The sequence below is a fragment of the Thiovibrio sp. JS02 genome (assembly GCF_053485635.1).
Map to the genome: position 1 here is coordinate 1,134,314 of NZ_CM130715.1, position 115,343 is coordinate 1,249,656.

Consider the following 115,343-nt stretch of genomic DNA (forward strand, 5'->3'; position numbering starts at 1 on the left):
TTCATCACCACCCGCTTCGGCAATGTCCTCGGCTCCGCCGGTTCGGTGGTGCCTCTTTTTGAAAGGCAGATCAGGGAAGGGGGGCCGGTGACCGTAACGCACCGGGAGATCACCCGGTATTTCATGACCATCCCCGAGGCGGCAAGCCTGATCCTGCAGGCCGGCTCCATGGGCAAGGGCGGCGAGATCTATGTGCTCGACATGGGTGAGCCCATGCTGATCCGTGATCTGGCCGAGCAGATGATCCGTCTCTCCGGTCTGGAACCGGGTGAGGACATCGAAATCGTCTATACCGGCTTACGACCCGGCGAGAAGCTTTTTGAAGAGGTTTTTCACGAACAGGAGAACCTGCAGGGCACCACGCATCCCAAGCTGCAGCTGGCCGAGAGCCGCCGCATCGACTGGGACTGGCTGCTCGCCGAACTGGACAGGCTGGAGGCCGCCGCCGCCAGCCGGGACCTCGATATCCTCATCGCCCATCTGCAGATCATTGTCCCTGAGTATGATGGGGCACATGCCAGGGATGAGCTTGCCGCCAGGAAGAAGCAATCCCCCCAGCTTCGGGTAGTAGGAGACTGAGGGGTGAGATTCACGGTCGATCGGATTTTTTGTTTCCTTTGCCTGCCCCCCTCCCCAAGGATCGCGCATCCCTGGTGCGGAACTCCCTCGAAGCCACTCGAAAAAGCTCCTCAGCTGTAACTACGGAGAACCTTATGCGTTGAGCCTGTAGAAAAACTCAACTCATTGTAATTTCGACTTTATTTGTGTGCGTGATCACTGTACAATGACTGCGATATCCCGGAACACAACCGCTTAACTTTAGCACAAGGGTATTGCATCATGGCCCGCTACAAACCTTACTCCTACGCCCAAGGAAAGTTCATCCCCGTCCACTTTGCCAAGCAGATTTTACCCGGCACCTTCGAGTACTCCCTGAACCACCTCATCGACCACGAACTTGACCTGTCCCTGTTCGACGCCCGCTTCGGCAACGACCAGACCGGCGCCACCGCCTACGATCCCCGGATTCTTTTGAAAATCGTGCTCTACGCCTACTCGCGGGGCATTGTCTCCAGCCGGAAGATCGAGCAGGCCTGCCGGGAAAACGTGGTCTTCATGGCGCTCTCCGCCGACACCCGGCCCCATTTCACCACCATTGCCGATTTCATCTCCTCCATGGACAAGGAGATCATCCACCTGTTCCGGGATGTGCTGCTGGTCTGCGACGACCTTGGCCTGATCGGCAAGGAGATGTTCGCCATCGACGGCTGCAAGATACCTTCGAATGCCAGTAAGGAATGGAGCGGCACCAGGGCGGATTTCGAGAAAAAGGCGGCCAAGCTTGAAAAGGCCATAGCCCACATCATCACCACCCACCGGGAGCAGGACCACAGGCAGACGGACAAGGATATCGTTGCCAGGGAAGAACAGTATGTGGAAACCCTGCGGAAACGGGCCAGCAAAATCAGGGAATGGCTGAAAGATCACGATGATAAGCCCGGGAAAACCGGCAAGCCGAAGAAGAGCAACATCACGGACAACGAGTCGGCCAAGATGAAGACCTCCCATGGGGTGATCCAGGGCTATGACGGGGTGACCACCGTGGACGGCAAGCACCAGATCATCGTACATGCCGAGGCGTTCGGCGAGGCCCAGGAGCATGATCTGCTCATGCCCATGGTGGAGGCAACCAGGGAGAACTTCCAGGCCATCGGCAAGAATGAGGATGTTTTCACGGAAACCAAGCTCTCGGCGGACAGCGGTTTTCACACGGAAGAGAACATGAAGATGCTGTTTACCGGCGAGGTGGACGCCTATGTGGCGGACAACCTTTTCCGGAAGCGTGACCCGCGTTTTGCGGGTGCGGACCGCTACCGGGAGCGGCATCGGAAGGAACGGGCCAAATTGACTGGCCGGAAAGAGCTATTCTCCACCGCCGACTTCGTGTTTCCGGAGGACTTGAGCCACTGCGTATGCCCGGCAGGAAAACGGCTGTACAGGAGCGGCAACAATGTCGCGGTGAGAAATTTTTTGGCCACCAAATTCAAGGGGCCGGAATCGGCTTGTGTCCCCTGCAAGCTCCGCACTCAATGCCTTCGGCATCCCGAGCGGACGAAAATCAGACAGGTTGCCTACTTCCATGGCCGGTCCGCCAAGGGAAAGGAAACATTCACCGAAAAGATGAAGCGAAAGATCGACTCCACCGCAGGTCGTGCCCTGTACAGCATGCGTGTAGCCATCGCGGAGCCGCCCTTTGCCAACATCTGCCACATCATGGGCCTGGACCGTTTTACCTTGCGGGGCAAGAGAAAGGTGAACATCCAGTGGAACCTGTTCTGCATTGTCCACAACCTGAAAAAAGTGGCGAGATACGGACCACTTTTTACGTGATCAGCAGGGAAAAGCTGAAACTGTTTGACAACAAAGCGGATTCTGGCAAAGTAATGGAGCCGGAGGGCAGGAGCAGGCAAGAAAGAAGCTGGAAACAGAACAGATAAACCGGGAAGCCAAATCGGAAGCGGTAAAAAAATCAATCCGCCCTCATTCGGCGAACCATTTGAAGTCGGGTTTTTCTACAGACTCGTTGGGGAAACCTTACAAATTGAAATCTTTGGTTTCACTTTGTAAGGTTTCCCGCATGAATCCACGTCAAGCACATTCTGTAGCACTCAAACTTGCCGCCGGGTTCCCGATGGTGGCGATTTCGCCAACCATCGGAAGGTGACGGTTTACGGCCATCGGTTGTCAGTATCAATCGGCAATCTCCGTGATTCGTTCTTTCTTGGGAAACATCTTGAAGTAGAGAAAGCCGGAAAGGCCGATCATACTCCCGAGCAGGGCCGCTTCCCGCGGAAAGTGGTTTTCCGGATGCAGCACCGAGAGAATCGAGAGCACGAAGAGGAACTGGTAGCCGATCTTGCGGAAGCGCAGGATCTCGCGCAGCAGGTAGATGTTGATCACCGGCACCACCAGCGAGATGAGCAGGAAAAGATCAAGGGCGCCAAAGGAGAAGGCGGTAATGAGTTTTTTGGTGGTGACAAAGGTAAGAACCAGCACCAGGGCGAGATTGTGCACCTGGTATTTTTTCCGGTCCGCCGGGCGGGATACATTATTTATGTAGAACAGGAGTTTTTGCGGATCTTCCTTTCCCTTAAGTTCCGAGAGAATCGCAAGGCGACTTTTCCCTTCCTGCAGCAGCCGTTCTATTTTTTCCTCGATCTTTTCAGCCATTCTCATTCCTTTGCGGTAAATTCATCCCATCTTTACCGCATACGGCATAAAGCGGCATCCATTTTTTATTGATCCGGCAGAAACCGGAATAGCGGCAAGGCAACCGCGCGCCCAAGGCGTTCCGCCTTGAAAACGAATTAAAAACAGTGGCTTGACATACGTTTTGAAAAAAGCGATTGTTAAGAACCTTGGGTAATATTCCTCGGGTCGGGCTTCGGGGTCAGTTGGCGCTGTTGCTTTGCAGGGGCTCTTTGTCGGCATCGATCACATGACCCGTTCAACTGTTTTCAGCGAAAGGTGAGAAGGGATGCGGCGCGTCGTTGTTGTTGGCGGAACCGGTTTTGTCGGCAGGGCTGTGGTGCGCCTTCTTGTTGCCCAGGGAATCGAGACCTCGGTCCTGGCGCGTAATTTTTCCCCGGAGCTTGAAGCACTGGGTGTGCGGCAGCTCAACGGGGATATTCTTGACGCGGATTTCCTCAACTCCGCTTTCGCGGGTCATGACACGGTGATCCATCTGGCGGCCAAGACCGGGATCTGGGGGAACAAAAAAGAATTTCAGGCGGTGAACATCGACGGCTCCCGCAATTGCATTGCCGCCTGCCGGGAGAATAAAATCCCTGTCCTTGTCTTTGCCAGTACGCCCGGGGTGGTCTACCAGAAAGGAGATCTCTGCGGGGTGAACGAGCGGACCCCCTATGCCCGCAACCATCTTTCCCACTATGTCCGCAGCAAGGCCCTGGCCGAACAGGCGATTCTCGCCGCGAATTCCGAAACTCTGCGCACCGTCGTCCTCCGCTTGCATCCGGTCTGGGGGCCAGGCGACACCGATCTGATTCCCCGGCTCTTGGGCCAGGCCCGCTGTCGCCAGCTTACGCGGGTCGGCAATGGCCATAATCTGGTGGATGTCACCTATATCGACAACGCGGCGGACGCCCTTGTTCTGGCCGCCAGAAATCTGCACGGTCCCGCGACGGCTGCCGGCAAGCCCTATTTCATTTCCCAGGGCGAACCGGTCAACCTCTGGAACTGGCTCAATAAATTTTTCCGCAGGCTTGATATCCCGGTGGTGGAAAGCAGTATTTCCTTTGCCAGGGCCTACCTGTTGGGGATGCTCAGCGAGGCCTTCCATTCCTGCTTCCGTCTGAAAAGAGAGCCCTGCATGACCCGTTTTCTCGCCGTGCAGCTGGCAAAGTCCCATTGGTTCTCCATCGAAAACGCCAGTCGTGACCTCGGCTACGCCCCCAGGGTGACCACTGCCGAAGGGATCAATAATGTGCTGCATTGGATAAAGAACAGCGATTTTTGAGCCGGTTGCCCCGCCATTCCCCTCTGTTTTCCACGTATTTTTGTTTTTAAAAATATCTTGCTTTGGATTCTTATTTTTTTTAATGTGACCACCTGGTCATTTTATGGAAAAGTGCTTTTCCCTCCCCAAGCCGACATTTCGCAACCTGCCGCCTGAAAAGCAGGAAAATATCCTGCGTGCGGCTGTGGCGGAATTCGCCGAGCTGGGGTACCAGCGCGCCAGTGTCAACAGCATTGTCAAGCGGTTGGGGATAGCCAAGGGCTCCTTGTATCAGTATTTTGACAACAAAGAGGCGTTGTTTCTCCATGTGTTCGACCAGTTCACCCGGCAGGTGAAGCTGCATGTGAAAAATTCGGTCGCCCTTGAGAGAGGAAGCGATTTTTTTGCGCTTACCAAAGAGGTCCTGCTCGCCGGCATAGGCTTTATCGGTCAATATCCGGAGTTTTTTCAGGTCTATCTCAAGGTGCTCTTTGAGCAGGATGTGCCAAAACGGGAAAAACTTGTGGCCCAGGTCCGTCTTTTTTCCCTGGAATACTTTGGCCCCCTGTGCGAACTCGGCAAGGAGGAAGGGGTTTTGCGCAGGGATCTCTCATGCCGCATGGTGGTATTTATCCTTGACGCCACCATGGATCGATTTCTTCAGGCCTATGCCCAGCCATACCTTGATGGGGGGCTCAGTCTGGCGGACATGGCGCCGGAGAGACTGCATGCCGAGATCGATACTATTATCACGGTGTTACGAAACGGCCTGCAGCCGTAAGCAGAAGGAGATCCGTACATGGAAAGCATGGTTGTGGCGGCGGGATTCGGCGATATTCTGGAAAAGGTCAGGGCCGGGGAAAGGCTCGGTTTCGCCGATGGAGTCAGACTGTACAAAAGTAACGATATCCTGAGCCTGGGCTATCTCGCCAATCTGGTCCGCGAACGGCTCAACGGGGATCGCGCCTATTTTATCTATAATCAGCACGTCAACTATTCCAACATCTGCACCAATCTCTGCAAGTTCTGCGCATTCGGCAAGGACAAGGAATCCCCCCAGGCCTACGAGATGAGTATCGAGCAGGTCAGGGCCAAGATCCGCGACCGTCTGGCCGAGCCCATCGCCGAGGTCCATGTGGTGGGGGGCATCCATCCCGATTTGCCCTACGGCTATTATCTTGACATGCTGCGCGCCATTAAGGAGGAGCGGCCCGAGATCCATATCCAGGCCTTCACCTGCGTGGAGATCGCCCACCTGGCAGAGCGTGCCGGAAAATCCGTGGCCGAGACCTTGAAAGAGCTAGTGGATGCGGGCCTGGGCTCCATTCCCGGCGGCGGCGCCGAGGTGTTCAGCCCGCGAATCAGAAAGCTCACCTGTGAAAAAAAGCTCTCCGGCGAGGGCTGGCTTGCGGTGGCGAAAACAGCGCACCGTCTCGGGCTGAAAAGCAACGCCACCATGCTTTATGGGCACATCGAAACCATTGAGGAGCGGGTGGAGCATCTTGAGATGCTGCGCAACGCCCAGGATGAGACAAAAGGCTTCCTCACCTTCATCCCCCTGGCCTTTCATCCCAAGAACACCGAGCTTGCCGACCTTTCCAGGACCACCGGTCTTGATGATCTCAAGAATATCGCGGTTTCTCGACTCTATCTGGACAACTTTCCCCATATCAAGGGCTACTGGGTGATGATCGGCCCCAAGCTGGCCCAGGTGGCCCTTTCCTTTGGCGCCGACGATATGGACGGCACGGTGAAGGAAGAGCTGATCACCCATATGGCCGGCGGCGAGACCAGCGGCGTCATGGCGGATACCGAACTGGTACGCCTCATCAGGGAGGCCGGCCGCAAACCGGTGCAGCGTGATACCCTCTATAACGTGATCAAAGAGTATTAAACGGCGTCTGCAAGCGTGAAAGTGAGTGCAATGAACATAGAACAGATCAGTGGCAAGGTTCTCGCAGGAGAGCGGATTGACGGCCCGGAGTTTCTGGCCCTGGCCTCCGCTGCCGACTTTTATCAGCTCGGCTTTCTGGCGAATGCCATACGGCGGCGTAAGCATCCCGAGCCCATGGTCACCTACGTGATCGACCGCAATATCAACTACACCGATGTCTGTATCTCGGCCTGCAAGTTCTGCGCGTTTTTCAAGGCGCCTGAGGACAAGGCCGGCTCGGTGCTTTCCTTTGCGGAACTCGGCGCCAAGATCGAGGAGACCAAGGCCCTGGGCGGCACCCAGATCCTTTTGCAGGGCGGCCTCCATCCGGACAAGCCACTTGCGTTCTACGAGGAGATGCTCCGCTTCATCAAGGGATACGGTATCCATATTCATGGCTTTTCCCCGCCCGAGGTCTGCCACTTTGCGAAACTTTCCGGCCTTCCGGTCAGGGAAGTGCTCATCCGCCTGCAGCAGGCCGGGCTCGATTCCATTCCCGGCGGCGGGGCGGAGATCCTCTCCGACCGGGTGCGGCAGGAGACGGCGCCGCGCAAGTGTTCCGCCGACGAGTGGATCGGGGTGATGGAAGAGGCGCACAACCTCGGGATGCGCACCACCGCCACCATGATGTTCGGCCATATCGAGTCCATGGAGGAGCGCTTGGAGCACCTTGCGCGGGTCCGCGCTCTCCAGGACCGCACCGGCGGTTTCACCGCCTTTATCCCCTGGCCTTTCCAGCCGGACAATACGGTGCTTGCCCACCTGCCCAAGACCACGGCCGTGAATTATCTGAGGATGCTGGCCCTTTCCAGGATCTATCTGGACAATATCGACAATATCCAGGCCTCCTGGGTGACCCAGGGCCCGAAGGTCGCCCAGCTTTCCCTCTTTTTCGGAGCCAATGATTTCGGCAGCACCATGATCGAAGAGAACGTGGTCGCCGCCGCCGGGGTGGGTTTTCGGCTTTCCGAGCAGGAGATACGAACGCTTGTTGAAAACGCCGGTTTCAGCCCCCGGCAGCGGACAATGGATTATACACTGGTGGCTGCCGGCCGTTAGCTGGCGCTGGCAGCCACCGATTCGAGGCTTTTCGTAATGCAGGAATATCCACGCTATCTCTATCGCGCCCCCTTTGTCGTGACCGGTACCGGCCCGGTCATCGCGGATGGCGCTGTTCTCACCGAGGAGGGCGTGGTGGCGGCGGTGGGGCCGTTTGCTGCGCTCAAGGGGCATGACGCCAGGCTGGAGGAGTACGACGGCCATGTCATCGTGCCGGCCCTGGTCAACTGCCACGCCCATCTCGAGCTTTCCCATCTTGGCGTTCTTGCCGCGGGCGGCGATGACGACAGGCCGGCGGACATCACGGTCTGGATCAGGGAGCTTCTCGCCGCCCGCGCTTCTGCCCAGGATACAGAGGAGAATAATTTCGCCGCGCTCATGGCCCTGGCCAGGCTCCATGCCGGCGGCTGCCGGGCCGTGCTCGACATCGGCAACCTCCCGGAAAGCCGCTTCATCGGCAAGGACTTTAAGGCCGAGGTGCATTTTTTCCTCGAACTGTTCGGCCTGAGCGGGGACTCGGAACAGGCTGCCCTTGCCGCATTGGCAGCCCAACCCGGGGAGATACACTGCACCGCCCATGCTCCTTATTCCTCTGGGCCTGCCCTGATTCGCGCGGCAAAAAAGAGGGCGACAGGGCGGCGGAGCCTTTTCCCGATCCATGTGGCGGAATCTCATGCTGAGATAGAATTTTTAAGATCCGGTTCCGGTCCTTTTTACGACTTCCTTCTAGAAAAGGGAGTCCTGGGCGATGCCTTCGCCATCCCCGGCTGCGGGTCGGTGCGCTACCTTGATTCCCTCGGGGTGCTCGATGCAAAGACCCTTTGCGTCCATGGCGTGCATGTCAGCGGGGAAGAGATAGAAATTCTTGCCGGGCGTGGGGCTTGGCTTTGCTTATGTCCCGGCAGCAATCGCTTTCTCGGGGTGGGAACCGCCCCCTTGACCAAATATCTTGCAGCCGGGGTTCCGGTTGTCCTTGGCACGGACAGCTTGGCCAGCAACCCGGTGTTGAGCCTTTGGCAGGAGATGCGGCTGATCAGGGAGGATCATCCCGGCGTTGATCCGGCTATGGTTTTTGCCATGGCATCGTCAAACGGCGCAAGGCTTCTCGGGGTGAGCGACAGGCTGGGCAGGATTGCCACTGGTGTCGCAGCTTCCTCGATGCTGGCCGTGCAGTGCTCGGCGTTAAATGAGGCTGCGATGTGGGATGAGCTCACCGCCTTCGGCACCGATGTCAAACTGGAGTGGCTCGAATAAAAGAATATGGGAACCGCTGAACCCGGAATCACCGCCCGCATCGGCATGGTGAACTATATCAACACCGCCCCTCTCTATGAGGTGTGGCGCCGGAGCGTGCAGCGGCAGCGGCCCCAATGGCAGGTGACCGAGGCGCCGCCCTCCGTGCTCAACCGCCTGCTCTTTGAAAATGCCCTGGATCTCGGTTTCATCTCCTCCCATGAATATGCCCTGCACCCGGAACAGTATAAGATCCTGGCCAACCTCTCCATCTCCGCCACCGGTCCGGTGGGAAGCGTCTTTCTTTTTTCCGAGGTTCCGGTGGCGCGACTTGACGAGCGGCTGGTTCTCCTCAGCTCCCAGTCCCAGACCTCGGTGAGCCTGGTGCGGATCATCCTTGAGGAGTTTTACGCGGTCCGGCCCCGCTATGTTTCGGGTCTTGCCGGCGAAACAGGCGACGATCTGGTCCGCCCCGCCGCGGTGCTGGCCATCGGCGATGAGGCCTTGCGCCTGGCCGGGGGGGGAGAGTATCCTCACCGGCTCGATCTCAGCGCGGCCTGGCAGGCGCGGACCGGGCTGCCTTTTGTTTTCGCCGTCTGGGCGGTGCGGGAGGATTTCTGCCGCAAGGATCCGGACACGGTTTTTGCCATCCACCAGGAACTGTTGCGCTGCATCGAGGAGGGCAGGGCCAGCCTCACCGAGATCAGCCGCGCGGTTGCGCCCAGGATTCCCATGGCCGCGGATGATTGCTACCATTACCTGAAAAGGATGGAATATGATCTGAGCCCGGAAAAGCAGGAGGCGCTGCGGCGATTTTTCGAGTATCTTATCAAACGCGGCGAAGTTCCGGCCACGGCCCTGCCCCTCAAGGTGTGCGGATAAGGGCGGGCTGCGGAATGACGGGGAACGAAACAAAAACCATCCTCGCCCCGGGGGCGAGGGTGTTCCGGTCTTCGGGCCGCCTGTAAACCTGAAAATGGGAACCATGCAGAATCCAGACGAGAAGAAAAAGTTTGTCCAATCCAAGTTTTCCGCCATCAGCGGAAAATACGATTTCCTCAACTCGGTTTTGAGCTTTCAGATCGACCGCTACTGGCGCTGGGTCACCACCCGGGAACTGAAAGAGTTTCCCCGGGGCATAGTCCTCGACCTTTGCGCCGGAACCCTGCCCCTTTCCCTGGAACTCACCAGACAGGCAAAGGAGCGTCAGGTGCTGGCCGTTGATTTTTGCGAGGACATGCTGCGGGCCGGCATGAATAATCTTCCCGCGGACAACCGGAAGGGTCGGATCGGTCCGGTCTGCGGCGACGGCGAGCAGATTCCGGTAAAAGACGACAGCGTCTGGGGGATCACGGTGGCCTTCGGGGTGCGCAACCTTGCCCGCACCCAGCAGGGACTCAACGAGATGCATCGGGTCTTGAAACCAGGGGGCAAGCTGCTGATCCTCGAATTTTCCCGGCCGCAAAACCCGGTGATCAAGCCCATCTACAGCTTTTATCTCAACCGGGTGCTTCCCAGGATCGCCGGTTTCGTCTCCGGCGACAAGGAGGCCTATGAGTACCTTGCCAGCTCCATCGCCGCCTTTTACGCCCCGGCCGAACTCCTGGGCATGCTCGACAAGGCGGGTTTCGCCAGGACCTACCACCGGCCCCTGACCTTCGGAGTGGTGACGGTGTATGTTGGAATCAAGGGCGAGGGGCAAAAAAAATAGCGGCAACGCAAGGGAGCAACCGAACAAATTAATCTTTCGTGGAGTTGTCGGCATGTCGACCGACGGTCGACACCTGGCGAAAACCGGGAATCTCTGGGCTATGCAGAAAAAAATCATTTTGGCCGTCACCGGCGCCACCGGCTCCCTCTATGCCGTTGAGCTGCTCAAACTCCTGCAGGGGCTTGACGTCGAGGTGCATGGCCTGCTCTCCGAAGCCGGCGAGCAGGTCATGCAGCTGGAACTGGGCTTGCGCCGCGAGGATCTTGACCGCTATGTCAGCCGCTGGCACGACATCCACGATTTTGCCGCGCCCATGTCCAGCGGATCCGGCGGCTTTGCCGCCATGGTGGTTCTGCCCTGCACCATGGGCAGTCTTGCCTCCATTGCCAACGGCATCTGCGGCAATCTGATCCACCGGGCCGCCGATGTCATGCTCAAGGAGCGGCGGCCGGTTGTTCTGGCCGTACGGGAAACGCCCCTGAACAGAACCCATCTCGGCAATATGCTCAAGGCCCACGAGGCAGGCGCCATCATCTGCCCGCCCATGCCGGCCTTTTACCATAAACCGAAGAATTTTGAAGAGATGGCCAGGTTCTATGCGGGCCGGGTCGCGGAACTGCTCGGTTTTGAGATCGCGAACCTGCCGCGCTGGACCGGAATCGAGTAACAAGAAGCCACGGACCCCGGAAGGGAACAGGCACCCATAGGGCGCCAGTGGCGAAAACAAGGTCGTAACAAGGTGTTCGATAAAATCAAGATCCTGCTCGAGATGATCAAGTTCGAGCACACCGTCTTTGCTCTGCCCTTTGCCCTGATGGGCGCCTTTCTCGCCAAGCGTGGGGTGCCGGACGCCATCACCTTTTTCTGGGTGGTGCTGGCCATGGTCGGCGCCCGCACCGCCGCCATGGGCTTCAACCGCATCGCCGACCGGCGTTTTGACGCCGCCAACCCGCGCACGGCCGACAGGGCCCTGCCGGCGGGCAAGGTCGGCCTGCCGGAGGCCTGGGCCATGGTTGTTGTTTTCAGCCTGCTCTTCTTTGTCGCCTGCTACAACCTCAACCCCCTCACCCTGATCCTCTCGCCCTTCGCCCTCGGCCTTACCTTTCTCTATTCCCTGACCAAGCGCTTCACCTGGCTCTGCCATGTGGTGCTCGGCATTGCCCTGGCCTTTTCTCCCCTGGGTGGCTGGGTGGCGGTGCGGGGAACCCTGTTTGACTTTCCCTTCGTGCTTTCCTGCGGAGTGCTTTTCTGGGTTGCCGGCTTCGACATGGTCTACGCCTGTCTGGATGCGGATTTCGACCGGCAGGCCGGCCTCTATTCGCTGCCGTCCCGCTTCGGCAGGGAAAGGGCGTTCAAACTGGCCATTTTTTTTCATGTGCTGGCCTTTCTTTTGTTCGTGCTCACTGGTATAGTAGCGCAACTGAATTATTTCTATTTCATCGGCATTGCCTTGACGGCCGGTGCCCTTTTTTATCAGCATCTTGCCGTCAATCCAAAGGATCTGTCCCGCATTCAGCTTTCATTTTTCACCATGAACGGGCTTATCAGTCTCACCCTGTTTGTCGCCACCTGGCTTTCCCTCGTGGTTTGATGGAATACTCTTTTTGAAAGGAACTCCTATGCTCTCCAAGAAAATTCGTCCTGCTCTCTTTTCGTTGTGCGCCATTCTGGCTTTCGGGTTTACGGCGAGCTTCGCCCTTGCCGCTCCTGAGAAGAAACCGGCGGAAGTCGCGGCCTTTGTCAATGGCGAGCCCATCCTCGCCGTTGCCGTTGATGGGGAAATGAACGGGATTCTCCGGCGGTTTTATGCCCAGGGCCAAAAGCCAACCGAGGCCGAGATGGGCTCCATCCGTGAATCCGCCCTGGAAAAAATGATCAAGCTCGAACTGTTGAGCCAGGCGAGCAAGAAAGCCGGCATTGCCGTCAACGCCGCCGATGTGGACAACGAGCTCAACGGCTACAAAAAAGGATTTCCCGACGAAAAGGAATTCGCCAAGGCCCTGGAGGCCACCGGCATGAGCGAGGCTGACCTGAAGAAACAGATCGGCAAGAATTTCGCGATCCAGAAATTCATCGACAGCCAGTTTAAGGGCAAGGTGCAGGTGAACGAAAAGGATGCCAAGGATTTTTACAGCAGCAATAAGGAAAAATTCGAACAGCCCGAGATGGTGCATGCCCGCCATATCCTCATCCAGGCAAAAGAGGGGGATTCCAAGGCAGATAAGGAACGTAAGCGCGAGAAGCTTGCCCAGATCAAAAAAGAGCTGAAGGGTGGGGCCGACTTTGCCGACCTTGCCAAGCGCTTCTCCGAGGGACCGAGCAAGGAGCAGGGCGGCGATCTTGGCTTTTTCGCCCGCGGCCAGATGGTGAAACCCTTTGAAAAGGCCGCATTTTCCATGATGCCCGGTGATGTCAGCGATATCGTTGAAACCGAATTCGGCTATCATCTCATCAAGCTGGAAGAAAAGCGCCAGGCGAAAACAGTCAGCTTTGACGAGGCAAAAGCCAAGATCACCAGCTACCTCGCCCAGGAAAAACTCAATGAGAATATCGAGGCCTATCTTGCGGAGGCCAAAGGCAAGGCCGAGATCAAGGTTGTGGGTCAGCAGCAGGTGAAGAAGCAGTAAGTTCTCAAGGCAGCTGCCGGCTGAGTGCCGTCTGTTGACGGTTAACGAGTGGTTGTACGCCTGGGCCATGCTGCATTCGCAGTGTGGCCCTTTTCTTTCCCGGGAGTCGCAGCCGGATTTCGCGAAAGCGACCAGGCAAGAAGGCAGAGCGGGTCAAGGAAATCCACCCCTCTCCCGCTTGCCAGCACGGCCCAGTCGAGCTTTGGCAGGGGAAAGTCCGGAGCAAGCCAGGCAAGGCTCAGGTGCAGGTGGGGCGGAGGGCCGGCCGGGGAGGGAGTCCCGAGGGCGGCGATCCTGGCGAGGACATCTCCCATTTGCAGGATGGCACCTGTCTGAACCAGGGGGGAAACGTGGCTGTAAAGCGAATGAAGCCGCCAGCCTTCCCTGTTGGTGGCTTCGTGCCCCACCACCACGGTGTTCGCCAAAAAATCCGGAATGATCGTAACCACCGTGCCTGCGTACACCGCCGGAATGAGGCAGCCGGGGGACAGAGGTCGCCTTTGTCCGTCCCTGGTTTCAAAGCCTGCGATATCAAGCCCCTCATGCGGGACCGCGCGACGGCCGGGGCGCCACCATTTTTCCGGAGAAAGAAAGAGCATGCCAGGCAGGAAGATCCAGCGGGAAAATTCCTCCTTTGCAAGGGCGTTGGCGATTTCCAGGCTGGGGAAAAACGAGGAAAAGGGAAGTGTTGACATGGCTGGGCGTAAGCAGCGCGGGCGCGCATTTTGAAAAAATGATTTCGGAGGCTGTTGTTCCCGGCGGTCAGCCGCAGCTTTTCTGCCAGAAGGAGGCGATCAGCCCGTAGATACAGTTGAGGCCAACCACCAGGACAGGGGTCAGGATGCCGGCCTTCAGCCCCAACAGGCCGTTGCCCATTTCCGGAAAAACGAAAAAAAGCATCATGGTCGAGGGGAAAAGGCTCATGACAACACCGCGCAGGGCTGTTTTCGCTTTCAGGACGGGCAGGAGGAGGAGAAAGGCCCATATTCCGCCCCAGACCAGGCGCGGATAAAGCCAGGAGGCGGTGAAGTGCGGTTTCAGGCTGATTCCGAGCATGGCCGTGACCCCGGCCTTGCCCAGGAGCCAGATGTTGACACTGTCCACAAGGGCACCGAAGGCGCCCCCGCTGAAAGCCCCGCTGATTCTGCGTATCATGTCTCTCCTTTGGCAATGGTAAATTTCACGGCTCATTGAGTAGAGCCGGCGGAATTCGGCGACCCGTCCCTGTGCCGCCAACAGCCCGTTTCCCCGCGGGCTGTTAAGGAAAATGAGATTTTTATGGGGAAAGAGGAGGCATCATCGCCTCTTGTGGCCGGGTCGGGTTATTTTTTTTGGCACCAGGTGAAGAGCACCGGATAACAGCGCTCTTTTTTCTGCACCAGATGCGCCTGCCTGCTGGCCGGGCGGATGCCGCCATATTGTTCGTAGAGGTTCATGAGCGTTTCCGGGGCGATCCCGTAATGGGCGACTCCGGTGTTGTCGTCATGGAAGCCGCCGTCCTCCGGGGCCAGGTCCGCCACCGCGAGATAGCCGCCCGGCCGCAGGCAGGCAAGGAAGCGTTTTATCACGGTTTCAATGTCGACTATGTGATGCAGGGTCATGCTGCTGATGATCAGGTCGAAAGATTCGCCCGGGCCTGGCTGTTTACTCAGGTCAAGGTGTGTGGCGGTGATGTTGGCACACTTTTCTTCCCTGGCTTTTTCCTCGAATACGGCCAGCATTCGCGAGGAGGTGTCCACGCCGGTGACCGAGCGCACCAGGGGGCTTATGGCCCTGGAAATCATGCCGGTGCCGCAACCGTACTCCAGAACCTGCATGGTGGCCGTGAGGGGAATGTTCTCCCGCAGGGTTTCCGTGATGCCAGCGGCCAGCGCCACCCGCATGGGATTCTCCTCCCAGGAGGCTGCGGCCTTGTCGAACCGGGCTACGGTTTCCAGGGGCGGAGGCGAAGCATTGTTCATAGGGGGTTCCGTATCTGCAAGGTGTTTTTCCGGCCGTTGCGGGCGGGATGCCGACCGCCTCATGATATGCGGTTTTTATTACAATAACGGTTCGTTGGTCTCTTGGCTGTAAAAAATTGCCGGGCGGCTGGAAAAGCCCTGCGGGGGGATCCCCGGCCGGGCCAAACGCGCGGGTTGTGCACCTGAAATCCGCCGGTATGTCCAGGGGCCATTTTTTAACAGACCGCCAAAGTTGATATAATGCAGCGATCATCATCATGGTTGCTTGATTTTAGCATGGGGGGAAGCGGCGTTGAGCAGGGGAGGGGGGGTGCACGGCGGAAACGGTGATTTTTCGCGGGGTTCTGGAGCCTCTGCCGCCCCGGGCAATGTTTTCCGTAAGCTCCTGGCCCGGTTGCGCGCCTTCTTCCTGGAGATTCCCCCTCAATTCAGGACCCCTCTTGGGGAAATGCTTCTCGTGCGGAAGCTGCTCACCCAGGAGCAGTTGCAGCGGGCACTGGCGCTGCAGATGGAAAACAATCGCAAGTTCGGGCAAAATCGCTGCCTGGGGAGGATACTCGTTGACCAGGGCGTGGTTTCCGAAGCTGAGATCGTGGCCGCCATCAATGCATTCTATGGTTTGCGGATCCATTCCCTTGCCGACAATCTGGAAACGCTCATCCACGGGAAAAGAAAGTCTCTGCTCGAGCATCTCCTCTCGCCGCGGATCACCATCGGGGCTCAGCTTTTCATAACCTTCACCCTCATCATTCTGCTGGTGACATTCCTGTTCGGTTCCGTGATGATCGAGCGGCAACGCAAGCAGCTCTATGCGCAAAGCGTCCTCCTGGGCACGGTGAGTCTGAACTATTTCAATAACAACGCCAGAATTCCCCTCCTCGAAAACAATATCCTCGCCTTAAACACCCTCATCCGCGGGGCGACAGCGGTGGATGGCCATCTTTATGCGATGATCCTGGACAATGCCGGTCGGATCATGGCCCATACCGACCATCGCCTGATCGGCACCAGATTTTCAGGCCACCCCGGGCGTGAGGAGAAGATGGCGGCAGGCGAGATAACCTATTTCAACTACCGGGACCCTGAGGGCGGCTATGTGCTCAACCTCCTCGCCCCGGTGATTTTTCAGGACAAGGTGCTGGGGCAGGTCCATGTCGGTCTTTCCATTGATTTTATCGAACAGCTTGTTAAAAAGGGGAGAAAGGTTATCCTGCTGCTCTCCCTGGCGATCATCCTCGTGGCCGGGCTCATGGCCACGCTGCTCGGCATCCGCCTTACCCGGCCGGTCAAGGGGCTGCTGCGGGCCACCAGGGAAATTGCCGCCGGCAATTACAAGCATACCGTCGATCTGGGCCGTAACGACGAATTTCAGGATCTGGCCGTGGCCTTCAACCAGATGAGCGGTCAGCTCTGGCTCAAGGCGATGATTCAGGAGTCGTTCGGCAAGTATGTGGGGGTTCAGGTTTTGGACCTGATCATAGCCCAGCCGGAGCGGCATTGGGTGAAAGGATGCCGCGAGGAGGCCACCATCCTCTTTGCCGATATCCGTGGTTTCACCGCCTATGCGGAAGCCACCGCCCCGGAGGAGGTGGTGGAGGGGCTCAATGAGTTTTTCGAAATCGCCACCCAAACCGTGCATGCCCATGGCGGCTATGTTGACAAGTTCATCGGCGACGCGGTTCTTGCCGTCTTCGGGGTACCTGCCTCACGGGAGGACCATGTCGGGCGGGCGACCCGGGCGGCCTTGGCCATGCAGCGGCGCTACCGGGAGCTTGCCGGCTCAGGGCATCCGCTGCTGGGCGCGGTCGGCATCGGTTTAAATTCCGGGCCGGTGGTGGCAGGCAACATCGGTTCCCAGGCTAAAATGGAGTATACGGTCATCGGTGATACCGTCAATGTCGCGGCGCGTCTCAACGGTCAGGCCGCATCCGGTGAGGTCCTCATCAGCGATTATATGTATGAGCGGCTCGCCGGTCATATCGAATCGGAGGCGCTTCCGCCCCGGCAGATCAAGGGCAAGGCAAAACCGATGGTGATCCATAGGGTGTTTTCCTGGCATGATGACGACACTGTTTCCTGAAATCATGATCATTTCCTTTTCCCGCATAAAGCCGCTGCTTCTGCTTGCCCTGGTTTTTCTTTCCGGCTGCGCCGCCGTGAAAAACGAGGATTTTGTCGTGGTCCGCGCAGGCTTCGCCGATACTCCGGCCTCCCTGGCCAGGCAGTATCTGGGGGATGCCGCCCTGGCAGGCATCGTCACCGAATTCAACGGAACGGCCGCCGTCTCCCCGGGGCAACAGCTCGTGATCCCCTTGCGCTCCGATCTTGGCGGTCTGCGCAAGGACGGCTATCAGACCGTGCCCGTTCTGGTCTATCATGGTTTCAGCAGAAAAAAGAGCGGCAAGCGGATGATCGTCGCTGAAAAGGATTTTGCCGAGCAGATGCAATATCTGCACGATGAAGGATTTGCCGTGGTCAGCCTTGCCGCTCTTTTTGATTTTATGGAGTTTAAAAAGCCGCTGCCGGCCAAGGCGGTCGTTCTTACCGTGGATGACGGCTGGTGTTCCCTTTACGAGATCGCCTACCCCATCCTCAAGCGGTACGGCTATCCCATGACCGCTTTTCTCTATACGGACCTGATCGGTCACGAAAAATGCCTCAACTGGCAACATCTGCGGGAAATGGCGGAAAACGGCCTCGATATCCAGTCTCACACCATGTCGCATCGGGATCTGAGCCGGATGCGCAAGGGCGAGTCCTTCCGCCGGTATTTTCAGGACATCCAGAATGAGATCGCGGGCGCGGAACGATTGATAGAGGAAAACCTCGGCCGGCGCTGCGAGATTCTTGCCTACCCTTACGGAGCATACAACGAAATCCTGGTCGCCTATCTCAGGAAGAGGGGATATCGTGGCGCAGTTACGGTGAACAGGGGGAGTGTGCCCTTTTTCGCCGACCGTTACAGGGTAAACCGTTCCGCTGTCTATGGTGGGTACAGCATCGAGCAGTTTGCCAAAAATCTTTCCACCTTTACCCGACAGGCCCTGAACTGATGCGCCGGATTTTAAAGCCCGCATTTCTTGTCCTGGCCCTTTCCCTTGCCGGCTGCGGGGGCGGGGCAGGGCTGCCCGCGCGGTCCCCTTTTGCGGCTGACCTTGTTGCGGAACATCGGACAAGGGCGCTTGCCTACGAACAGGACGATGAATTGCAGCGTGCCCTGTTGAGCTGGCGGGTGGTGCTTTTCCTGGAGCCGAAAAATTCCGAGGCGGCTGGGCGGATCGCGCAGCTTTCCTCCCGGGCGCGGCAGGGCGGCATGGAGCATTATCAGCAGGCCATGCGCTGGCGCGGGAAGGGGGAGGAGCAAAAGGCCCGGATAGAGCTTTTGAAGGCGCTCCGACTCGCTCCGGACAACAGGGAAGCCTACGCGGCGCTTTTTTACGAGGAGAACATGAACGAACACCGGGTGGCGAAGGGGGAAACCCTGGAGGGTATTGCCAGAAAGTATTACCAGAACCCGGAATATGCTCAGCTCATCGCCTTGGTAAACGGCCTGTCCTCGGCGGATGGCGTCCTGAAACCGGGGGCTCTTCTGCGGTTCCCCAAGTTCGCGCCACGACCGGAAAAGGAGGAGCCTTCCCGTGATGCCGATACCGAGAAACTCATTGCCTTGGCCCGGAAAAGCTTTCAGAATAAGGAATATGAGGCGGCGATATCCTCAGCGAAAATGGTGGTGAATCTTGATTACACCAATCGGGAGGCGGTGGATCTGCTCAACCACGCCTCCCTGTTTTTCGCCAGGGAGCTTCTTGAGAAGGAGGACTTTGTCGGCGCCGAAGCGGCCCTGGCCAATGTTGATGATGATTATCCGGCCTTAAGGCCGGCGCAGGCGGAACTTGCCGCCCGACGCCTGGGCGCGGCTGAACGCCATTATCGCAACGGGGTGCAGTTTTTTGTGAACGAACAGTTGCAGCTCGCCATCGGAGAGTGGCGGGAAACATTGCGGATTTATCCGGGGCACGAACGGGCAAGGGATGATATCGGCAAGGCCCGTGGTATTCTCGAAAAGCTGAAGAAGGTGCAATAGTATTTCTCTATGAAGGATGTCAAAATCTCATCGCTGCTGGCCGTTCACCCCATGCACCATCTCGGGGAAAAGCTCCTGCGGAAACAGTGGCCGGAATTTTTCCAGACCCTCCGGAATCTTCTCATGCAGGTGGGCATGGAGGCCGCTGACAGCAGCGACCAGCTCCTGCTGCTCGATTACGATGAACCCTATGCCGCGCTCACTTCGTTTTTTGAAAGCCTGACGGCCCTTAAAAAACAACGATGGAAGGCGGAATGGGGACCGGTACCTCTGCAGATCATCTTTCATCTCCAGCGCAGGAAGGATCCGCCGGCTGAATTTCGCGACGCGACCTCTTCCCTCTGGAACGCCTTGCCGCCGGAGATTCCCCACGTGACCCGGCCGCTTAAGCTGCAATGGGAGCAGCTCGTTGCCGGTAAAAAGCTGCCCGCCCACCAGTTCAGGGACATGGATGCGGGCCTGTTCCAGCTCAATTTTTCCGGAGATGTCAGTCAGATCCGGCGGGAAAAGCTTTTCGCCGGCAGATATCTCGCCGCCAGGGGCAAGTTCAAGGAATGCTTTTACTGCGGGATGACGAACCATGTGCCTGCCAACTGCCCCAGCAAGCTTCTCACCATGGAAACGCGGGGGATCCATCTGGTCGGGTATCTGCCCCTGCCGCAGATCGACGCCCTGTTCCAGAAGATCATGGCGGAGTTCAAAAAGATGCAGGAAGCGCTGGCCGCCGGCCTTGACCCCGGGATGATCCGCAAGGATCCGGCACTGCAGGTCTTTCTCGCCTACTTTGACATCTACCTCATCTACCAGCCGCGCTTTCTCGCCTATACGGCATTTTCCATCCACCCTGGCTGGGATGGCAGCGGCAAACTCGACCGGGTCAAGGTGGACAGCCGCACCCTCCATAGCGGCCTCGATTGCCTGCGGGTGGGCAAACACAAGGAAGCCTTTGATCTGCTGACGGCGGAGAGTCAGGCCATGGGCGGCAAACAGTTCTATGCCACCATCGGTCAGGCCTTTGTTTCCATGGAGCGTGGCCGGTTGAGCGACATGGCCCAGTTTCTGCAAATGGCCGGCAGCATGGCCGGCACCGAAAAGGAAAAGATCTATGTCAGTCTGCTGCTTGCCAGGTTCCACAGCCTTTCCGGCCACGCCTGGAAAGCCGAGCAGCTGGTGCAGTCCGTTGCCAGTCTCTATGCCGATTGCCAGGAAGTGCTCTATCGCATCATTCAGAATCAGGCCGGGGAAGGGGCCGGGCAGAACGCCGTTCAATTGATCCGCAAGCTCGCCGGCAGCGACCGCCGGTATTTCATGGCCACTCTCATGGACCCGGCCCTGCTGCCCATGAGCAGCCTCGTGGAAAACGTTCTTTCTTCCGTGCTGGAAACAAAGAACAAGGAGGCCAGGGAGAATTTTTCCCTGGCCCAGACCGAGTACGCCGACCTGGCTGTCTGGTTCGGCGAGGAGGATGACGACCTGGCCGCCAATCTGAAGGCGCTTGCCCACCTGGAAGAACAGGTCGCCCGCAAAAGTTTTTATGATCTGCTCGATGTCGCGGAAAAAGCAAAGGCGTTGACCATGGCCAGCCCCCGTCTGCGGGAGGCAAAACTGGATCTTTTGAACGAACAGGTTGACGAGGCGGCCATCAGGTGGGCGGATTTCAGCCGTTACTGGCAGGAGTATTCCTATCAGCCGTTTTTCCGTGATTTCCTCACCACCCTGACGGCGGCAAAGCGAAAGTTCGTGGAGGCGCGGAGCATTGCCGGCGAAAATCTGGCCACCGCAAAGGCGCGTCTTGATCAGGGCCTCTCGCTGCTCGATACCTTAAAGAAGATGAGCGAGGGAATGCAGCGCCTCAAACTCGCCTTGGATACCCTGAAAACCTTCCTCAAAAAGCTCCTGGTCGCGGAGCTGGTTTTCAGCGTCATCGCCTTTGTCTCCCTGCCGGTCATCACCCTGCTGCTCGCGGATTCTCTGGATCCGGAGCTTGTCCGGCTGGTGAAGGACCCCCGCATCCAGAAAAACTGCATGTTTGTCATCAACATGCTGCTGGCGCCTTTATTTGCCCTGGCCCTGACGATCCGCTCCATGACCGAGGGCTGACCGAAGGCGGGGGCCCTCACCCGGTCTTGGCAAGGAGCTTTTTTACGGCGGCGAAATCCTCTTCCCCCAAACCCTTGCCGAGCCCGAGATTGTAAAGCGCTGCCACCGCCTCGCCGACCGGGATTTGCGCCTTGCGGTCCCTGGCCGTCTCCACGACAAAGTTGATATCCTTGGCCATGTGCTTGAGGGGAAACTGGGGAGGGAAGGTGTTTGTTTTGAGCATCTCCGTTTTCAGGCCGTAGAGGCCGCAGCCCAGGGGGCCGGCGAGGATGGTGTCCAGCAGCAGCTCGGGAGCAAGGCCGCACCTCTCGCCAAAGGCCACGGCCTCACAGAGCCCTTCCATCATGATGCCCAACAGCAGGTTGATGGCCATCTTCATGGCGGAACCCATGCCGGCCTCCCCGCAGTAGACCACCTTCTTGCCCATGGCCAGAAAGAGCGCTTCCTGCGTCCGCACAATCTCTTGGGGGCCGCTGGCCAGGATGACCAGGGTGCCTTCCTCGGCGGGCTTCTTCGAACCGGAAACCGGCGCGTCGAGCAGGGTGAGGTCTTTTTCCCGCAGACGGTCGGCCAGAGCGCGGCTGTAGTCCGGGGAGACAGTGCTCATATTGATGAGAGTGCGCCCCGGCGGACAGGTTGCGAGAAAGCCGTCCGGCCCCTCTAAAACCGCCGTGATCGCCTCCGGACCGGTGAGCATCAGAATGGTGCTCTCCGCCCAGCTCCCGATTTCCGCGGGATTCTTCGCCACCTCTGCCCCCAGGGCGGCCAATGTTTCGCTTTTTCCCGCGGTTCGGTTGTAGACCATCACCGCATGTCCCTTCCGGAGCAGGTTGGCGGCCATGAGCCGCCCCATGATTCCCAAGCCTATAAAGCCGATTTTTTCGCCCATCGTCCAACCCCTGTCTGCTTGTTTTTATAGTGTTTTCCCGCCATCGGCGGGTCGGTGTGTCCAATGCAATAAGCCATTATAACCCAACCTCTGCCAAGTTACCATTTGACAGGAGCGAATTCCCTCCTACAATTGGAAGAAGAGCGCCTGAATTTACGGTGCCGCCCAGATTGTTTTCGTGATCCCCCAGGGCATGGAAAGAGGATTTTCCGGAGCGGGAAAGCGTTTTTTTCTCCGTCGGTCCACTGGTCGCCGTTTGACCACGCTCTCCGTTTCCCCCTTTGCCGGGCAAAAGGTGCTGGCCATGACAAACCTCACTACCATTGAAACCTTTCTGGCCGAGCAACGGGCGCTGGGGAAAACCGCCAACCAGCTCATCGCCGAGAAAAGCCCCTACCTCCTCCAGCACGCCTTTAACCCGGTGCAGTGGCTGCCCTGGGGAGAAGAGGCCTTTGCCAGGGCGCGGAGCGAGGACAAGCCAATCTTCCTTTCCATCGGCTATTCCACCTGCCACTGGTGCCATGTCATGGCCCGGGAATCCTTTGAAAACCCGAATATTGCCGAGTCGTTGAACCGGCACTTCGTCTGCGTCAAGCTCGACCGCGAGGAGCGGCCGGATCTCGATCACATCTACATGGCCGCCATACAGGCTCTGACCGGGCACGGCGGCTGGCCCATGTCGGTTTTTCTGACCCCGGACCTGCGGCCTTTTTACGGCGGCACCTACTTTCCGCCGGAGCCGCGGCAGGGCCTGCCCGGGTTCGGCGAAGTCCTTCGTGCCGTGGACGACGCCTGGCGGAACCGGCGCGGCAAAATCCTGGAGTCCGCGGCGACCATTACCAGCCATCTTCGCGACAGCCCGGCCGGAGAAGAGCATATCGACGCCGGGATCCTTGCCAAGGCGTTTGCGGGGATCGTCGGGGAGTACGACGGCGAGTACGGCGGTTTCGGCGGGGCGCCCAAATTTCCGCGCCCGGTGCTGTTCAATTTTCTGCTTCGCCATGCCGCCGACAAACCCGGGTCGCAGGCCCTGACCATGACCCTTTTTACCTTGCGGAAGATGGCGGCCGGTGGCATCTATGATCACCTCGGCGGTGGCTTCCACCGGTATTCCGTGGACAGATACTGGCGGGTTCCCCATTTTGAAAAGATGCTCTACGACCAGGCCCAGCTCGCCGTCACCTACCTTGAGGCCTTTCAGGTCGGGCAGGATCCCTTCTACGCCAGCGTGGCCCAGGATATTATCGATTATGTCCTCCGGGAGATGACCAGCCCGGCAGGAGGGTTCTACTCGGCAGAGGATGCGGACAGTGCCGAGGCCGGCAATCCCGCCCGCCATGGAGAGGGGCTTTTTTATCTCTGGCGGCGGGAGGAAATCCTCTCCCTGCTTGGCCGGGAAAGCGGGGAGATATTTTCTTTCCACTATGGGGTTGAGGAGAGAGGCAATGTTCCGGAAGACCCCCAGGCCGAGTTCGGCGGCATGAATATTCTCCATGTCGCCCACCCCCTTGAGGAAACGGCGAGGAAGTTCCATAAAAGCGAGGAGGAACTTGCCAGGTTGCTGGAACGGGCCAGGGAAAAGCTCCTTACCGCCAGGGCGAAACGGCCCGGGCCGCATCGGGACGACAAGATCATTACCTCCTGGAACGGGCACATGATCAGCGCCCTGGCCCGGGCCGCCCAGGTGCTGGGGGAGAAACGCTACCTCGACGCGGCAACGAAAAACGCCGCCTTTATCAAGGCACAGCTCTATGACGCCAGGAACGGCTTGCTGTTCCGCCGCTTTCGCGCCGGCGAGGCTGGGCTTGCCGGCCAACTGGACGATTATGCCTTTCTGGTCAACGGACTCATCGATCTCTACGAGGCGTCCTTTGCGGTGGAGTGGCTCGCCTGGGCCATTGCCCTGACGGAAAAGCAGATTGCCATTTTTGCCGACGAGGCGGGTGGCGGCTTTTTCGATACGGCGGGGAACGATACCTCGGTTCTGGTCCGGATGAAATCGGATTATGACGGCGCCGAGCCGACCGGCAATTCCATCAGCGCCCTGAATCTGGTCCGGTTGGCCTGGATCACCGGCAACGATGCCTGGCGGCGGCGCGCGGGGGCGACGATTTCAGCCTTTGCCGCCCGGCTCGGGGAATATCCTTCCATTCTGCCGCAGATGCTGGTTGCCTACGGTCTGTACCGGGAGAAGCCCCGGCAGATCGTGCTGGCCGGCAAGCTCGGGCGCCCGGATGCCGAATTGATGCTTTCCGTGATCCGGAAGCGGTTTTTGCCCAACAAAGTCGTGCTCCTGGCCGATGGCGCCGCCGGGCAGATTTTTCTTCAAAAGATGCAACCGTCTCTTGCAGGGGTTGCCATGCAGGACAACAAGGCCACCGCCTATTTCTGCGAAAATTTCACCTGCCAGCTGCCCACCGCCGATCTGGCGGAGCTGGTCAGACGTCTCGACGGGTTGACGGTCAGGGTCGAGTAATTGCAAAAAGTTTTCCAAACCGGCCGGGCGGAGTCCGGCCGGTTTGTTTCGGCGCCGACGGCGTCGGGGGAGAGTGGGTATGGACAAGGAAGAGACAGGGGGCGGCGTGGATCTGGAAAGTTTCGCCTCGGCTGCCGGCATTGACGCCATCTTCGCCCCTGCCTCGGTGGCGGTCGTCGGCGCCTCGGGCAGAAAGGGGAGCGTCGGCCGGGCTGTTTTCAAAAACATGCTGGACAGCGACTACAACGGCATCATCTACCCGGTAAACCTTAAGGCCAAGTCCGTCTGCGGGGTGCGGGCGTATCCGAGCCTTGCCGCCATCCCCGATCCCGTGGATCTGGCTGTGGTCATCGTCCCGGCGGCCATGACGCCGGCGGTGGCCCGGGAGGCCGCGGCCAAGGGCGTCAAGGGGCTGATCGTCATCTCGGCAGGCTTCCGGGAAACCGGCAAGGCCGGGGCGGCAATCGAGCAGGAACTGCTTGAGGTCTGCCGGGAGCACGGAATCCGCCTGGTCGGCCCCAACTGCCTGGGGCTCATCAACACGGATCCGGAAAAGGGCATCAACGCGAGTTTTGCCCGCCGGAAGGCCAACCCCGGCAACATCGCCTTTATCAGCCAGTCCGGCGCGCTCTGTACCGCGGTGCTTGATTTTGCCGCCAAGAAGAATATCGGTTTTTCCAAATTCATCTCGGTGGGCAACAAGGCGGACATCGGCGAACTCGCCCTGATCCGCTATCTCCACAATGACCAGCAGACCAGGGTGATCATGCTCTATGTCGAAGAGCTGCGACATGGCGCCGAGTTCATTGAAACGGTGCGGGAAATCACCGGCGGCGACCGGCCGACCCCCATTCTTGCCATCAAGTCCGGCCGCACCGCGGAGGGGGCTCTCGCGGTCAGTTCCCACACCGGTTCGCTGGCAGGCACCGAAGCGGTCTACAATGCCCTTTTTGAGCAATCCGGGGTCTTTCGCGCCCAGTCCATCGAAGAACTTTTCGATTTCGCCATAGCCCTGGCCAGCCAGCCCCTGCCCGCCTCCAACCGCATCGCCATCATCACCAACGCCGGCGGCCCCGGGATCATCGCCACGGATGTCACGATCCATTCCGGTCTGCAACTGGCCAAGCTGAAAGAGGAAACCATGGAGGTGCTGCGCAGTCATCTGCCCGCAGCCGCCAACATCAAGAATCCCGTCGACGTGATCGGCGATGCCAGGTCCGACCGTTACCAGGCCGCGCTCAAAGCGGTGTTGAACGATGAGAACGTTGACGGCGTCATCTTCATCCTCACTCCACAATCCATGACGGAAATAGAGGAAACCGCGGCCATTATTCCTACCCTGGCCCGACGGAGCGGCAAGCCGGTGGTTGCCTCCTTCATGGGCCTGCTCGATGTCTCCAAGGGCATCGAAATCCTCGAACAGAACGGCATTCCCCATTACCATTTCCCGGAAGGCGCGGCCAGGGCCATGGGCGCCCTGTACCAGTATGCCAGCTGGCTGCACCGTCAGCATCTCAAGGAGTTTGACCTTACGGTGGACAGGGAGAGGGCCGGCGCGGTCATTGCCGAGGTTCTGGCCAGCGGCCAGCAGTACCTTGGCGAGGTGGAGGGGAACGAGATCCTCAAGGCATACGGATTCCCGGTAATGCCGGCGCAGCTGGCCACCAGTGCCGAGGAGGCTGCCCTGGCCGTGGAGCGCTTCGGCGCCTGCGCCATGAAGATCGTCTCTCCGCAGATCGTCCATAAATCCGATGTGGGCGGGGTCCGGGTCGGGATCGCCACCGCCGATGCCGCCCGGGAAGCGTACAACGCCATCGTTGAGTCGGCGCGGCGCCATGTGCCCGAGGCGGAAATCCGCGGGGTATACATGCAGCAGATGGCGGCAAGCGGTGTTGAGGTGATTCTGGGGATCAAGCGCTATAAGAGTTTCGGGCCGCTCATCATGTTCGGCCTGGGCGGGATCTTCGTGGAAATCTTCAAGGATGTCAGCTTTCGCCTTGCCCCGATCCGGCATAATGGCGCCAGGCATATGGTGCGCTCCATCAAGGCCTTTCCCATGCTCAACGGCGCCCGCGGGGCAGCGGTGGCCGATCAGGATGCCCTTGAGCAGTGCCTGATCCGTCTTTCCATGCTGGCCACGGATCACCCCGCCATCGCCGAGCTCGACATCAACCCCCTTATCGTGCATGCCCAGGGTAAGGGCTGTTCAGTGGCGGACTGTCGTATTCTGCTGCGCCAGGAATAGGATGCGCCAGGCGGCCTGTTTTCCCCGGGCGCGGATAACCATTCTGTTTTGCTTGACTTTTTCTCGAAGATCAACGCTAATATGGAAATCGGGAAATAATCTTATTACGTCACGGCGGCTGTCTGCTTTCTTTCCGTTTACAGGGCAAGTTGCGGCACCTTCATCGATAATGTGATCGTTACGGCATAGAGGAAATATGAAGGCTGAATATCTGAATCCCTTTTTGCATGCCACCAGGAATGTGCTGGAAACCATGGCGCAGACCAAAATCGCGAATCAGAAACCCTATTTGAAGGAAGGGGTCGCCACCTTTGGCGATGTGACCGGGATTATCGGCATGGCGTCCGAGAAGCTGGAAGGCAACATGATGATCAGCTTCCCCCAGGCCTGCATCCTGCAGATTGTCGCCAGGATGCTCATGGAGGAGCCCAAGGCCAGGATTGACGATGACATCGTCGATGCGGTGGGCGAGCTGACCAACATGATCTGTGGCGGCGCCAAGGCGGAATTCGGCAAGCTCGGGCTCAGCTTCAATCTGGCCACCCCCACCATGGTCACCGGCAAGGGCGTTGAGATCCATCAGCGTACCGATACCCCGGTGATCGTCATCCCCTTCAAGACCGACTTCGGCACCTTCGTGCTGGAGGCAAACCTCATGGACAGGCATTAAGGAAAGGGGAGACGCCGCGGCCGGAAGCAAGGGCCACGGCTCATGCCCCTGGTTCCCGCAGGATATTTTCCAAGGCGCTTTTCAACTCGCCGAAGCGGAAGGAAAACCCCCTGCCAACCAACACCCCCGGCATCATCCTGCAACCCTCCAGCACCACGGAACCCAACTCGCCCAGAGCCAGACGGACCAGGAAGGCGGGCACCGCCATGAAGGTCGGCCTGTGCAGCACCGTGCCCATGGCCTTGGTGAATTCAAGGTTGCGGACCGGGTTCGGGGCGCTCATGTTCACCGGCCCTTGGATCGCTTTGTTTTCCATGCAGAAAAGGATGGCGTCGGTGAGATCCTCCAGGTGAATCCATGGAAACCATTGCCGGCCGTGGCCCAGTTTGCCGGCCACGCCCAGGCGAAAGCCCGGCAGCATCCTGGCAAGCGCCCCGCCGTTTTTTCCCAGAACAATGCCGATGCGCATGGTGATGACCCTGGCTTTCCCCTGGGCGCGGGTTGCCTCCTTTTCCCAGGCCCGGCAGACCGTGGCGAGAAAATCTTCGCCCGCCGGGGCGTCCTCGTATTTCTCTTCGTCGCCGCAAAAGCCGTAGAAACCGGAAGCGCTGGTATTGATGAGGGTGACGGGCCGCGGAGGATTTTCGGGAATGGCGGCGACCAGATTGCGCGTGGAGTCGAGCCGGCTGGCCAGGATCAGCTCCTTGTTCTTTTTTGTCCAGCGCCTGAAGATGTTTGCGCCGGTGAGGTTGATGAGCACCTCATGGCGGGCAACCTCCTGTTGCCAGCCATGAGGCTCCAGCGGAGAACCTTTGAGCACCCGGATCTCGGAGAGAAAGGGCCTGAGCTTGTGCGGGCTTCGGGCCAGGGCGGTGACCCGGTGTCCCGAGGCCAGCAGCTTCCTGATAAGGGCATTGCCGAGAAACCCGGTGCCACCGACGATGAAGACGTTCATGGATCTCCCCCTGATTATGACGGAATAAATGGAGCGTTCCCATGCACGGAGCACGGGAACTGATTTCTATTTTGCGCGAATTGATCGGGCTCAGTCAATGTCTTTGGGCTAGGCAAGGCAAAGAAATATACCTATAGTATGACCAGAAGCGATTCCGGACCGACGGTAACCGGGAAACCATCGTGCTTGAGGGGGCGCGACTGTTGTCGGCGGTCATTTTGCTAAAAAACCATGAACAGCACACAAGCGATACGTGACAATGAAGGCAGCCAAAACGAAAAGCCAACTGAGCGAGGAACTGGCCGAGGCCCGGCGGCGCATAGACGAGTTGACCGCTTCCCCGGCCGGGTATGCCGGGGCGCTCTCCTCGTCGCAATGCGAAGAGAGATACCGTTTTCTTTTCAACAACATGCGCAGCGGCGCCGTCATCTACAAGGCCGTGGACAGAGGCAGGGATTTCGTGATAGTTGACTTCAACGTGGCGGCGGCAAGGATAGAAAAGGTCGGCCGGAGCGAGGTTCTGGGCAGGATGGTCAGCGAAGTCTTTCCCGGCGTCGGGGAGATCGGTCTTCTTGAGGTGCTCCGGCGCGTCTGGGCCACGGGCAAGGCCGAGCATCTTCCCATCTCGCAATACCGGGACAACCGCATCCACGGCTGGAGGGAGAACTATGTCTTCAGACTCACCAGCGGAGAACTGGGCGTCATCTACGATGATGTCACCGATCAGAAGGCGGCGGAAGAGGAACTGAGCAGGAAACAGGCGCTGCTTGAAACGATAGTCAACAACATCCCCGACATAATCTGCCTCAAGGACGGGCAGGGACGCTGGTTGCTCGCCAACGACTTCGATCTCAATCTCTTTCAGCTTGAGGGCGTGGCCTACAAGGGAAAGACGGATGCGGAACTCGCCCCCCACAGCGAGTTTTATCAGGAGGCGTTTTTGGCCTGCATGGATACGGACAATGCGGCCTGGGCGCAGGCGGAGCCCTCCCGGGGCGAAGAAATCATCCCAAGGCCAGATGGAAGCGCAAAGGTGTTTGATATTGTCAAAATTCCGCTTTTTAATCCCGACGGGAGTCGCCATGCCCTGGTGGTGGCCGGACGGGACATTACGGAATTGCGGAGGGCCAGGGAAAAAAACAGGGAAAACGAGAGGCGTTTTCGCCTGTTGTTCCAGAACGCGCCCATGCCGTACCAATCATTGGACGGGAATGGGAAAATCGTTGATGTCAACCGGAAATGGCTTCACACCCTGGGGTATTCCAGGGCCGAGGTGATCGGCAGACCCTTCGCCGATTTCATGGTTCCTTTGGCAAAAAAGCTTTTCAAGAGCTATTTCAACAGATTGAGAAGGCAGAGCGTGATAAATAATGTTGAGCTGGAGATGCTCAAAAAGGACGGCTCAGGGTTGTGGGTTTCCTTTGACGGCGAGGTGTTGACCGACGCCAACGGGGAGCTTGTCCAGACCTTATGCGTTTTCCGGGATATAACCGAGCAGAAGGAGCTTGATGAAATGCTGCGGCATTCCCGGGCAATCCTTGAGGAGCAGGTTCAGAAAAGGACCAGGGATCTGGTAAGGAAAAGTGAGGAGCAGCAGGCGACCTTGCTGGAGTTGCAGAAAAAATCCCAGGATCTGCACGACGCCAATATCGCCCTCAAGGTTCTCCTGGAGCAGGGCAGCAAGGCAAGACAGGAATTGGAGGGGCAGGTCGTCTCCAACCTCAAGGAATTGGTTTTCCCCTATCTGGACGAGCTGGACCTGGAACTTGTGGACCGTGGCGCCCATGTCTATGTCAATATCATTCGAAGGAAAATCGAGGAAGCGACCTCTTCCTTCGCCCGGCAGCTCACCTCCAAGCTGGTCGGGCTGACCCCCAGGGAGCTGCAGGTGGCGGAACTGGTCAAGCAGGGGCGCAGCAACAAGGAGATCGCCAGTCTGCTGCATATTTCCCTCGGCACCGCGGACGTGTATCGCAATAATATCCGCAAGAAACTCGGCCTGAAAAATAAAAAAGTCAATCTCAGGGTGTATCTCCTGACAAACTATTGAAAGAAAACTACCATCGTCTTGCCCATCTGATACGCGCTTTTCCGCCTGCTGCATCCCTGGTCGGCATATATTTCCGCTATATGTTTTTACTGCCTTTTTTTAAATTGTAGCAAGTGCTTAACCTCCTGTAGAATCGCCGAAAAAATAGCCAAGTCGCGCCCTGGTCGGACCCTGCGGCCAGGGCGCGACTTCGTCTCGCCTCGGAACAGGCCGGGACCGGGAAACCGTTCCCATGGTGTTCGCCGCTCCCGGCGCCTCTGGTTTGGCAGGGCCGTAACCCCTTTTGAATTTGTACATGGAGAAAAGCAGGGCATGACTTTTTCCCGTATCAACATGGACGGCTCATCACCTCCTTCTCTCTGGCGGCGGCGTCTGGCGGTCGCTCTTATTCTGTTCGCCATCGTTTTCTTCAATATTCTCAATATCCTGCTCACGGTCAGGTTGACCTTCTGCCACAACAAACAGTTGCAGGCCATCAACACCATCAGCATCAATGTCAGCGCCGCCCATTTCAGTTTCGACAAGATCCTGAACGGCGATGACGCCATCGCCCCCCGGGAGGTCGATGCGCTTCTGCGGCAGGCGCGAACCGAAGCGGATCTGATGCTTGAGATCGCGAGGGAGAGCGCTCTGCACGGTCTTTTTCATCCGCGGGACTTTGAAGGCTCGCTGGAAAATCTCAGCAAACAGCTTGACGCCGTGACCGGTTCCAGCCGCGACAGCCTGCGGGGCGTCGCGACCGGGGAGGCCGCGGTCCTGGCCGGCGAGGCCAACCGGAATTTCCGGGAGGCGAACCAGGCGATAGATGCCACCAACACCCTTCTCTGGCAGGCCATTGCCAATGAACAGGGATTTTTTTTCAAGGTGCAGATCTTTCTCACCATCCTTTCCGTCATCCTGGCCTTGCTCACCATCTATTTTCTTTACCGCTACGATCTGGTGCGCAAGCGCAGCCTCGAGATAAGCGCCGACCAGCGGAATCAGGAGCAGTTCATTGCCCAGTTCTCCCGATTTTGCCGCGATACCGCCGCCATCGAACCGGTGTACGAACTGGTCACCTCCTGGATTGCCGGGCAACTCGGCATCGACCGGGTGTCGGTCTGGCGATTCGATGAGAGCGGGGCCGCCCTTGTCTGCCGCTGCCTCTATGATTCTGAAAGCAAACGATTCGTCCCCGGCGGCGCTGAAATCCGCTGCAACGAGATTCCCCGTTACAGCGCGGCGCTCAAACGGGACGAGCCGATAGTCGCCGAGGATGCCCGGAGCCATCCCGCCACCGGAGAGCTCGGCGAAGACTACCTTCTGCCCCTTGATATCCGTTCCATGCTCGACCTGCCCCTCAAGCTGAACGGCGAGATCGCCGGGGTTCTCTGTCTTGAGGTCCGGCACAACAGGCGGGGCTGGGAGGCGCAGGAAATAGCCCTCTGCCGGGCGGTGGCTGATCAGGTCTCCCTGGCCATGGGTCGGACCTGGGAGCGGGAGCTTCGGGAAAAAGAACAGGCTGCCTACGCGGCCAGGCTCGAACACGAGGTGAGGGAGCGCACCACGGAGCTGGCGGCGGCCAACGAATCCCTGCAGGAAAATGAGACCCGGCTGCAGCTCATCTTCAACAAGGCGCCGTTCGGGGCGGCCCTGGTCGATCTGTACGGCCATTTTCTTCAGGTCAACGAGGAATTCCACCGCTTCACCGGCTATGACGAGGCGGAGCTTGGCGCCGTCAACTTTCTCCGGCTCGTCCAGGCTGAGAGCAGGGCGCACTACGAAGAGAGCTTCAGCCGCCTTCTGGCCGGAGAAATTTCGAAATTCAGGGCCGACAGCCTTTACCGGCAGAAGGAGGGGGAATCCCTCTGGGGAAGGACAACCATCCGGATGCTCAGGGACGATGCCGGCAACCCCCTCTACTTTCTGCTCATGGTGGAGAATATCTCCGAACGGAAGAGCTACGAGGACCAGCTCGGCAAGCTCCACAAGGCCATTGAGCAGAGCCCCCTCTCCATCCTGATCACCGACGCCTCCGGCCGGATCGAGTACGCCAATCCCTTCTTCTCCTCCGTCACCGGCTATGCCCTTGCCGAGGTGGTGGGGCAGAACCCCAGGGTGTTGAAATCCGAAGCCCATGAGCCCGAATTCTATCGGAATCTCTGGCACACCATCAAGGCCGGAAAGACCTGGCAGGGCGAGATCTGCAACCGGAAAAAGGACGGCTCCCTGTTCTGGGAACATGCCTTCATCGCCCCGGTCAACGACAAGGACGGCAAAATCGTCAGTTTCATCGCGGTCAAGGAGGATATCAGCGAAAGGAAGCTGCTTGCCGACGAATTGCAGGAGCGCTCCGAGATGATCGCGAGCATCGCCGCCGCCGCCTTGAGCGCCATCATCATGATCGACGACCAGGGGCTCATCTCCTTCTGGAACAAGGCGGCTGAAAATATTTTCGGCTGGAACCGGGGCGAGGTTCTTGGCGAGGATCTGCACCGGCTTGTGGCCGGGAACGAAAACCGTCGGCAGTTTCTCGCCAATTTCGACCAATTCCGGCAGACCGGCACCGGCCCGGCAATGGGCCGACAGGTGGAACTGACCGCGGTCCGCAAAAACGGCGAAAAGTTCCCGGTCGAGGTATCCCTTTCCGCCATCCGGATCAAGGGCAAATGGCATGCGGTGGGGATCGTCAACGACATCTCGGAAAGAAAGGAGGCGCAAAAATCCATTCTCATCGCCCGGGATGATGCCGAAGCGGCAAACCGGGCCAAGAGTGATTTCCTGGCCCGCATGAGCCACGAGATCAGAACCCCGATGAACGCCATCATCGGCCTCAGCGAACTCGCTCTGGAAATGGATCTCTCTCCCAAACTGCGTGATTATCTCGGCAAGATATCCTCCTCCGGGAAAAACCTTCTCTGCATCATCAACGACATTCTGGATTTTTCCAAAATCGAGGCGAAAAAACTGGAAATCGCGCCCCATCCCTTTTCCTTGGAGAAAATTCTCGCCGACCTGGCAGGGATCACCACCATCAGGGCCGAGGAGAAAGGCCTGGAATTCATGTTCTCCGTGGCGCCAAACGTGCCGGACCGGCTGGTTGGCGATGCGACCCGACTGGGCCAGGTGCTCATCAATCTTACCTCCAATGCCATCAAATTTACGGAACAGGGCGAAGTCATCCTCGATATCACCTTGCAGGAACGGCGGGCGGAAAAATTGATCCTGCGCTTTTCCGTGCGGGACACGGGCATGGGCATGACCGAGGCGCAGGTCGGCAATCTCTTCATGCCATTCAGCCAGGCGGATGGCTCCATCAGCAGGAATTACGGGGGCACCGGCCTGGGACTTGCCATCTGCAAACGGCTCGTCGAGCTGATGGGCGGTAAGTTCGAGGTGCGGAGCTGCCCGGGGCTGGGAAGCACCTTTTCCTTCACCGTCGAACTGGCGGCCCAGTCGGAAGCCTCCGAGTCCCTGCAATTCCACACCAACCTGCGGGTGCTGGTGGTCGAGGATCACCCCGCCACCCGGGAGATCCTGCGCAAGGCGCTGGAGTCGTTTTCCTTTCTGGTTACCGACGTTGACAGCGGCGAAAAAGGGCTTGAGGAGTTCCAGAAGGCAGTGAAGAGCGCGCGCCCCTTCGACCTTCTCCTTCTGGACTACCGGCTGCCCGGAATCAGTGGAGAGGAGGTGGCGCGGGCCGTGCGGGAAAGACAACCTTCGGGCGGGGCGCCGAAAATCCTGGTCCTCACCTCGCTGGGCGCCGCGAAGATCGTCGAAGCCTGCCTTGCCGCCGGGTGTGACGGCGTCATCGACAAACCGGTGAGCCGTTCCGGTCTGTTTGATGCGATTATCAGGCTCTACGGAAAGAAGGGCGCCGCCGGGGCGGCCGGTACCGCCCTGACCCCAAAAGACGCCTTGGCCGGCAGACTTGCCGGGGCCAGGATCCTGGTGGTGGAGGACAACCAGATCAACCAGCAGGTGGCCAGGGAGATCCTGCAACGGGCAGGAGTTCTGGTCGATATTGCCAACAACGGCGAGGAAGCGCTGGAGGCGATACTTAAAAACGAATATGAACTGGTTCTGATGGACATCCAGATGCCGGGCATGGATGGCCTGCAGGTAACCAGGATAATCCGGGCCAGCGGCATAAGGCGTTTGGCGGCCCTGCCCATTGTGGCAATGACCGCGCATGCCATCAAGGGAGATGAGGCATTGAGCCTTGGGGCCGGCATGAATGACCATATCACCAAACCCATTGATGCCAATGTTCTCTTCGCCGCTCTCGGGAAATGGCTTCCGCGGAAAACAGCTGCCGCCGTGCCGTCCCCGCCGCAAAAGGGGGAGCCCATCCGGCCGGAGGGTCTGCCGGCGGAGATCCGGGGTATCGATCTCGAACTGGCCATGAAACGCCTGGGCAGCGCCAAACTCTGCACAAGTGTACTCAGACAGTTTGTCGAACACTACGAGGGAGAAGCCGACCGCATTGTCGAGCAGATGCGGAACCGGCGTTGGGACGAGGCATACAGAGCGCTGCACAGCCTGAAAGGGGTCGTGGGAACAATCTGTGCCCAGGAGTTGCACGGCATCGTCGTCGCGCTGGAAAAAAACTGCAAGGAGCAGCAGGCCCCGACGGGGCTGCTTGCCGCATTCACGGAAAGCCATGCCAGGCTCATTGAAGAGTTGCAGCCCTTGCGCGTCCCGACCTCCGATCCGGTTTCGCCGGAGCCGCCGCCTGGCCTTGAGGTTGATTCCGGTCGAATCCTGGAAATTCTTCTTTTCATGTTGCCGGATGTCAAGGAGCATCGTCCGGTCAAATGCGCGGCGCATGTCGCCGAACTGAAAAAAATCCCCTGGCCCGCGGACCGGCAGAACGAGATAAAAAACCTGATAGCTGCGGTGGAAAATTATCAATTCAAGCAGGCCGGGCGGCTTATCGAACAAGTTATCAGTGTCCTTGACACCGCGGGCAGACAATGAAAGAGCTTTCGCAATGCACGGTGTTGATTGTTGACGACACCAGGGAAAATATCGACATTCTGATCGGCGCCATGACCGGCTCCTATGAGATGATGGTGGCCATGGACGGGCAAACCGCCCTCGAGATCGCGCAAAGCGTGGTTCCGCAGCTCATTCTCCTCGACATCATGATGGCCGGCATGGACGGCTACGAGGTCTGCCGCAGGTTGAAGGAATCTCCGCTCACCAGGGATATTCCGGTCATCTTCCTCACCGCTCTCACCGAAATTTCCAGCAAGACCAGGGGGTTTCGCTGCGGTGCGGTGGATTATATCACCAAACCCTTCGAGGTCGAAGAGATCCGGGCCAGGGTGAAAACCCATCTTTCCCTGCAGTTGGCCCGGCAGGATCTGGCCCGGCAGAACGAACTCCTGGAAAAGCATGTCCAGGCGAGGACCAGGGAGCTGGCCCTGACCCAGGAGGTCACCATCGACTGCCTGGCCGGCCTTGCCGAATACCGTGACCCGGAAACCGGCGGGCACATCATGCGCACCAAGCATTACATCCTGCTGCTTGCCAACCACCTGCGCAATCATCCTCGGTTCAGGAGTCAGCTCGACGCTACCGGCATCGATCTTCTGCACAAGTCGGCCCCGCTGCACGACATCGGCAAGGTCGGGGTCACGGACAGCATCCTGCTCAAGCCCGGTCCGCTGACGGCGGCGGAATTCCAGGAGATGACCAGACACACGGTTTATGGCCGTGACGCCATTGCCGGCGCCGAAAAAAAGCTCGGCGGCAATTCCTTTCTGCGGATCGCAAAGGACTTTGCCTACACCCACCACGAGAAATGGGATGGCTCCGGCTATCCGCAGGGATTACAGGGGGAGGCGATTCCCCTGGCCGGCAGACTGATGGCCCTGGTCGATGTCTATGACGCCCTGATCAGCAAGCGGGTCTACAAGCCGCCGTTTCCGCATCAACAGGCGGTGAAGATCATAACCGAGGGCGATGGCCGGACCCTGCCGGCCCATTTTGATCCGGAAATACTTTCGGCCTTTGTCGCGCTCCAGAAGGAGTTCCGGATTGTCGCCCTGCGTTTTGCCGATTTCGAGGAAGAACGTCAGGTTCTCAAGGTCGCGGAATGACGGCCCGTTGCAAAGCGGGCTGCGCGGCACGGGATGTGTCGCCGGATTTCGCCGGCTCTGCAAGAGCCAGGGAATTCGGGAGGTTGGCCGCAGCGTCTTAGGGCGGCCGCTGGTTGCAAAAGCCAGGCACGGCTTTTGTGGCGGACGGATAGGATTCCGTCGGTACTTGTGGAGTGATGGACCAATGGCTGTTTCTGCCGAACATCTTGCCATGCGTGAACTGCGCAACAATATCCGTGATCAGGATCTGATCAAGGCGCGGCTGGTGCTCGATCATTTTCCGGAGTTTTCCCCCATGGAACAGGCCTGGGTGATCGAGGCCCTTGCCGAGTGCGGGGACGATTTCGCCCTCCCCCTGCTCGTCAGCCTGGCCAGCCGGGGGGGAGAGGTTATTCTCCACTTTCCGGAGCTTACGGAACTCATTCTGGGCAAGGCCCTGAACAGGCCGGAGCTCGTCATCGCCCAGCTCGCCAGAAAGTCGGCGGAGCGGGTCTGCTACGCGAAACTCGCCGGGGATCTCGCCCTGCAGGCGGCCGTGCCACACCTGATCGGGATGCTCACGAGCGATACCGATCAGGCTGCCCTGATCGCGGCCATCAACGCCCTGGCGGAGATCGGTGACGCGGAGAGCGTTCGCCTGGTCGCGGAGATGCTCTATGCCGAGGAGCCGGAGCTGGTGCGTTGCGCCATCGAGGCGCTGGGCCGCTTCGCCACGCCCGCCGCCATGCTCCGCCTGGCCGAGAGGCTGGGCCGGGACGAGGAGATCGACCTGCGGATCATCGAGGTGTTCGCCAGGGTGCAGGACGAATTTTCCCTCCACAAGCTCAATGAACTTTTGTGCTCCCGTTCCGCGATCAGCCGCGATCACAGCCAGAAAATGCTGGTTGAGGTGGGGAGCAAGTGTGTGCCGCTGCTGATCGAAAATCTTTCCGGAAACGATTCCGACCTTGTCATCGCCTCGCTCGACATCCTGCGGGAGATCGGCGATCAAAGCGCCCATGCGCCGGTACGCCAGCTCATCAACACCCATCCCGGCAATGTCGATGTCCGCTTTGCCGCCTATGCGGCCATGGCCGGTCTGCCCCCCCGCAAAGGGGATTACGTTCTGGCCGGCGGCCTGGTGGATCCGGTGGAAAAGGTGAGGATTTCCGCGGCAAGGGCCATCGAGCACAACCTGGACGAGGTGCTGGTGGCCGGAATCGCCAACATGATCAACCGCGGGGATGGGGAAGGGCCCGGAATCGTCCGGGCAATCCTTGCCGCGAAGGCCGGGCGAATTTTTCTGGCCCTGCAGGCCAACGAGGAGTTCCGGCGTGAAGCCGCAGAGTATCTTGCCGGTGAGGCCCATTCCGATCTCCAGCCGTTCTTCGCCGATCTGCTTGTCCGGAACGGGCAGGCCGATCTGGTCCCCGGCCGTGGGCCGGACATTGCGGCAAGCCAGGCCGGCCTTGGCTCCAGCCGGGTTTCTGAGGAAAGGTAGGGGAGAGATGGAAAACAATCACTTTACCGTGCTGGTCGTTGACGACGAGGAGTTCAACCGTTTTCTGGTCCGGGAGATTCTCGAAGGGGCCGGCTATGAGGTGCTTACCGCGGAAAATGGCCGGGCCGGACGGGGAATGGCCAGGGAAAAGTTGCCGGATCTGATTCTGCTAGACGTGATGATGCCCCAGGAGAGCGGGTACCAGACCTGCCGGCTGCTGAAGGAAGACCCGGTGACCGCGGAGATTCCGGTGGTTTTCATCACCGCCCTGGATGAGCCGCGAAACAGGCTGGAGGGCCTTGAGATCGGCGCCATCGATTATGTCGCCAAGCCCTTCCGGAACGACGAACTGCTGGCCAGGATCAAGAATTTTTTGAGGCTGCATAATGGCCACCGCCGGCTGCGCCAGGAATGGAGCGACCGCATGCGGCAGGTGCACGAGGCTCAGCAGGCAATCCTGGTCGATCCCTCCGAGGTGCCGGAGGCGCGGTTCGCCGTGCACTACCGGACCGTGCTCGCGGCCGGGGGTGATTTCTATGATGCGTTTGCCCTGGCGGAGGGGAGGCACGGCTATTTTGTCGCGGACATCAGCGGCCATGATCTGGGCGCCTCCTTTACGGTGTCGGCCCTCAAGGCGCTGATCCGCCAGAATGCATCCCTCGCTTGCAGGCCGGATGAAACCATCCGGACCATCAACCGGGTGCTGGCCACGATTTTCAGGGCTGGTCAACATCTGACAGCGGTCTATCTCACCGTGGACCGGAGCCGCAACCAGGCGGAAATCGTCAACGCCGGACACCTGCCGGTGCTTCACCTTTCCGGGCAGGGGGAAAGCCGGTGGTTTCCGCCGGACAGCGACATCCTGGGCGCCTTCGGCGAGGGATATTATTGTTGCCATTCCTTTCCCATCGGGCCGGGAGACCGTTTTGTTCTCTGTACCGACGGCCTGGTGGAATCCTTTGCCGGCGACGGGATAAGCCGCGAGACTGGGTTGGCCACCCTGCAGGAGGCCGCCCGCCTTTCCAGGGAGCTGCCGGCGGAGAGGGCGGTCACGTGCATCGCCGGACGCCTGCGGCCGGAAACGGCCGAGGACGATGCCTTGCTCCTGCTGGTGGATATCTGAGATGAAGATAAGGATGAGGCGCGCATGTACAGGGTAAAACCGGGGACCGACAGTCTGGAAATCCTGCTTGCGGCAAGGTTTGCCCTGGTGGATCGGGTTTGCGCGGAGGTGGAAGGCCTGCTGGGCGCGCGCGGCCTCCGGGATTTCTCCTTTGTGGTCCTGCTCGGGCTGCGGGAGGCCTTGACCAATGCCATCTGCCATGGCGCCGGGCAGGACCGCGGCAAGATCATAGGCGTCACGGTGCGGTGCGAGAAGACCGCCCTTGTGATCCGGGTCACCGACCCCGGGCCCGGCTTTGACTGGAAAAGAATCATCCGCGAGAAGCTGGCGGCCATGCGGCAACAACCTGCCCTGCTCGCGGAGCGGGGCAGGGGGCTCGGCATCCTGCTGCATTATTTTGACGCGGTTTCCTTCAATAATGAGGGAAACGTGGTGGTGCTGGAGTTGTGCACCGCCGCCGCAAAGTCGCATGAGTCGGAAGAATCATCCCAAGAACGAGGAATTTATGTTTGAGCACAACAGGGAAGGGGAATTGGACCTTGTCCGCATCAGTGGCAACATAGTGGCCTCCAATGCCGGGGCATTGAAGGCGCAGCTGGCCGCTTTGCTCCAGAATGGGGCGGTTCAGCTCCGTCTTGATCTGGCCGGGGTGAAGCTCATCGATTCCATGGGACTCGCCGTCCTCATCGCGGCCCATAACTCGTTGCGGAAAACGGGCAAACGCCTGGAGGTGAGCAATGTCTGCCAGGACGTGCGCAAGCTTCTGGCGGCAATGCGTCTGGATCACCATTTCGAGATAATCGGCTGAAACCGCCACGACAGACAGGCGCGAGCCGGGAGAATTCACCATGGTCGAGATTGTCAATGACGAAATACTGAGCATGTACGTGCAGGAATCCAAGGAGCATCTGGAGAATATCGAAACCGATCTGCTGGCCATTGAACAGCAGGGGGAGGCCCTGGATGAGGAGCTGGTCAACCGCGTGTTCCGGGCCGCCCACTCCATCAAGGGCGGGGGCGGATTCCTCAATCTCGTCAACATCAAGGATTTGGCCCATAAGATTGAAAATGTTCTCGACATGATCCGCCATCGGCAGCTGGCGCCCGGCGCCAACGTGATCAATACCGTTCTCGGGGCTTTTGACCATCTCGGCACGCTGCTGGACAACGTGCTGGAAAGCAACGGTCTGGACATCTCTTCCCATGTGGTCAGCCTTGAAGCCGTTGTCAGCGGCGGGCTGGAAGCGGCCGAGCAGGATTCCCTCCATGACATGCGCCTGCTCAGCCACCCGGCGGTTGAGCAGGTTTTTGAGGTTTCGGCCTTTGATCTCAAGCAGGCAGGGCAGAACGGCCGGGTGTTTTACGTCCTGGAGATCGACCTGCTCAACGATGTGCACCGCAAGAATCTCGCCCCCCTCGACATGCTTTCCAGGCTTGAGGACGGCGGCGAGATTCTTGAGATAAAGGTCTGCCTCGCGGCGGTGGGCACCCTGGAGGATGAGGAGATCCAGGCCGTTATCCCCATGTATGTCCTTTATGCCTCGATCATTGAGCCGGATCTGCTGCCCATGGTGCTGGATCTCGATGGCGGGAAGGTGCATGCCCTGGGCGAGCTTGACAAGGTAATGGTTTCGGCCGCTGCTCCGCCGGTGTCGGAGGCCAGACCCGGCCCGGTCGACCATCCGGAAGAGCCGATTGTCCGGACCGAGGCGCCGTCGCAACCGCCCCGGCCCGCGGCGCCGGAAACGACGGGCCGGCCTCTGGAGACGGAAAAGGAGGAAAAGGCCGAACGGAGCCAGGCCGGGCCGTTGCAGGCAGAGTCGACCCTGCGGGTCAACGTGGCGCTTCTCGATCAATTGATGAACAGGGCCGGAGAATTGGTTCTGGCCAGAAATCAGCTCCTGCAGGCAATCTCCTCCCGGAGTCACGAAGAGATCAAGGTTGCCGGGCAGCGTCTCAATCTGGTCACCTCGGAGTTGCAGGAAACCATCATGATGACGCGGATGCAGCCGGTGGGCAACATCTTCAACAAGTTTCCCCGGGTGGTTCGTGATCTGGCCAGACAGCTGGGCAAGGAGATCGAGCTGAGCCTGGAGGGCAAGGAGGTGGAACTCGACAAGACCATCATCGAAGGCCTGGGCGACCCCCTCACCCATCTGGTCAGAAACGCCGCGGACCACGGCATCGAGCTGCCGGCGGACAGAAAGGCCAAGGGCAAGTCCGCGGCCGGCCATATCGTGCTCCGCGCCCACCATGAATCAGGTCAGGTCATCATTGAAATCCAGGACGACGGCAAGGGGATCGACCCGGAAAAAATCGCCCGGGTGGCGGTCGAAAGGGGACTGAGCAGTCAGGCCCAGATCCAGGCCATGTCGGACAATGAAAAGGTGAATCTCATCATGCTGGCCGGCTTTTCCACGGCCGAGCGGATCACCGAGGTTTCCGGCCGCGGGGTGGGCATGGATGTGGTGAAAACCAACCTGGACAAGCTGGGCGGGCAGGTGGAACTCCTTTCCGTGCTGGACAGAGGCTCCTGCATCCGCATCAAGCTGCCCTTGACCCTGGCCATCATCCCGAGCCTGCTGGTGTTGTGCGGCGGGGAGCGCTTCGCCATCCCCCAGGTCAATGTCAGCGAACTGCTGCGCCTGCCGGCCGCCGAGGTGCGGGAAAAGGTGGAAAAGATGGGCGACGCGGAGGTGCTTACCCTGCGGGGGGAACTCATCCCCCTGCTCCAGCTCGGCAATGTCCTCGGCATCAGGCGTACTTTCTACGATCCCGGAAGCGGTTGCTACCGGGAGGATCGTCGGGCCAGGCTTGTCGACGAACGGTTGCTGACCGAGGCGCCGGAGCGGAAGGCCGGGGAGGCGGGCGCCGCAGGGCACGGGGCCTCGGCGGAGCAGACGGCGGTGGAGCGGCGGCAGAGCCGGGAGAGCGACGTCAACATCGCCATCGTCCAGGCCGGCGCCAACCGTTACGGCCTGGTGGTGGATGAACTGAGCGACAACGTCGAGATCGTGGTCAAGCCGCTGGGCCGGCATCTGAAAGGGTGCGAGGTCTATGCCGGGGCCACCATCATGGGCGACGGCCATCTCGCCCTGATTCTGGACGTGAACGGCCTCGCGCACAAGGCGGAACTGCGCTTCCAGGCCGAGACGGATACCGCGGCCCGCAAGGCTTCGCTGGAGGGAAAACAGGGTGAGGAAAGGCAGACCCTGCTCATGTTCCAGAATGGGCCGGCTGAGTACTGCGCCGTCCCCCTCAGGATGCTCCTCCGGGTGGAGAAGATCAAAACCGAACAGGTGCGGATCAGCGGCGGGAAAAAGGTCATCCAATACCGCGGCGGCAATCTTCAGGTCTACGCGCTGGAGGAGGTGGCCCGGGTTGCGGCCCTGGAGGATCGGGAGGATCTCCTCGTTCTGGTCTTCAGGGTGGCTGGCCGCGAGGTGGGGCTGCTGGCGGTGCCGCCGTTGGACGCGGTGAATCTGGAGGGCCCCATCGACGGGGATACCCTCAGGCAGCCGGGAATACAGGGCTCCGCCATCATTCGGGGCCAGACGACCCTGATCGTCGATCTGGTCGGTTTCATGCAGGCCCTGCATCCCCAGTGGTTTGCCGGCGATTCTCCCGCCCTTCCCGGCCCGGCGGGCGCGCCGGCCATCGGCGCCGGTGGCCCGGAGGCGCAGCCGGACACCCGGTCCGTGCTCCTGGTGGAGGACTCGGATTTTTTTCGGCATCAGGTCAGAACGATTCTCGAAGAAGCTGGACTGGTCGTGGTGGCCGCGGAAAACGGCCAGGTGGCCTGGGCGCATCTTGATGCCCATCCGCGGGAGATCGCCCTGGTGGTCACCGACATCGAGATGCCGGTCATGGACGGCTTTGCCCTGGCGGGCAGGATCAGAGATGACAGGCGTTTCGACGGGCTGCCCCTGATCGCCCTCACTTCCCTGGCCAGCGAGGAGGATATGGGCAAAGGCCGGCGGCTCGGTTTCGACGAATACCAGATCAAGATGGACAAGGAAAAGCTGTTGCGGAGCGTCTGGCGGCTGCTCCGCAACGGCAGGGAAGAAAACCGGGAACCATGAAGAAGCGGTGCGCCTGCCGTCGGCAAGGCGGCGCCATGGGCAACAGTAAAATTTACAGAGTAGGGGTTACCACGAGTAATGCAAAGGAGCTCAGCGATGCAATGGTTTAACGACATGAAGATCGGCAGGCGGTTGTTGGTAAGTTTCGGTGCGGTGTTGTTGCTGCTGGTGCTGGTGGCGGGAGTCGGCCTCTGGGGCGTGATCGCCGGCAAGCATGCCACGGAAGCCATTCTGGAAACGGAAGGGAAAATACTCCAGCATGCCGTCCAGCTCGACGCCGATATTCTGGGGTTGCGGCGTTTTGAAAAGGATATTTTCCTGAATATCGAGAAGGCGGAGAAGGTCAGCGACTATTTCAAGAAATGGTCCAGGGTGTATGCCAAGGTAAGCGACGGGATTGCCGTCCTGGAAAAGACGGCGTCCCATGCCGACGACCTCGAGAAGATCCGGATCATCAAGGATAATCTGGACCAGTACAAGGCCGGCTTTGATACGGTGTACGGCATGATCGGGGCCGGGCAGCTCAAGACCGCCAAAGAGGGGAATGCCGCCATCGGCAGGTATAAGGACCCCATCCACAATATGGAGGAAACCACGATAAAACTGGCCGCTGAGGCCAATCTTGAGGTGGAGGCGGCAAAGGTCGGGATCCTGCGGGCGATGCGACGGGCGATCTGGCTGGTGCTCACCTTTGCTTCCCTGGCCGTGGTCCTGGGGGTGGTTCTGGCCGTCATGGTTGCGCGGGGAATCAGCGTTCCCCTGCGTCAGGGGGTGGATTTCACCCTCACCGTCGCCAACGGCGACCTCAGCCAGGTTATTGCCATGGAACGCAAGGATGAGCTCGGCGAACTGGCCGCCGCGATGAATGCCATGGCCAGGAAACTTTCCGTCATGATCGGCGAGGTCGATTCCAGCGTCAACACCGTGAGTTCCTCGGCCACGGAGATGTCCACCATTGCCGAACAGTTGTACGCCAGCGCCAACAACGCGGTGCAGAAATCGAACACCGTGGCCGCCGCCGCCGAGGAGATGAATTCCAACATGACCTCGGTGGCCTCGGCCATGGAGCAGGCTTCCGCCAATGTCAGCACCGTGGCCTCGGCCACCGAGGAGATGAGCGCCTCCATCGGTGAAATCTCCCGGAGCGCCGAGCATGCAAGGGAGTCGGCCAACAATGCCGTGAAACAGTCGCAGCGCGCCTCGGAGCGCGTCAACGAGCTGGGTCAGGCAGCGGAAGAGATCGGCGTGGTCACTGAAACCATCCGGGCCATCTCCGACAAGACCGACCTTTTGGCCATGAACGCCACCATCGAGGCGGCCAGGGCCGGCGAAGCGGGCAAGGGCTTTGCCGTGGTGGCCAACGAGATCAAGGAACTGGCCAAGAAGACCGCCGAATCCACCGAGGATATCTCCAGGCGGTTGCAGGGGATCCAGAAGACCACCGGCCTGACGGTGGCCGAGATCCAGGAGGTGGGCCAGGTGATTTGTCAGCTGGACGAGATCGTCGGCGCCATCGCCACTGCGGTGAGCCAGCAGAAATCGGCCACTGCCGAGATTTCGGAAAACATCGGCCAGACCTCCCTGGGAATCCAGGAAGTCAACGTCAACGTCAGCCAGACCTCCCAGGCTGTCGGCCAGGTGGCCCGGGAGATCGGTGACGTCAATGAATCCGCCAACGAGATCAGCAATTCCAGCGCCCAGGTGCAGCAGAGCGCGGCCGAGCTGAGCAAGCTCGCCGAACAGCTCAAGGGGATGATCAGCAAATTCAAGGTCTAGACCGTGCCTTGTTGAAAGGAGTCCTTGCATGAGAAGAGGCGAAATGAAGGAAGGCGGGAGCGGGGAATCGATCCAGGTTTCCTGCTTCCTCCTGGATGAAACCCACTGCGGGATCGATATTTCCCGGGTGCAGGAAATCAATGACGATCTGACCATCACTCCGGTTCCCCTGGCGCCGGACTATGTGCTGGGGATCATGAACCTGCGGGGCCGGATCGTCACCGTAATCGATCTGAGCCGGAAACTGGGGTTCCGCAAGGCGGAGATCGGCAGGACCGGTCGGATCATCATCGTGCGCTGGCAGAATGAGTATGCCGGCATGCTGGTCGAGAAGGTGACCGAGATTCTGGCCATCGACAGCGGGGAAATTGCCGAGCCGCCTTCCAACATCAGGGGGCTGCAGGGCAGTTTTTTCCGGGGGGTGGTCAAGAAGAACGGCAAGGAGCTGCTCGCCGTCCTGGACCTTGAGGCAATTCTGGCTGAGTAACAGGGGTTGCCCGCGGCAGGGAGATTTTCCCGCCGCGGGTGTTCATTCCGCAGGCGTCTCCGGTGAACCATGAAAATCAAAGTGCTGGTGGTGGATGACACTATCTTCTACAGAAAAATCCTCAGCGACGTGCTTGCCGGGCTTCCTTTTGTCGAGGTGGTCGGCACCGCCAACAACGGTGAGATAGCGTTGAACCGGATCAGGGCCCTGGCGCCGGATCTCCTCACCCTTGACGTGGAGATGCCGGGCAAGAACGGTCTTGAGGTGCTGGCCGAGGTGCAGGCCCAGGGCCTGGAAGTTGATTGCCTGATGGTCAGCTCCAAAACCCTGGTCGGCAGCGCCATCACCCTGCAGGCCCTGGAGCTGGGGGCCCTTGATTTCATCACCAAACCCGACGAGGCGGACGCCGGGACCAACAAAAAACTGTTGGCCGTCGAACTGGGCAGATTCCTGAGCGAATACCGGCGGCAGCTTGAGACCCATGGGAAAAAAGGGCGACGGGGCCCCCTTTGCCGGCCTGCTCCGGCGGCCGGCAAAGGGACGGTGCGGATCCAGCCCAGGTCCCGGCTCTTGCAGCGGCCGGAGCGTTCCCAGGTTATCGCCATCGGCGTTTCCACCGGCGGCCCCAACGCCCTGGCCCGGATTCTTCCGCAACTGCCGGGGGACATCGGGGTGCCCATTCTGCTGGTTCAGCACATGCCCGCGGTCTTCACCCAGTCCCTGGCCAGAAGTCTGGACGGCAAGTGCGCGCTCACCGTCAAGGAAGCGGTGGACGGGGAAACCATAGAGAAAAATACCGTCTACATCGCGCCGGGCGGCAGGCAGATGAAGGTGGGGAGCAGCGCCACCCTGGCCAAGGTTATCCGGATCACCGACGATCCGCCGGAAAACAACTGCCGACCGGCGGTGGATTATCTTTTCCGTTCGGTGGCGCGTGAGTATGGCTCCAAAACCACCTGCCTGATCATGACCGGCATGGGCAGCGACGGCAAACTTGGCTGCATGGTCTGCAAGGCAGGCGGCGGGGTCATCGTGGCCCAGCACGAGGAAAGCTGCGTGGTTTATGGCATGCCCAGGGCGGTGGTGGATGCGGGGCTCGCCGACGTGGTGGCGCCCCTGGAACAGATCGCCGCGGAAATCATGAAAACCGTCTGAAGAGCTTTGAGTGAAGGCATGCAGCAGATAAGCGCGCAGGAGTTTGCGGATTTTTCCGGTTACATCCACGAGATGACCGGCATCGTCATCTCCAGGGAAAAAGCCTATCTGCTGGAAAGCCGCCTGCGACCGCTCGTGGCGGCGCACGGCTTCGGAGGGTTCGGCGAACTGTATCTGGCCGCCAGGGCAGGGAATGGTGGGGAGCTGACCAAGGAGATCATCGACGCCATCACCACCAACGAAACCTTTTTTTTCCGTGATAAAAAGCCATTCGAACTCCTGCGGAACAAGATCCTGCCGGACATCATCGACCGGCGCCGGCGGGCAGGCGGGATGGGGCGGATTCCCCTGCGCATCTGGAGCGCCGCCTGTTCCTCCGGCCAGGAGGTCTACAGCATTGCCATGACCCTTGCCGAAATGCTGCCGGTGCGGGAATACGACATCCGGATCCTGGGCAGCGACATCTCAAACAAGGCTCTGGCCGCGGCCAGTTACGGGCAGTACAGCGCCTTTGACGTGCAGCGGGGCCTGCCGGAGAGTATGCGCGACAAGTATTTTCTACCCGGCGCCGGCTCGGCCCTGCGGGTTCGGGATGAGCTGCGGGCCATGGTCCGCTTCGAAAAAATCAATCTGCTGCAGCCCCTTATGCACCAGGAAAAATTCGACGTGATTTTTTGCCGGAACGTGGCCATCTATTTTTCCCGGCCTGACAAGGAGAAGCTGTTCGGCAACCTGCGTCGGATGCTGCAGCCGGACGGGGCCTTGCTCCTTGGCGGCTCAGAAACCCTGGCGGGCATGGAAACCGGCCTGGTGAGCCGCAACTATCTGCAGGGCATCTATTACCAGTCGCGGGATTTTGTGGAAACCGCCGCCCCTTCTCCCCAAAAAGCGGGAGTTCCTTCGAGTCCTCATCAGGCCATGGCATCCCTCTCGTTTCCAAGGGCGGCGGTCCCTCGGAGTGCGGACGAGCGAACCCCCGCTCCACCCGGGCTTTCGCCCCGGCATCATCCCGCGGCCCGGCAGGACGTTCTCTCTTCTCCGGACCCGGAAGAGAACGGCGGGGGTGGGGAGATCCGTAGCAGGGAGGGTGTTCCGGCCGCCGTGCCCGATCCCCCTCAAAAGTTGCTGGATGCCCTGGGCGGTGGGGGAGGGAGGTATTCCGGCTCCCTGCTTTCCTCCTTGCTTAACACCAAGACCGGGGCCGGCAGGGAAGAGGAGGCGCGGGAGATGGGGGAGCCAGCCTCCCTGCTGGCCGGGATCCGGAAACGGCATTTGGCGCAAAAGCCGCAATCCGGGGACCAGGAAGCAGGTCAGGAGCGAGGTCGGTCGCGCGGGGAAAGCGGGGGGAGGGATGAAGAATGAAAGGCGCTCCCGGCGGGAGTGATCTCCCCTGCGCAGGCAGGTTCTGAGCCGGGTTCATGGAGAGGAGGCTGATTGTTGGCCGCTTTCGGCCGCGGAAAAATCGCCGGAGTCGATGAGGGCTTCTTTGTGCCGGAGCGGCATTTTTTTCAGCCGGTATTCGCGTTTCGCCGCTGCTGAACGCGATTCCGCCTCCTCTCTGTAGACCAGGAACACCGGCCGGCGGGAACGGGTGTACCTGGCCCCTTTCTTCCCGGCATTGTGTTCGGCGAGGCGGCGGCCAAGATCGGTTGTGATGCCGGTGTAGAGGGAATTGTCGCTGCAGCGCACCATATAGACATGCCAGGGAGCCTTTGTCGGATCGGAAAGCGGTTTGCCGGGCATGGGGGTCTCAGGTATGCACGCGGTTGTCAGCCACCGGCCAGCTTGGCCTGGTACCCTTCCTTTTTCAGGGCCTCCAGGAGAATGGCGCGCTGATCGCCCTGGATCTCGATGACGCCGTTTTTCACGGTGCCGCCGCTGCCGCAGAGCTGCTTGAGCCTTCTGGCCAGGGCCAGCAGCGCTTCCCCGGCCAGGGGCAGGCCGGTGATGAGGGTGACGCCGCTGCCCTTGCGGCCCTTTGTTTCCCGCGAAATTCTGACGATGCCGTCCCCTTTTGCGGCAGGCTTTTGCTGCCGGCAGGAGCATTTACGTCTCTCCCTGCCACAGGCAGGGCATTTGCCGCCGTGTTCCGTGGAGTAAACCAGGCCGGAATCGTTTGCTGTTTTTTTAGCCATTCACTCCACCATCCTCAACATCTCGTCAATGGTGGTGAGCCCGCCAAGCCAGAAGGCCGGATCATCCAAATCAACGCCAAAGGGCTTGAGCAGCTCCGCCGGGGTGTTGCTGCCCCCGGCGCGCAGCAGGTCGAGGTATTTGGGCACAAAGGCGGCGCGGTCTTCCTTGTAGAGGTTGTAGAGGGCCAGGACCAGCAGTTCGCCGAAGGCGTAGGAGTAGACATAGCCGGGGGTGCTCAGAAAATGGGGGATGTAGGACCACCAGATTCCGTAATCCTCTCGCAGATTGACGGAGTCGGCGAACATGGCCCGCTGGGTGGTGAGCCAATGGCCGGCCAGCTCCTCCGGGGAAAGTTCGCCGCCCTCCCGCCGGGCGTTGTGCACCGCATGCTCGAAACGGTTCATGGAGACCTGGCGGAACACGGTGGCAAAGATGGATTCCAGCTTCTGGCAGATAAAGGCCCGCCGTTCCTCAGGGTTGGTCAAGAGCCTGACCTGGGAGTTGAACAGAAGCAGCTCGGCGAACACCGAGGCGGTCTCGGCCAGGACCAGGGTGGTGGAGGAGTTGTAATAGCCGTTTTGGGCGGCAAGGTACTGGTGCACCCCATGCCCCAGCTCGTGGGCCACGGTGGAGATGTCGCGCAGGCTGCCGGTGTAGTTCACCATCACATAGGGGTGCACCTCGGGCACGCAGGGGTGGGCAAAGGCCCCGCCCCGTTTGCCTTCCAGAATCGGGGCATGGATCCATTTTTTCTCAAAAAACAGCCCGGCGATTTCCCCCATCTCCGGGGCGAAATCGTGGAAGGCGGCAAGGACCATCTCCTTGCTGGTCTTCCAATCCACCAGGGTCGTGGGCAGGTGGGGCAGGGGGGCGTAGCGGTCGTAGTCGCACAACTCATCCAGGCCGAGGATGCCCTTTTTCAGGCGGTAGTAGCGCTGGACCATGTCATAGCGGCTGGTGACCGCGCCCACCAGCACCTCCACAGTCCTATCCTCCAGCTCGTTGTACAGGTTCATGGAGCTGACCCAGGAGTCGTATTTGCGGAGCCTATCGTCGATCATCTTCTCGGCCAGCAGGGTGTTGAAGATGTGGGTCAGCACATGGAGCTGGCTTTTAAGCCCCTCGGTGAGATCGTCTGCCGCCTGGGACCGGACCGCACGCTCCGGGCTGTAGAGATCGGTCAGCACCTCCTCTTCGCTGCGCTGTCTTTCCCCGAACTTGAGATTTCCCATGACCTTTTCAAAGAGGTTGGTCCAGGAGGAGCGGCCCACCGGCGCCTTTTCGATGAGCAGGGTTTCCTCGGCCATGGACAAGAGATGCCTGGCATAACGCCGCATGCTCGCCAGGTGATGGCGGTAGTGGGCCAGGGTGTTATCGGCCAGCAAGGGGTCGGCGGCGGAATCCTCCACCTTGCTCCACTCCAGCTCAAAAAACACGGTCTCCCGACCGATCCGGCTGCCAGCCTCCTTGATCTTCTGGAGAAAGGCGCCAGCCGGGGCGTTCTGGATCTGGGTGGTGAAGTTGAGAAAGGCAAAGGTGGCAATCCTGCCCACCAGGGTTTCCAGCGTTTCCAGCCGCGAGACCAGGGTAAGGAGCTGGTCCGCATCAAGGCTTGCGACCCTGTCCACGAACTGCTCCTTGAGAGCTTTCGCCTCCTGCTCACACCAGGCGATGTCGGTTTCGACCTTTGGGTCATCGATGTCCTGGTAGAGATCGGTCAGTTGCCAGAGAATCTCGGTGGTGCCGAGCTGTTCGTTCAAGGGATTGGTCATGGGATCTGCTCCTTGTTCTTGTGTCTGACGACAACTTCAGTCGCCGGGGGATTTCTGGTTTTTCGGTATTTGCGGCGCGTCCTCGCCAACCAGCACGGGCTGGTCGTTTTCCCAAAGTACGGCATACTGGCCCAAACGTTTTTTCTTCTCCAGCGCATCGGCGACGGCGTGTCTCAGGGACTCCAGCATCCGCTGCGTGTCGGGTGAGGGGGCTTTTTGGGTATCGCATGCGTGGCTCATGGGATGGCCTCCTTGGCCAAATGTTGATACAGATTGTGATCGAGAATATATACTGTATTGGGGTGCTTCTGAATTGCACAGCATCTGGTGAATGATACATTTTATTTATTCAAGCCTTGCAGCCTCGGCTGCGATATGCCCGGCAAGGGAAGTGACAAAGGTCTTGAGACTGGTCATCGGGGACAAAGAGGAAAAATCACCGCTGTCAGCGGCAGTTCTCGGAGAGGCTATAACCGAAGCGGTTGTATAAAGTTGTTCCCGTGTCAGCTTCTGGCAGAGCAAATCGTATCGCTGGAGATAGGACGCGTCCTTGAATTCTTCGAATACGGGGAAATGAGGAGAGTTGTCCCTGACCGGAGACCGGGATTCGGATGCGTCCTCAACCAGCACTAGCCAGCCAACAAATGGGCGGGGTTGTTTGCCGTACGCTCCTTCGCGGTATGCTGTCCATAAGTCGTGGGCCGTGCCGATTGCCTCTTCAGTCCGGTTGTTAAAATTGTTGCCGAAGGAAGGCCCGACCTGGCTTTTCAGTTCGATGGACGCGATCAGCTCACCTTTGTGGATAACAAGAAGATCCCAGAGTTTGGTTGGACGAAAAAAACCGGGCAGCGTCAGAACAGCTTTTTTCTGGTGGATATCGGCATGGGCAAGCCCATTGGCACGGATAATATCAAGTATCAGAGCGATAAATCCGTCCATGTTTTTGCCAGCGGTAACTCCAGCACGTTCGCCCTGGTCTGCCTTGCCAGACTCGATCTGCTTCTTTTTGGCGGCCTTCCTGTTTCCCCAAAACGCCTGTACTGCTTCACGAGCCTTGCGTTCATAATCTACGAGATCAATTGCCATTTTTGTCTCCATTACCGCCAAGAGCGGATTGTTCTTCCTGGCTCAGTTCGTATAATTTGAAAACAGCTCGGTTACAGGCGTCAAGATCGCGGATGTTTGCGGCATGAATCAATTCCTGCCTGAGATTCTCGGATACCTCCCGCCAGAAGGGAATCCGGATACGTCGCAGGTACTGCGCCTGAAAACGTAAATACCCTCCGCGCATTTTTGTTGAGTAGGTAGCCATAAAGAGCTTGGCGATGCTGGAAAGCAATACCGCCTGCAAGGCCCGCAAATCCCACATGTCTGATACGACATAGTAAAGGTTGTGGTGCGGATAGAGCTTGCCGGGCTCGAAAACGATATGAGCTTCGCCTTTAATATCAGGTATCAGCAGTTTCGGTTTGCGGGTCAGCTTGGGCCATATCCGGTCAATCGTCCGATACCAGTTTGATGGCGCTTTCTGGGCACAATGGCGTTTTGCAATTATCACCTTGCGCGCTTCGAGATAGCTGGCTAATCTGGGGTAATCCCGCAAATCGACGAGGCTACCGTCGGCGGCGAACGGATTTATGACGCCTTGACCTCGCCAGATAACTTCACCGGATCGAATATCCCGGGTTGCGACCAAGGGAAGTTTACGGTCAGGCTCAACGTCAAGCGACTCGAAATCACCAATAAAAGCTTTGTCCGCTCCAGTCGCCACGCCAATTCCGACCTTACAGCCAGCATGCTCCAGCGCGGGAAACCGGCTTTCGATGCGCCGAATCAGCGACATTTGATCAGGGGATTCCAAAAGCCATGGTTCGGAACCGTTTACCACGCCAATCATTTCCCGGACAGATGAGTCTTTTGACGGGATATCCGAGTTGATATCCGCCACAAGGGAAGCAAGTAACTTTTTTTCGATTTTAGGCCGATGGGCTATGCGGGTCCCGCTTGTTTTTGACTTGGAAATGACGGTGATCGCCGGATAGGCGCTGACTTCGGAATGAAAGGCGTTGGTATCCATCATGTCGACATAGGCTTTGAGATGGAAACCTCTTGCTATGTATTCCCGTAACAGCTTGCCGTAGCGGTTTTTCATCCAGCGGTCGGCGCAAATGAAGCCGAGCGTTCCACCATCAGCGAGAAGAGATAGCGAACGTTCGATAAAAGGGATGTAAAGATCGGCGCGGTCATACATCGTTTGGTAACGACGACGGTATTCAGACAACAACGGAGCGGGAATCAGTTCTTGCCGGACATAAGGCGGGTTGCCGACAACAAAATCAAAACAAGTGCTCTGCTGTTCAAGAAGGAAATCCCCCTGAATCAGCCATCGGCCGGCGAGTTCTGAAGCCACGGATGCCGAAAGACCTTCTTTTTTCAGCCGATTGATTACGGCCCTGCGTGTTGAGGCAAAGGTTTCCCGGTGCAACTCCACGGCACGAATGGCCTCTTTCAATTCAATGCCAGCGGTTGAGGCATTCCCGTCATGCATGCGCCACGCTGCAAGCAAACGATCAACAATGGGAAGAAGGAAATCGCCCTTGCCAAAAGAGGGCTCAAGAATACGCCGGAGGTGCAATGGCTCGCTGGCAATGTAGCCAACCAGATCGAGAATAAAATCAACGACCTCGATGCGCGTAAAGATTGCTCCTCGCGCCTCAATTCTGCTGTTCGACGCCAGTGTTTCAATTGCGTCCATGACTGCCACAGGTCTCGGAAAGGCGGGACCATCCAGCAGGTCGAATAATGTTGGCTGCCTCAGGCTCGGCATACAAATTCTCCATTCTTATGGTTACCCATTGTTAACCGATGGGCATGGAGTTATCCTTGTCGGTGTCGCTGGTGCGTTTTTCCTTTCTCGGATGTGATTTATTCAATCTTCATACCTGACAACCCCCCTCTTTTCAACTCATTATCCTTTAAATCCAGGCTGCGCAGGGCCTCCGGCAAAATATCATTGCGGCGGCAGGCAAAGAGCGATATACAAATGGAAATTCATTTTCCCCTGCTTAACCCGATCATTAAATCCTTAACTTGCAGCCAATTGCCCCATGAGCGCACCCAGCCCCGATTCCGCTGCCGTCTACGACGAAAGCAAGATCAAGACCTTAAGTTCCCTGGAGCATATCCGTCTGCGGCCCGGCATGTACATTGGTCGGCTCGGCAACGGCAGCCATCCGGACGACGGCATCTACATCCTTCTCAAAGAGGTGGTGGACAATGCGGTGGACGAGTTCATCATGGGGGTGGGCAAGCGGATCAACGTTGATATCGGCGCGGACGGCGTGGTCAAGGTGCGGGATTTCGGGCGCGGCATCCCCCTGGGCAAGCTGGTCGAGTGCGTGAGCGTGATCAACACCGGGGCCAAGTACAACACCGATGTGTTCCAGTTTTCCGTGGGATTGAACGGGGTGGGCACCAAGGCGGTCAACGCCCTGTCCGACCGTTTCGAGGTGACCTCCTTCCGGGACGGCAAGTTTGCCAGGGCCACCTTTGCCAATGGCGAGCTGGTCGGGGAAGAGCAGGGCGACACCAGCGAAAAGAACGGCACCCTGGTGGCCTTTCACCCGGACCCCAATGTTTTTGAAGGCTATTATTTCATTCGGGAGTTCGTCCGCAAGCGGTTCTGGCGCTATGCCTATCTCAATGCCGGGCTCAAGATCTATTTCGACAACGAGTGCTTTCACTCGGCCAACGGCCTCCTGGACCTGCTTGCCAAGGAGATCGGCACAACCCAGCTTTACGAACCCATCCATTACAAGAATGCGACCCTGGAGTTCGCCTTTTCCCATACCGAGGGCTACGGCGAGACCTATTTTTCCTTTGTCAACGGCACCTACACCAACGAGGGCGGCACCCATCTTTCCGCCTTCCGGGAAGGGATCCTGAAAGGGGTCAACGACTTTTCCGGCAAGAAGTTCTCCGGCGAGGACGTGCGTGAGGGCGTGGTGGGCGCCATTGCCGTCAAGGTCAAGGACCCGATCTTCGAGTCCCAGACCAAGAACAAGCTCGGCAACACCGATGTCCGCACCGACATCGTCAACAGCGTCAAGGATTTTGTCTGCGACTTTTTTTACAAGAACACCGAGCTTGCCGAGATCATCATCGATAAGATCCAGCAGAGCGCCAAGATCAGGAAGGAGCTCTCCCATGTGCGCAAGGAGGCCAAGGCCAAGGCCAAGAAGGTGGCGCTGAAGATCCCCCAGCTCAAGGACTGCAAGTACCATCCGACCCCGGAAAGGCCCTCCGATCCGGAGCGGCCCAACATGATCTTCATCACCGAGGGGCAATCGGCCTCCGGCTCCATCGTCAGCTCCCGCGATCCCATGCTGCAGGCGGTCTTCTCCCTGAAGGGCAAGCCGATGAACGTCTACGGCCAGCCCCTGACCCTGCTCTATAAGAACGACGAGATGTACAATATGATGCGCGCCCTGGACATCGAGGAATCGGTGGAGACCCTGCGCTACGACAAGGTGATTCTCGCCACCGACGCCGATGTGGACGGCCTGCATATCAGAAACCTGCTTCTCACCTATTTCCTTCACTTCTTCGAGGCCCTGGTCAAGCGCGGCCATGTCTACATCCTGGAGACCCCGATCTTCAGGGTGCGCACCAAGGAGGAGACCATCTATTGCTACACGGACAAGGAGCGGGCCGCGGCGGAAAAACACCTGGCCGGCGGCGGCAAGGGCAGAAAGCCGGTGGAAATCACCCGCTTCAAAGGCCTGGGGGAGATCTCGCCCAAGGAGTTCAAGCAGTTCATCGGCCCGGACATGCGGCTGCAGCAGGTGAACATCGACACCCTAAGCGAGGTGCCCAGGCTGCTCTCCTTCTACATGGGCAAGAATACGCCCGAGCGTAAGGAATACATCATGGATCATCTGGTGGTCGTCTGATTATGGATACTTCCCACTACGGCGAGCTGCACAAGCTTTTCGACACCAACTTCATCGACTACACCTCCTATGTGATCCGGGAGCGGGCCATTCCCGACGTGGCGGACGGGTTGAAGCCGGTGCAGCGCCGCATTCTGCAAACCCTGCACAACATGGATGACGGCCGTTATCACAAGGTGGCCAACGTGGTGGGCGATTGCATGAAGCTCCATCCCCATGGCGACGCCTCCATCTTCGCCGCCCTGGTGAACCTGGCCAACAAGGGCTACCTCATCGACCGGCAGGGAAATTTCGGCAATATCTACACCGGGGACCAGGCCTCGGCCGCCCGCTACATCGAGTGCCGCCTTTCCCCCCTGGCCCGCGAGACCCTGTTCAACCGCGATCTCACTGAATTTGCCGATTCCTATGACGGCCGCATGCAGGAGCCGGTGGCCCTGCCCGCCAAGATTCCCCTGCTCCTGATGCAGGGCGCCGAGGGCATTGCCGTGGGCATGGCCACCAAGATCATGCCCCATAATTTCTGTGAGTTGCTTGAGGCGCAGAAGGCCATTCTGCGGGGCGAGGAGTTCGCCGTCTATCCCGATTTCCCCCAGGCAGGCGCCATCGATGTCTCCGGCTACGAGGACGGCAACGGCCGCCTGCGCTGCCGGGCGCGCATCGAGGAGAAAAACGAGAAGACCATCACCATCAAGGATATTCCCTACACCACCACCACCCAGTCCCTGATCGAGAGCGTGGAAAAAGCGGCCCGGGCGGGCAAGCTCAAGATCATGAGTATCAACGACTACACCGCCGAAGAGGTGGAGATCGAGATCAAACTGGCCCGCGGCATCTATGCCGAGGATACCATCAAGGCTCTCTACGCCTTCACCGACTGCGAGGTTTCCATCAGCCCCAACCTGACCGTGATCAGGGACAACAATCCCACCGTGCTCTCGGTGAGCGAGGTGTTGCGCCACAACACCGAAAAGCTGGTGCGCGATCTTGAAAAAGAGCTCACCATCGAGCATGGCCGGCTCAAGGAAAAGCTGCACGCCCATCTGCTTGAGCAGATCTTCATCGAGGAGCGGCTCTACAAGAGAATCGAGGAGTGCAAGACCTACAAGGCGGTGGTGGACACCATCGACGAGGCCCTGCTCCCCTTTGCCGATCTGCTGGTGCGGGCGGTGAGCAAGGAGGACATCGAGCGGCTGCTTGAGATCAGGATCAAGCGCATCTCCCGCTACGACATCGACCGGAAGAAAAAGGAGATCAAGGAGGTCCGCGACAATATCAAGGCGGTGGAAAACTATCTGTTGGACATGGTCGGTTACACCGTCTCCTACCTGGACGATCTGCTCAACCGCTACGGCCATCTTTATCCGCGCCGCACCGAGATCACAACCTTCAGCGAGGTGGAGGCGCGCAAGGTGGCCCTTTCAAACCTCAGCATGGGCTATGACCGGGAAACGGGCTTTCTGGGTCATCAGGTCAAGGCACGGCCGGAGGATTGCTTCCCCTGTTCGGAATACGACAAGCTGCTGCTCATTTACCAGAACGGCGTGTACAAGGTGATCAACGTCATCGACAAGCTCTTTGTCGGCCATGATCTCGCCTGGCTGGGCAAGGTGGATGAGAAGCTGATCTTCAACCTCATCTACCGGGAAGGAGGGCAGAATCTCTGTTATGCCAAGCGTTTTCACTGCCCAAAATTCATTCTCGAAAAAGAGTACCGCCTTTTCCCGGAACACAAAAATTCCGTCATCCTCTTTCTGGGCCTGGGGGAAGGGGGCCGGGTCCGCGTGCACCTGGCTCCGTCGAAGCGTGCCCAGCATAACTATGTGGACTGCAGTTTCAGCGATGTTCTGATCAAGGGGGTTTCCGCGCTGGGCAAGAGGGTTTCCAACCGGCCGGTGCGCCGCATTGCCGAATTGTCACCGGAAAAGGAACCCGCCAGGGAGACGGAAGTTCAGCCCAAGCTGTTTCAGCCTTCAGACGGCAGCTCGCTGCCCGCGGCTGAAAACATAAAGCCGCCGGAGGAAAAAAAGCCGGCAACCGAAGACTGACAGCGGCCGGCTCGGGGTTTTTCTATTTCGCCTCATAGGCCTTGAGGATCACCACATCCTGCGCAGGCACGTCCTGATGATAGCCCACGCTCCTGGTGGGAACGGCAACGATTTTATCCACCACCTCCATCCCCTCCGTGACCTTGCCGAAAACCGCGTAGCCGAATGTGCTCGGCGACATGCCGCGATGGTCAAGGCTTTCGTTGTCCCGCACATTGATGAAGAACTGGCTGGTTGCGCTGTGCAGGGCATTGGTGCGGGCCATGGACAGGGTGGCGCGGCTGTTCTTCAAGCCATTGTCCGCTTCGTTCCTGATCGGAGCCCCGGTGGCCTTTTGCCGCATTCCCGGAGCAAAGCCGCCGCCCTGGATGACAAAGCCGGGAATAACGCGGTGGAAGATGAGGCCATCGTAAAATCCTTCCTGCACATACTTGCGAAAATTTGCAACCGTCAGCGGTGCTTTTTCGTCTTCAAGTTCGATACGGATCGTGCCCAGGGTTGTTTCCATGATGACGTCATTTCCCTTGGCAAAGCATTGGTTTTCCGCGTAAAAACAAAGTGTTATAGTGAAAAGCAGAGAGAAGAGGAACGATATTTTTTTCATGTCTGGCCTCATGGTGAAAAAAAAAGAGAAAGAAAAAATACCCCGGCAAGAAAACTTACTAATTTTACACAGCATTCCCCGCTCTGCCAAGCCTTTTCGGTTACCAGATATTGTGGTTGCGAAGATATCCTGCGCCATATATGGTGGTAACGGTGGTTGGTTCGCCCTTTCGGCAGGATGTTTTTATTGCTTTTTTCGGTTATAGTTGCTAAATGAACAACCTCTCTCTTGAACTGGTTCAGAGAGAGTCAGTGCGACGGTCAGGGAAGATCGTATGCTCTTATTATCTGTTTGCAAGAGATGGAGGCACGCGGTATGGATTGCCTTACATCAAGCTCTCCCAAGGAGAAGAATACCCTGGCACCCGGAAGTGACAAGGGTGGGCGCGGGAACGAACCCCTGATTTTTTTCGGCAGACGTTCCGTCGATCCGGATATGGTCCGGATGGTATGCGGGGTTTCCTTGGCAGTGCTTTTTTTCATCATCGCCCAACTGAAACCATCGGTTTCACTCCTGATCGGCTTTGGCCATCGGCAGCAGGAACTGCCTTCCGTCGAAGTCCATTCCGCCACCGAACTGGTAACGCAACTGAAAACCAACAGACTCTGGGAAGTCGAGCCGTTTACGCCGGTGAATCCCGTGCTGGTGAAGAGTTTGCCAGCCGACTTCCCTTATCTTGACGTTGAGACGCAGAAACGGGCCTTTCTCCATACCCTTTTGCCCGTCGCCATGATCGCCTTGTCCGAGGTACAGGACGAGAGGTACGCCCTTGAGGAAATCCTTTCCCGGTTGGCGAGGATTCCCAAGCGGTTTGCTTTCGGCATCGACTCCGGCGAAGAGGCCAATCTTGACGGCTTGCGGCCCAATGAGGTGTATTTTCTTCAGCAGCTTTGCCAGAAATACCGGACAAACGATGTCGATCTTCTCCTGCGGAGGGTCAATCTGGTGCCGGTGAGCCTGATCCTAGCCCAGGGCGCCCTGGAATCCTCCTGGGGCGGGTCGCGCTTCGCCCTGGAAGGCAACAATCTTTTCGGTGTCTGGACCTGGGGCATTGAAGGAATCATTCCTTCCCAGCGGGAGGAAGGCAAGGAACATAAAGTCGCCTCTTACGCGACGCTCCTTGATTCGGTGCGGGCCTATATTCTCATGCTCAACCGGGTTGCCGCATACAGCCATCTTCGTTCACTCCGGGAGCAGAACATGGATTCCCTGACCCTGGCCAACGGTCTGCGCTACTATTCGGAAAGACGTGAAGAGTATGTTGCCGATCTTGCCAGGGTGATCAGGAGCAACCAGCTGCAGATGTACGACGAGTGCGTGCTTGCCTCCAGGCAGCGCGGGGTTCGCCTCGTTTCCCTGGCCAATATGCAATGAAAGAGTCCACGCCCCGGAAATCTTCAGGTTCCTGGTTTTTGAAGTTTTTTCTTTTCGTCCTCTTTCTCCTGGCCTGCGTGATGGCCTTGTCGCCCAGGCCCCAATCCACGGCGGCCAACAATACCGTCCCTGAAAAGGTTCCGCAGCGGACAGGCGATCCCACCATTTTCATTTATCATCATTTCGGGGACAAGCGGTATCCGACAACCAGTGTTTCCGAAGAGAACTTTCTCGCCCAAATGCGCTATCTCGCCGACAACGGCTACCGGGTTCTCTCCCTTGCCGAAGTGGTGCATTGCCTGAAGGCCAAGATTCCTCTGCCGGAGAAGACCGCGGTCATCACCATTGATGACGGCTACCGGAGCATTTATTCCGTGGCCTGGCCGATCCTGAAATCCTTTGGCTTTCCGTTCACGGTCTTCCTCTACGTGGAGGGGGTGGAAAAAAAATACAGCAACTATCTCAGTTGGGAGCAGATTTTGGAGATGCAGGCGGCAGGCGTCGATTTTCAGGATCATAGCTTTTCGCATCACCGCATGGCGGACTGGCCCCGGGGGGTCACCGAGAAGGAGTACCGCAAATGGGTCCGGGCCGATCTGGTCAGCAGCGTCACCATCCTTCGGGAAAAACTGGGGAAAAGACCTCGCTTCTTTGCCATCCCATACGGCGAGTACAACTCCATTGTCCTGGAGGAGGCCAGAAGTTTGGGCTATGATGCCATCTTTACCCAGGATCCCGGCTCCGTCAGCGCGGACACCGATCCTTTTTTCATTCCCAGGGAACCCATCCTCGGCAAGGAATGGGCAACCCTTGACCATTTTATCAAGGTGCTGAACAGGGCGGATCTGCCCGTCGCCAACCTCACTCCCTCCATTTCCCCCCTGGAAAAAGCCGTCCCCGCCGTGTTCGGCGCCCGGGTGCTTTATCCGGAACGCTATGACAGCGGAAGTTTCGGCATCTATGTGAGCGAGCTTGGCTGGCGCAAGGCGACCATGGACAGCAAAGGCTTTGTCTCCATGCGCAACGACCTGCCCCTGACCAGACGTTCCAACCGGGTGATGATCAGCGCCAGAGAAAAAGGAACCAACAGGAGCGCCGTACGTTTCTGGCTTTTGCTCCAGCACGAGGCGAACCGGCATGATCCTGAGGCCATGCAGGCGATTCTTGGCAACCAGACCTTGGGCCATTGATTGCCGGAACGGCCTTTCTCCGGTGATTTTCCCCTGCTGTTTTTTCCGTATTGCCTTGGGCGCCGGAACAGGCTTTTCCGTTCGGAATACCCAACGGTATTGACCAGGGGTTGAAAAGCCGCTTTCTGGATATGGTAATGATTGAACGGACTGGAGTGATTGGGACGGCCTGCGAGTTTTTCGGATCCTGTGATTTCTTCCAGGCAACCATGGCCAGCGTGCCGCAGTTGAGGCAGAAGATGATGGACAAGTACTGTGCGGGTGGATACCGGGATTGCGCTCGCCATGCCTATGCAACACTCCATGGCCGCAACAGCATCCCGGAAGATCTGTTTCCCAACGCCGCCTATTTTTAACGACATGCTCGGAAAGTGCTTCGCCCACCTTTTTTGTCTGCTTTCTCCCTTGCGCCTCTGACGGTTTGCCGACCTCCCGGAATACGGATCGCGATTCCAACTCCGCGCGGGGTAACGCGGGTAAGCCTCTGCTGTTTCCCTGGCCCGTTTTTCCCACTGTCCGGGATGAGTGGTTTTCAAGGTCCATCGGGATTGCCATTCCCCCTGAAGATGTGCTACCATTTCAGTGTTGTCGGTCAACGGTCGGGCTCGGTATCTGCGCAAGCTTATCAGGAGAGGCGGTGCAATGTTTAAGGAAGAACGAAAAACGTTCCAGTTTGAATGGGCCCATCTCGGGGACATCGAGTGGGGACGCCCGAACCTCGGTCCTAAGACCTCGGTGGCGATCTATCGCTTGATGCAGTTCACCTTGCGCGACGCCATCATCAAGCACACCGACGTGGAAACCACCAACCGCATTTTCTACGATGCCGGCAGGATTGCCGGCAAGGCCATCTACGAGGAGCTGCTGCACAGCCCCAAGAACTTCAGCGCCTTTGTCTCCACGCTGCAGGAGACCATGAAGGATCTTGCCATTGGCATCCTCCGCGTCGAGACCTCCGATCTTGTCGCCATGCGCTTTGTGCTGACCATTGCCGAGGATCTCGACTGCTCGGGGCTGCCCATCACCAACGAGTCGGTCTGCACCTATGACGAAGGTTTTATCGCCGGGCTTTTCAGCGCGCATTTCGGCAAGGATTTTCTGGCCAGGGAAACCGACTGCTGGTGCACCGGGGACAGGGTTTGCCGTTTTGAGGTTGGCCCGATTCACTGAACAATCTGTGGGAAGGGGACGTAACCGCTGCGATGAGGCAAGAGGATATTGACCGCCTGGACAGGATAAGCGCCCATGTCCATGCCCTGCTCAATGGCCAGCAGCCGGGGCTTCTCAATCTTGCCGGTCAGAATAACGATGAGATCCGTCAAGTGGGAGCATTCGTCAACGAGCTGACCGAAGCCCTCTCCGCGCTCACCACGGCAACCTATCATCTTTCCATCGGCGACATCGACACAGCCATCACCACCAGGCTGCCAGCCTGCCATAACCTGAAGAACCTGCAGGCAACCCTCCGGCATCTGACCTGGCAGACAGGGCAGGTCGCCAAGGGTGATTTTTCCCAGCGCATTGATTTTCTGGGAGGCTTTTCCGCCTCGTTTAACTCCATGGTCAAGCAACTTGAGGCAAGTCAGGAACGGATCCTTGCCCAGAACAGGGAACTTGAGCGTCTTGCCGCCACCGACCCCCTCACCGGAGCTTTCAACCGCCGTTACTTCATGGAGTTCGGGAGGAAGGAATTTATCCGTTCCCGGCGCTATGGCCATGTTTTCGCCGCGTTCCAGATGGACCTCGACCATTTCAAAAAGATCAACGACACCCATGGCCATGCCGTGGGTGACGAGGTTCTGAAAGCCTTTACCGCGAACTGTCTTGAGGGATTGCGGGAAAACGACGTGCTTGGCCGGGTTGGCGGGGAGGAGTTTGCCGTTGTCCTGCCGGAAACACCCATTACCGGGGCGCACAAGGTCGCGGAACGGTTCCGTGAAGCGACCTGCGACCGGAAGGTTTACGTGGGCGAGCAGGCGGTGCATTTCACCGTCAGCATCGGCCTGACCTGCCTGCGGGCTGATGACGCCGATCTTGAGGTGGTTCTGCGCCGGGCGGATGAGGCGCTCTATCTTGCCAAAAACGGCGGCCGAAACCGGGTTGTCGCGGTCGAATAGCCTCAGCCGGCACTTGTTTTTTGCCAGATGGGCAGGCTGGTGTTCAGCCGCTCAAAACGTCGGTCCTGGCTGATCGCATCGCTGTTTTTGTGATTGGCGATGAGAATGGCGCCGACCCGCATGCTGTCCTCCACGAGTTTTTCAAAGCGCAGCTGCTGCTCTCTGCCGGAAAAGGGGCGGAAGTAGTAGAGCACCTCGAATTTTTCCAGGCCCTGATAGGTCCAGATGTCATCCCGGGAGACTTTTTCCTCGCCGATGAGCCGGGTTGCCACGGTAAAAGGGTATTCATCCTTTTCGATTCCATACACATCAAAGCCGTACTGTTCGGCAACGAGCAGGATGTTGCCGATGCCGCAGCCGATGTCGAGAAAACGTGGCTGCGTATGCGCGGGGGCGTCGGGATCTGCGTTGAGCAGCCTGGCGACAAACTCAAGCTGGGCAAAGACCTGCCTGGTATCCATGGCCACAAAGGGATACTCGCAGTCGGTATTGTTTTTCGTTTCCCGGGCGGCGTCCCTGCTGTGAAAACCGACAAACCTGTTGATGATGTTGAAAAAAATATCCTGTCCTGTCTCATCCATGGCGTTGTTTTCCCCACTTGGCAAGAGGATGTAAAAGCAAGAAGTTTCATATACCACAATTCGGCCGGGAAACCCCGCGGAAAAATCCGCCGTGAACCGGCTAACGCCTCGGCGGCAAAAGAGAAACCGCGATGCCCTCCAGAGCCCGCAGCGCGGTTTTTGCAAAAAAGAGGGCGCCGGTGGCAAGGATGTCTTCGTCAAAATCGAAGCGGGGGCTGTGGGCCGGCGCATCATGGGGAGCCGGGCGGCGTGCTCCGAAACGGACCATGCAGCCCGGGACCTTTTCCAGGAAAAAGGAGAAATCCTCGCCGCCGAGGCTGGGCAGCGGCTGGCCCTTGACCTTGCCGGAGCCGACGATTTCCGCGGCGACATCCCGGGCGATCCGGCTTGCGGCCGCGTCGTTGATGACCGGCGGGTAGCCCTCGACCAGGGTGCAGGTGGCCTGCACTCGATGCAGGGCGCCGATGGCGGCAACCATGCGCTGTACCGCGGAGAAGCAGGTTTTGCGGACTTCCGGATCCGTGGAGCGGATGGTCCCTTCGAGAACGACCCGGGAAGCGATGACATTGGCGGCGGTACCGCCGTGGATCCTGCCCACGGTGATCACGGCCGGCAAGCAGGGATGGATTTCGCGGGAGACGATGGTGTGCAGGCTCGTCACCAACTGACAGGCCGCCACTATGCTGTCGGCGCTTTCATGGGGCTTGGCTGCGTGTCCGCCGCTGCCGGTGATTTCGATGCTGAATTCATCGGTAAAGGCGCAGATAAGCCCCGGCTGGACAATGATCTCATTCAGCTCGTGGTTGCGGTCGATGTGGCCTGAAAAGATGGCGGAAACCCCATTGAGGGCTCCGGCGGCGATCATGCCCCTGGCGCCGCCGTCGCCTTCCTCTGCCGGCTGAAAAATCAGAACCACCCGGCCGGGCAGGGAAACCCGCGAGAGCAGGGCGGCGGCGCCAAGCAGCATCGCCACATGCCCGTCATGGCCGCAGGCATGCATGACTCCTGGATTGCGGGAGGAGAAGGGCAGGCCGGTTTCCTCGGTCAGGGGCAGGGCATCCATGTCAGCCCGCAGGGCCACGCAGGGGGCGGCGGGGTCATTGCTGCCGAGACTGGCGACTATGCCGGTCTGCCCGACCTGCTCCCGGAAAGGGATGGCCAGTTCCTCAAGTTTGCCGGCAATGAAGCGGGCCGTGGCGAATTCCTGGAAGGCAAGCTCGGGATGCTGATGGATGTGACGGCGGATTTCCCGCATCCAGGTGTCAAGTTGTTCGTCCGGCATGGGAAAAGGGTTCATTGTTCTCGTCATTGCATAATTTGTTGGGGTGAGAGAAAAACTTATTCGCTCCGGGTTGACCAGCGTCGCAAGCCATGGTAATTTTTTCGGCCGTTATCTGGGTTTGATCGCGAACGGATTTGTCCCTGCTTTGCATGCCAGCCAACTCCATATGTCGGCAGTGCATTCATCATAATGCAAAGTGCGGGGCGGCACCATCTTGAAACTGAGAATTGTGCAACGATGAACAACGGTTTTTCCCCCGTGCGGAGCGGGGAGCATTCTGACTCCGTCGGTCCTTGTCCTCGAGATGCGGAGCAAACATTCAGCCGGGCACTGGAACTGCATCGGCTGGGCGAGGTGCAAGAGGCCGAATGCCTGTATCTGCAGGTGATCGCCCTTTGTCCGGAACATGTGGATTCCTGCGTGTATCTGGGGCTGCTGTATTCCGGGCTGGAACAATTTGCAGAGGCCGCTGGCTGCTTTGCGCAGGCGCAGGCCCTCCTTCCCAACGAACCGGCCATTGCCTACCATTTGGGCACAGCGTATTACGCGACAGGACAGAAGCGGATGGCCATCGAACAGTTCCAGAAAACCCTCGCCCTCGACAATCTGCATTGGCAGGCCGCCTATAATCTGGGTACGGTCTTTCTCGGCTCAGGGCAGTTGCCGGAAGCCATCGCCGCCTACGAAAAAGCGGCCGGCCTCCAGCCCGGAGATCCCGACATCCATTTCAATCTCGGCCTGGCCTATAAAAAGGCAGGCCGGCTCGAAGAGGCCATGCGGGCCTACGGCCGGGCCCTGGAAATCGCCCCGGACGACGCCGAAGCGCATTACAATCTGGCCTTGGTCCACAAGGAGTCGCATCGCAAGGAGGACGCCATCGCCTCCCTTGAGATCGCCATCGCCCTCAAGCCCGACTATGCGCAGGCCCATGGCAACCTGGGGGTTCTTTATCTGGACCAGGGCAGGGTGGAGGCGGCTGTTGCCTGCTACCGGCAGCTCATCGCCCTGAACCACAATGTCGAATCGGCCCGCCACATACTGGCTGCCCTCACCGGCGTCACCACGGTGTCCGCGCCCTCCTCCTATATCGCCGATCTGTTCGACAGCTTTTCCGCGCGTTTTGAAGACCGCCTGCTCGTGGACCTTGAGTACAGAACGCCATGGGATCTCAAGAGCCTGCTGCTGGCCGAATCCGGGCAAAAGCGAAATTACCCGCGTTTGCTCGATCTGGGGTGCGGCACCGGACTGGTCGGCCAGGTTTTTGCCGATCTTTCCTCCTGCCGGGTGGGCGTGGATCTTTCTCCCAAGATGATCGAGGTCGCGGCGGCGAAGAAGATTTATGATCAACTGGCGGTGGCCGAGATCGTCGATTTTCTTGGGCAGCACGACGCCCTCTATGATTTGATCGTCGCCGCCGACGTGCTTATCTACGTTGGCGGGCTGGAATCGATTTTTCCCCTTCTTGCCGAACGCCTTGCTCCTGGTGGGCGCGTCCTCTTTTCCACGGAACAGCTGGACGGGGACGGCTACGTCCTTCGACAATCCGGGCGTTTCGCCCATTCTCCGGCTTACATCCGCGAGGTGGCGGAACGGTGCGGACTCAAAGTCCTGGCCTTCGAAGCGGCCAGGATTCGCAAAGAGAAAGGCGAGTGGCTCCTGGGCTCCCTTTTTCTCCTGGGTGCCTGATTCTTACCCCATCTCTTTCCGCCCTGAAAAATTATTGTCTTGAGTTCTTGTCCCTTTTTTTCTGTATAATTGAAGAAAGCGCACGGTATTTCAACCGGGAAAAAGGGGGGCGGCCATGGCTGCGTCGGGATTGGAGGGGATGAGGGATAAACTTCTGGCCATGCGGCAGGAGATCTTTCAGCATCTGCGTCAATTGGAAGATGGCTGGCAGGGTCTTGCCGAACCGGATATCGAATTTGAGGAAGAAGCGCAGAAGGCCGAACTTGCCGAGCTCTATGCCCATCTTGACGACAGGCAGAAGGAGGAGCTTGGGGAAATCGATCGGGCCCTGAGCAAGTTCTCTTCCCTGTCCTACGGAAGGTGTGAGTCCTGCTCAAGGCCCATACCTTTGCCGCGGTTGACCGCACTGCCAGCCACCCGTTTTTGCCACGCCTGCGGCGTCCGGGCCGAGGGAAAAAAGAAAATCCCGCCGGCCCGCCCCTGATTGCGATAAAGAATTTTGCGGAATTTTCTATAGTTACGCAACGTGTTATCTCTGTGGGAAAACACATTCCAAAGGAGGGGCACCATGGAAAAGGGTCAAAATGCAAGAAGGGATCGCTTGATTCAGGAAAAACGGCACGATGCCTATAAGGAATGGGAGAAATGGCCGGAGCCGACGGTCTGCCCGGAGTGCAGGGCCCTGTTTCTGGGCGGCCGCTGGTCCTGGGAGGCCGCACCCCCGGGAGCAAAGGAAAAGGTCTGTCCCGCCTGCCAACGGATCGCCGACGCGTTCCCGGCCGGACTCATTGAGATCCAAGGGGCTTTTCACGTGCAGCACTGGCAGGAGATTCACAATCTTCTTCGCAATACGGAAAATCTGGAAAAGTCTGAACACCCCATGGAACGGATCATGACCATTGCCGAACAGGATGGCGGGCATGAGGTGACCACCACCGGCATCCACCTGGCCCGCAGGATCGGTGAGGCTTTGAAACACTCCTATCAGGGCGAACTGGACCTGGCCTATGGTGACGGCGAACAGAGTCTCCGGGTGACCTGGAGGCGTGATTAGCAGGCGCCGGATAACAACCTGGCCCGCCAGCAGGGTTTCTTGGCGGTCCGTTGAAAAAGACATCCCTGTTTTTTTTCGGCTGCCGGTTGGCCAGAGAAGGCTTTGGCCGGCCCCACGAATTTCTTGGCTCTTTGCGAACCGGCAAAATGCGACGGCACATCCCGTGCCGTAAACAAGCCCGTTTTCCCATCGGGTTGTCAAGGAGGGGATATGCAGGTGCCTTTACAGATCACGTTTCGGAATATGGAAACCTCGGAGGCGTTGGAGTCCTTTATCCGCGAGAAAGCGGCAAAGCTGGACAGCATATGCGAAAACATGATCAGCTGCCGGGTGGTGGTGGAGGCGCCGCCCCTGCATCAACGCAAAGGCGGCCTCTTCCACGCAAGCATCGATATCAGCCTGCCCCAGGAAACCATTGTCGTGAACCGGGAGCCTGATCTGCACAAATCCTACCATGATGTGCATGTCGTGTTACGGGATGTTTTCGATACGGCCCAGCGCAAACTGCGGGAGTACGTGAGCAGGCAGAAAGGCGAAGTGAAGAGTCACGAGGAGCTGCCCATGGGCAGGATCTCGGAACTCCATGCCGATGAGGATTACGGCCGTATCGTTACCGCCGGCGGCGACGACATCTATTTTCATCGCAACAGCCTCATCGGAGCGGACTTTGCGGAACTTGCCATCGGTTCTGAAGTGCGGTTTGTCGAGGAAATGGGCAACGAGGGGCCGCAGGCGACCAGTGTGCGCATTGTCGGTAAACCGCGCCCAGGGCAGGGGCTGTAAGGGAGGAGTGTTGACATGGCCTGGCTGGAAGAGAACTGATACCGATGCTGCCGATTTCGGAGAAGATCAGTATTCCGGAGAACGAAATAGAGATCATCGCCATCCGGGCGCAAGGGGCAGGCGGCCAGAACGTCAATAAGGTGTCTTCCGCCGTTCATCTCAGGTTTGCCATCGCCACCTCGTCTCTCCCGGATCTGTACAAGCAACGGCTTCTCGCCCTGCATGACCGGAGGATCAGCAAGGAGGGCGAGATAATCATCAAGGCCCAGCGTTTTCGCAGCCTTGAGAAGAACAGGGAAGACGCTTTGGCGCGCCTGCAGGAGCTTGTCCGGCAGGTGGGCAGAGAGACGAAAAAGCGCAGGCCCACCAAGGCTACCCGCAGCTCCCAGAAAAAAAGGCTGGAAAGCAAGAGCAAGCGCGGCAAAGTCAAGGCCCTGCGGAGCAGGATCGAGGATTGACCTACTTCCCGAAGCCGCAGATGGGGTAGACACAGGATTTGCACTGCCGGCAAAGGCCGCCATGCCCCATCATCGCCAGCTCCTGTCGGCCGATCTTCTCCCCGGCGAGCACCCTGGGCAGAACCAGATCAAAGACGGTGATCTTGTGGAACATCCCGCAGGCCGGCAGCCCCAGGACCGGCACCCCGCCGAGGGAACCCACCAGGAACATGGCCCCGGGCAGAACCGGGGTTCCGTAAGCGATCTCGGTCGCCCCGGCCAGGGTGATCCCCATTCTTGTAACGTCATCCGGGTCCACGGACATGCCGCCGCTGGTCACGATGAGATCAGCGCCCGCCGCAAGGCAGGCTTGGATCTCGTTTGCGATGGTTTCGGGGTTATCCGGAGCGAAACGGACCTCGATCACCTCGGAGCCGAGCTGTTCCAGTTTTTTCCGTAATACCGGTTCAAAGGCATCCTTGATCCGGCCATGAAAGACCTCGTTGCCGGTGATGATGAGGCCGGCCCGGGCTTTCCTCAGCTTCAGCACCCGCAGAATGCCCCCCGCCTTTTTTGCGATATCAACGGCGTTTGCAACGATCTGTCGTTTCGAGACCAGGGGAATCAATCTGGTGCCGGCGACGAGCTCCCCTTGTTTTACCGGGGTGTTGTCGTGCAGGGTCGCGCACATGACATCGCCCAGCAGGTTGAAGCGGTAGAGCGCCTCGCTGTCCACCTTGAGGAGGCCGTCGTGGGCGGCGATGATGTTGAGCTTGCCCTCCACCGGTTCCCCGGAGACAGCCGTGCCGGGCCCTGCCAGTGCCCCGGCCATGAGATCGGCTGCCTCGTTTTCATGGACGTCGTCCTCGGCAAGCTCAAGAACATAGATATGTTCCTTGCCGAGGCGTTTGAGGTGGTCGACGTCTTCCGGCCTGATGATGTGCCCCTTTCTGAAGGCGCGGCCCTTGAATTCGCCCTTGCGGATTTCAGTGATGTCGTGGGGCAGCACCATGCCCACTGCTTCGTCGACCGGTACGGTTTTGCTCATGGCAGTCTTCCTTCAGCGCGGAATAAAATAAAACGCCTCAATCGGCCAGTACCTCATAATAGCGGCCAAAGGCGCAGGGCTTGCAAAGGGTTTTCCCTCCATGCGTCACATCCCGGCAGTCCTGCACCCAGTCTCCGCAGCCTTCGCAGCGCACCCGTCGTTTCGGCCGGCCCGGCATATCCTCTTCCGGCACCGTGATGGAGACTTTTTGCATCCTGAAGAGTTCATCCTCCGGCATGATCCGGTAGGCCTCAAGCTGCTGCTTGTACTTGTCGCCGATGGCCGGAGCGTATTTTTTCGAGGTTTCCCGGGATTCTTCCAGGGCGGTGATGCGCACGGCCCTGCCGGTTTTCAGATTCACGAAGGTCGCGGCCATGATCCCGTAGTCCAGCCATTTGAGGGAGCGTTTGCCCAGGGAACAGCCGGTCACGGTCTGGATGGCGTCGGTGGCGCAGCGGTCAATCTCCACAAGCACATAAAAGTCTTTGCGCTGGCTGCCCCGGGGGTCGTCTATGCCGATCTCCCGCAGGCCGATCATGGACATGCGTACGCCGATCACCTGACCTGCGCAGATGTGGCCGTGGATTTTCGTGGATTTTTCCAACAGCTCTTCAAAGGATTCCATGGCGTCTCCCAGCTCCAATTCATCTCCATGGCCGGACCGGTTTGGATTGCGGCGGCGCATTGTCATGGGAGCAATGTAGGCGAACCGGGAGGTTTTTGCCAGAGAAAGATTGATTTCCGTCACCGGCCGTGAAGAAGGGCGGAGACTCTTCCGGCGGGGGGTGGATGCCGGTACAGGCAACGGCGATGGTTTTTTGTCCGGTCTACTCTTCCTTGATGGCAAGCAGGGGTTCCAGATTGGCAAGACGGGAAACCGGCATGGCGGCGCCGAGGAGACAGACGGCAATGCCGGCCGCCACGGCGATCAGACTGATCAGAACCGTGTCGCCCCCAAAGGCGGCAACCTTGCTCAGGCGGGCCAGCAGAACGAAATCGCGGGAAAGGTAGTGGATGAGATAGTGGCCGAGGGCTGTGCCGATCAGGCCGCCGATGGTGCTGATGATCAGGGCTTCGCTCAGGAAAATCTTCATGATGTGGGCGCGGGTGGCGCCGATGGCCCGCAGGATGCCGACTTCGCGCCGCCGTTCGTTGGCAAGGGCGGTGAAGGTGGACCAGGCCAGCAGCACGGCGAGCAGGGAGGCGATGAAGATGGTGATCGAGAAAATCCTGACAATGTCCTTCAGGGTGGTGCGGACGCCGGCGCCGATGTTGCCGCGGGTCATGATCCCGAGCCGCGGGTTGATGGTGCGGATCTTGGCAACAACCATTTCGGGATCAATGCCCTCCTTCACCTTGAGGAAGATGATCGATATCTTGCCGGGCTTGTAATCTCCCATGGCGGCAGGAGAGACTTTGGCCAGATCGTCCAGGCGCATGAAGACGCCGCGGTCGATGCCGGTGCCGGTTTCCTTGAGATGGCCGACCACCTTGACGCCCTGGCCAAAAAGGGTGGCGGTGTTGATCAGCCCGAGGAATTCGTAAATGTAGCTGCCCACGTAGATTTCGGTATTGTTGAGATGTTCTGGCCCGGTTTCGAGCCAGGGGCGGATGACAAAATCGCTGCCCTGGTCAAAGGCGATGACCTGGCCTTCGTCGATGCTGCAACAGCCTGAACCCAGGGTGTTGAGATAAACATGGTAGGTCGCCTGTTTGATCTCCGGCAGATCCGCCACCGAATCGAAGACGAATTCGTCCATGTAAAAGGTTTTGATCTTGCTCTCCAGGATGAATTCCTCTGCCACGGTTTTGGCTTCCTGTGGAACAATCACGATGTCGGCGCCAAGGCGTTTGTTCGCCTCTTCCAGGTCGGTCTGGACGGCGTTGTTGAAGAGCAGGGCAAAAACCAGCAGGGAAACAAGGAGGGAAACGGCCAAGACCAGAACCACATTGCGGAAAAGTTTGCGGACAACGGTTTTCCAGGCGATGGTGAGAATGGAGGAAACGCTCCGGGTGGACATGGCAAACTGCCTCTCTATGGTTATGGGCGGCGGTTATGGACGGCCTTTTGCGGAATACAAAAGACAAAAACCGGGGGGCGGAAAGGCCCCCCGGTTTTTGTAGTATAGCTCAGGTTGAGGTAACTGGGTTACGAATTTACTTCTTTGCCCAGTTGACGTCCAGGCCGCAGAGAATGGCATGGGGAGCGTCGTCACCGGTGCCCAGCTGTTCGTCATGGCATTTCAGGCAGGCAGAGGTCGGCTTGCCCACGAGCTGCTTGGCGGCAACATCGTACAGCATCAGCTGGCCGTCCATGCGCCATTCGCCGTCCGCCGGCTTGGCGGGATCGGCACAGCCGGGGAGAATGGTCTTGGTGCGGGTGGTGAGGACAATGTACTTGCCGTCCGGGGTAAAGATTGCGTCGTGGTTCTCGTTCAGGCTCGGCATGGTCTCCGCGTCAAGGACCTTCAAGGATTTGGCATCGACCAGGAACATGATGTCGCCGGTTGCATTGGAGATCATCTTGCCGTCCTGGGAGTAGTACTGGCGGAAGCTGATGGTCTTCTTGACGTTGCCGTCGGCGGTACCCTTGCGAATGACCTTGACCTTGCCCTTTTCAAGCTCGGCGGCATCGAGAACGACCATGTGCAGCTTGCCGATTCCATCGCCCAGTTCCTTGTCGGTCGGCGCGGTGTTGGATTCGTTCATGGTGATGAAAACTTCCTTCATGTCCGGGGAGTTGATGCCGTGCATGTATTTGTATCCGGCCTTGATGTCGGCATCGGTGCCTTCCAGGAAGATATTGTGCTTCATCTCCATGGATTTCTTGTCGATGACGCTGATGTACCCTGGCTTGTTCATGGAGATAGGCATGAAGTAGCCGGGGGTCTGCGCGGAGGCGCAGTAGCCTGCCTTGGTGCTCAGAATGTTGGCCGGAACCGGGAAGGTTTTGTCGGTGATGACATTGCCGCTCTTCAGGTCGCTTTTTCCGTAATGGTAGGAGTTTTTCGCCTCGGAATCGGGCTTGTAGGTGGACCAGTACATGGTGTCGCGGTCCTTGAAGTCGATACGTGCATCATGGACAGGGTGGCTTGCGCCGGTGCCGATGTCGATCTTGTCCAACTCTTCGATGGTGATCGGGGTCTCTGCCTTCGGGTCGATTTTGAAAACGGCCTTGGCAAAGTGACCGCCCATGCCGGCGATGTAGGCGGTACCGGAATAGGATTCGGCATTGGCGGTTGCGGCGGCACCGATCAGGCCGAGTGCCAACGTGCCGGTGAGCATGGACTTACGCCAGGTGGATGTGGGAACTTGCATGGTTTTCCTCCTTATAAACGCTTAGGGGCTTGGGGTCCCGAACGGCATTTGACAGTGGCGGCACTGTCAAATAGTAATAACGACCTTATAGACCTCAGGCGGCTCTCTGACGGTTATAAGGCTAAAAAAAACAGGGTGCGACAAAATGCCGCATTTCTATTTACGATATTACCACGAAGTGGTACATTGGCAAGTGCATTTTTACGCGGAATGCAAATTATTTTGCAGGGGATCAGCTGGTGGTCGATGGTTGATCTCTTCGCCTCTTCCCGTTGCCTGAGCAGGTCGCCGGTTGGATTGCAATTGCATGGCTCTTGGCAGGCTTTTGAAAAACGGGCTGAGCGGTACCGGATGTGTCGCCGGAGTTCCCCGGTTCTGTTGGAGCCAGGGAACTCGGGAGATTGGCCGAAGCGTCTTTGGCCAATCGATGGCTGAAAATGCCGGGCACGTTTTTTAAACGGACCGTGAATGCATCCCCTCCGATGGAAAAAAATCAACCCCTGACCGAAGGAACCGATCGTGATCATTCTTTGTGAAAATCTGGTCAAGAGCTATGTGGCCGACAATGCAACGGTCCCCGCCGTCGATAATGTTAATCTCGTTGTCAATAAAGGGGATTTTCTTGTTATCCTGGGCCACTCCGGCTCAGGGAAAACCACCCTTCTCAGCCTGATCGGCGGGCTGACCTCGCCGGATGCCGGCAAGGTTTTTGTCGATGGCGTCGAAAACTGGCACCAGGCCGACAGGGCGCTTTCGGTCATGCGCAACAGCAGGATCGGTTTTATTTTCCAGTTCGCCAGCCTGATCCCGACCCTTACCGTCATGGAGAACATCCTCCTGCCGCTCAGTTTCAGCCAGAGGCCTGCCGGCAGTCGCGCCCTGGCCGAGGAAATTCTTGGCCAGGTGGGGCTCGCCGACAAGGCCAACAGCTATCCTTCCCAGCTTTCCGGCGGGCAGCAGCGTCGCATCGCCATTGCCCGCGCCTTTATCAATCGCCCGGATATCATTCTCGCCGATGAGCCGACCGGGGACCTGGACGAGGAAACGGAAAGAGATATACTTAATCTGTTTCGCCGATATAATGAAAAAGGGATCACCTTTGTGGTGGTTACCCACAACGGCGATCTGGCGGCCAGCCAGGAGAAGGCCAGGATCCTGCAGATGCGGCAGGGGGTTCTCACCGAACTGGTGGAATGAAACGTGACAGCCCCTTGGAAAAACCGACTGGTAATGGTTGCGGCATGATGAATAAAACTGGGCAATGTTTCTTGTTGTTCGCGATTCTGCTGGTTCTGGCCGCCTGTGCCGGTGAGGACAAGAAGGTTGCGAAATTGAAGATCGGCGATCCGGCTCCGGACTTTGCCGTGTCCGACCTTGCCGGCCGGACAGTGTCTCTGGCCGCCTTTCGGGGGCAACCGGTGGTGTTGCGGTTCTGGTCCACGGATTGCAAGTATTGCCGGGCCGATACCCCGATTTTCAACCGCTACTTTGAGAAATACAAGGAGCGCGGCCTGCGGGTTATTTATGTGAACCGTAATTCCGATGAGGCAACGGTGCGCCAGTTCGTCGCGGATCTGGAAATACCCTTTCCCGTGGTTCTCGACCGCGACGGCGCCATTTCCGCAAGCTACAATATCAAGATGGAGCCGCAGACGATTTTCATAAGCCCCCGGCATACCATTCTTGCCGCCGTCCTCGGCGGGGTGAGCGAAGGCGAGTTCCAGAATCTGCTCGGCGGCTATCTGCGGGACCCGCGGGAGGGTAATTGATGCGGCATGGGCGTGGTGGCGCTTATCCCTGCGCAAAAGGGTTTTGGTGGTTCCGGCGCCCGGGGGCGCTGATTTGTCTGGGTATCTTCTTCTTTGTCGCATTCCCGGCAAAGGCGACGCTTGCCGCTCCCCGGGATGAGGTGGCGGCTACGGAGCGGTGTCCGGTCTGCGGGATGTTCGTTGCCAAATACCCCGACTGGCTGGGGCAGATTCATCTCGCCGACGGCGGGATAAGGTTTTTTGACGGCGTCAAGGATCTGCTGGCCTTTTATCACCACCCCGGAGAATACGGCGCCGGTGAGGCCTCGGTTAAGGATATCTGGGTCAAGGACTACTATACCCTGGAATGGGTGGATGGCCGCGCCGCCTTTTATGTGATCGGCAGCGACATATACGGCCCCATGGGACATGAGTTCATCCCCTTTGCCTCGCGGCCGGCAGCGGAAAATTTTCGCAAGGACCACAAGGGGACCGATATCCTTTCCTTCGCGCAGATTACAGCGGAACTGGTGCGCTCCCTGCGGACCGGCCAGAAGATGCGGTAGGGCAGATGCGGCCGTCCGGAATTCTTGCCATTGTTCTCCTGGCGCTGTTGGCGATTTCCACCGGATTCCACGGGGCGGGGCAACGTCTCCGCCTGCGGCAGGAGGCCTCCCTGCCGCAGTTGCGTGTGGTCACCGGCGCCCTCGGCCTCACGGATCTCGCCGTGGCCACCGAGGCCCGCTATACCAGGCATCCCGCCGTGAGCGACCCCATGGTTCCTTTCATGGATCATCCGGGGGCAATCGAACACTTCCCCAGCGGTTCGTTCTGGGCGCCTCCTCGCAGATCCCGGTGATCCATGTTGCGGAGTAATCTGGAGAAACAGCTCAATATTCTCGATTACGCACTCTCCTCCCTGTGGCGGCGCAGGCTGAAGATCATGAGTGTCCTCCTCGTGTTTTCCGCGGTCATTTTCCTGCTCGCCTCCTTCCTCATGGTGAGCCAGGCCCTTACCTTGCGGGCGAAACAGCTCCTTGTCTCCGCGCCGGAAATCACCGTCCAGAAGATGTCCGCGGGTCGACAGGAAGCGATTCCCCTGGCCTATGGCGAGCGTCTGGCCGGTATTTTCGGCATCCGTCGCATCGTGCCCCGTATCTGGGGCTATTATTTCGATGAGGTGAGCGGGGCGAATTACACGGTCATGGGCATGGACGTGCGGATGATGCCGGAAGGCGCCCGGCTCGACACGGCCCTGGGCGAGGGCAGGCTGCCGGCCACGGGCGAGGACGGCCTTGTCGTGGTCGGCCAGGGGATAAAGGCCGCCCTCGACCTTGCGCATCGTCCGGTTTTTTCCCTGTTCCGTCCGGACCTTTCCCTGAAAACGCTCACGGTGAGCGGTGAGTTCAGCCCCCGGGCCGAGATCATGACTTCAGACCTCATGGTTCTGACCCTTGCCGGTGCCCGCGATCTTTTTGCCATTGAGCCGCGGTTTGTGACCGATTACTGCGTCTATGTGGCCAACAGCAACGAGATCGACACCATTGCCAGGAAAATCTCCGAAATCATGCCGGATACCAGGGTGTTGACCAGGCCGCAGATTCAAAAAACCTATCAGGTCGTTTTTGGTTGGCGCAGCGGTTTTGCCTCCATCTGCCTGCTCAGCGCCCTTGCCGCCTTTATTATCCTTGCCTGGGACAAGGCTTCGGGCATCTCCCCTGAGGAGCGGCGGGAGATCGCCATCCTAAAGGTGCTGGGCTGGGAGACGGCCGACGTGCTGGCCGTGCGTTTCTGGGAATCCTGCCTCGTTTCCGGCCTTGCCTTTTTCCTGGGCATGCTCGCCGCCTATGCGCATGTGGTTTTTTTCGCCGCCGTTCTTTTCCGGCCGATTCTGCTTGGCTGGTCGGTGCTCACTCCCGACCTCACGCTGGTTCCCGACCTGGCCGTTGCTGATTTTCTTCTGATCGGCGCCTTCACCGTTCTGCCCTATCTGGCAGCCACCGTCATCCCTGCCTGGCGGAGCGCCACGGTGCCGACGGATTCGGCCCTGGGAGGATGAGCGCATGCTGATCGAGCTTGAAAATGTCAGCAAGATCTACAATCAGGGCCGGGCCAATGAAGTGCGGGCTCTCGTCGGCATCGATCTGGTCGTCGAAACCGGAGGGATGATCTGCCTCAAGGGGCCGAGCGGTTCCGGGAAAAGCACCCTGCTTGCCATTATCGGCTGTATTTTCCCGCCCACCAGCGGCCGCGCCGCCATTGCCGGCAAGCAGCTTGCCCGCTTGCCGGACCGTTTCCTCACCATCCATCGCCGGGAATGCATCGGTTTTATTTTTCAGAGGTTCAACGTGCTGCCGGAGCTGACCGTGCTCGACAACATAACCCTTCCCCTGCTCCCCCTCGGCGTTGCCCCCAGGGAACGCAAAGAGAGGGCTGCCGCCCTTATGGAACGGTTGGGAATCGCCCACCGGCAGAGTTTTCCCGCCGGCCAGGTCTCTGGCGGCGAACTGCAGCGGCTGGCCATCGCCCGCGCTCTGATCAACGGTCAGTCCATTATCCTGGCGGATGAGCCGACGGCGCACCTCGATACCCGCCTGAGCCGCGAATTCATGGAAATCATGCGACAGTTGAAAGGGGAGGGGAAGACCATCGTCATCGCCTCCCATGATCCCCTGGTGTTCGAGCATCCTGTCATTGACCGGCAAATCACCATTCAGGACGGGAGAATCCATGTTTCTTAATCCCTGGAGCCTTGCCCTTACGATCTGCGGGGTCGTCGCCCTGGTCCTTGGCGCTGTTGCCTGCAGGACCGCTCTCAGGGTTCTGCGTTTCTGGGATCTTGGCAGCGACAGCAACCGGCAGATCAGCCTGGAGAGCGAGATCTGGCTTTCCTCGACCCTGGTGGCCTATGGCCTCGGGTTTCAGATCGTCACCCTCCTGCTTTTTGTCCTGGCCGCGGATCAGTTCGCCCAGGCCATTGTCGGGGCGATGTGCGCCACCGGCTCTCTTCTGGCCAATCCTTACGGCATGCCGACCCTGCTGGTAAAGTTGTTCGGAGTATTTTTCTACGGGTTCTGGATCCTCCTGCATCAGCTGGACATCCGCTCCGAACATTATCCGCTGGTGCGGGTCAAATACCTCTATCTTCTCCTGCTCATTCCATTTCTTGTCCTTGATGTCTCCCTGCAGACCCTTTACATCGCGGGTATCAAGCCTGATATCATCACCTCCTGCTGTGGCGTGGTTTTCAATGCCCCCACCGGCGGCGGCCCCAATCTGTTCAGCGGCTTTTCGCCCCGGGCGCTGCTTGCCGCCTTCGTTCTGACCATGGCCGTGCTCGTGGCCCTGGCGGTTTTTCTCCTGAAACGCTGGCAGCGGCACCTTGCGGCATTCTATTCACTCACCTGGGTCTGTTTTTTTCTTCTTGCCCTGCTGGTAATAACCGTCGTGCTTTCTTCCTATGTCTACGCGATGCCTTACCACAGGTGCCCATTCTGCCTTCTGAAACCGGAATACGGCTACTTCGGATTTGCCATCTATGGCACCTTGATCCCGGCGGCTTTTTTCGGGATGAGCGTGGCCGTGGCCGGACTGGTCGTCGAAAGAAAGGGACTTTCCGAGACGGTGGGCGGATATCAGCGTTGGGCCGTGAAAGCATCCCTGGTCCTCCTGATCTTTTTCACGGTTTTTTCCTTTTATCACTATCTCAAATATCTGTTCATCGGCGGGGAGGGCTAGACCGCCGGTCCCGAGGAGGATTCACCCTTGCAATTGCCAACATGTTGAGAATGCACTTCTGCGAGGACGTGATTGAAGGAGCCGGGAGAAGGGGCGGGAAAGGGCGGGAAAAAAAAGGGCGACGGAAGCGCTTCCGTCGCCCTTTTTCGTGATGAACACCCGTGAACGCTCACATCTGCATGTGCATGCCGCCCATGAGCGGCTTGATGGTTTCCATGCCGATGTTTGCATAGGTGTCGATGGAGCCGCCCTTTTGCTTCTGGAACTCCTCGGCGGCGGCTTTCTCGGCAAAGGGAATCAATTCCTTGCCCATGGGTCCCATTTCCGAGCTTGCGATCACATAAAAGGCGCTCTTACCGTCAATCCATTTGCCGGTCCTGAAATCCTTGACCCAGACCGCGCGCACCTGTTCCGGGGTGTGCGCGGCGGTGAATTTCCGCATGTTGAGCAGGAAGCGGAACATGCATTTGCAGCCGTCAAAGGCGACGCTGTCGCCGTCGGAGAAAACGACCTGGGATTGCCATTGCGGATAGCGGTGCGGGTACATGCCGCAGGCCGCGCAGGTTGCCTCCGCGGTGATTTCGGGCACGGCCGGTTCCGCGGCCTGGATGGGGACGGAAAAGGCGGCGCAGAGCAGAAGGGTGGCGATGAAGAAAAGAATAGCGTTTCCTTTTACCAGTGTGGAACAGGACTGTTTGTTCATGAGCAGCTCCTCCTTGCCGTGTAGGGTGTGATTTCCGCCTTGCCCAGAAGAAATGAAGACCTCAACCCCTCCTGCCTCGGTACCCCCAGGTCGCGGGTCCGGGAAATCTTCATTTGTGGGGCGGGTATTTCTGCAGCTTGCGCTGCAGGGTTCTCCGGTGTACGCCGAGTTTTTTTGCGGCCAGGGAAATATTGCCTTCGCAATCGCTGAGCACCCGGTTGATGTGTTCCCATTCGGCGCGGGCCAGGGAGGGCGCGGAGAAATCTTCCTGGTCGATGGCTATTCCCAGGTTGGGCTCCTTGGCAAAGGCGCTTAAGATGTCATCCACATCTGCCGGTTTGGGCAGATAATAGAGAGCCCCGAGTTTTACCGCTTCGGTGGCAGTGGCAATACTGCCGTAGCCGGTGAGAACGACCATCTGCATGTCGGGGTTTATCTCCTTGGCGGCGGCGATGAGCTCCAGCCCGGATTTGCCGGGCATCTTCAGGTCGATTACCGCCATGGCGGGTTTTTTGCTGCCGATGATCCCCATGGCCTCATCGAAGTCGGCGGCAGCATATACGGTAAAGCCGCGACGGGAAAAGGCCTTTGCCAGGCGTTCCCTGAACAGCTCTTCGTCGTCCACCAGTAGAATTGCATCCTCCATAAATACCCCCTGTCAAGCCGCCCCATTGTAAACAGAGGCGGGTTTGGCTTTGATTTGCCGTAAAGAGAAAAAAAGCGTCACCTCGGTTCCCGAACCGGGTTTAGAAACAATTTCCACCCCGCCGCCAAAACGTTCCGCGGCTGATTTGGCGAGATACAGCCCCAACCCCATCCCTTTCCCTGGCTCCTTGGTGGTGAAGAAAGGCTCGCTGGCCCGGGCAAGGGTCTCCGGTGTCATGCCGGCGCCCTGATCGGTGATTTTCAGGTAGAGAAACCGTTGGTCATGGGTGCAGGCAACCCGGATTGGCGTGGAATCCGGAGAAGCATCGAGAGCGTTTTTGATGACGCCTCTGATGATCCGACGCATGGTGCGAAGCGGCATTTGCACGACAAGGCCTGATGCCTCATTGCTGAATTGTATCTGATTTGGCGCTGAGGCGTTAAAGTTATTCAATATTTCTTTGAGAAAATCCTCAAGAGGAAAGGGGGTGAGTTCCTCGCCAAGATTCTCGCCCGCGTCGGCCGACATTTGGAAGAGAATATCCTTGCAGCGTTTGACCTGATCGCGGATGAGGGTGGCATCTTCGATGAGTTCCTCGCTGCCGTTTTCAGCCTTGAGGGTGTGGAGCATTTCTCCGGCGGCAATGGCTATGGTCGAGAGAGGAGTGGAAAATTCATGGGCCGCCCCAGCGGCCAGGGTCGCAAGTGATGCCAGTTTTTCATTCTTCACTTTTTCTTCCTTGAGGGCGGAGAGGGTTTCCCGTTCCTTGGCCAAGGACCGCTGAATGCGGCCCGCGAAAAAAACAATGAAGAACGCGGTCACCGCAAAGGCGACCCACATTCCCTGCAGATGGATCTTCATGGGGTCACTCAGGGTTGAAAGCAGGGCGGGCTCGGGGTGGCAGGGCTGGCTGATGCTGCCTGCCACCGGCAGATAGAAAAGAGACGCATAGCCCGCCAGGGTGAAGCCGGTAAGCCCCCAGGCCCAGCCGGGGTGCAGAAGAATGGCGCCCAGGGTGATATGCACCAGATACAGAAAGCTGAAAGGGTTGAGGGGGCCGCCGGAATAATAGAGAAGCATGGTGAGCAGCGCCGTGTCCAGAAACATGGCCAGGGCGATCAGCCAGTCGGCGATGGGCACGTTTTTTTTCTTGAGGAAGACAAAAAAGAAATTGGTGATGATTTCAAAAACGAGAATGGCAAAGATGATCAGGTAGGGCAGCTCGATGCGCAGAACAAAGAAGACGAGAAGAACCAGCAGCAGCTGGGCGGCAACCGCCCCCCAGCGGAGGTGCAGCAGCCAATGGAATGCGACGTCGGCCGCGCTTGCGCCCTGGGAATCTTCGGAAGCAGACTGTGGATATATGACGGTTTGCAATGATCTGCCCCGCTTTCAGGATATTTCTTTTCTTGCCGGAAGGGGAAGCGCTCCCCGATCCTTAACGAATTTTCCCGGCTCCTTCAGAAGCGGGAAAATTCAGCGACACTTCCCTGTGCCTTCGGCAGCCCTTTTTCCAAGGGGCTGTTCAGCGAAAACGGCAAAGCGCATTATCCGCTTTCTCGCCAGGGCAGCCAACTTTGGCCGATCAAACGGGCGAGACATTCCGGTGTTGTGCGCGGGCCGTCCCAAAAAGAGTTTTTTCAGCCCGCTCTGTTAGAAATGATTCTTTGTATAGCTTTGCTCATTTACAGCAAAATTCCGGTTTCGACAAGAAAGCTGGAATAAAAAGATAAAGGGCGAATTTTGCAAAGTGTTCGATGATAATAAAAGTACATTGATAATTTCCCAATTTTCTTAACAGGTTAGTATTGCAAGTGCGACAATTTGCCGCATTTGCAATGGGTACCCCCTGTGTTATACGAATTTCATTGTTTTTTCCCTTATAAACGCTCATCGGCTGGGTAACTTCCTCTCTTCGTGGCGGCTCCTTGGGGTGAGGTGTCGGGATTCACCCGATGGGCGTCCTTTTTTTATTTTGACATCAAGCCACTGTCGGCGTATAAGAATAAAATTTATTTCTTTCGCGCCCCACAGGGATCTGATGCCGGACAACAAGTGGACATGCATGGGAGTGAGCCGCTGCCTCACCTCCTTTCGGGTTTTCTTCTGTATGTGGCCACCAGAGTGAGGTTATGACCGAGAGCACCTCCATCAGCATGGCGGATATCTACCGCTTTCTTTCCCACTCCATGCAATATCCCGATCCTGCGTGGATGGACGAAAAATATTTCTCCGTAATATACACCTTTCTTGAAGAACTCGGCTGGCAGGACGAAGCCAGAGAACTCCACAATACGATCAGCGATGAAAAAGAGTGGCTTGAGCCCCTGCAGGTGGAACACACCCGCCTCTTTGTCAACGCCGTGCCATCAGTGATAGCGCCCCCATACGGTTCGGTTTACCTCAGCAATGACGGCAAGCTCTACGGCCCCAGCGCGGTGAAGGCCAAGGCCTTTTATCGCGAAAAAGGATTTCATCTGGTCGGAGAGTATGACATCCCGGATCACATCACCTTTGAGCTTGAATTCCTTGCCCTGCTTGCCGAGGATGGCAGGACCGAGGATGAAGAGATTTTCCTGCAAGAGCATTTCCGCCCCTGGTTTCCCAAATTTCAGGCCAGGGTTTTACAAGAGGGTCGTCACCCTTTCTATAGGGTTTTGGTTAAATTAATTGATTTTTTTACAAGGGAGGAACTGTAAAATGGCTTTGAATCTGACGAGACGTAAATTTCTGCAGACCGCATCCCTTGCGGCAGCCTCGGCAGCGATGTCCGGCTGTTTTGCCAGGCAGGCAAACGCGAGCGCGCCGTTTGTCAGAAAACCTTTTACCGCGCCCGGCAGCTTTGCCGGCACTGTAACGGCGGTGGGCGGTGTCTGCGAGATGTGCTTCTGGCGTTGCCAGTTGGTCGGCAAGGTGCGGGACGGTCAGCTTGTCAAGCTTGAGGGCAATCCCAAGAGCATCGACAACGGTCAGAGCATCTGCGCCCGCGGCAATGCCGGCGTCAAGCTGCTCTACGATCCGGATCGCCTCAAATTCCCCATGAAAAACGTCGGTAAGCGCGGCGCGCCCGAGTGGAAGCGGATCTCCTGGGAAGAAGCCCTTGACGAGTGCGCCGTCAAGCTCAAAGCCGTTGTCGACAAGTACGGGCCCCAGGGTATCGCCATTTTCCCGCATGGTTCCTCCGCAAAATACCCCATGACCTTCTTCGAGCATGTGGTGGGCACCCCCAACAACTCCGAGGCCTCTTTCTTTCAGTGCCGCGGTATCCGCGATACCGCCTATGTGGCCACCCTCGACGTGGCGCCGGGTGAGAATGTCGATATGCCCAATGCCAAGGCCATTTTCCTGGTTGGTTGTCACTTCGGCGAGAACGTGCACGTCTCGCACCTGAAGCGCTACCTGAAGGGCCTTGAAAACGGCGCCAAGCTGATCGTCGTTGATCCGCGTTATTCCGCTTCCGCCGCCAAGGCGGACATCTGGGTCAAGATCAAGCCCGGCACCGATACGGCCTTCCTGCTTGCCATCATGAACTATCTGGTCAAGGAAGGCAAATACGACAAGAAATACGTCGAGGAGCATGGCCAGGGCTTTGATGAGTTCACCAAGGCCATCTCCCACGCCACTTTGAACTGGGCGGCCAAGATCTGTGACGTGCCTGAAAAGCAGATCAAGCAGGTGGCCGACATGCTGGCCGCCAATGCGCCCAATGTCTCCGTGCATCCGGGCCGGCACGTGAGCTGGCACGGCAATGACTTCCAGCGCGAGCGCGCCCTGGCCTGCCTGACCGGCCTGCTCGGCGCCATCGGCGTCAAGGGCGGCTTTGTCGCCGGCAAGGGCCCCAAGACCGGCAAGGCCGGCTGGCCCAAACCCATGGCCGAGCATGCCGAGAAGTACGCCCTGCACAAACTGGCCAAGGTGCATCCCTACTCGCCGCCGGGCACTCCCACCGATCTGATCCGCAATGCCGCCGTAACCGGCAAGCCCTATCCGATCAAGGGCTTTGTCGCCTGGGGTCAGAACCCGATCCAGACCATTCCCGACCAGGCGCTTACCATCAAGATGCTCCAGCAGATGGACTTCGTCATGGTCTGCGACGTCATGCCCACCGACATCACCATGTACGCCGACATCCTGCTTCCCGAGTCTTCCTATCTGGAGCGCTACGATCATATCCAGAAGGGAACCCAGTGGAATTTCGCCGATCCGCACCAGCAGTTCATCACGGCCCGCATGCCGCTGGTTTCCCCCACCGCGGCGGATCATGAGCGCAAGGATTCCGTCTGGATCGTCAACGAACTCGCCAAGCGCATGGGCTACGGCGAGCATATCAAGGTCCAGTCCGGCGAGGAGATGACCGACAAGATCCTGGCCGGCGCCGAGCCGCCGCTCTCCATCGAACAGCTCCGCAAGGAGGACGGCATCCACGTCAAGCCCGGTGTCGATCCCTACGGCAAGGCCCTGGATGTCTACTTCTTCAGCGAGGACATCGCCGCGGCAGGCTTCCCCGGCGCGCCGACCTATATTCCGGTTCCCGAGCCGCCCAAGGGCTTTGCCCGTCTGGTATACGGCCGTGCTCCGGTGCATACCTTCAACCGCTCCATGAACAATGCCTGGCTGCACAACGAGATGCCCACAAACCCGGTATGGCTCAACGACGAGTCCGCCAAGAAGATGGGCCTCAAGGACGGCGATTCCGTCATGCTGGTCAACCAGGACGGGGTGAAATCCCGCACCAGCACCGTGGTGAAGGTCACTCCGGGCATCCGCAAGGACACCGTTTACATGGCCCACGGTTATGGAACCATGAACCCGGCCATGACCATCGGCGTCGGCGCCGGTGTCGACGATCAGAGCCTGATCAGCAAGTCGGCGGTTGATCCGGAAACCGGGGCTCACGGTATGCGCAACAACTTCGTCAAGTTCATCAAGGACGGCAAGGAGCTGAGCATTCCTGCCTGATGGCGGACCGCTGGTTGTTGAGGAAGAAATTGAGATGCAAAAAACTATCTTGTTTATGGAGGTATTACCGTGAGTCAATACGGAATGATTATAGATCTTGATAAATGCGTCGGCTGCCACGCCTGCTCCATCGCCTGCAGGGCGGAGTGGGAGGTTCCCACCGGCAAGGATTCCGCCGACAGGGAGAGAAGAAGGAACTGGGTGAAGCGTCTTGGCCCGAGCAACACCCCGAACGGCCTGGCCTCCACCTATTATCCCGGCCTGTGTAACCATTGCGACAAGCCTTCCTGCGTCGATGCGTGTCCCGCCGACAAGGTTGAGGCGACCTTCAAGGACGCCAAGACCGGCGCGACAAAAACCATGGAAGTGGCCGCCACCTGGAAGGATCCCTTCAACGGGACCGTGCAGATCGACAAGGAGCGCTGCATCGGCTGCGGCGCCTGCGCCGACGCCTGCCCGTACAGCGCCCGCTATGTCAACGAGGAGGGCGGTGAGCCCAAGGCCGACAAGTGCACCTTCTGCGTCGAGCGCGTGGCCGAAGGCCTTGAGCCGGCCTGCGTGCAGACCTGTCTGGCCCGGGCCCGCATATTCGGCGATCTTTCCGATCCCAACTCCGAGGTTTCCAAGTATGTGAAGAAGGGCGCCGCGCGGTTGGAAAGCAAGAACGTGAAGATCGGCCCCAACGTGCGTTACTTCGGCAACAAGAAGGACATGCACCTTCTGACCACCACCAGCACCCCGCAGGCGATGCCGCAGGCGAACCTGCGCCGGACCATCATGGCCCGGATGCTGAAGCCCGCCATGGAGCAGGCCAAGAATCTCGGTCTGCTGGGCCTGGCCGGCGCCGTTGTCGTCAAGGGGCTGGGCGAAGACGAAAAGAAGTAAGCTCTTTTTTCTGTAACGCTGTTTGCATAAAAAACCCCCGGCGCCTAAGGCGTCGGGGGTTTTTTATGCAAAGGAGTTTGTTTTTCAATCACATGCGCATGGCCGCATCGATTTTCTGGTAAAGGATCTCGGCGGTGAACGGTTTTACGATGTATTGGCTTACCCCGGCCTTGATGGCGCCCAGGATGTTTTCTTTTTCCGCCTCCGCGGTGACCATGATGAAGGGAATCCTGGCAAGCGCCGGAGTCGCCCGCACCTTCTTCAACAGATCGAATCCGGTCATGGTCGGCATCACCCAGTCGCAGATGATGAGATCCACCGGGGTGTTTTCGAGAAGATGGAGGGCATCAAGTCCGTTGGTTGCCTCCATGATGTTTTCATGGCTCTCGTAGCCGAGCTCATGGAGCATATTCCGGATGAGCCTTCTGGGAACCTCAAAGTCGTCGATAATGAGAATCTTCATCTTCCGGTTGGCCGGAGGGGTTTGCTTCTTCATGGTATCGGGTATCCGGGGATATAATACTGATTATTCGTTGCCGTTGGCGGGTTTCCGTCCTGGTTTCCCTTGGCGTAAGGCCTTGCCGGTCAGGCGTTCCGCTTTTTCATAAAAGGTCTCGTTGCCACAAGGCCTTCCGGTCCTTGTCTTTTCGCGCAGAACATCAAGATCGTCATCTTCTTTTGCCAGGAAAAGACGCCAGTCATCGATCCCGGCGAGCATCCCGTCTTCCGTTACCAGCGGGTCATCATCTACCATCCCCGCATGATACCGGGCGCTGGACCATTCGTAGTCCCAGGCATGCTTTATCTCCTTGATCACCCCAACGGGATTTCGCTCCACATAACGCACACAGGCATAGAGATATTTCTCGTCAAGTGGACAGGAAAAGAACCTTCCCTGAAACAAATATCCTCTGACATTCTGCCGGAAATTGACCATGCGGGTGTAGAGCCGGTGCCCCTCGCCGATGGCCCTGGCCAAGGAATCCTCCTGTTCGGGCACCGCGACCAGATGGACATGGTTGCCCATGAGGCAGTAGGATACAAAGCGCAGACCGAAACGGTCGCCCTGCTGGCGCATCAGGCGCAGGTACTCATGCCGGTCGTCGTCAGTATGGAAGATTTCCATGGAACGAACGCCGCGTTGAGTTATGTGATGTGGATAACCGGGCAATACCACCCTTGCCATGCGTGCCATGTGCAAATGGTACCCTATGAAATAGAAGATTGGCAAGAAAATAGGTATTATGTCCCCGGATATGATGCGGATATGATGGATATGATGGATATGATGGGATATGATGTGTCCCAGATATGATGCACGGCGGGACAACCGATAAAACGCTAAGTGTTATAAGTTATTCACTTCGGATACGACAGGATCATCACATAAAGTTGGGGCCCCGAGAATTTTCCCTGCGCGTGATGATTGTTTGCGAACAGGATGGATAACTTTATTGAAAATTGAGACAAAACCGTGTCGTTCAAGAACTTCAATGACTTTATCGATATAACTCAGAACTTCTGGTTGCGTAATTCCTCTACGTAATGCCGAAAACTTCCGCCCTCTACCCGCTTGTTGATATAATTTTCGCAAAATAGTCATGAGTGCTTTGGTTTGAGGCGGAATATCAAGTTGTAAAACAGCATTATTGGTTGCCATATTGTCAAAATTTTCTATGGTGCAATTATCTGCGAACATTTTTTCTGGGAGATATTCATTGCCAGCCACACCAGAGACTTTTGAGATAATACAATCAGTAAAATAGACATTTCCACTGGCCCCTTTAGTGCCAAGAACAATTTCAGTTATTGTGCAGTTCTTAAAGACCAAGTCACTTACTTGAATATCTTCGAGATTTAATTCCCCAAAATTTGCTGAATCAATAACAATGTTTCGAAAATGTATATGATTTTTTTCTTTGTCTATTGCTATATTTAATGAGATAGCAATGCAGTCAGCAATAATTTGCTTGCTGTTTTTGGAGACAGTTGTTGAATTATTTAAATTTTCCGCTACAGAAATTACGGTGCCAAGGCTTACGTCATTCTTGTTAAGAAGATAGGTGGCCATGGCGATTGCTTTTTCCGATAATTGTGAAAGAGGAACTGTTAGATCACCTTGATATTGTCCAAGAATTAGGCGAGAAAATGCGCTTCCCTGCAATGCAGATAACATGTCCTCATCTACGAATGAACGCAGTCCTGGATCTTGTTCCCGCTGGGTTAGGCCCGGCAATCGTTGTAACTGTGCCAGTACACCTTCACCCGCACTTTGCGAAGTCTCAGCATAATATGCTTCAGATAAGTCAATGCCCGTGATTGGGCCAGAACCAGAAGACTTAGCTCTGACTGTGAATGCAAGTCTCTCTAGTACGGCACGGATAGTATTGGGGTCCATAACGGCATATTCTAGAGATGCTTCACGTTCTGCTATGCGAGTCAAGAAGTTATCCCAAGCGTATCCAAAACCACGTGATGAATCTATTTTTAAAATTTCATGAAATAATTCACGGTGGAGAAGATATGATAGCAATAGTGGCTTTCTGGGTAGCCAATCCGGTAGAGGTTCATGTATTCCGTTTCGTTGTAAAAATTCATTAGCACCATCTTCGGTAAATTCATCAAGTCTGAGAAGAGTATAGTCGCGACCTGAAATTCCTAAAGAATGATCGAGCTCTTGAATTGTGTCAAAGTAATGGTCTCGGCCACAGACAAAAACTCCGATCCCGCTCGGAACTTTTGTCAAAAAATCACGAACCCCAACAAGGGCAGACCGGCGAGCATCCTTCATGAAATTTTTATCGTCTGTTCTAATGACAGATTGAGATGCCACCTCATCGAAACCATCTAAGAGCAAACAAGACATACCAGACCGCCATGCAATAACTAAATCTTCTTTTGGGGTATACCCAATTGAACGTGCATGTCTTTCGAGAATTTCATCACTAAGTGACTGCCCCCAGTGTTCGCGTAAATTCAGTGAAATAGGTGCCACATTGGATCTTCCCGCTTGATACGAATTTGAAAGGTCAATGAATATTTCTCTTGTTGTCAAACTTTTTCCTGCACCAAATGGTGCAAGGAGGACTACCATATGTCCTTTTGAAATTAAATTTACAATATATTTTACATCTACTAATTTTTCCCGCAATTCTTTGTGAGAATCTTTCTTGTTTCTAACATTGACAAAATCTTGTTTGTATATTGGCAATTGAACGTATGCATCGTTTTTTATTGTTGTTGTATTGTCAAGCGGATCACGAGCAGAGCCAAAAGGAGCATTGTTGCGTCTTGAAATGTATTTTCTGCCATCAAAAAATCTTCTTCTGAATTGATCTAATGTTAGAACTGTTACATTGTTTTTTCTTGCAATATCAATATGTTGGGCGTCTAGTTGTTTTTGTGTGATAAACCATTTTGAAACAGCAGTCGATTTTTTCCGTTCTATATTTTCTGCTGCATTTAGTTTTTTAATATCTGACTTCGCTTTATCCAATTTTGTACTAGTTGTTGCCATAATTAAGTGAGTAATGTCTCGAAGACGAGCAATTCCATCAAGTTCATTTATTATGTTGTTGTTGCCATAATGATTTGGTTGACAATCGCCGGGATTCAAGCTCCATACTGCTTCTGCAACCCTTCTTACTTCAGCTTCAAATTCCATATTTTGGCTATATGTGTTTTTAGTCATATAATTCTCTGAAGATACGTGCGCTGGTGAATTCCGGGAACATGATACTTATTTCCCGAAAAGATTGGGAAAATTTCAGAGAAAGGCTCGATAGGCGCAGCCAAGGGCACGGGCCATCTTTCTGGCGTTTTCCTTGCCGATGGTTCGCTTGCCGTTCTCCATTTCGGAAATATGCCGCCTTGGTATCCCAGCCGGTGAATTCCGGAAATCCGGGGACATGGAAATCCGGGGACATAATACTTATTTTTCGGGAAATCCGGGGACATAATACTTATTTTTCGAAAAGATTGGGGAGAAAAATGGGGACGGAGCCTGGTTTTTGAGGTCAATTCCAAACCGCTCCTGGAGATTTTCTTTTTCCTTGCCCCTCTTTTCAGTTGCCATACCGATAGTCCTCGCTCACGATCCTGCCTGACACCTGACAAAGTAGTTACCAGAATGCCACCCCGTAAGCAATCCCCAAAAAATACTGGGGAATACGGGGATGCGGCAGAACGACAATCTGTGTAGCCACCATGCTGCCGCCACTCCTGTTTGACAAAATTCCCCGGGAAGGGTAGTCATATCGCAAAGTCCTTGGCCTATCCGCCACGAGAACAGCGCCGGATGACAGCGATCATGCCCCCATTTGATTTCAAAGAATTCCTCCCCACCGTTCCCTTGCAGCCAGGGGTTTATCTGATGAAGAGCCGGGCAGGCGAGGTGCTGTATGTGGGCAAGGCCAGGGAGCTGCGCAAGCGGCTCTCCTCCTACGCCCGCATCGATCAGGCCCAGCATGGCAAAACCGCCATGCTGCTCTCCCAGGTGCGCCTAATCGAGACCATTGTCACCAATACGGAAAAGGAGGCCCTGATCCTTGAGTCCGCGCTGATCAAGCAGCACCGGCCCAAGTACAACGTCATTCTCCGCGACGACAAGAGTTATCCGCTCTTGAAAGTGACGGTGCAGGAAGAGTGGCCCAGGCTGGTGATGACCCGGCGGCGGGTCAAGGACGGGGCCCGCTATTTCGGCCCTTTTTCCTCTCCTGCGGCCATGTGGGAAACCATCCGCTATCTCAACTCGCTCTTCCCCCTGCGCCGCTGCAAAGAGGCGACCCTGAAGGCCAAGGCCAGACCCTGTCTCAATTTCCAGATGGGCCGCTGCCTTGCCCCCTGCGCCGGCATGGTGGAGAGGGAACAATACCAGCAGATGGTGCGCGAGATTCTTCTGTTCCTTGAGGGCAAAAATCAGCAACTTGTCAAGGAGCTTTCCGCGCAGATGGAATGCGCGGCCATTGAGATGCGCTTTGAGGAGGCGGCGGCTCTCAGGGACCGCATCAGATCCTTGACCAGCACCTTGGAAAAGCAGCAGATCGTCGCCCAGCATGGCAGGGATCAGGACATCTACGGTTTTGCCCGGCAGGGTGCCTCCGTTGCGGTGTCCCTCCTTTTTGTCCGCAAGGGGATCATCCGCGGCCAGCGTTCTTTTTTCCTGGCGGAACCACTGGGCAGCGATGCCGAGGTGCTGGGCGAGGTTCTGATGCGGTTTTATGAGGAGGACGGCCAGGATCTTCCCCGGGAAGTCCTGCTCCCCTTTGCCATCGAGGATGCGTCTCTTCTCGGCGACTGGTTGGCCGGGATGAGGCAGGGTCCGGTCGCCGTTCTTTTTCCCAAGCGTGGCGACAAGACGCGGCTTCTTGAAATGGCGGCGGCCAATGCCAATCAGGTTTTTGCCGAACGGAGCAAGAAAAGTCAAACCTGGCAGGCATTGGCGCAAGCCATGGCGAAAGCGCTCGATCTTGGCAAAAGCCCGGAACGCATCGAGTGTCTGGATATCTCCAACCTGGGCGGCCGGCATGCCGTAGGCTCACTGGTATGTTTTGTGGCCGGGGAAAAGGCGCACAGACACTACCGCCATTATGCCATCCGCACCGTGGAGGGCCCGGATGATTATGCCATGATGGCCGAGGTGCTCGGCCGTCGCTTCGCCCGGGGAGTTGCGGAAAATGATCTGCCGGATTTCTTTCTGGTTGACGGCGGCAAGGGGCAGCTCGGCATGGCCATGCAGGTCGTAGCCGGGCTGGACTTGAACGGCAGGGTGGAGCTTGCCGGTATTGCCAAGGAGCGGGAAGGGGAGGGGGAGAAGATATACCGGCCCGGCCGGAAAAATCCTCTGCTCCTGGGCGGCCATTCGCCGGTTCTCCTTTTTTTCATGCGGATCCGGGATGAGGCGCACCGCTATGGCATCACCCTGCACCGCAGGCTGCGCAGGAAAAAAAACCTGCTTTCCAGGCTTGATGCCATCCCCGGGGTTGGCAAGGCGCGCAAGGAGGCCCTCCTTGCCAATCTCGGCAGCCTGAAACGGATTGCCTCGGCAAGCCGCGAGGAACTGGCGGAAGTACCGGGCATAGGATCTGAGCTTGCCGCCCAGATCTGGCAGCATCTGCACGGCCGGGAAGGAGAGGGCGCGGAGGCCGGGAACAGCCAGGATTAATTGTTGCTTTTTGGATATTGAAAAATTAAGATGCCTAGTTCTTGATCGTGTTGTGCTTTGCCGGATTCGCAAAACAAAACCCCCAAAAAAGTCACAGGCCCGCAACAGAGAACCAAAGACATAACAATGTGAAAACCGATGGCAGAGCGTTTTTCCGCGAAGCCATCAATACCTTCAGTCTGGTTACAACTTAATCATATTGCCGTGAGGTCGGATCTTGCCGCTGGTTTGTCCGGTTTGGGCCGGATGAGCCTTGCGTCGCCAGGGAGGCCGGGAGAAAACACTATGTGGGAATATACGGACAAGGTCAGGGATCACTTCATGAACCCCAGAAATGTCGGCGAGGTCGAGAATGCCGACGGCGTCGGCGAGGTCGGTTCGCTGGCCTGCGGCGATGCCTTAAAGCTTACCTTCAAGCTCGACGAGAACGGCAGAATCGCCGACGCCCAGTTCAAGACCTTTGGCTGCGCCAGCGCCATCGCCTCCTCCTCGGCGCTCACCGAAATGATCAAGGGCATGACCCTGGACGAGGCGGAGAAGGTCACCAATGAGGATATCGCCGAGTACCTCGGCGGACTGCCCAAGGAAAAAATGCACTGCTCGGTCATGGGCCGCGAGGCCCTTGAGTCGGCCATCGCCCATTATCGGGGGATCCCTCTGCCCATGGCGGAGGGAGAGGTGGTCTGCGAGTGCTTCGGGGTCACGGACCTCGAAGTGAAGCGGGCCATTGCCGAGAGCAATCTTCGCTCCGTCGAGGAGATCACCAACTTCACCAAGGCCGGCGGTGGCTGCGGCAAGTGTCACGACCGACTGGAGGCGCTTCTGCGGGAAGCGCGGCACGAGGTGCAGCAGATCATCCCCGACAAGCGCCCTTCGCGCCTGACCAACATCCAGAAGATCAAGCTCATCGAAGAGGTTCTGGAGCGGGAGGTGAGGCCGAACCTGCGCAAGGACGGCGGCGACATCGAGCTGGTCGATGTGGACGGCGACTTTGTCATCGTTTCCCTGCGCGGGGCCTGCGGCACCTGCAAGAAGTCGCAGACCACCCTCAAGGAATACGTGGAAAAGAAGCTGCGGGAACAGGTTCTTGAAACCCTCATCGTCGAGGAGGAAAAATGATGACCAAGGTCGTCTACATGGACAACAACGCCACCACCCGGGTCGCTCCGGAGGTGCTTGAAACGATGCTCCCCTTCTTTTCCGAGCTCTACGGCAATCCTTCCAGCATGCACAGCTTCGGCGGTCAGGTGGGCAGAAGGGTCCGGGAGGCGAGGGAGAAGATCGCCGCCCTGCTCGGCGCGCAGCCCGACGAACTGCTTTTCACCAGCTGCGGCACCGAGTCCGATTCCACCGCCATTCTCTCCGCGCTCCAGTCGTCTCCGGAAAAGCGGCATATCGTCACCACCCGGGTGGAGCATCCGGCGGTGAAAAATCTTTGCGAAAATCTCGACAAGCTCACCGGCCACAAGCACCGGGTCACCCAGCTGCCGGTGAACAGCGACGGCACCCTCGACCTGGCCCTCTATGAAAACAGCCTGGATGACGAGACAGCCATTGTCAGCGTGATGTGGGCGAACAACGAGACCGGCGTACTCTTTCCCATCAAGGAAATGGCCGAGATCGCCAAGAGCCGGGGCATCCTCTTTCACACCGACGCCGTGCAGGCGGTCGGAAAAATTCCCATTGACCTGTCACAAGTACCCATTGATTTCCTCTCTCTTTCCGGTCATAAATTACATGCGGCCAAGGGAGTAGGTGTTCTCTATGTCCGTAAAGGAACGCCATTTGTTCCTTTCCTGATCGGTGGGCACCAGGAGCATGGCCGGAGGGGAGGCACCGAAAACGTCGCCTCCATCGTCGGCCTGGGCAAGGCTTGCGAGCTGGCAGGCAGGAACATGGCTGATGAGAATACCAGGGTCAAGGCCCTGCGGGACAAACTGGAAGATGGCCTGCTGGCCAGCGTTCCCAATTCGCTGCTCAACGGCCACAAGACCCTGCGCCTGCCCAATACCACCAATATCAGTTTTGAATACGTGGAAGGGGAGGCCATCCTGCTCCATCTTGATCGTTACGGGATCTGCGCTTCCTCCGGTTCCGCCTGTACTTCCGGTTCGCTCGAACCCTCGCATGTCATGCGGGCCATGGGCGTCCCCTTTACGGCGGCGCACGGTTCCATCCGCTTGAGCCTCAGCATCTACAACACTGAGGAGGATGTGGACTTTGTGCTGGAGAAGTTGCCGCCGATCATTGCCCAGCTGCGGGAAATGTCCCCCTTCTGGCAGAGCGAACACAAAGGCAAGGTCGGCGGCAGCCAGTGCAAATGCAGCTGCTCGTAACAGGGCTCACTCTGAAAAGGAAACAGCATGAAGGTAATTCCCGCTTCATTCACCATACTTGAAGAGTTGGACCGCCAGAGCATGGCGACCCGCATCGAGGCATGCGGCCGGCTCTGCTACAAATCCGAGGACAAGATCAGCGAAGACTCTGCCGAGCCCTTTGTGCGCGGCATCATCAAGCACGGCCACAATTCGGTCATGGAGATGGCGGCTCTGAGCCTGCGGGTGGAGGTGGACAGCGAGTCGCTGGTCACCCAGTTCCTCAATGTGATTCCGAAGTTCATCCAGTTCGACCGCCTTGAGAAAAAAAGCCTGCTTCTCACCGGCACGGTCCGGGCTTTTCGGGAACTCTACCGGGATTCGGGCGGCGTCAAGCTGATCAAGGCCATCGCCGGTTTCCTGGGCAGCCGCTATCCGCTCTTTTTTCATGACCTTGCCCCCAGGCATGGTTGGCTGCCGCAAGCCGGCGTCATCGTGGAAAAACTCACCCTGGCCGAGGTGGATCAGCTTTCCGCCGACCTTCTGGCCAAGCACCGTCATGTCGCCGTGCGCTTCGTCACCAACCGGGCCGTCACCCATGAGATTGTCCGGCATCGCCCCTGCTCCTTCCTCCAGGAAAGCCAGCGCTACTGCCGTTATGCCGATGACAAGTTCGGCAACGAAGTCACCTTTATCAGGCCCATGTTCTTCACGGAAGGAAGCAGGGAGTATCAGCTCTGGGAACAGGCCATGCTGGAGACGGAAAAAATTTATCTCGAACTTCTGAAGAGCGCGTCTCCCCAGGCGGCGCGCACCGTGTTGCCCAATTCCTGCAAGACGGAAATCATTGTTTTTGCCAATCTGCTCGAGTGGCTGCATATCTTCAAGCTGCGCACCCCGAAAAACGCGGAGCCCTCCATGCGTGAGGTGATGATTCCGCTGGCGCATGAATTCGGCCGCCTTTACCCTGCGCAGTTCGGCGAATTGAGCCGGACCCTTGTCTGAGGCGGACAGCCGTTATTCCGGTCGCGTGAGCGGTCCGGCCAGAATACGATGGATACGATGATTTTTTTTAAATCACTAATTTAGAAGAAGGAGAAAGAAATGGCTTTTGATGCGGTGAATATGGCAGACTGGCAGATTTCCGAGGCTGCCGAAAAGAACATGCCCACCCCTGAGGAGTGGCGGGACAGATTGGGACTTGAGAAAGACGAAATTCTCCCCATGGGCCGGTTGGCCAAGCTTGATTTTCTGAAAATCATCAATCGTCTTAAAAACAAGCCGGATGGCAAGTACATCGAGGTTACCGCGATTACCCCGACGCCTCTTGGCGAAGGGAAGTCCACCACTTCCTGCGGCCTGATGGAAGGCCTGGGCAAACGCGGCAAGAATGTCGGCGGCGCCCTGCGCCAGCCTTCCGGCGGCCCGACCATGAATGTCAAGGGCACTGCGGCAGGCGGCGGCAACTCCCTTTTGATCCCGATGACCGAGTTCTCCCTGGGGCTCACCGGCGACATCAACGACATCATGAACGCCCACAATCTGGGCATGGTCGCCCTGACCGCCCGTATGCAGCACGAGCGGAACTACAACGATGAGCAGCTGGCCCGCCTCACCGGCATGCGGCGGCTCGACATCGACCCCACCAGGGTTGAATTCGGCTGGATCATCGACTTCTGTGCCCAGGCGCTGCGGAATATCGTCATCGGCCTCGGCGGCCGCACGGACGGTTTTACCATGCAGTCCAAATTCGGCATCGCCGTGGGTTCGGAACTCATGGCCATCCTCTCCATCGCCACCGATCTGGCGGATTTGAAGGAACGGATCAACAACATCACCGTGGCCTTTGACAAGAGCGGCAAACCGGTTACCTGCCGCGATCTGGAAGTCGGCAACGCCATGGCCGCCTTCATGCGCAACACCATCAACCCCACCCTGATGTGCACCGCCGAGTACAACCCCTGCCTGGTCCACGCCGGACCTTTCGCCAACATCGCCGTCGGCCAGTCTTCCATCATCGCCGACCGGGTTGCCCTGAAACTCTTTGATTACAACATCACCGAGTCCGGTTTTGCCGCCGACATCGGCTTTGAGAAATTCTGGAACGTGAAATGCCGCTATTCCGGCCTCAAGCCGCATGTCTCCGTTCTCACCGCCACCATCCGCGCCCTCAAGATGCACGGCGGCGGCCCCAAGGTCGTGCCCGGCAAGCCGCTGGATGACGCGTACACCAAGGAGAACATCGCCCTGGTGGAGAAGGGCTGCGAGAACATGGTTCACCTGATCAATGTCATCCGCAAGGCCGGCATCAATCCGGTGGTCTGCATCAACCGCTTCTATACCGACACCGATGAGGAGTGCAAGGTCGTGCGCCGGATCGCCGAGGCTGCCGGTGCCCGTTGCGCCGAATCCAAGCATTGGGAAAAAGGCGGCGACGGCGCTCTTGAGTTCGCCGACGCGGTAATCGACGCCTGCAACGAAGAGAACGACTTCAAGTTCCTCTATCCGCTGGAGATGAAACTGCGCGACCGGGTTGAGATGATCACCAAGGAAGTATACGGCGGCGACGGTGTCGATTGGTCTCCCGAGGCGCTGGCCAAGGCCAAGATGCTGGAGAACGATCCCCAGTATGCCGACTATGCCACCATGATGGTCAAGAGCCACCTGAGCCTGAGCCATGATCCGACCCTCAAGGGCGTGCCCAAGGGATGGCGGTTGCCGGTGCGCGACGTGCTGATTTATTCCGGGGCCAAGTTCCTCTGCCCCTGTGCGGGCACGATCAGCCTGATGCCCGGCACCAGCTCGAATCCGGCCTTCCGCCGTATCGATGTCGACCCGGAAACAGGCAAGGTTTCAGGACTGTTCTAACCCTGGGGTGGGCAGCCAGGCTGCTCAAGCGAACCCTTTGCCCCTTTGGGTATAATAATCGTTTACACAGCATGGCATTCCGCACTGGCCAAAGGACGCACGTCTTTTGGCCAGTGTTTTTTTGGCGGTGCAGGCAGGAAAAGCGTAATCGTTTCCAGGGGTGGGAGCATGGCGACCGTTGATGTGGAGGCCGGCGAGGTCAAGGGCCTTTCCCAACGTCCATCCGTAATGGGTATTCGATGCCAAGGGCAGCGGGATTTTCCCGCGGCCCTTTTTTTGTCCCCGGGTTCAGATCTGCTTGTCAGATCAAAAGAAGATGTAGTATTAATTAGTACATTATCACGCGAATTTTCTTCGCTTTCTTTTCCATTCAACAGGGTAAAACCGCTCCTTCGGATATGGCGCAACCAGACAGTAAATCAAACCTGCGAGCCACGGTAAAGGATCAGTCCGGCGCCGGCAAAATCAAAATCGGCGAGCTTCTCCGCAAGGCCGGTCAGATCAGCAGCAATCAGCTTGACGAAGCCCTGGCCATCCAGAAAAAGAAGGGCGGCAGGTTGAGCAGCATCCTGTTGCGCCTGGGGCATATCGAAGAATCGACCATTCTCAACTTCCTGAGCCGGATGCACAACTACCAGCCGGTGTTCATCAGCCGTGAACCACCAAAGCCGGAAGTGCTGAAGCTCATGCCGTACGAGACCGCCAAGAAGTATCTTGCGTTCCCCTTGCGGCAGATCGGCAAAACCCTGCAGATCGCCATGGTGGAGCCGACCGACACCGGGGCGGTGGAGAATCTGCAGGCCGCGGTCAAGATGCCCCTTACCGTTTGCGTGGCCACGGAAAAAGATATTGTCGAGGCCTACAGGACCTTTTTCCAGATCAGCGATGAGGAATATCAGGAATTGATAGCCGCCGACGGCGGCGGCGCCGTCGAGGAGGAGGAGAAGGTCACCCAGATCGACGACTTCGGCGCCCTGGCTTCCGAGGCGGCGGAGGGCATGGAGATTGAGTCCTTTGGCGATGAGGCCTCAGCCGACCAGTATTCGGCCTCGGATGCGCCCATCATCAAGCTGGTGAACGGCATCCTGGTCAAGGCGGTGAACGACGGGGTGAGCGATATCCACATCGAACCCTACGAGAAATCCCTGCAGGTTCGCTACCGCATCGACGGCACCCTCTACAAGTCCATGAACCTGCCGCTTTCCATCAAAAACGCGCTCAACTCGCGGCTCAAGATCATGTCGCAGCTCGACATCACCGAGCGCCGGGTGCCCCAGGACGGGCGTATCCGCATCAAGCTGGGCAGAAGCCGGGCCGTTGATTTTCGGGTCTCCTCGCTGCCCACCCTGTTTGGCGAGTCCATCGTCCTGCGTATCCTCGACAAATCAAGCCTCAACGTCGATCTCACCAAGCTCGGTTTTGAGGAGAAGACCTTTGAAACCCTCAAACGCTGCATCAGCCGACCGCAGGGCTTGCTCCTCGTCACCGGCCCCACCGGCAGCGGCAAGACGGTAACCCTCTACTCGACCCTGAACTCCCTGAACAGCGAGGACACCAAGATTCTGACCGCTGAAGACCCGGTCGAGTTCAACTTCAAGGGCATCAATCAGGTCAACGTCAACAAGGACGTCGGCATGACCTTTGCCGCCGCCCTCAAGGCCTTCCTCCGCCAGGATCCGGACATCATCATGGTCGGCGAGATCCGCGACATGGAAACGGCCGAGATCGCCATTAAAGCGGCGATGACCGGCCATCTGGTTTTTTCCACCCTGCACACCAACGACTGTCCCGCCACCATCGGCCGTCTGGTGGATATTGGCATTCCGCCCTTCATGCTGGCCTCGGCCGTCACCATGGTTCTTTCCCAGCGCCTGGCCAGAAAGCTTTGCCCTCACTGCAAAGAGCAGGTTGAGATGCCGCCCAGGGAAGAATTGATCGCCATGGGCTTTCAGGAAAAGGATTTTGGACGGGATTTCGTCATCTACGGCCCCAAGGGCTGCCCCAAATGCAACGGCGGCGGCTACAAGGGTCGGGTCGGTCTCTTTGAGCTGATGGAGATCACCGATGAGGTCGCCAAGGCGATCAGCGCCGAGGTGCCCGAGGATCAGCTCCGCAAGATCGCCACCCAGGAGGGGATGACTCCCTTGCGGCGGGCCGGGGTGAAGAAGATCATCGAGGGGGTGACCAGCATCGAGGAGGTGCTGCGGCGCACGGTCATCACCGAGGAAAGCCTGCCGGCCTATCTGGTGCATCCCGACATCGAGGAGTACAACGACGGCGACTTCATCATCCGCCAGAACAACAACGATTGCGATTTCTTCAAGCTGGTCACCGGCGCGGTCTCGGTGGTGAAGGACGGCAAGAAGATCGCCGAGATCACCGAACCCGGAGAATACTTTGGCGAGATGAGCGCCATCTCCGGGGAGCCGCGCTCCGCCTCCATCACCTCCAAGGGGCGCTCCAAGGTGAAACGGTTCCCCGGTGACAAACTGCACGAGGTCATCGAGAAGTATCCCGATGTGGCAGGCCATCTTTTCAAGACCGTGGTGAACCGCTTGAATCAGGCCAACAACATCATCGTCAAACTGGCCAACGAGCGGGTCAGGAAGCCGGCCTGAACGGCTCGTCGCGGTTTTTCTTCCCTGCTTTTCCCTCCGCGGTCCTTTCCGCGCTTTTTTTTCTTCTCTTTTCCCCCGGAAAAGATATATTATATGCGCTTTTGCACGTATATATACCTATTGAAATGTCCTGTTTTATTGGGTAGTTTTGTTGACTCTCAATCCTTATAACCGCCTTTCCGCTCTGCCCTATGGGGTTTTTCCGGGAGGGGGGAGGCAAGGGGATCGTGTGTTTTCTCAGGTGCATAAGAACTTAATAGATCTCTACAACTTTTCGATATTAAGGAGAAAATAAATGAGTGCCAAAATTATCAGCGGGACCGAGGTTGCCAAAGCCATCCGTGAGGAGTTGAAGGTTGAAGTCGCGGAACTCAAGGATAAACACAATGTCGTTCCCGGCCTGGTGACGATTCTTGTCGGCGAGGATCCCGCCTCCCAGTCATACGTAACCGCCAAGAACAAGACCGCGCACGCACTCGGCATCTTCTCCGAACAGGTGACCCTGCCCGCCGACACCAGCGAAAAGGATCTCCTTGCCCTGGTTGACAAATACAACAAGGATCCCAAGGTCAACGGCATTCTCGTGCAGTTGCCCCTGCCCAAGCATATCAATGAAACCAATGTTCTTTACGCCATTGATCCGGTAAAGGACGTGGACGGCTTCCATCCCGTGAACGTCGGCAAAATGGTGCTTGGCGAGCAGTGTTTTCTTCCCTGCACCCCGCATGGCATCCTCGAACTGCTCTCCCGCAGCGGCGTTGAGACCAGCGGCGCCGAGGTGGTCGTGGTCGGCCGCAGCAACATCGTCGGCAAGCCCATGGCCAACCTGATGCTGCAGAAGCGCAAGGCCGGCAACTCCACCGTCACCATCTGTCACACCCGCACCAAGGATATGGCGGCCCACTGCCGCCGCGCCGATATCATCATCGCCGCCGTGGGCGTCCCCAAGATGATCACCGCCGACATGGTCAAGGACGGCGTCGTGATCATCGATGTCGGCGTGAACCGGATCGGCATGACCGCGGAAGGGAAGGCCATTCTCGCCGGTGACGTCGATTTTGAGGCGGTCAAGGAAAAGGCCTCCTTTATTACTCCGGTTCCCGGCGGCGTTGGTCCGATGACCATCACCATGCTGATGAAGAACACCGTGCAGGCGGCGAAGCAGGCTGCCGGCTTGATTTGAAAGTAGTCAGAAAGGATTTGCTTTTCTGTTACCTGGCGAACCCCAAGATACTGAGGACAAAAGATGGCGATCAAACGAAACGGATGTGAAGGCTGTACCGATATCACCTGCGCCTCCACAAAACAAGTTCTCTCTCAAGATATAGCAAAGAACGTCAAGACCGCTTACGACCGCGTCAAATCCCGCGGCATGTCGGCCTGTCTCTTCGGCTCCGGCGGCACCTGTTGCCGGAACTGCAATATGGGGCCCTGCCAGATCATCGACGGCGTCGAGGAGATGGTAGGTATCTGCGGCGCCACCGCCGACACCGTGGCCGCCAGAAACTTCGCCCGCACCGTGGCTGCCGGTTCCGCCGCCCACACCGATCACGCCAGGGAGATGGTCCGCGGTTTCATCGAGACCGCAAAGGGCCATGGCCCGCACCAGATCAAAGATGAGGACAAATTGAAGAAACTGGCCGAGGTTTTCGGTATTGTCACCGAAGGACGCGAGGTCAACGAGATAGCCGTTGAGCTGGGTGAAAAGGCGCTTGCCGAATTCGGCAAGCAGGACAACGAGCCGCTTTCCATGCTGAAGCGGGCCACCCCGAAACGGCAGGCCCTCTGGAAGAAGCTCGGCATCGCCCCCCGCGGCATCGACCGCGAGGTGGTGGAGATGATGCACCGCACCCACATGGGCGTGGACCAGGATTATGAGAACATCATGCTCCAGGCCTCCCGTTGCGCCCTTTCCGACGGCTGGGGCTCTTCCATGCTCTCCACCGAGTTGACCGACATCATGTTCGGTACGCCGGTGCCGCGGCGCGCCATGGTTGACCTCGGGGTTCTGAAGGCCGATCAGGTCAACATCACCGTGCACGGCCACGAACCGCTCCTGGCCGAGGCGCTCTGCATCGCCGCCCAGGAGCCGGACATGATCGAGCTTGCCAAAAAACAGGGCGCCAAGGGCATCAATCTGGCCGGCGTCTGCTGTACCGGCAACGAGATCCTCATGCGCCGCGGCATTCCGGTGGCCGCCGGTTTCGTCCAGCAGGAAATCGTCCTCTCCACCGGCGCGGTGGAGGCGATGGTGGTGGATGTCCAGTGCGTCATGCAGGCGGTCGCCGATGTGGCCAAGAGCTTCCACACCGATATCATCACCACCAACTACCGGGCCAAGATGCCCGGCGGCGTACACATCCAGTTCGAGGAACACGAGGCTCTGGAATCCGCCAAGAGGATCCTCACCAAAGCCATCATGAACTTCAAGAAGCGGGGCAAGTTTTATATCCCCAAGGAAACCAAGCTCGACGTGGTGGTCGGTTTCTCCCACGAAACCATCAACTACATGCTGGGCGGCCGTTTCCGCGCCAGCTACCGACCCTTGAACGACAACATCATCAACGGCCGGATTCGGGGTGTTGCCGCCATTGTCGGCTGCGACAACTTCAAGCTGGCGGACGACACCCACGAGATTATCGCCCGGGAGCTGATCAAGAACAACATTCTCGTTCTTGCCACCGGTTGCGCCGCCACCTCCCTGGGCAGGGCCGGCCTGGTCAATCCGGAAGCGGCCCGCTTCTGCGGAGATTCCCTGCGCGAGGTCTGCGAGACCGTGGGTATGCCGCCGGTTCTCCATATGGGTTCCTGCGTTGACAACAGCCGTATCCTGATCGCCGCCACCGAGATGGTTCGCCAGGGCGGCCTGGGCGACGATATTTCCGATCTGCCCGCCATCGGCACCGCTCCCCTCTGGATGAGCGAGAAGGCCGTGGCCATCGGCCAGTACTTCGTGGCCAGCGGGGCGCAGGTCGTTTTCCAGAGCCTGCCCACCACCGGTGCCAAGACCTTCAACAAATACCTGCTCGAAGGCCTGATGGGCCAGGTGGGCGCCCACTGGAACGTGGCCGAGGATCCCAGGGAGATCGCCCGCATCATGATCGAAAAGATCGAGGCGAAGCGTGATGCTCTTGGCATCAACAAGAAGAAAGAGCGTGTTCTCTTTGACATGGATATGCGTCGTGATCTCGGCACCGGCGGCGGCTTGAAGGATGTCGGTTGCCATGGGCCGAGCGCTTCCTGATCACTGGTGAGAAGACGTCGTTTTTTTAAGCAAGAATCAAGGATAAGGATCAGATACCGATGAAATCGGGAAGCCGTTTAGAACGGATCTTACAATCAGGAGAGTTTGCGGTCACCGGCGAACTCGGCCCGCCCAAGAGCGGCAATGCCGAGGTGGTTCGGGAGAAGGCCCGCCTGCTCAAGGGGAACGTTGACGCGGTAAACATTACCGACTGTCAGACCGCCATTGTCCGCATGTCCAGCATCAGTGCCGGCTTGCTGACCCTTTCCGAAGGGGTTGAGCCGGTCATCCAGATGACCTGCCGCGACCGCAACCGGATCGGCATGCAGAGCGACATCCTGGGCGCCACCGCCCTGGGGCTGAAAAACCTGCTCTGCCTCACCGGCGACCATCAGAAGTTCGGCAACCACCCAGGCTCCAAGGGAGTCTTCGACATGGATTCCATCCAGCTCTTGGGCATGATGAAGACCATGCGGGACGGCAGGCAGTTTCAGTGCGGAGAGGTGATCAAGAGCCATGAGCCGAAATTGTTTCTCGGTGCGGCCGCCAACCCCTTTGCCGGTCCTTCCGAGCAGTTCCGTGCCGCCAGGCTCGCCAAGAAGGTCGCAAACGGCGCGGACTTCGTGCAGACCCAGATCATCTACAACGTTGACCGGTTCGCCAGGTTCATGGAAGCGGTGCGGGAGCTTGGTCTTGCCGAGAAGGTGTACATCCTGGCCGGCGTGACCCCGCCAAAGTCCGTGGGCATGGCCCGCTACATGAAAAACTTCGTGCCGGGCATGGATGTGCCCGACGAGGTGATCCGGCGGATGCAGGGCGCCAAGGACAAGGAAGACGAGGGCATCAACATCTGCGTGGATATCATCAAACAGGTGCGCGAGATCAAAGGCGTTGCCGGTGTGCATGTCATGGCCATCGAGTGGGAAAGCGCGGTGCCGGAGATCGTCAGCCGGGCTGGTCTTGCCAAACGGCCCGTCTTTGCGGATGATGCCGTTGCCGCCGCCCCGGTCCGGGCAGCCGCCATCGAAGTGCGTGGAGCCGTGGCCGGAGAGAAGGAAAGTGATACTGTCCTGGCAGCCGCAAAGGCAGAGGCAGAAAAGATTATCGCCGCAGCCCGGGCTGAGGCTGTTCGACTTCGCACCGCCGGTGCCGGAGAGGGCAGTGTCACCGCCGGCGTTGGCCAGGCAAGGATTGAAATTGAGGAAGCAGGAGAGGATGAGATGAACGAAAAAGAACGTCAAATGGCGCTGGAGTCTGTACGTCTTGGCCTTGAAGCGCTGAAAAAGGCCTTTGGCTTGTCGGACGATCAATTTGATGCACTGTCTAAATTCGCCGGGGCAGAGGCGATTCTGAAGCGTGAACCGGCTGCCGCCGCTCCTGCCGCTGCTCCCGCTGCCGCACCGACACCGGCAGCCAGACCTGCCGCGCCTGCTGCCGCAGCGCCTGCCGCTCCCGCGGTAAACAAAGAGGCTGAAGAGGCGAAGAAAGCCGCCGAGGCCAAGGCAGCGGAAGAGGCCAGGAAGGCTGCCGAGGCCAAGGCTGCTGCCGAGGCAAAAGCTGCCGGGGAAGCCAAGAAGGCGGCTGAGGCCAAGGCTGCCGCTGAGGCGAAAGCTGCCGAAGAGACGAAAAAGGCTGAGGCTGCCAAGAAGGCACCTGCTGCCGCCGTCGCTGCCGCACCTGCTGCCGCAGGTGATGTCGGCGCCGCAGCCCTTGCCGCCGAAAAGACCACCTTGGTCGAGCGCGCCGGCAAAGTGCCGGAGAGTGCCTACAAGCAGGCATACACCGGCGCCATCCGCGAGACCGCCCTCGGCAATATCAAGGTCGGCGGCGCCAATACGCTTCCCTATCAGCTCTTCGAGGGCGCCATGCCCAACAAGCCCCTGATCGCCTTTGACGTCCTCGATGTGAAGCCGGACGAGTGGCCTGATTCCCTGGCTCGCCATTACCAGGATGTCTTCGACAATCCCGTTTCCTGGGCCCAGAAGTGCGTGAAAGCCTACAATGCAGAATCCATCTGTATCTCCATGGTGAGCACCGATCCCAACGGCATGAATCGGCCCTCTGCCGAGGCCGCCAAGGTTGCGGCCGAGGTCATCAAGAGCGTCGAGGTCCCGGTCATTGTCTGGGGCTGCGGCAATGGCGAAAAGGACACCGAGACCCTGCGCGAGATCACCTCGCTCATCGGCGACAAAAAGGTCTGCCTGGCTCCGCTTTCCGACGCCAACTACCGCTCCATCGGCGCCACGGCCATGGCTTTCCAGTATCCGGTGGTCGCCGCCTCGCCCATCGACGTGAACCTTGCCAAGCAGCTGAATATTCTTCTTGAGAATCTCGGCGTCTCTCTGGACACCGTGCTGATCGATCCCTCCATCGGCGCCCTCGGCTACGGTATCGAGTACACCTATTCGGTCATGGAGCGCATTCGCCTGGCGGCACTGACCCAGAAGGACGAGAAGCTGCAGGTACCCTTTATCTGCAACCTGGGTCGCGAGGTGTGGAAGGCCAAAGAATGCCGCCTGCCGTCCGACGAGATGATCGGCGACCAGGAACGGCGCGGCATTCTCATGGAAGCGATCACCGCTTCCTGCATGCTGATGGCCGGCGGCGAACTGATGATCATGCGTCATCCGCGCGCCGTTGCCTTGACCAAGTCACTGATCACCGGGCTCATGGGATAAAAAAGGGTTAAGGGATCAGATGGCGGTCGGGAACAGAGCCCGGCTTCATCCTCGCCAAGCGAGAGTCCTTTAATCCTCTTAACGATACGAGGAGAAAGCAAATGTCTAAAATCATCTGTTCAGCCGCCATCCGCGGGGCACACAAGATAGTGGATATGGCGGAGGCGAAGTTCGAGGAGGCCATCAAGAAGTATGGCCCCGAGCAGGAGGTTTCCTTCCCGAACACCGCCTATTTTCTGCCGGTTATTTACAGCATGCTGGGCGCCAAGGTGCAAAACCTGGGCGACATGAAGGACATCTTCAAGGAATGCCGCAAACTGTTGCCGGAGCTGGTGAGCGAAAACCTCTGGCTGCCGTATCTCGCCCCGGCCCTCGACGCCGGCATGGCCACCTTTTTTGCCGAGGAGATGTTCGAGGCCATCCGTTACCTGGAGAGCCCCAACTTCTATACCAAGACCGAAGATCCCCTTGCCGACAACATCTGGCTGGGTGCTGCCGACGACGTTATCTTCCGGAAGCGCGGCGTGGAATTCGTTGACGGTACCGCCCCGGGCTTTGCCGCGATCATGGGCACTCCGGACGACAACGAGGTCGCCGCCAGGATCGCCCTGGAGCTGCAGGAGAAGAACCTCTACATCTTCATGCATGACCAGACCAACGGCACCAACATGGCCGAACGGCTGGTGCAAAACAAGGTGCAGGTCGGCTGGAACACCCGTCTGGTCCCCTTTGGCAAGTCCTATACCTCGGCGGTTTTCGCCATCGGTTTTGCCTGTCGCGTGGCCATGGCCTTCGGCGGCATCAAACCCGGTGATTACCGGGGCAACCTGATCTACAACAAGGACAGGACCTTTGCCTTCGTCATGGCCTTCGGGCCTGTCTCGGATGAATGGTACGCCAACGCCGCCGGCGCCATCAACTGGGGATTCCCGACCATCTCCGACTACGATATCCCCCAGGTGCTGCCCACCGGCATCTGCACCTACGAGCACGTGGTCAGCCAGGTGCCCCACCAGGAGATCGTCCAGAAGGCCATCGAGGTCCGGGGCCTCAAGGTCAACGTCACCAAGATCGATATCCCCATGTCCTTCGGCCCGGCCTTCGAAGGAGAGCGTATCCGCAAGGACGATCTCTTCATGGAATGCGGGGGCGGTCGGACTTCGGCGGTGGAGGTCCTTGTTTCCAAGGATATGACCGAGGTCGAGGACGGCAAGGTCACCATCGAAGGGCCGGACATCAAGGATATCAAGCAGGGCCAGAACCTGCCCCTGGGCATTCTCGTCGAGGTTGCCGGCCGCGAGATGCAGTCGGATTTCGAACCGATTCTCGAACGCCAGTTCCACCACCTGATCAACTACATCCAGGGCATCATGCACATGGGCCAGCGGAACATCATGTGGGTCCGTATCGGTAAGGGCGCGGTGGAGAAGGGCTTCTCCCTCACCCATATCGGCAAGGTGCTGCACGGCAAGCTGCATCAGGAATTCGGTGCCATTGTCGACAAGATCCAGGTCAAGATCTACACCGATCCCGCCAAGGTGGAAGAGGTGCAGGAACTGGCCCGCAAGGTCTATGCGGAACGTGACGAACGCCTCGGCTCCATGACCGACGAAACCGAGGAGGTTTTCTACTCCTGTACCCTCTGCCAGTCCTTTGCGCCCAGCCACGTCTGCGTGATCACCCCTGAGCGCATCGGCATGTGCGGCGCCTACAACTGGCTGGACGGCAAGGCCTCCTTCCAGATCAACCCCACCGGCCCCAACCAGCCGATCCAGAAGGGCGATTGCCTGGACGAGAAGCTGGGGGTCTTCAAGGGGATCAACGATTTTGTTTCCCAGGCCTCCCGTGGCGCCGTCACCGAGCTGGCCTGTTACTCCCTGATGAACAGCCCGATGACCGCCTGCGGATGTTTCGAGGCCATTGCCGCCATGCTGCCCCAGTGTAACGGCATCATGGTTGTCAACCGCGACTATATGGGCATGACTCCTTCCGGGATGAAGTTCACCACCCTGGCCGGTATGGCCGGCGGGGGCGCGCAGACCCCCGGCTTCATGGGCGTTTCCAAGCACTTCATGACCAGCCAGAAGCTGTTCCTGGCCGAGGGCGGCCTGAAGCGCATCGTCTGGCTGCCCAAGATGATGAAGGAAGAGATCAAGGACAAACTCATGGAGCGTTGCAAGGAAATCGGCATGCCTGAGTTTTACGATATGATCGCCACCGAGGAGAACGGGACCACCGAAGAGGAAATCCTCGCCTTCATGAAAAAGGTAGGCCATCCGGCTCTGGAAATGGAAGCCGTGGTCTGAGGCGGTTTTTCGCAACTGATTTGACTTTTATCAATTTGAGTTTTCGATATACGGGAGGGACTACAGATGGCTTTAACAGGTATTCAGATCCTCAAGATGCTTCCCAAGAAGAACTGTGGGGAGTGTGGCATACCGACCTGTCTTGCCTTTGCCATGAAAGTGGCTGCCGGACAGACCGAGATTGGTGAATGTCCGTACGTGAGCGACGAGGTTAAGGAACAGATCGGCGAGGCCTCGGCGCCGCCGATCCGCACCGTGAAAATCGGCGGCGGTGACAGCACCTTCACCACCGGCGGCGAGACCTGCCTGTTTCGCCATGAGAAGCGTTTTGAAAATCCCACCGGCATTGCCGTGCTGGTTTCCACCGGGATGGCGGCAGCCGAGGTGGACGGTCGGATCAGCCGTTTTAAATCCCTGCGTTATGAGCGCGTCGGCGTGCTGCTGAAGGCGGACCTGATCGCCATCAAGGACGGCAAGGGCGATGACGCCGCCTTCACCGCTCTGGTCAAGAAGGTGCTCGACAACGCTCCTGACGCCGGCATCATTCTCATCTCCGACAATGCCGAGACCTTGAAGGCCGGTGCCGCTGCCTGCGGAGAGCGCAAGCCGTTGCTCTACGGCGCGACCGCCGACAATGCCGAGGCCATGGCCGCCGTGGCCAAGGACAGCCAGTGCCCTCTTGCCGTGAAAGGCAAGAACGTTGATGACACCGTGGCCATCTCCGAGAAGCTGCTGGCGGCAGGGCTCAAGGATCTCATGGTCGACACCGGCGCCCGCACCGTCAAGGCGGCCTTTGAGGACAGCATCCTGGCCCGGCGCTCCGCCATCAAGGCAAAATTCAAGCCCCTGGGTTTTTCCACCATCACCTTTCCCTGCGAGATCACCGATGATCCGTTGATGGAAGCCATGGTCGCCTCGGTGCTCATTGCCAAGTACGCAGGCATCGTGGTGCTCTCCGACCTGCAGGGCGACGTGCTCTTTCCCCTGCTTCTTGAGCGGCTCAACATCTTCACCGATCCGCAGCGGCCCATGGTGGTCCAGGAAGACGTTTACAGCATCAACGGCCCCGGCGAGAATTCGCCGGTGCTCATCACCTGCAACTTCTCCCTCACCTATTTCATCGTTTCCGGCGAGATCGAGGGAAGCAAGGTGCCCTCCTGGCTTTTGATCAAGGATACCGAGGGCCTTTCCGTCCTGACCGCCTGGGCGGCTGGCAAGTTCGGCGCCGACATGATCGCCCAGTTCATGAAGAAATCCGGGATCGAGGCCAAGGTCAAGCACCGCGAGCTCATCATTCCGGGCTATCTGGCCTCCATGAAGGGCGAGCTTGAGGAAGAGCTGGCCGGCTGGACCATCACCATCGGTCCCCGTGAAGCCGGGCATCTGCCCGCTTTCCTGAAGGAATGGAAGCCTGCCGCGTAAGTGGTGGACCAGCCCACCGGTGAGGGCGGTTGCACAAGCCGCCCTCTGTTGTATGCCTCGGGGCAGAGTAAACTTTTAAAGAGCAACTTGAGCGATTTATTCAAGCAATGAATATAAAAATCAACGGCTTAGAAATTGTTGCCCAGGAAGGTATCAGCATCCTTGAGGCGGCAAAGAGGGCGGAGATCCATATCCCCACCCTCTGCCATCTGAAGGGCCGCACTTCCGATATCCCTTGCGGGTTGTGTATCGTCGAGGTTGAAGGACTTGAGACGCCGGTGCGTTCCTGCGTCACCCCGATCAGCGAAGGGATGCGCATCAGCACCAAGTCCAAGAACCTCGAAGTCCAGCGCAAGGAGCGGCTTGCCCTCCTGATGGAGACCCATTTCGGCGACTGCAAGGCGCCCTGCAACCTCACCTGCCCCGGGCAGATCAACGTGCAGGGTTATATCGCCCATGTGGCAAAGGGCCAGTACGAAGAGGCCCTGCGCCTGGTCATGGAGCGCAACCCCTTTCCTTTTTCCGTGGGCCGGGTCTGCCCGAGGTTCTGCGAAACCCGTTGCCGCAGGATCCTCATTGACGAGCCGGTCTCCATCAATCACCTGAAGCGTTTTGTCGCCGACTGGTGCATGGCGCACAAGATCGATCTGCGCATCCCCCGCGACCCGGCGACCGGCAAAAGGATCGCCGTCATCGGCGGCGGGCCGTCCGGCCTTACCGGCGCCTATTATCTTGCCCGTCAGGGCCACGATGTGACGGTGTTCGAGGCGGCGCCCAAGCTGGGCGGCATGCTGCGCTACGGTATTCCCGCCTACAAGATTCCCCATGAGGTGCTTGACTACGAGATCAGCGCCATCCTGCGCATGGGAATCAGCGTCCGTCTCAATCAGCGATGGGGCGAGGATTTCACCCTCCAGTCCCTGAAGGATCAGGGCTATGAGGCCATTCTCATCGCCACCGGCACACCGGTGGACGAGAGCCTCGATATCCCCGGCTGCGCCCTGCCCAAGGTCATTCCCGCCACGAAATTTTTGAAGGACATGAGCGAGGGCAGGCAGGGCAGTTACGGCAGGTCCGCCGTGGTGTTCGGCGGCAACAATATCGCCATGGAAGTGGCCCGCTCCCTGTTGCGGAAAGGGGTGGGAGAGGTGACCATCATCTATCCCCGGGCCCAGACCGAAATGCCCGCCAACCAGCGCAATATCCAGGCCGCGGAGAAGGAAGGGGTGCAATTCCTCCTCATGGCGGCGCCGGTGAATTTCGTCGACACCGAAAACGGCATCCACGTGGAGCTGATCCGCACCAAGCTCGGGGAGCCCGATGACAAAGGGATCCGTTACCCCGTGGCCATCCCGGGCTCCACCGTCAACATCAAGGTGGATACCGTCATCGTTGCCCAGGGTCTTTCCGCCTGCAAGGAAAAATTCGCCGGCGGCGAGCTGGAGGCCACGCTTGAGCTTACCCAGAAATTCAATGTCAAAGCCAATCCACGCACCTCGCTCACCAATCATCCGGGCATCTATGCCGCCGGCGACGTGACCAGCGGCCCGCGTTCGGTCATCCAGGCGGTGGTGGCGGCGCGCCGGGCCGCGGAAAACATCCATGCCCAGGTGATGGGCGCCAACCGGACCGCGAGTGAAAACCGCTTCAACTTCAGTCGAGGCAAATCCTTTGATGAGGTCGATCTGCGCAACTTCGAAGGGATCAACATCAAGCTGCGCGAAAAAATGCCCACCCGTCCTCCCCAGATCGCAATCCAGGATTTCGGCGAGGTGAAGCTGGGCTTTTCCGAGCAGATGGCCCGCACCGAGGCGAATCGTTGCCTCTCCTGCGGCTGCCGGGCCTATGAACGCTGTGATTTCAAGGAACTGGCCCTGGATTTCGGCCTCGATCCCAACAAGACCGGCATGGGAACCAAGCCGGTCTATCCGGTGCAGCTGAATCATCCCACCATCCAGGTGGATCTCAACAAGTGCATCTACTGCAAGCGCTGCCTGAACAGCTGCAACTACAATGCCCTGGAGTTGACGGCGGAAGGCAGCGACGGCAAGGGCAGACCCACCGGCCTGCGCTTCAGATTCAAGGAGAACTGCGTATCCTGCGGCGAATGCGTGGACAACTGTTCCACCGGCGCCTTGAACAAGAAGGATGCGCTGGTGCCCGTGGTCAACGAGGAGATGCGCCAGGTTCGCACGACCTGTCCGTACTGTGGCGCCGGCTGCCAGATGCTGCTCAAGGTGAAGGGCAATACCCTGATGGAGGTCACCTCCGAGCCGGAGCTTGCTCCGAACTACGGCGCCCTCTGCGTAAAGGGCCGCTTTGCCCACAACTTCGTCCAGCACAAGGAGCGGCTCACCAAGCCCCTGATCCGCCGGGGCGGCCAGCTGGTGGAGTCGAGCTGGGAAGACGCACTGAACACCGTGGCGAAAAGGTTTTTTGACCTCAAGTCCATGTATGGCCCCGATTCCATTGCCGGATTCTCCTGCGCCCGGGCCAGCAACGAAGAAAACTATCTGATGCAGAAATTCATGCGGACGGCGATCGGAACCAACAATATCGATCACTGTGCCCGACTCTGACACGCTCCCACGGTGGCCAGTTTGGCCCTCACCTTCGGCAGCGGCGCAATGACCAACTCCATTGCGGATACAACCAAGACCGATCTTTTCCTGATGATCGGTTCGAATCCGGACACCAGCCATCCGACCATCGGCATGCGCATCCACCAGGCCATTGACCGGGGTGCGAAGCTGATCGTCGTGGACCCCCGCAGGACCAGGCTGGCCGAGCGGGCCGATCTCTGGTTGCGGATCCTGCCCGGCACCGACGTTGCCTTCTTGAACGGCATGATGCAGATCATTCTTGAGGAAAACCTCTGGAACAAAAAGTTCGTCGAGGAACGGACCGAGGATTTTGACGAACTGCAACGGCTGGTTCGGAAATACACGCCGGATCAGGTGGAAAAGATCACCGGCATCCCTGAAGAGCAATTGCGTCTTGCCGCCCGGATGTATGCCGCGGACGGCAGACACGCCATTTTTCACGGCATGGGCATTACCCATTACGTCACCGGCACGGACCGGGTGAAGAGCATCGCCAACCTGGCCATGCTCTGCGGCAAGGTCGGCGTGGAGGGCGGCGGCTGTAATCCGCTGCGCGGCCAGAACAACGTGCAGGGCGCCTGCGACATGGGCGCGCTTTTCAACACCCTGCCCGGGTACGGGGGCCTTGAGAACGATGATCTTTTCGACCGCTATGAAAAGGTCTGGAAGATCAAGCTCCCCCGCAGGCCTGGCAAGCCGGCCACCGAGGTGTGGGAGAACATCTTCAAGGGCGACATCCACGGCCTTTACATCTTCGGCGAAGACCCCGCGGTCGCCGACGCCAACATCGCCCATGTGCAGTCTGCCCTGGAAAAGGTCGATTTTCTGGTGGTTCAGGATATCTTCCTCACCGATACCGCGAAGATGGCCGACGTTGTCCTGCCTGCTGCCTGTTTTGCCGAAAAGGACGGTACGTTTGCCAACACCGAGCGCCGGGTGCAGCGGATCCGCAAGGCGGTTGAGCCGCCTGGCGAGGCCAAGCCGGACTGGAAGATCTTCTGCGAGCTCTCCAGGAAGATGGGCTATGAGATGGAGTACGATTCGCCGGAGGATATCTTCAACGAGATCCGCCAGCTTTTGCCCCAGTATGCCGGCATCACCTATGCGCGCCTGGAAAAGGTCGGTCTGCAGTGGCCGGTGCCCACCGAGGATCATCCCGGCACCCCGGTTCTGCATACGGAAAAATTCACCCGGGGCAAGGGGCTTTTCATTCCCGAGGATTATATTCCGCCCATTGAGCTGCCGGATGAAGAGTACCCGATGCTCTTCACCACCGGTCGCGACCTGGCGCGTTACAACTTCAGCAGCATGACCGGCAAGACCAGGGAGATCGACGAGATCAGCCCCGAATGCTTTGCCGAGGTGCATCCGGAGGATGCCGCCCGCTTGGGGATTACCGACAAATGCTGGCTCAGGCTCACCTCGCGCCGCGGCTCCGTGAAGATGCGGGCCATGGTGACGGACCGCACCCAGCAGGGTACCATTTTCACGACCTATAATCACCTGGAAGCATTGGTCAATTTCCTGACCCTGGACGCCCTGGACCGGCTTTCCAGAACGCCCGAGTATAAACTCTGCGCCATCAGGGTGGAGGTGCTGGGGGATGAACTGCCCAACTGATGGCCGGCAGGGCAGGGCTTTTTCCGGCGTAGGGATATCGGAGTCCATAAGACTCGCTCACCTGTTTAGTGGACCTGTATGGTTTTGAAGGTTGTACATGTCCATCAATTTTTCAAATAGATTGGAGTTAATGTATGGGACAAGCAAAAGATAAAAAATCAGGGACGGTGATGGTCGTCGGCGGCGGTATTGCCGGGGTCCAGGCGGCCCTTGATTTGACCGAGCTTGGCTACTATGTCTATCTGGTGGAAAAATCCGCGGCCATTGGCGGCGCCATGGCCCAGCTGGATAAAACCTTTCCCACCAATGACTGTTCGCTTTGAATACTCGCGCCCAAGCTGGTGGAGGCCGGTCGGTCTCCCAATATCGAAATCCTGAGCAACGCAGACTTTCTTTCCCTGGATGGAAAGCCGGGCAATTTCACCGCCAAGCTGCGGATGCGTCCGCGCTATATCGACGCGGACAAATGCACGGCCTGCGGTCTGTGCACCAAGTACTGCCCCAGGCATCTGGTGGACCAGTACAACGAGGGCTTGGCCGTCACCCGGCCCATCCACATCGACTACGCCCAGGCAGTGCCCGCCACCTATTTCATCGATCCGGAGGCGTGTCTGTACCTCCAGCACGGCACCTGCCAGATCTGTGTCTGCACCTGCCAGAGCAAGGCCATTGATTTCAGCCAGAAGGCGGAGGAAAAGGAGATCCAGATCGGGGCGGTGATCATGGCCCCGGGCTTTGGCCGCATCCCCGATGCGACCCTGGCCAAGTACAGCTACGGCCAGCACCCCGACGTGATGACCAGCCTGGAGTTCGAGCGGCTGCTCTGCGCCTCCGGCCCCTTCGAGGGCGAGGTCAAGTGCCTCTCCGACCGCAGGCATCCCAAGAAGATCGCCTTTATCCAGTGCGTGGGTTCCCGGGACCTCGGCTGCAACAACGGCTACTGCTCCTCGGTCTGCTGCATGTACGCCATCAAGGAGGCCATGGTCGCCAAGGAGCACGACCCCGAGGTGGAGATCACCATCTACTACATGGACATGCGGACCCAGGGCAAGGGCTTCGACGCCGCCCAGAAGAAGGCCGAGTCCATGGGGATCAGGTTTGTTCGCGCCCGGGTGGCCGATGTCATGCCGTGGGACAAGAATCTCAAACTCACCTATTCCACCCTGGACGGAACGCACTCCTTCGAGCCCTTTGACATCGTGGTGCTCTCCGTGGGCCTCGATGCTCCGGCCGACGCCAGGAACCTCGGCGAGATCGCCGGTTTTGCCCTGAATAACTACGACTTCTGCAAGACCGAGACCTTTGCCCCCTTGCTCACCACCAGGCCTGGGGTCATGGTGGCCGGCGCCTTCCAAGGGCCCAAGGACATCCCGGAAAGCGTCACCCAGTCCAGCGCGGCCGCAGGGTTGGCAGCCGGGTTGATTGCCAAGGATCGCGGCAAGGCCCTGGTGCACAAGACCTATCCCAAGGAGCAGAAAACCGGCAAGGATGAAGAGGTCCGCATCGGCGTCTTTGTCTGCCATTGCGGGATCAACATCGGCAGCGTGGTCGACGTGCCGGCGGTTGAGCAGTACACGGAAGGGATGGAAGGCGTGGTCTACCATGCCCAGAGCCTGTACAGCTGTTCCCAGGATGCCCAGGAGGTGCTCAAGGCCAAGATCAAGGAGCACAACCTGAACCGGGTGGTCATTGCCGCCTGTTCTCCGAGGACCCATGAGCCGCTCTTCCAGGAAACCCTGAAGGATGC

Annotated in this window: 92 protein-coding genes (2 of these 92 running past the window's edge); 66 read left to right on the forward strand and 26 right to left on the reverse strand. The window is 58.3% G+C overall.

Going from position 1 to position 115,343, the window contains the following annotated elements; translation table 11 throughout:
• Together ACUUL3_RS05415 and ACUUL3_RS05420 are read left to right on the forward strand one after the other, a co-directional pair.
• Window positions 1-579, forward strand: the 3' portion of a protein-coding gene (locus ACUUL3_RS05415; protein WP_448556438.1) for a polysaccharide biosynthesis protein. It extends 1,323 nt beyond the left edge of the window; 579 of the gene's 1,902 nt are visible here — the last part of the coding sequence; the start codon falls outside the window, past its left edge; its stop codon occupies window positions 577-579.
• Window positions 580-840: 261 nt separating this feature from the next.
• Window positions 841-2,391, forward strand: a complete 1,551-nt coding sequence (locus ACUUL3_RS05420) for a transposase (RefSeq protein WP_448555312.1) — start codon at window positions 841-843, stop codon at window positions 2,389-2,391.
• A gap of 360 nt (window positions 2,392-2,751) precedes the next feature.
• On the opposite strand, the gene ACUUL3_RS05425 is transcribed toward ACUUL3_RS05420, so the two are convergent.
• Complete coding sequence (locus tag ACUUL3_RS05425; RefSeq protein WP_448555314.1) at window positions 2,752-3,231, reverse strand: hypothetical protein; 480 nt, start codon at window positions 3,229-3,231, stop codon at window positions 2,752-2,754.
• A 307-nt stretch (window positions 3,232-3,538) separates the two neighbouring features.
• Between ACUUL3_RS05425 and ACUUL3_RS05430 the strand changes: the two genes are divergently transcribed.
• The 10 genes from ACUUL3_RS05430 (at window position 3,539) to ACUUL3_RS05475 (ending at window position 13,079) form a co-directional block, all read left to right on the forward strand.
• Entirely contained in the window at window positions 3,539-4,537 is a 999-nt protein-coding gene (locus tag ACUUL3_RS05430) for an NAD-dependent epimerase/dehydratase family protein (protein WP_448555315.1), read from the forward strand.
• Window positions 4,538-4,640: 103 nt separating this feature from the next.
• Window positions 4,641-5,297, forward strand: coding sequence for a TetR/AcrR family transcriptional regulator (locus ACUUL3_RS05435; protein WP_448555317.1), 657 nt, complete (start codon window positions 4,641-4,643; stop codon window positions 5,295-5,297).
• A gap of 18 nt (window positions 5,298-5,315) precedes the next feature.
• Window positions 5,316-6,410, forward strand: a complete 1,095-nt coding sequence (gene mqnE / locus ACUUL3_RS05440; protein WP_448555319.1) for an aminofutalosine synthase MqnE — start codon at window positions 5,316-5,318, stop codon at window positions 6,408-6,410.
• Window positions 6,411-6,440: 30 nt separating this feature from the next.
• Window positions 6,441-7,508 (forward strand): cyclic dehypoxanthinyl futalosine synthase, encoded by a 1,068-nt coding sequence (mqnC, locus tag ACUUL3_RS05445; protein ID WP_448555321.1) that lies wholly within the window; start codon window positions 6,441-6,443, stop codon window positions 7,506-7,508.
• Window positions 7,509-7,544: 36 nt separating this feature from the next.
• On the forward strand, window positions 7,545-8,762 hold the full coding sequence (locus ACUUL3_RS05450) for an amidohydrolase family protein (RefSeq protein WP_448555323.1): 1,218 nt from the start codon (window positions 7,545-7,547) through the stop codon (window positions 8,760-8,762).
• A gap of 6 nt (window positions 8,763-8,768) precedes the next feature.
• Complete coding sequence (locus ACUUL3_RS05455; RefSeq protein WP_448555325.1) at window positions 8,769-9,623, forward strand: menaquinone biosynthetic enzyme MqnA/MqnD family protein; 855 nt, start codon at window positions 8,769-8,771, stop codon at window positions 9,621-9,623.
• 103 nt (window positions 9,624-9,726) lie between these two features.
• Window positions 9,727-10,452: a class I SAM-dependent methyltransferase gene (locus ACUUL3_RS05460; protein WP_448555326.1), complete on the forward strand. Its 726-nt coding sequence runs from the start codon at window positions 9,727-9,729 to the stop codon at window positions 10,450-10,452.
• A 100-nt stretch (window positions 10,453-10,552) separates the two neighbouring features.
• Entirely contained in the window at window positions 10,553-11,119 is a 567-nt protein-coding gene (locus ACUUL3_RS05465; RefSeq protein ID WP_448555328.1) for a UbiX family flavin prenyltransferase, read from the forward strand.
• Between the two features lie 72 nt (window positions 11,120-11,191).
• The gene (locus ACUUL3_RS05470; RefSeq protein ID WP_448555330.1) at window positions 11,192-12,043 is read left to right on the forward strand and encodes a UbiA-like polyprenyltransferase; all 852 of its coding nucleotides are present in this window, start codon (window positions 11,192-11,194) and stop codon (window positions 12,041-12,043) included.
• 28 nt (window positions 12,044-12,071) lie between these two features.
• Window positions 12,072-13,079: a peptidylprolyl isomerase gene (locus ACUUL3_RS05475; RefSeq protein WP_448555332.1), complete on the forward strand. Its 1,008-nt coding sequence runs from the start codon at window positions 12,072-12,074 to the stop codon at window positions 13,077-13,079.
• 41 nt (window positions 13,080-13,120) lie between these two features.
• Here the strand turns inward: ACUUL3_RS05475 and ACUUL3_RS05480 are convergent, their stop codons facing one another.
• From ACUUL3_RS05480 to ACUUL3_RS05490, 3 genes are all read right to left on the reverse strand, one after another.
• Complete coding sequence (locus ACUUL3_RS05480; protein ID WP_448555334.1) at window positions 13,121-13,774, reverse strand: hypothetical protein; 654 nt, start codon at window positions 13,772-13,774, stop codon at window positions 13,121-13,123.
• 67 nt (window positions 13,775-13,841) lie between these two features.
• On the reverse strand, window positions 13,842-14,234 hold the full coding sequence (locus tag ACUUL3_RS05485; RefSeq protein ID WP_448555335.1) for a hypothetical protein: 393 nt from the start codon (window positions 14,232-14,234) through the stop codon (window positions 13,842-13,844).
• 167 nt (window positions 14,235-14,401) lie between these two features.
• A complete protein-coding gene (locus ACUUL3_RS05490; protein WP_448555337.1) occupies window positions 14,402-15,040 on the reverse strand; it encodes a class I SAM-dependent methyltransferase in 639 nt (212 codons plus the stop codon).
• Window positions 15,041-15,488: 448 nt separating this feature from the next.
• On the opposite strand from ACUUL3_RS05490, the gene ACUUL3_RS05495 reads away from it, so the two are divergent.
• Genes ACUUL3_RS05495 through ACUUL3_RS05510 form a run of 4 tightly spaced genes read left to right on the forward strand, consistent with a single transcriptional unit; the run spans window position 15,489 to window position 21,224 of the window.
• On the forward strand, window positions 15,489-17,120 hold the full coding sequence (locus ACUUL3_RS05495; protein ID WP_448555339.1) for an adenylate/guanylate cyclase domain-containing protein: 1,632 nt from the start codon (window positions 15,489-15,491) through the stop codon (window positions 17,118-17,120).
• Complete coding sequence (locus ACUUL3_RS05500; RefSeq protein ID WP_448555341.1) at window positions 17,098-18,093, forward strand: polysaccharide deacetylase family protein; 996 nt, start codon at window positions 17,098-17,100, stop codon at window positions 18,091-18,093. The genes ACUUL3_RS05495 and ACUUL3_RS05500 overlap by 23 nt, the downstream gene beginning before the upstream one ends.
• Window positions 18,093-19,124 carry a LysM peptidoglycan-binding domain-containing protein gene (locus ACUUL3_RS05505; RefSeq protein ID WP_448555343.1) on the forward strand — a complete coding sequence of 344 codons (1,032 nt, stop codon included), beginning with the start codon at window positions 18,093-18,095 and terminating at the stop codon, window positions 19,122-19,124. Before ACUUL3_RS05500 ends, ACUUL3_RS05505 begins: the two co-directional genes overlap by 1 nt.
• Window positions 19,125-19,133: 9 nt before the next feature.
• Window positions 19,134-21,224 carry a hypothetical protein gene (locus ACUUL3_RS05510; RefSeq protein WP_448555344.1) on the forward strand — a complete coding sequence of 697 codons (2,091 nt, stop codon included), beginning with the start codon at window positions 19,134-19,136 and terminating at the stop codon, window positions 21,222-21,224.
• Between the two features lie 16 nt (window positions 21,225-21,240).
• Here the strand turns inward: ACUUL3_RS05510 and ACUUL3_RS05515 are convergent, their stop codons facing one another.
• Window positions 21,241-22,113, reverse strand: a complete 873-nt coding sequence (locus ACUUL3_RS05515; RefSeq protein WP_448555346.1) for an NAD(P)-dependent oxidoreductase — start codon at window positions 22,111-22,113, stop codon at window positions 21,241-21,243.
• 304 nt (window positions 22,114-22,417) lie between these two features.
• Here ACUUL3_RS05515 and ACUUL3_RS05520 point away from each other — a divergent pair, with 304 nt between their 5' ends.
• The 3 genes from ACUUL3_RS05520 (at window position 22,418) to ACUUL3_RS05530 (ending at window position 27,504) form a co-directional block, all read left to right on the forward strand.
• The gene (locus tag ACUUL3_RS05520; protein WP_448555348.1) at window positions 22,418-24,589 is read left to right on the forward strand and encodes a thioredoxin domain-containing protein; all 2,172 of its coding nucleotides are present in this window, start codon (window positions 22,418-22,420) and stop codon (window positions 24,587-24,589) included.
• A 79-nt stretch (window positions 24,590-24,668) separates the two neighbouring features.
• Window positions 24,669-26,834 carry an acetate--CoA ligase alpha subunit gene (gene acs, locus ACUUL3_RS05525; protein WP_448555350.1) on the forward strand — a complete coding sequence of 722 codons (2,166 nt, stop codon included), beginning with the start codon at window positions 24,669-24,671 and terminating at the stop codon, window positions 26,832-26,834.
• Between the two features lie 196 nt (window positions 26,835-27,030).
• Window positions 27,031-27,504: a chemotaxis protein CheX gene (locus ACUUL3_RS05530; RefSeq protein WP_448555352.1), complete on the forward strand. Its 474-nt coding sequence runs from the start codon at window positions 27,031-27,033 to the stop codon at window positions 27,502-27,504.
• 40 nt (window positions 27,505-27,544) lie between these two features.
• On the opposite strand, the gene ACUUL3_RS05535 is transcribed toward ACUUL3_RS05530, so the two are convergent.
• Window positions 27,545-28,459 carry a TIGR01777 family oxidoreductase gene (locus ACUUL3_RS05535; RefSeq protein ID WP_448555354.1) on the reverse strand — a complete coding sequence of 305 codons (915 nt, stop codon included), beginning with the start codon at window positions 28,457-28,459 and terminating at the stop codon, window positions 27,545-27,547.
• Window positions 28,460-28,718: 259 nt separating this feature from the next.
• Here ACUUL3_RS05535 and ACUUL3_RS05540 point away from each other — a divergent pair, with 259 nt between their 5' ends.
• The 12 genes from ACUUL3_RS05540 (at window position 28,719) to ACUUL3_RS05595 (ending at window position 48,060) form a co-directional block, all read left to right on the forward strand.
• Complete coding sequence (locus ACUUL3_RS05540; protein ID WP_448555356.1) at window positions 28,719-30,509, forward strand: PAS domain S-box protein; 1,791 nt, start codon at window positions 28,719-28,721, stop codon at window positions 30,507-30,509.
• Between the two features lie 312 nt (window positions 30,510-30,821).
• Window positions 30,822-35,468, forward strand: coding sequence for a PAS domain S-box protein (locus ACUUL3_RS05545; protein WP_448555358.1), 4,647 nt, complete (start codon window positions 30,822-30,824; stop codon window positions 35,466-35,468).
• Window positions 35,465-36,595, forward strand: coding sequence for a response regulator (locus tag ACUUL3_RS05550; RefSeq protein WP_448555360.1), 1,131 nt, complete (start codon window positions 35,465-35,467; stop codon window positions 36,593-36,595). The genes ACUUL3_RS05545 and ACUUL3_RS05550 overlap by 4 nt, the downstream gene beginning before the upstream one ends.
• A gap of 184 nt (window positions 36,596-36,779) precedes the next feature.
• On the forward strand, window positions 36,780-38,075 hold the full coding sequence (locus ACUUL3_RS05555; protein ID WP_448555362.1) for a HEAT repeat domain-containing protein: 1,296 nt from the start codon (window positions 36,780-36,782) through the stop codon (window positions 38,073-38,075).
• Window positions 38,076-38,082: 7 nt separating this feature from the next.
• On the forward strand, window positions 38,083-39,198 hold the full coding sequence (locus tag ACUUL3_RS05560) for a PP2C family protein-serine/threonine phosphatase (RefSeq protein WP_448555364.1): 1,116 nt from the start codon (window positions 38,083-38,085) through the stop codon (window positions 39,196-39,198).
• Between the two features lie 24 nt (window positions 39,199-39,222).
• Window positions 39,223-39,711: an ATP-binding protein gene (locus ACUUL3_RS05565; protein WP_448555366.1), complete on the forward strand. Its 489-nt coding sequence runs from the start codon at window positions 39,223-39,225 to the stop codon at window positions 39,709-39,711.
• Window positions 39,704-40,006, forward strand: a complete 303-nt coding sequence (locus ACUUL3_RS05570; RefSeq protein WP_448555368.1) for an STAS domain-containing protein — start codon at window positions 39,704-39,706, stop codon at window positions 40,004-40,006. Before ACUUL3_RS05565 ends, ACUUL3_RS05570 begins: the two co-directional genes overlap by 8 nt.
• Before the next feature lie 40 nt (window positions 40,007-40,046).
• Window positions 40,047-43,280 carry a hybrid sensor histidine kinase/response regulator gene (locus tag ACUUL3_RS05575; RefSeq protein ID WP_448555370.1) on the forward strand — a complete coding sequence of 1,078 codons (3,234 nt, stop codon included), beginning with the start codon at window positions 40,047-40,049 and terminating at the stop codon, window positions 43,278-43,280.
• 96 nt (window positions 43,281-43,376) lie between these two features.
• On the forward strand, window positions 43,377-45,056 hold the full coding sequence (locus ACUUL3_RS05580; protein WP_448555372.1) for a methyl-accepting chemotaxis protein: 1,680 nt from the start codon (window positions 43,377-43,379) through the stop codon (window positions 45,054-45,056).
• Window positions 45,057-45,084: 28 nt separating this feature from the next.
• Window positions 45,085-45,543: a chemotaxis protein CheW gene (locus ACUUL3_RS05585; protein WP_448555374.1), complete on the forward strand. Its 459-nt coding sequence runs from the start codon at window positions 45,085-45,087 to the stop codon at window positions 45,541-45,543.
• Window positions 45,544-45,612: 69 nt separating this feature from the next.
• Window positions 45,613-46,698: a protein-glutamate methylesterase/protein-glutamine glutaminase gene (locus ACUUL3_RS05590; protein ID WP_448555376.1), complete on the forward strand. Its 1,086-nt coding sequence runs from the start codon at window positions 45,613-45,615 to the stop codon at window positions 46,696-46,698.
• Between the two features lie 18 nt (window positions 46,699-46,716).
• Entirely contained in the window at window positions 46,717-48,060 is a 1,344-nt protein-coding gene (locus ACUUL3_RS05595; protein WP_448555378.1) for a CheR family methyltransferase, read from the forward strand.
• 54 nt (window positions 48,061-48,114) lie between these two features.
• On the opposite strand, the gene ACUUL3_RS05600 is transcribed toward ACUUL3_RS05595, so the two are convergent.
• The 6 genes from ACUUL3_RS05600 to ACUUL3_RS05625 all read right to left on the reverse strand — a co-directional run bounded on the left by ACUUL3_RS05600 (window position 48,115) and on the right by ACUUL3_RS05625 (window position 53,361).
• Window positions 48,115-48,441, reverse strand: a complete 327-nt coding sequence (locus tag ACUUL3_RS05600) for a GIY-YIG nuclease family protein (RefSeq protein WP_448555380.1) — start codon at window positions 48,439-48,441, stop codon at window positions 48,115-48,117.
• Between the two features lie 26 nt (window positions 48,442-48,467).
• The gene (locus tag ACUUL3_RS05605) at window positions 48,468-48,833 is read right to left on the reverse strand and encodes a translation initiation factor Sui1 (protein WP_448555381.1); all 366 of its coding nucleotides are present in this window, start codon (window positions 48,831-48,833) and stop codon (window positions 48,468-48,470) included.
• A complete protein-coding gene (locus ACUUL3_RS05610) occupies window positions 48,834-50,606 on the reverse strand; it encodes a M3 family oligoendopeptidase (protein ID WP_448555383.1) in 1,773 nt (590 codons plus the stop codon). It abuts the gene before it with no gap.
• 36 nt (window positions 50,607-50,642) lie between these two features.
• Complete coding sequence (locus tag ACUUL3_RS05615) at window positions 50,643-50,846, reverse strand: hypothetical protein (protein ID WP_448555385.1); 204 nt, start codon at window positions 50,844-50,846, stop codon at window positions 50,643-50,645.
• Window positions 50,847-50,951: 105 nt separating this feature from the next.
• The gene (locus ACUUL3_RS05620; protein ID WP_448555387.1) at window positions 50,952-51,692 is read right to left on the reverse strand and encodes a PaeR7I family type II restriction endonuclease; all 741 of its coding nucleotides are present in this window, start codon (window positions 51,690-51,692) and stop codon (window positions 50,952-50,954) included.
• Window positions 51,682-53,361, reverse strand: a complete 1,680-nt coding sequence (locus ACUUL3_RS05625) for an Eco57I restriction-modification methylase domain-containing protein (RefSeq protein WP_448556440.1) — start codon at window positions 53,359-53,361, stop codon at window positions 51,682-51,684. The genes ACUUL3_RS05620 and ACUUL3_RS05625 overlap by 11 nt, the downstream gene beginning before the upstream one ends.
• A 352-nt stretch (window positions 53,362-53,713) precedes the next feature.
• On the opposite strand from ACUUL3_RS05625, the gene ACUUL3_RS05630 reads away from it, so the two are divergent.
• Window positions 53,714-55,558, forward strand: a complete 1,845-nt coding sequence (locus ACUUL3_RS05630) for a DNA topoisomerase IV subunit B (protein WP_448555388.1) — start codon at window positions 53,714-53,716, stop codon at window positions 55,556-55,558.
• Between the two features lie 2 nt (window positions 55,559-55,560).
• The gene (locus ACUUL3_RS05635) at window positions 55,561-57,606 is read left to right on the forward strand and encodes a DNA topoisomerase IV subunit A (protein WP_448555390.1); all 2,046 of its coding nucleotides are present in this window, start codon (window positions 55,561-55,563) and stop codon (window positions 57,604-57,606) included.
• 22 nt (window positions 57,607-57,628) lie between these two features.
• On the opposite strand, the gene ACUUL3_RS05640 is transcribed toward ACUUL3_RS05635, so the two are convergent.
• On the reverse strand, window positions 57,629-58,114 hold the full coding sequence (locus tag ACUUL3_RS05640) for a peptidylprolyl isomerase (RefSeq protein WP_448556442.1): 486 nt from the start codon (window positions 58,112-58,114) through the stop codon (window positions 57,629-57,631).
• A 411-nt stretch (window positions 58,115-58,525) separates the two neighbouring features.
• On the opposite strand from ACUUL3_RS05640, the gene ACUUL3_RS05645 reads away from it, so the two are divergent.
• The 5 genes from ACUUL3_RS05645 to ACUUL3_RS05665 all read left to right on the forward strand — a co-directional run bounded on the left by ACUUL3_RS05645 (window position 58,526) and on the right by ACUUL3_RS05665 (window position 62,891).
• The gene (locus tag ACUUL3_RS05645) at window positions 58,526-59,584 is read left to right on the forward strand and encodes a glucosaminidase domain-containing protein (protein WP_448555391.1); all 1,059 of its coding nucleotides are present in this window, start codon (window positions 58,526-58,528) and stop codon (window positions 59,582-59,584) included.
• Window positions 59,585-59,622: 38 nt separating this feature from the next.
• On the forward strand, window positions 59,623-60,774 hold the full coding sequence (locus tag ACUUL3_RS05650) for a polysaccharide deacetylase family protein (RefSeq protein ID WP_448555393.1): 1,152 nt from the start codon (window positions 59,623-59,625) through the stop codon (window positions 60,772-60,774).
• A gap of 137 nt (window positions 60,775-60,911) precedes the next feature.
• Window positions 60,912-61,130: a hypothetical protein gene (locus ACUUL3_RS05655; protein WP_448555395.1), complete on the forward strand. Its 219-nt coding sequence runs from the start codon at window positions 60,912-60,914 to the stop codon at window positions 61,128-61,130.
• A gap of 286 nt (window positions 61,131-61,416) precedes the next feature.
• Window positions 61,417-61,944: a V4R domain-containing protein gene (locus tag ACUUL3_RS05660; RefSeq protein WP_448555397.1), complete on the forward strand. Its 528-nt coding sequence runs from the start codon at window positions 61,417-61,419 to the stop codon at window positions 61,942-61,944.
• Window positions 61,945-61,976: 32 nt separating this feature from the next.
• Window positions 61,977-62,891 (forward strand): GGDEF domain-containing protein, encoded by a 915-nt coding sequence (locus tag ACUUL3_RS05665; RefSeq protein ID WP_448555399.1) that lies wholly within the window; start codon window positions 61,977-61,979, stop codon window positions 62,889-62,891.
• A gap of 2 nt (window positions 62,892-62,893) precedes the next feature.
• Here the strand turns inward: ACUUL3_RS05665 and ACUUL3_RS05670 are convergent, their stop codons facing one another.
• Window positions 62,894-63,472 carry a class I SAM-dependent methyltransferase gene (locus tag ACUUL3_RS05670; RefSeq protein WP_448555400.1) on the reverse strand — a complete coding sequence of 193 codons (579 nt, stop codon included), beginning with the start codon at window positions 63,470-63,472 and terminating at the stop codon, window positions 62,894-62,896.
• A gap of 100 nt (window positions 63,473-63,572) precedes the next feature.
• Entirely contained in the window at window positions 63,573-64,754 is a 1,182-nt protein-coding gene (locus tag ACUUL3_RS05675; RefSeq protein ID WP_448555402.1) for a M20 metallopeptidase family protein, read from the reverse strand.
• A 354-nt stretch (window positions 64,755-65,108) separates the two neighbouring features.
• On the opposite strand from ACUUL3_RS05675, the gene ACUUL3_RS05680 reads away from it, so the two are divergent.
• From ACUUL3_RS05680 to arfB, 5 genes are all read left to right on the forward strand, one after another.
• The gene (locus tag ACUUL3_RS05680; RefSeq protein WP_448555404.1) at window positions 65,109-66,440 is read left to right on the forward strand and encodes a tetratricopeptide repeat protein; all 1,332 of its coding nucleotides are present in this window, start codon (window positions 65,109-65,111) and stop codon (window positions 66,438-66,440) included.
• Window positions 66,441-66,579: 139 nt separating this feature from the next.
• Window positions 66,580-66,924, forward strand: a complete 345-nt coding sequence (locus ACUUL3_RS05685) for a TraR/DksA family transcriptional regulator (RefSeq protein WP_448555406.1) — start codon at window positions 66,580-66,582, stop codon at window positions 66,922-66,924.
• 84 nt (window positions 66,925-67,008) lie between these two features.
• Window positions 67,009-67,494: a BCAM0308 family protein gene (locus ACUUL3_RS05690; RefSeq protein ID WP_448555408.1), complete on the forward strand. Its 486-nt coding sequence runs from the start codon at window positions 67,009-67,011 to the stop codon at window positions 67,492-67,494.
• Between the two features lie 210 nt (window positions 67,495-67,704).
• Window positions 67,705-68,277 (forward strand): HPF/RaiA family ribosome-associated protein, encoded by a 573-nt coding sequence (locus tag ACUUL3_RS05695; RefSeq protein ID WP_448555410.1) that lies wholly within the window; start codon window positions 67,705-67,707, stop codon window positions 68,275-68,277.
• A 44-nt stretch (window positions 68,278-68,321) separates the two neighbouring features.
• A complete protein-coding gene (gene arfB, locus ACUUL3_RS05700; RefSeq protein WP_448555412.1) occupies window positions 68,322-68,735 on the forward strand; it encodes an alternative ribosome rescue aminoacyl-tRNA hydrolase ArfB in 414 nt (137 codons plus the stop codon).
• A gap of 1 nt (window position 68,736) precedes the next feature.
• On the opposite strand, the gene ACUUL3_RS05705 is transcribed toward arfB, so the two are convergent.
• The 4 genes from ACUUL3_RS05705 to ACUUL3_RS05720 form a co-directional block, all read right to left on the reverse strand.
• On the reverse strand, window positions 68,737-69,762 hold the full coding sequence (locus tag ACUUL3_RS05705) for a molybdopterin-binding protein (RefSeq protein ID WP_448555414.1): 1,026 nt from the start codon (window positions 69,760-69,762) through the stop codon (window positions 68,737-68,739).
• Between the two features lie 37 nt (window positions 69,763-69,799).
• Window positions 69,800-70,387: an FmdE family protein gene (locus ACUUL3_RS05710; RefSeq protein ID WP_448555416.1), complete on the reverse strand. Its 588-nt coding sequence runs from the start codon at window positions 70,385-70,387 to the stop codon at window positions 69,800-69,802.
• 202 nt (window positions 70,388-70,589) lie between these two features.
• Entirely contained in the window at window positions 70,590-71,783 is a 1,194-nt protein-coding gene (locus ACUUL3_RS05715; protein ID WP_448555418.1) for an ABC transporter permease, read from the reverse strand.
• Between the two features lie 136 nt (window positions 71,784-71,919).
• Window positions 71,920-73,080, reverse strand: coding sequence for a hypothetical protein (locus tag ACUUL3_RS05720; protein WP_448555420.1), 1,161 nt, complete (start codon window positions 73,078-73,080; stop codon window positions 71,920-71,922).
• A gap of 519 nt (window positions 73,081-73,599) precedes the next feature.
• Here ACUUL3_RS05720 and ACUUL3_RS05725 point away from each other — a divergent pair.
• The 7 genes from ACUUL3_RS05725 (at window position 73,600) to ACUUL3_RS05755 (ending at window position 78,566) form a co-directional block, all read left to right on the forward strand.
• Entirely contained in the window at window positions 73,600-74,277 is a 678-nt protein-coding gene (locus ACUUL3_RS05725) for an ABC transporter ATP-binding protein (protein WP_448555422.1), read from the forward strand.
• A 44-nt stretch (window positions 74,278-74,321) separates the two neighbouring features.
• Complete coding sequence (locus tag ACUUL3_RS05730) at window positions 74,322-74,849, forward strand: peroxiredoxin family protein (RefSeq protein WP_448555424.1); 528 nt, start codon at window positions 74,322-74,324, stop codon at window positions 74,847-74,849.
• Between the two features lie 140 nt (window positions 74,850-74,989).
• Window positions 74,990-75,394: a nitrous oxide reductase accessory protein NosL gene (locus ACUUL3_RS05735; RefSeq protein ID WP_448555426.1), complete on the forward strand. Its 405-nt coding sequence runs from the start codon at window positions 74,990-74,992 to the stop codon at window positions 75,392-75,394.
• Window positions 75,395-75,399: 5 nt separating this feature from the next.
• A complete protein-coding gene (locus tag ACUUL3_RS05740) occupies window positions 75,400-75,687 on the forward strand; it encodes a hypothetical protein (RefSeq protein ID WP_448555428.1) in 288 nt (95 codons plus the stop codon).
• Between the two features lie 3 nt (window positions 75,688-75,690).
• Window positions 75,691-76,887, forward strand: a complete 1,197-nt coding sequence (locus ACUUL3_RS05745; RefSeq protein ID WP_448555430.1) for an ABC transporter permease — start codon at window positions 75,691-75,693, stop codon at window positions 76,885-76,887.
• 4 nt (window positions 76,888-76,891) lie between these two features.
• Window positions 76,892-77,569 (forward strand): ABC transporter ATP-binding protein, encoded by a 678-nt coding sequence (locus tag ACUUL3_RS05750; protein WP_448555432.1) that lies wholly within the window; start codon window positions 76,892-76,894, stop codon window positions 77,567-77,569.
• Window positions 77,559-78,566, forward strand: a complete 1,008-nt coding sequence (locus tag ACUUL3_RS05755) for a hypothetical protein (RefSeq protein WP_448555434.1) — start codon at window positions 77,559-77,561, stop codon at window positions 78,564-78,566. The genes ACUUL3_RS05750 and ACUUL3_RS05755 overlap by 11 nt, the downstream gene beginning before the upstream one ends.
• Window positions 78,567-78,735: 169 nt before the next feature.
• Here the strand turns inward: ACUUL3_RS05755 and ACUUL3_RS05760 are convergent, their stop codons facing one another.
• From ACUUL3_RS05760 to ACUUL3_RS05770, 3 genes are all read right to left on the reverse strand, one after another.
• Window positions 78,736-79,269, reverse strand: coding sequence for a nitrous oxide reductase accessory protein NosL (locus ACUUL3_RS05760; protein ID WP_448555436.1), 534 nt, complete (start codon window positions 79,267-79,269; stop codon window positions 78,736-78,738).
• Between the two features lie 109 nt (window positions 79,270-79,378).
• Window positions 79,379-79,915 carry a response regulator transcription factor gene (locus ACUUL3_RS05765; RefSeq protein ID WP_448555437.1) on the reverse strand — a complete coding sequence of 179 codons (537 nt, stop codon included), beginning with the start codon at window positions 79,913-79,915 and terminating at the stop codon, window positions 79,379-79,381.
• Window positions 79,916-79,927: 12 nt separating this feature from the next.
• Window positions 79,928-81,292 carry an ATP-binding protein gene (locus ACUUL3_RS05770; RefSeq protein ID WP_448555439.1) on the reverse strand — a complete coding sequence of 455 codons (1,365 nt, stop codon included), beginning with the start codon at window positions 81,290-81,292 and terminating at the stop codon, window positions 79,928-79,930.
• 755 nt (window positions 81,293-82,047) lie between these two features.
• Here ACUUL3_RS05770 and ACUUL3_RS05775 point away from each other — a divergent pair.
• The 3 genes from ACUUL3_RS05775 (at window position 82,048) to ACUUL3_RS05785 (ending at window position 85,759) form a co-directional block, all read left to right on the forward strand.
• Window positions 82,048-82,614, forward strand: coding sequence for a TorD/DmsD family molecular chaperone (locus ACUUL3_RS05775; RefSeq protein ID WP_448555441.1), 567 nt, complete (start codon window positions 82,048-82,050; stop codon window positions 82,612-82,614).
• A gap of 1 nt (window position 82,615) precedes the next feature.
• Window positions 82,616-84,874 (forward strand): molybdopterin-containing oxidoreductase family protein, encoded by a 2,259-nt coding sequence (locus ACUUL3_RS05780; protein WP_448555443.1) that lies wholly within the window; start codon window positions 82,616-82,618, stop codon window positions 84,872-84,874.
• An 84-nt stretch (window positions 84,875-84,958) separates the two neighbouring features.
• A complete protein-coding gene (locus ACUUL3_RS05785; RefSeq protein ID WP_448555445.1) occupies window positions 84,959-85,759 on the forward strand; it encodes a 4Fe-4S dicluster domain-containing protein in 801 nt (266 codons plus the stop codon).
• 88 nt (window positions 85,760-85,847) lie between these two features.
• Here ACUUL3_RS05785 and ACUUL3_RS05790 read toward each other — a convergent pair whose 3' ends face one another.
• The 4 genes from ACUUL3_RS05790 to ACUUL3_RS05805 all read right to left on the reverse strand — a co-directional run bounded on the left by ACUUL3_RS05790 (window position 85,848) and on the right by ACUUL3_RS05805 (window position 89,669).
• The gene (locus tag ACUUL3_RS05790) at window positions 85,848-86,255 is read right to left on the reverse strand and encodes a response regulator (protein WP_448555447.1); all 408 of its coding nucleotides are present in this window, start codon (window positions 86,253-86,255) and stop codon (window positions 85,848-85,850) included.
• A 30-nt stretch (window positions 86,256-86,285) separates the two neighbouring features.
• Window positions 86,286-86,885, reverse strand: coding sequence for a transposase (locus ACUUL3_RS05795; protein WP_448555449.1), 600 nt, complete (start codon window positions 86,883-86,885; stop codon window positions 86,286-86,288).
• Between the two features lie 222 nt (window positions 86,886-87,107).
• Entirely contained in the window at window positions 87,108-89,450 is a 2,343-nt protein-coding gene (locus ACUUL3_RS05800; protein WP_448555451.1) for an NACHT domain-containing protein, read from the reverse strand.
• A 75-nt stretch (window positions 89,451-89,525) separates the two neighbouring features.
• Complete coding sequence (locus tag ACUUL3_RS05805; RefSeq protein WP_448555453.1) at window positions 89,526-89,669, reverse strand: helix-turn-helix domain-containing protein; 144 nt, start codon at window positions 89,667-89,669, stop codon at window positions 89,526-89,528.
• Window positions 89,670-90,068: 399 nt separating this feature from the next.
• Between ACUUL3_RS05805 and uvrC the strand changes: the two genes are divergently transcribed.
• From uvrC to ACUUL3_RS05870, 13 genes are all read left to right on the forward strand, one after another.
• Window positions 90,069-91,922: an excinuclease ABC subunit UvrC gene (gene uvrC, locus ACUUL3_RS05810; RefSeq protein WP_448555454.1), complete on the forward strand. Its 1,854-nt coding sequence runs from the start codon at window positions 90,069-90,071 to the stop codon at window positions 91,920-91,922.
• A gap of 285 nt (window positions 91,923-92,207) precedes the next feature.
• Complete coding sequence (gene nifU, locus ACUUL3_RS05815) at window positions 92,208-93,041, forward strand: Fe-S cluster assembly protein NifU (RefSeq protein WP_448555456.1); 834 nt, start codon at window positions 92,208-92,210, stop codon at window positions 93,039-93,041.
• Window positions 93,038-94,258 (forward strand): cysteine desulfurase NifS, encoded by a 1,221-nt coding sequence (nifS, locus tag ACUUL3_RS05820; protein WP_448555458.1) that lies wholly within the window; start codon window positions 93,038-93,040, stop codon window positions 94,256-94,258. The genes nifU and nifS overlap by 4 nt, the downstream gene beginning before the upstream one ends.
• Window positions 94,259-94,285: 27 nt before the next feature.
• Window positions 94,286-95,242 carry an FAD-dependent thymidylate synthase gene (locus ACUUL3_RS05825; RefSeq protein ID WP_448555460.1) on the forward strand — a complete coding sequence of 319 codons (957 nt, stop codon included), beginning with the start codon at window positions 94,286-94,288 and terminating at the stop codon, window positions 95,240-95,242.
• 99 nt (window positions 95,243-95,341) lie between these two features.
• Entirely contained in the window at window positions 95,342-97,105 is a 1,764-nt protein-coding gene (locus ACUUL3_RS05830) for a formate--tetrahydrofolate ligase (RefSeq protein WP_448555462.1), read from the forward strand.
• 398 nt (window positions 97,106-97,503) lie between these two features.
• Window positions 97,504-99,723 (forward strand): type IV-A pilus assembly ATPase PilB, encoded by a 2,220-nt coding sequence (pilB, locus tag ACUUL3_RS05835; RefSeq protein WP_448555464.1) that lies wholly within the window; start codon window positions 97,504-97,506, stop codon window positions 99,721-99,723.
• A 295-nt stretch (window positions 99,724-100,018) separates the two neighbouring features.
• Window positions 100,019-100,906 carry a bifunctional methylenetetrahydrofolate dehydrogenase/methenyltetrahydrofolate cyclohydrolase FolD gene (folD, locus tag ACUUL3_RS05840; RefSeq protein ID WP_448555466.1) on the forward strand — a complete coding sequence of 296 codons (888 nt, stop codon included), beginning with the start codon at window positions 100,019-100,021 and terminating at the stop codon, window positions 100,904-100,906.
• Between the two features lie 63 nt (window positions 100,907-100,969).
• Complete coding sequence (gene cooS / locus ACUUL3_RS05845) at window positions 100,970-102,967, forward strand: anaerobic carbon-monoxide dehydrogenase catalytic subunit (RefSeq protein ID WP_448555468.1); 1,998 nt, start codon at window positions 100,970-100,972, stop codon at window positions 102,965-102,967.
• A 59-nt stretch (window positions 102,968-103,026) separates the two neighbouring features.
• Window positions 103,027-105,645 carry an acetyl-CoA decarbonylase/synthase complex subunit delta gene (locus ACUUL3_RS05850; protein ID WP_448555470.1) on the forward strand — a complete coding sequence of 873 codons (2,619 nt, stop codon included), beginning with the start codon at window positions 103,027-103,029 and terminating at the stop codon, window positions 105,643-105,645.
• Between the two features lie 101 nt (window positions 105,646-105,746).
• The gene (acsB, locus tag ACUUL3_RS05855) at window positions 105,747-107,951 is read left to right on the forward strand and encodes an acetyl-CoA decarbonylase/synthase complex subunit alpha/beta (RefSeq protein WP_448555472.1); all 2,205 of its coding nucleotides are present in this window, start codon (window positions 105,747-105,749) and stop codon (window positions 107,949-107,951) included.
• A 66-nt stretch (window positions 107,952-108,017) separates the two neighbouring features.
• Window positions 108,018-109,373 (forward strand): acetyl-CoA decarbonylase/synthase complex subunit gamma, encoded by a 1,356-nt coding sequence (acsC, locus tag ACUUL3_RS05860; protein WP_448555474.1) that lies wholly within the window; start codon window positions 108,018-108,020, stop codon window positions 109,371-109,373.
• A gap of 107 nt (window positions 109,374-109,480) precedes the next feature.
• Window positions 109,481-113,596, forward strand: coding sequence for a formate dehydrogenase subunit alpha (gene fdhF / locus ACUUL3_RS05865; protein ID WP_448555476.1), 4,116 nt, complete (start codon window positions 109,481-109,483; stop codon window positions 113,594-113,596).
• A gap of 134 nt (window positions 113,597-113,730) precedes the next feature.
• On the forward strand, window positions 113,731-115,343 hold the 5' portion of the coding sequence (locus tag ACUUL3_RS05870) for an FAD-dependent oxidoreductase (RefSeq protein WP_448555479.1). 1,450 nt of this gene lie beyond the right edge of the window; 1,613 of the gene's 3,063 nt are visible here — the first part of the coding sequence; the start codon lies at window positions 113,731-113,733; its stop codon lies beyond the right edge, outside the window.

Coding starts and splice junctions, on each gene's coding strand:
- ACUUL3_RS05420 (WP_448555312.1), top strand. CDS start 841: ATGGCCCGCTACAAACCTTACTCCTACGCCCAAGGAAAGTTCATCCCC.
- ACUUL3_RS05425 (WP_448555314.1), bottom strand. CDS start 3,231: ATGGCTGAAAAGATCGAGGAAAAAATAGAACGGCTGCTGCAGGAAGGG.
- ACUUL3_RS05430 (WP_448555315.1), top strand. CDS start 3,539: ATGCGGCGCGTCGTTGTTGTTGGCGGAACCGGTTTTGTCGGCAGGGCT.
- ACUUL3_RS05435 (WP_448555317.1), top strand. CDS start 4,641: ATGGAAAAGTGCTTTTCCCTCCCCAAGCCGACATTTCGCAACCTGCCG.
- mqnE (WP_448555319.1), top strand. CDS start 5,316: ATGGAAAGCATGGTTGTGGCGGCGGGATTCGGCGATATTCTGGAAAAG.
- mqnC (WP_448555321.1), top strand. CDS start 6,441: ATGAACATAGAACAGATCAGTGGCAAGGTTCTCGCAGGAGAGCGGATT.
- ACUUL3_RS05450 (WP_448555323.1), top strand. CDS start 7,545: ATGCAGGAATATCCACGCTATCTCTATCGCGCCCCCTTTGTCGTGACC.
- ACUUL3_RS05455 (WP_448555325.1), top strand. CDS start 8,769: ATGGGAACCGCTGAACCCGGAATCACCGCCCGCATCGGCATGGTGAAC.
- ACUUL3_RS05460 (WP_448555326.1), top strand. CDS start 9,727: ATGCAGAATCCAGACGAGAAGAAAAAGTTTGTCCAATCCAAGTTTTCC.
- ACUUL3_RS05465 (WP_448555328.1), top strand. CDS start 10,553: ATGCAGAAAAAAATCATTTTGGCCGTCACCGGCGCCACCGGCTCCCTC.
- ACUUL3_RS05475 (WP_448555332.1), top strand. CDS start 12,072: ATGCTCTCCAAGAAAATTCGTCCTGCTCTCTTTTCGTTGTGCGCCATT.
- ACUUL3_RS05480 (WP_448555334.1), bottom strand. CDS start 13,774: ATGTCAACACTTCCCTTTTCCTCGTTTTTCCCCAGCCTGGAAATCGCC.
- ACUUL3_RS05485 (WP_448555335.1), bottom strand. CDS start 14,234: ATGATACGCAGAATCAGCGGGGCTTTCAGCGGGGGCGCCTTCGGTGCC.
- ACUUL3_RS05490 (WP_448555337.1), bottom strand. CDS start 15,040: ATGAACAATGCTTCGCCTCCGCCCCTGGAAACCGTAGCCCGGTTCGAC.
- ACUUL3_RS05495 (WP_448555339.1), top strand. CDS start 15,489: ATGCTTCTCGTGCGGAAGCTGCTCACCCAGGAGCAGTTGCAGCGGGCA.
- ACUUL3_RS05500 (WP_448555341.1), top strand. CDS start 17,098: ATGATGACGACACTGTTTCCTGAAATCATGATCATTTCCTTTTCCCGC.
- ACUUL3_RS05505 (WP_448555343.1), top strand. CDS start 18,093: ATGCGCCGGATTTTAAAGCCCGCATTTCTTGTCCTGGCCCTTTCCCTT.
- ACUUL3_RS05510 (WP_448555344.1), top strand. CDS start 19,134: ATGAAGGATGTCAAAATCTCATCGCTGCTGGCCGTTCACCCCATGCAC.
- ACUUL3_RS05515 (WP_448555346.1), bottom strand. CDS start 22,113: ATGGGCGAAAAAATCGGCTTTATAGGCTTGGGAATCATGGGGCGGCTC.
- ACUUL3_RS05520 (WP_448555348.1), top strand. CDS start 22,418: ATGACAAACCTCACTACCATTGAAACCTTTCTGGCCGAGCAACGGGCG.
- acs (WP_448555350.1), top strand. CDS start 24,669: ATGGACAAGGAAGAGACAGGGGGCGGCGTGGATCTGGAAAGTTTCGCC.
- ACUUL3_RS05530 (WP_448555352.1), top strand. CDS start 27,031: ATGAAGGCTGAATATCTGAATCCCTTTTTGCATGCCACCAGGAATGTG.
- ACUUL3_RS05535 (WP_448555354.1), bottom strand. CDS start 28,459: ATGAACGTCTTCATCGTCGGTGGCACCGGGTTTCTCGGCAATGCCCTT.
- ACUUL3_RS05540 (WP_448555356.1), top strand. CDS start 28,719: ATGAAGGCAGCCAAAACGAAAAGCCAACTGAGCGAGGAACTGGCCGAG.
- ACUUL3_RS05545 (WP_448555358.1), top strand. CDS start 30,822: ATGACTTTTTCCCGTATCAACATGGACGGCTCATCACCTCCTTCTCTC.
- ACUUL3_RS05550 (WP_448555360.1), top strand. CDS start 35,465: ATGAAAGAGCTTTCGCAATGCACGGTGTTGATTGTTGACGACACCAGG.
- ACUUL3_RS05555 (WP_448555362.1), top strand. CDS start 36,780: ATGGCTGTTTCTGCCGAACATCTTGCCATGCGTGAACTGCGCAACAAT.
- ACUUL3_RS05560 (WP_448555364.1), top strand. CDS start 38,083: ATGGAAAACAATCACTTTACCGTGCTGGTCGTTGACGACGAGGAGTTC.
- ACUUL3_RS05565 (WP_448555366.1), top strand. CDS start 39,223: ATGTACAGGGTAAAACCGGGGACCGACAGTCTGGAAATCCTGCTTGCG.
- ACUUL3_RS05570 (WP_448555368.1), top strand. CDS start 39,704: ATGTTTGAGCACAACAGGGAAGGGGAATTGGACCTTGTCCGCATCAGT.
- ACUUL3_RS05575 (WP_448555370.1), top strand. CDS start 40,047: ATGGTCGAGATTGTCAATGACGAAATACTGAGCATGTACGTGCAGGAA.
- ACUUL3_RS05580 (WP_448555372.1), top strand. CDS start 43,377: ATGCAATGGTTTAACGACATGAAGATCGGCAGGCGGTTGTTGGTAAGT.
- ACUUL3_RS05585 (WP_448555374.1), top strand. CDS start 45,085: ATGAGAAGAGGCGAAATGAAGGAAGGCGGGAGCGGGGAATCGATCCAG.
- ACUUL3_RS05590 (WP_448555376.1), top strand. CDS start 45,613: ATGAAAATCAAAGTGCTGGTGGTGGATGACACTATCTTCTACAGAAAA.
- ACUUL3_RS05595 (WP_448555378.1), top strand. CDS start 46,717: ATGCAGCAGATAAGCGCGCAGGAGTTTGCGGATTTTTCCGGTTACATC.
- ACUUL3_RS05600 (WP_448555380.1), bottom strand. CDS start 48,441: ATGCCCGGCAAACCGCTTTCCGATCCGACAAAGGCTCCCTGGCATGTC.
- ACUUL3_RS05605 (WP_448555381.1), bottom strand. CDS start 48,833: ATGGCTAAAAAAACAGCAAACGATTCCGGCCTGGTTTACTCCACGGAA.
- ACUUL3_RS05610 (WP_448555383.1), bottom strand. CDS start 50,606: ATGACCAATCCCTTGAACGAACAGCTCGGCACCACCGAGATTCTCTGG.
- ACUUL3_RS05615 (WP_448555385.1), bottom strand. CDS start 50,846: ATGAGCCACGCATGCGATACCCAAAAAGCCCCCTCACCCGACACGCAG.
- ACUUL3_RS05620 (WP_448555387.1), bottom strand. CDS start 51,692: ATGGCAATTGATCTCGTAGATTATGAACGCAAGGCTCGTGAAGCAGTA.
- ACUUL3_RS05625 (WP_448556440.1), bottom strand. CDS start 53,361: ATGGACGCAATTGAAACACTGGCGTCGAACAGCAGAATTGAGGCGCGA.
- ACUUL3_RS05630 (WP_448555388.1), top strand. CDS start 53,714: ATGAGCGCACCCAGCCCCGATTCCGCTGCCGTCTACGACGAAAGCAAG.
- ACUUL3_RS05635 (WP_448555390.1), top strand. CDS start 55,561: ATGGATACTTCCCACTACGGCGAGCTGCACAAGCTTTTCGACACCAAC.
- ACUUL3_RS05640 (WP_448556442.1), bottom strand. CDS start 58,114: ATGGAAACAACCCTGGGCACGATCCGTATCGAACTTGAAGACGAAAAA.
- ACUUL3_RS05645 (WP_448555391.1), top strand. CDS start 58,526: ATGGATTGCCTTACATCAAGCTCTCCCAAGGAGAAGAATACCCTGGCA.
- ACUUL3_RS05655 (WP_448555395.1), top strand. CDS start 60,912: ATGATTGAACGGACTGGAGTGATTGGGACGGCCTGCGAGTTTTTCGGA.
- ACUUL3_RS05660 (WP_448555397.1), top strand. CDS start 61,417: ATGTTTAAGGAAGAACGAAAAACGTTCCAGTTTGAATGGGCCCATCTC.
- ACUUL3_RS05665 (WP_448555399.1), top strand. CDS start 61,977: ATGAGGCAAGAGGATATTGACCGCCTGGACAGGATAAGCGCCCATGTC.
- ACUUL3_RS05670 (WP_448555400.1), bottom strand. CDS start 63,472: ATGGATGAGACAGGACAGGATATTTTTTTCAACATCATCAACAGGTTT.
- ACUUL3_RS05675 (WP_448555402.1), bottom strand. CDS start 64,754: ATGCCGGACGAACAACTTGACACCTGGATGCGGGAAATCCGCCGTCAC.
- ACUUL3_RS05685 (WP_448555406.1), top strand. CDS start 66,580: ATGAGGGATAAACTTCTGGCCATGCGGCAGGAGATCTTTCAGCATCTG.
- ACUUL3_RS05690 (WP_448555408.1), top strand. CDS start 67,009: ATGGAAAAGGGTCAAAATGCAAGAAGGGATCGCTTGATTCAGGAAAAA.
- ACUUL3_RS05695 (WP_448555410.1), top strand. CDS start 67,705: ATGCAGGTGCCTTTACAGATCACGTTTCGGAATATGGAAACCTCGGAG.
- arfB (WP_448555412.1), top strand. CDS start 68,322: ATGCTGCCGATTTCGGAGAAGATCAGTATTCCGGAGAACGAAATAGAG.
- ACUUL3_RS05705 (WP_448555414.1), bottom strand. CDS start 69,762: ATGAGCAAAACCGTACCGGTCGACGAAGCAGTGGGCATGGTGCTGCCC.
- ACUUL3_RS05710 (WP_448555416.1), bottom strand. CDS start 70,387: ATGGAATCCTTTGAAGAGCTGTTGGAAAAATCCACGAAAATCCACGGC.
- ACUUL3_RS05715 (WP_448555418.1), bottom strand. CDS start 71,783: ATGTCCACCCGGAGCGTTTCCTCCATTCTCACCATCGCCTGGAAAACC.
- ACUUL3_RS05720 (WP_448555420.1), bottom strand. CDS start 73,080: ATGCAAGTTCCCACATCCACCTGGCGTAAGTCCATGCTCACCGGCACG.
- ACUUL3_RS05730 (WP_448555424.1), top strand. CDS start 74,322: ATGATGAATAAAACTGGGCAATGTTTCTTGTTGTTCGCGATTCTGCTG.
- ACUUL3_RS05740 (WP_448555428.1), top strand. CDS start 75,400: ATGCGGCCGTCCGGAATTCTTGCCATTGTTCTCCTGGCGCTGTTGGCG.
- ACUUL3_RS05745 (WP_448555430.1), top strand. CDS start 75,691: ATGTTGCGGAGTAATCTGGAGAAACAGCTCAATATTCTCGATTACGCA.
- ACUUL3_RS05750 (WP_448555432.1), top strand. CDS start 76,892: ATGCTGATCGAGCTTGAAAATGTCAGCAAGATCTACAATCAGGGCCGG.
- ACUUL3_RS05755 (WP_448555434.1), top strand. CDS start 77,559: ATGTTTCTTAATCCCTGGAGCCTTGCCCTTACGATCTGCGGGGTCGTC.
- ACUUL3_RS05760 (WP_448555436.1), bottom strand. CDS start 79,269: ATGAACAAACAGTCCTGTTCCACACTGGTAAAAGGAAACGCTATTCTT.
- ACUUL3_RS05765 (WP_448555437.1), bottom strand. CDS start 79,915: ATGGAGGATGCAATTCTACTGGTGGACGACGAAGAGCTGTTCAGGGAA.
- ACUUL3_RS05775 (WP_448555441.1), top strand. CDS start 82,048: ATGACCGAGAGCACCTCCATCAGCATGGCGGATATCTACCGCTTTCTT.
- ACUUL3_RS05780 (WP_448555443.1), top strand. CDS start 82,616: ATGGCTTTGAATCTGACGAGACGTAAATTTCTGCAGACCGCATCCCTT.
- ACUUL3_RS05785 (WP_448555445.1), top strand. CDS start 84,959: ATGATTATAGATCTTGATAAATGCGTCGGCTGCCACGCCTGCTCCATC.
- ACUUL3_RS05790 (WP_448555447.1), bottom strand. CDS start 86,255: ATGAAGAAGCAAACCCCTCCGGCCAACCGGAAGATGAAGATTCTCATT.
- ACUUL3_RS05795 (WP_448555449.1), bottom strand. CDS start 86,885: ATGGAAATCTTCCATACTGACGACGACCGGCATGAGTACCTGCGCCTG.
- ACUUL3_RS05800 (WP_448555451.1), bottom strand. CDS start 89,450: ATGACTAAAAACACATATAGCCAAAATATGGAATTTGAAGCTGAAGTA.
- ACUUL3_RS05805 (WP_448555453.1), bottom strand. CDS start 89,669: ATGTCCCCGGATTTCCGGAATTCACCGGCTGGGATACCAAGGCGGCAT.
- uvrC (WP_448555454.1), top strand. CDS start 90,069: ATGCCCCCATTTGATTTCAAAGAATTCCTCCCCACCGTTCCCTTGCAG.
- nifU (WP_448555456.1), top strand. CDS start 92,208: ATGTGGGAATATACGGACAAGGTCAGGGATCACTTCATGAACCCCAGA.
- nifS (WP_448555458.1), top strand. CDS start 93,038: ATGATGACCAAGGTCGTCTACATGGACAACAACGCCACCACCCGGGTC.
- ACUUL3_RS05825 (WP_448555460.1), top strand. CDS start 94,286: ATGAAGGTAATTCCCGCTTCATTCACCATACTTGAAGAGTTGGACCGC.
- ACUUL3_RS05830 (WP_448555462.1), top strand. CDS start 95,342: ATGGCTTTTGATGCGGTGAATATGGCAGACTGGCAGATTTCCGAGGCT.
- pilB (WP_448555464.1), top strand. CDS start 97,504: ATGGCGCAACCAGACAGTAAATCAAACCTGCGAGCCACGGTAAAGGAT.
- folD (WP_448555466.1), top strand. CDS start 100,019: ATGAGTGCCAAAATTATCAGCGGGACCGAGGTTGCCAAAGCCATCCGT.
- cooS (WP_448555468.1), top strand. CDS start 100,970: ATGGCGATCAAACGAAACGGATGTGAAGGCTGTACCGATATCACCTGC.
- ACUUL3_RS05850 (WP_448555470.1), top strand. CDS start 103,027: ATGAAATCGGGAAGCCGTTTAGAACGGATCTTACAATCAGGAGAGTTT.
- acsB (WP_448555472.1), top strand. CDS start 105,747: ATGTCTAAAATCATCTGTTCAGCCGCCATCCGCGGGGCACACAAGATA.
- acsC (WP_448555474.1), top strand. CDS start 108,018: ATGGCTTTAACAGGTATTCAGATCCTCAAGATGCTTCCCAAGAAGAAC.